Genomic DNA, 115,343 nt, shown 5'->3' on the forward strand with positions numbered 1-115,343 from the left:
GCGAATGGCATCGCTGGCGGTGCCCAGCACAACCGAGATCAGTCGCATATCGCCTTCGGTGGCTGAAGCGACCAGATTATTTCCCGCGCCAGAAGTGTGGCCGGTTTTAATCCCATCCACCTTCAGATTGCTGCTCCAGAGCAGACGGTTGCGGTTCATCTGACGAATATTGTTAAAGGTAAACTCTTTTTCCTTGTTCAGGGCGTACTCTTCCGGCACATCCCGAATCAGCGCCTGCCCAATCAGCGCCATGTCCCGCGCGGTGCTGTACTGTCCGTCGGCATCCAGACCATGCACCGTCATAAAGTGGGTGTTTTTCAGGCCAAGCGCTTTCACATAGTTATTCATCAGACCGATAAAGGAATCCTGACTGCCGGCAACATAGTCTGCCAGCGCGATGCAGGCATCGTTCCCGGACTGGATCACAATCCCTTTGTTCAGCTCATGCACCGGGATACGATCGCCGGGCTTCAGAAACATCAGAGAAGAGCCCCGCAGTTTAGGATTGCCGGTAGCCCAGGCATCCTGCCCCACTGTTACCATGTCGTCAGGTTTAATTTTGCCGGATTTGATTGCCTGGCCAACCACATAGCTGGTCATCATTTTTGTCAGGCTGGCGGGATCGAGTCGCTGATCGGCATTGGATTCGGTCAGCACTTTGCCGCTGGCGTAGTCAATTAAAATCCAGGCTTTGGCGTCAATTTGAGGGGCGGCCGGTGCCTGTTCCGCGAAAACAGCCATCGGCACAACGAGTAGCAAAGAGGTTGCAGCAATACGCCGCAGGTGAGATGAAAAGCAAGTATTTGTCATGGGCTTGGCCGGATTGTCCTTAGTAAAACGAGAGTCAAAGGCTTAACACCTTCTGTGAGAACGCTACCCGCTGGCGTCAATGAAAAAAACCGCTTAATCGTAAAGTTTTATAGATTTTAGTAGATTAACCCTGGCAAGCGTGCCGCGCGCGTGCCATTTTCCCTCACGAATGTCGCACATAAAAATGCGCTAAATTCTGATTTTTTAATCAGAAAGTTAAGGCCGTCACAAAACTGGGTTACCCTGACTTTATTCAATTGAGGAGAACCCCTATGGATCTAGCCCTGTTTGATCTGGACGAAACGCTGATTAGTGAGGACAGTACCGGCCTGTGGCTACGCTGGCTGGTCTCACAAGGCTTTGCCTCTAGTGACCTGATTGATGAAGAACAGGAATTAATGCGTCAATATTATGCCGGGACGCTGTCGATTGATGAGTACATGCATAAAACCCTTTCCCCGCTGACCGGCATGGCGACGATGACGGTGGAAGGATGGGTTCGACGCTTTATCCACCGTGATATCATGCCGCGCGTTTACCCGGAAGCCCGGGCGCGGCTTGACTGGCATCAGGCGCGCGGTGACAGAATTATCGTGATCTCCGCCAGCGGCGAACATCTGGTGAATCCTATCGCCAGCCAGCTCGGTGCCTGCGGGGCCCTGGCCATTGGTGTCGAAGTGGTGGACGAACGTTACAGCGGCAACACCTACGGCACCCTGACGTTTCAGCATGGCAAAGTGAAGCGGGTAGAAGAATGGAAAGCCGCGCGCCCTGCCGAAACCTACGCGCACACCTGGGCTTACAGTGATTCCATGAACGACCTGCCCATGCTGGCGCAGGCCGACTATGCACACGTAATTAATCCGGCGGAACCGCTGTTACAGGAAGCCGAAAAGCGCGGCTGGCAGGTCTGCCACTGGGCTCGCTGAGTTAACCGCGGGACGCGCTGGCGTCCTGCGTCAACCCAACCCTGAGCAATTTACCGTTAGCCTCATCCGTCAGTAAATAGAGATAGCCATCGGGCCCCTGACGGACATCGCGGATCCGCTCATTGCGCCCGTCCAGCAACCGTTGTTCTTCGACGACCTTCTCGCCGTTGATATGCAACCGAATCAGGTTCTTCTCTTTCAGCGCGCCAATAAACAGCGAATTTTTCCACTGTGGAAAACGTGCGCTGTTATAAAACGCCATACCGCTGATCGCTGGCGAGACTTTCCAGTAAAACGCCGGCTGTTCCGTGCCTGCCACATGCGTGCCTTTGGATTCCGGCACCTTACTGCCGTTGTAATCAATGCCGTAGGTTGCCAGCGGCCAGCCATAATTTTTGCCCTTCTGAATAATATTTACCTCATCGCCACCGCGGGGACCATGCTCACTTTCCCACATCACCTGAGTCCAGGGATTCAGTGCCAGCCCCTGAGGATTGCGTAAACCATAGGCCCAGATTTCGGGGCGCGCGCCGGGTTTATTGACGAAGGGATTATCGTTTGGCACGCTGCCGTCCGCGTTCAGGCGCAGCAGCTTGCCCTGAAGTTTATCGAGGTCCTGTGCGGCACTGCTGACAAAGTTGTCGCCAAAGGCAATCCATAAAAAGCCCTGACGATCGAAGGCCAGCCGGGTGCCGATATTATTGCCACTTGAGAGGCGCGGCGTTTGCTGAATCACCTCATGAAAATCGGTTAACTGGCGGTTATCAGGGCTGAGTTTGCCGTAGCCCACTACGGCGCCCGCCTTGCCGTTGCTGTCCGCTTCGGTATAGCTGAGCCAGACGCGGCGGCTCTGGGCAAAATCGGGGGCCAGCACCACGTCCAGCAGTCCGCTCTGACGCTGCGCCCAGACCTTTGGCACGCCCTGAATCGGTTCGGACAAGCCGCTGTCAGGCCGCCAGCTGCGCAGTTGGCCGGATCGTTCAGTAATCAGCAACGTCTGATTATCGGGCAAAAACGCCACAGACCAGGGGTGATCCAGCTTATCCTGAAGCACCTCAACCTTAAGGTCACTCGCCCACAGCGGGCTGGAAAAGAGTAATGCGCCACTCAATAACAACGGGGTCGGAATACGAACCATAGTCTTCTCCTGACAGCGTGCAGTGCTGTTAAGCGTAGTCAGACCGTCTGGAATGCAGTAAAGGATTTACAAAAGATTAAACAAGGCGTTGGCAGCAGGATGGGCAATGGCATGCGCTGGGAAAACCGACCGAAAAGGGATCGTGAAGAGAAAAGAAGAGACCGCCCGAAAAGTGATCGTGAAGAGAAGAGACCGCCCGCAGTAAGATAGCGGGCGGAAGCGGTTATTCGAAACAGGTATCGGGATTTTCCGCCAGTGAGATAAACTCTTTACCGCCTGGCGTCAGCGCCAGAATCGTACCGCTCTCAATATCGTACACCCAGCCGTGCAGGCGCAGCTTGCCCTGACGTAACCCGACCGAAACTGACGGGTGGGTTTTCATGTTGTTCAGCTGGGCAATCACGTTTTCCTGCACCATTTCGTTGAGCTTCTTCTCAGGCGAATCGTATTCACGCTGCTCAACCACCGCTTTTGCCGCATCGGCATAACGCAGCCAGTGCTCGACGGCTGGCATAGAATCCATACAGGCACAGGAGGCGATAGCGTTCATCGCGCCACAGTTTGAGTGACCACAGATAATGATGTCAGAAACCCCCAGCGCCATTACGGCATACTCAATTGTCGCTGACACGCCGCCCGGTTCCGGACCAAAAGAGGGCACAATGTTGCCCGCATTACGGATGACGAACAGCTGTCCGGGTTCCTGCTGAGTAACGAGTTCCGGCACCAGACGGCTGTCTGAGCAAGAGATAAACAGCGCTTTTGGATTCTGATTAGATGCCAGACTTTTAAAAAGCGCCTTTCTTTCGGGAAAGACTGTCTGCTGAAAACTCAGAAACCCGTTGATGATCTCTTTCATTATTTTGCTCTCACATTGTCCACGTCATGATCTGAAGAAACGACGCCTTCAGTACTGGTTAAGCGATTCATTATTAATGAAAACAAGCAAATATCAACTTAGAATGTGACCAAAATCGCTGTCGTAAAGTTAAAGATGTTTAATATTTATCCACCTGATTATTCGGTGTTTATTAGAAATTCTTTTACACAACGGTGAGTTACTGACTTTCGGTTGCCCTCGTGTTCTGCCGTCCGACCCCGGGCGATGGGTGCAGACCTTTACGGGTTTTTGCGTTACTTTACGCTTAACTAATCCCTTACAGATAACGCTACAATTTTCATCACAACACAGGTAAAATCGCGCGCCATTGCTGTGCTGAACCGGAAACCACCTTATGTCCACTACCAATACACTGCCGCCGCGCGTCGGATTTGTCTCGCTCGGCTGTCCAAAAAACCTTGTCGACTCAGAGCGCATCCTGACGGAACTGCGCACCGAGGGTTATGAGGTGGTACCACGCTATGACGATGCTGAAATCGTTATTGTTAACACCTGCGGATTTATCGACAGCGCCGTCCAGGAATCTCTGGAAGCGATCGGTGAAGCCCTGAACGAAAACGGTAAGGTCATCGTGACCGGCTGTCTGGGCGCCAAAGTCGATCAAATTCGTGAGGTGCATCCGAAGGTGCTGGAGATTACAGGTCCACACAGCTATGAACAGGTGCTGTCGCATGTGCATCGCTACGTGCCTAAGCCGCAGCACAACCCGTTCCTGAGCCTGGTGCCGGAACAGGGCGTGAAGCTGACGCCGCGCCATTACGCCTACCTGAAGATTTCTGAAGGCTGTAACCATCGCTGCACCTTCTGCATTATTCCTTCGATGCGTGGCGATCTCGACAGCCGTGCCATTGGTGAAGTACTGGATGAAGCGAAACGTCTGGTTGAAGCTGGAGTGAAAGAGTTGCTGGTGATTTCACAGGATACCTCGGCCTATGGCGTGGACGTGAAGCACCGGACGGGCTTCTGGAACGGTGCGCCGGTAAAAACCAGCATGGTCAGCCTGTGTGAGCAGTTAGCCAAACTCGGCGTCTGGGTCCGCCTGCATTACGTCTATCCGTATCCCCACGTTGATGACGTTATTCCGCTGATGGCTGAAGGCAAAATTCTGCCGTATCTCGATATTCCGTTACAGCATGCCAGCCCACGCATTCTTAAACTGATGAAACGTCCTGGCGCAGTAGAACGGACGCTGGAGCGCATTAAGCGCTGGCGTGAAATCTGCCCTGAGTTAACCCTGCGCTCAACCTTTATCGTTGGCTTCCCCGGTGAAACCGAAGAAGACTTCCAGATGCTGCTGGACTTCATTAAAGAAGCCCGTCTGGATCGCGTAGGCTGTTTCCAGTACAGCCCGGTCGAAGGCGCGACGGCGAACCAGTTGCCCGATCCGGTTGATGAAGCTGTTAAGCAAGAGCGTTACGACCGCTTTATGCAGTTGCAGCAGCAGATCTCTGCTGAACGCCTGCAGGAAAAAGTGGGACGCGAAATCATGGTCATCATTGATGAGGTCGATGAAGAAGGTGCGATTGGTCGTAGCATGGCTGATGCGCCAGAAATCGACGGCGCCGTTTACCTGAACGGCGAGAGCAACGTTAAGCCGGGTGATGTCCTGCGCGTGAAGGTGGAACACGCAGACGAATACGATTTGTGGGCCAGCCGCGCTTAACCGTACTTCTGCTGGTGCGCTTTTTTGCGCGCCAGGTAGTCATCATCAGCACGTAGCTTGTCCCAGTATGCTTTGAAAATGGCCGCCGCAGCGGCCTTTTCTTCGTCCCTGCCCCAGGGCAATTCCTTGCCCTGGGCATCGTATTTCCGTCCGCCCTTGTGGTTGCTGTAGCGACGCGCGCGGGTATAACCCATCTGGATAAATTTGCGTGCCATGTCCATGCCGACAAAATCATCCTGCTGGCGATAGGCTTCGAACAGCGCCATGATTTCTTCTGCCGAAGCTTTGGCAACCTCAACGGTACGAAAACGCCAGTGCGGTAAGATCTCGCCCTTATAAGGCTGGACCATGAGCACGCCCTGCTCTCCGCGCCCCACCTGATAACGCTCAGGCTGCTTGCGAAAATCGATGGTGCTGAAGTCCTGGTCATAATCAAAAGGTTTCATGTCTTAAGTTTAGGATCAAGTGCGTCACGTAGCCCGTCGCCAAGCAAATTAAAGGCTAAAACCGTAAAAAAAATGGCCAGCGCCGGAAAAATCGCCACATGCGGCGCTATGACCATATCGGCCCGCGCTTCGTTGAGCATGGCACCCCACTCCGGCGTGGGCGGTTGCGCGCCCAGTCCCAAAAATGACAGGCTTGCCGCCGTGATAATCGAGGTACCGATGCGCATAGTGAAGTACACCACAATGGACGATACCGTCCCTGGCAACAGGTGGCGCAGGATAATCGTCCAGTCGGATGCCCCGATGCTGCGTGCAGACTCGATATAGGTTTGATGTTTCAGCACCAGCGTATTGCCGCGCACCAGACGGGCAAACGCTGGAATACTGAAGATCGCCACGGCGATAATCACGTTGCTGATACCGGTGCCCATAATGGCCACCACGGCAATGGCGAGCAGAATACCGGGAAAGGCAAACAGGACGTCACAAACGCGCATGGTTATCCTGTCCCACCAGCCTTCGTAGTAGCCCGCCAGCAGGCCCGCCAGGGTGCCGATAAACGCGCCTATTGCCACGGAGACAAAACCGGCAATCAGCGAAATTCGGGTGCCCACGAGTACGCGGCTGAAAATATCGCGGCCCAGTGAGTCCACGCCAAACCAGTGCATCAGGGACGGCCCGTCATTCAGGCGGTCATAGTCAAAATAATTTTCAGCGTCGAACGGCGCAATGGCCGGTGCCGTAAATGCCAACACAATCAGCACCAGCACGAAGAGACCGGCCAACAACGCCACGGGCTGATGGCGAAAGCGCCGCCAGAACTCGCGCCACGGTGTTCTCACCCGGTTGCCGTTTAACAGCGGCATACTTTTTAATGCCGCTTCCCGTCGCCAGTTTTTCATCAGGTGTCCTTAAAGCGAATCGCCGGGTTAATGACGGCATATAACATATCGACAAACAGGTTAATCAGGATAAACTCCAGCGAAAACAGCAGCACCTCCGCCTGAATGACCGGATAGTCACGCATCTGCACTGAATCCACCAGCAGACGCCCCAGCCCCGGCCAGTTGAACACCACCTCCACCACAATCGACCCGCCCAGCAGGAAACCAAACTGCAGGCCCATCATGGTCACTACCGGAATCATGGCATTCCGTAATCCGTGTTTAATCACCACGCCGGATTCACGCACGCCTTTCGCGCGCGCGGTGCGCATGTAATCTTCCTGCATCACCTCAACAAAAGAGGCCCGGGTAAAACGCGCCATGACGGCGGCGACGGCCGCCCCCAGGGTAACGGAAGGCAAAATGTAGTGCTGCCAGCTATCGGCTCCCACCGTGGGTAGCCAGCCCAGCTGGACAGAAAACACCTGCATCAGCAGCATGCCAAGGGCAAACGCCGGAAAGGAAATGCCCGAAACCGCCAGCGTCATGCCCAGGCGGTCCGGCCAGCGATTGCGCCACACCGCAGAAACAATGCCAATCGCCATTCCCAGGATCACCGCCCATACCATACTAACTAAGGTCAGCCATAAGGTTGGCATAAAGCGGGTGGCGATTTCCTGTGAAACCGGCCGCCTCGACACCAGCGACTGGCCAAAATCCCCCTGTAGGGCATTGACGACAAAGTGCCAGAACTGCAGTGGCAACGGTTGATCCAGCCCCAACTCCTGGCGTACCAGCGCGACGACGGAGGCATCGGCTTCCTGGCCGGCAATCAGGCGTGCGGGATCCCCTGGCAGTAAGTGCACAAACATAAACACCAGCACCGCCACGATAAACAGCGTGGGAATCAGGCCCAGCAGTCGTTTCAGAAAATAGTTAAACATGTCAGATCCTACACAGCCGCCAGCCGTCGCGGCTGGCCTGCCCGCCCGCTTCAGCACACACGGCAAAAGCGGGCATTACACGGCCCGCTCAGGTTTGGCTGTGGGCCGTGCCCCCTCGCGTCAACCTGAACGGGTCCGCCGGGTTACTTCAGCTCGGCATCGTCAAAACTAAATGAGGTATCCGGCATCATATAAAAGCCACTCAGGTTTTTGCTGTGGGCTGAAACCAACTGCTCCACCACCAGTGGAATCCAGGGATGATCGTTCCAGATCGTATCCTGCGCATCTTTGTAGAGTTCGGCTTTTTGCTTGCTGTCGGTGGTTTTCAACGCATCGGCCAGATCCTTATCGACTTTCGGATTGCTGTAGAAGGCAGTATTAAAGATCGCTGGCGGCCAGGCGGTCGTGGCAAACAGCGGCGTTAATGCCCAGTCAGCTTCCCCGGTGGAGGCAGACCAGCCGGTATAAAACATGCGTACGCCGCTCTCTTTCTGACCTTTGCCCTCCACTTCCGCCGCGCGCTGTCCCGCATCCATGGCGGTAACCTTCACCTTAACGCCCACCTGTGCCAGCTGCTGCTGCACAAACTGCAGAACTTTCTGTGCCGTACTGTGGTTGTGAGAGGACCAGAGCGTGGTTTCAAACCCGTTCGGATAGCCGGCTTCTTTCAGCAACGCTTTTGCTTTGGCAGGATCATAGGGAATGGGCGGATAGGTTTGAGCGTACTCAATCGATGGCGGCACAATACCCGTAGCCGGTGTGGCATAACCGGCAAACGCGACTTTGACCAGGGCCTGACGATTAATCGCGTATTCCAGCGCCTCACGCACCTTGGGATTATCGAAAGGCTTTTGTGTCACGTTCAGGCTGATATAGCGCTGCATGATCGAGGGCGAGACCACCACGTCAAGCTTGCTGTTTTTCTCCAGCAGTTTGGCCTGCTCGTAGGGCACCGGGAAAGCAAAGTTCGCCTCGCCCGTTTGCAGCATGGCCGCACGGGTGTTGTTATCCACCACCGGACGCCACGTAATACTGTCGAGTTTTGGATAGCCCTTCTTCCAGTAGCCATCCCATTTTTTTACCTTAACGAAGTCGGTCTGGTTCCAGGTGACGAATTCAAACGGCCCGGTTCCCACCGGATGGAACCCAATCTCCTTACCATATTTTTTCAACGCAGCGGGCGAGATCATCGCGGCGGCCGGGTGCGCCAGAATATTGATAAAGGCCGAGAAAGGCTGTTTGAGCGTGATTTTCACCGTCACAGGATCGACGGCTTCCGTGCTGGCGATATATTTGAACAGGTTATAGCGTTTCAGATGATTATCGGGATTACTGGCACGGTCGAGGTTGGCCTTCACCGCCTCGGCATTAAAGTCGGTGCCATCCTGAAACTTCACGCCGGAGTGCAGTTTAATCGTATAGGTCAGACCATCCTCGCTCACCTGGTAGCTGTCCGCCAGGACGTTGATGCGCTTCATGTCTTTATCAAAGCCGAACAGCCCCTGATAGAACGACTTTGCGACCGCCTGCGACAGCGTATCGTTAGCGTCGTAGGGATCGAGGGTGGTGAAATTAGAGGCCACGGCAATGACTGCATCCTGTGCGGCCCAGGCGGGTAACGCCATTGCACTGCTGAGTACGCCCGCTGCCAGTAAGCCTTTTCGCATCGTTATCTGCATTGTCTTCTCCTTGTTATCCCTGTCTGATTTGTCGCCGTAGCGACGGCTTAGTTATTCAGGTCGCGCGCTTGCGTGACGTGCCACGAAATGGCCGGGCGCGACTTCCATCAGCGAAACCGTTTCGGGTTCGTCGCCCAGTGAACGAATTGGGCTGGGGATCTCATCGACCAATAAACTGCGCTCGCGCTGCCGCTGCGACGGATCGGCAATCGGCACGGCGGCCATAAGCTTTTTGGTGTAAGGATGCTGCGGGCGTTCAAACACCGCCTGACGCGGCCCCATCTCGACGATTTGTCCAAGATACATCACCGCAACACGATGGCTGATGCGCTCAACGACCGCCATGTCATGGGAAATAAACAAAAATGCGATGCCAAACTCGCGCTGTAAATCCAGCATCAGGTTAATAATCTGTGCCTGAATAGACACATCCAGCGCCGAAACCGACTCATCGGCAATCACCACTTTCGGGTTCAGCGCCAGCGCCCGCGCAATGCAAATACGCTGCCGCTGGCCGCCGGAGAACTCATGGGGATAGCGCCTTGCATGCTCCGGCAATAACCCGACCTTTTCCAGCAACCACGCGACGCGCTGCTCTGCTTCATGGCGCGGCATCACCTTGTGGACCAGCAGTGGCTCCATAACAGAGAAGCCGACGGTCAGGCGAGGGTCCAGCGACGCATAGGGATCCTGAAAAATAAACTGAATATCGCGCCGCAGATGGGCCAGGGCAGGACCGGAGAGATCGTTTATGCGCTGACCGTTAAAGGTGATACTGCCGCCCTGGCTGGCAACCAGCTTTAGCAGGGAGCGTCCAGTGGTGGATTTTCCGCATCCGGACTCCCCCACCAGCGCCAGCGTTTCACCTGCGTAGAGATCAAAACTGACATTCTCGACCGCATGTACCCGACTTTTCACCCGGTTAAATAACCCTGAGCGGATATCAAACCGCGTGACCAGATTGCGTACCTGTAAAATCGGTGGCCGATCGTGGCGTACGGTATTCTGTGGTACTGCCGGTTCGTCGCCGCTGCCAATCAGCGGGAACCTGGCGGGCAGCGGCTGGCCCCGCATGGCACCCAGCGCCGGTACGGCGGCCAGTAGGGCGCGCGTGTAAGCCTGGCAGGGCGCACTGAACAGCTGAGCCGTTTCGGCATTTTCCACCACTTCGCCACGGTACATCACCTGTACCCGGTCAGCCATTTCAGCCACCACGCCCATATCGTGAGTGATAAAAATCACCCCCATCCGCATCTCTTTTTGCAGTTCGCGAATCAGTTGCAGAATCTGCGCCTGAATCGTCACGTCAAGCGCGGTGGTGGGTTCATCTGCAATCAGCAGCGCAGGTTGACATGACAGCGCCATGGCAATCATTACGCGCTGACGCATGCCGCCCGAGAGCTGGTGGGGAAAGCGGCGCAGGATCTTTTGCGCATCGGGAATACGTACCCTGTCGAGCATGCGACGCGCTTCTGCCAGCGCCCCGGCGTGGGATTGGCCCTGATGAAGACGAATGGATTCGGCAATCTGCTCGCCAACCGAGAACACCGGATTAAGCGACGTCATGGGTTCCTGGAAGATCATCGCCATATCGGCCCCGCGCACCTGCCGCATCTGACCGCGCGGCATGCGCATCAGATCCCGTACCTCGCCGTTACGACCGCGCAACAGGATCTCGCCGCTGACGTCTCCGCCGGCCTGCTCAATCAGGCGCATCAACGCCAGCGAGGTCACTGACTTGCCCGAACCAGACTCGCCCACCAGGGCCAGGGTTTTACCCCGGTAGACGTCAAGGGAAAGATGGCGTACAGCCTGGGTGACTACGCCATCGTTTTCAAAACGCACGTTGAGATCGCGTACGGCCAGCACCTGCTCGTCGGTCAATACTGTTGTGCCAGACAGGCTGTTGTGGAGGGCCTCACGATTAGCTTTCACGGTAAATTGCCACCTCTGCGGCCTCATCTGTGCGGGCATAAGCCCGGTACATGCCTTCGCTGTTGAAAGGCAGCGCGACGTTGCCCTCACGATCAACCGCAATCAGCCCGCCGCTGCCGCCTAACTCCAGCACGCTGTCGTGAATAACATTTACGCTGGCCTGTTGTAACGTGCGTCCACCGTAGCGCATCTGCGCCGCCACATCGTAAGCGGCCAGCGTGCGGATAAACACTTCTCCGGTACCGGTACAGGACACCGCAACGCTGTCGTTGCTGGCATAGCAACCCGCACCGGGTAAGGGCGAGTCGCCAATGCGGCCAACCTGTTTATTGGTCATCCCGCCGGTAGAGGTGGCGGCGGCGAGATTGCCGTCGTTGTCCAGCGCAACCGCCCCCACCGTGCCGAACTTACGGTCCGGATCAAGGGGATCGCCGCCCTGGGCCGCACCATCATGGTCCAACAGCGCGGTATCGCTGCCGAGCGCGCGCTGCAGTTGCTCCCAACGTTCAGGCGTAGAAAAGAAATCAGGTTCAACCTGCTCAAGGCCTTGTGCCCGGGCAAACGCTTCAGCGCCCTCGCCCGCCAACAACACGTGCGGGCTGTTTTCCAACAGCGCGCGGGCCGCCAGCACCGGATTGCGTATACGCGATACGCCCGCCACTGCGCCGGCCTGTAACGTCCGGCCATCCATGATGCAGGCATCCAGTTCATGGGTGCCCTGCCGCGTAAACACCGCGCCTTTACCTGCATTGAATAACGGGCACTCCTCAAGCCTGCGCACCGCCTCAGTCACCGTATCCAGCGCAGAAGCCCCCTGAGCCAGCATGCTCTGCCCGTGCGTCACAATGTCGTAAAGCGCCTGTCGGTATGCCTGCTCTTTTTCTGCGCTCATGGCGGCACGGGTAATTGCCCCCGCACCGCCATGAATGGCGATCGCTGCTTTAGCCATACTGCGTTACCCTGTGGTTGCATCAGAAGGAAAAACACTGATTTTGAATGGTTTTAACTCGGTTTGGACCATTTTTGAATATAGAAAGCCCGCTATAGGTTGTAAAGCGGAAACTGACAATGCGCTAATAACCTTTCGTTGTGCCTTATGCCGATGTGACTCTGAAGGGAAAAGTCACCATAATAGACAGCCCTTGCAACAGACAAGCTGAGAATAGAATGGAAAGCTTTACTGCCGGACTGATTTCCCTTGAGGACGCGCAACAAAAGATGCTGGCGTCGCTAACGCCCATCACAGACTCGCTTGAGCTGAGCCTGCCAGACGCGGCCGGGCGCATTACTGCCTGCGCGGTCACGTCACCGATCGATGTTCCCCCTTTCAACAACTCGGCGATGGATGGTTACGCCGTCAGGCTGGCTGATATTGAGAGTAACCAGCCTCTGCGGGTTGCAGGTAAAGCCTTTGCCGGGGCCCCGTTTAGCGGTGAATGGCCGGCGGGTAGCGTGATCAGAATAATGACGGGCGCCCCTGTACCTGCCGGTTGTGACGCGGTCGTTATGCAGGAGGAAACCCGTCTGCAGGATGAGAAGGTGATTATCACCGCCCCGGTCAACGCCGGACAAAATATCCGGCTGACGGGTGACGATATTCGGGCTGGCCATCAGGTGCTGGCGGCGGGCGTGCGTCTGGGTGCTGCCGAACTGCCCTTACTGGCCTCGCTGGGGATCGCGACCGTGCGGGTGCTGCGTAAACTGCGCGTCGCGATTTTTTCCACCGGCGACGAACTTCAGCCTGTGGGACAGCCGTTAGCGGCGGGGCAAATCTATGACACCAACCGTTTTGCGATTTCGCTGATGCTGCACAAGCTGGGATGCGAGGTTATCGATCTGGGCATTATCAAAGACGATCCTGCTGCACTGCGTGCGGCCTTTACCGAAGCCGATCGCCAGGCTGATGTGGTCATCAGTACCGGCGGCGTTTCGGTGGGCGAAGCCGATTTCACCAAAACGATGCTGGAAGAACTCGGCGTGATTCGCTTCTGGAAGCTGGCGATGAAACCCGGTAAACCTTTTGCTTTTGGTCGTCTGGCGAACAGCTGGTTCTGCGGCTTACCCGGAAATCCGGTTTCTGCCGTAGTGACCTTCTATCAACTGGTGCAGCCGCTGCTGTCCACCCTGACGGGACAAACGGCTGCCGCGCTGCCGCCCCGCCAGCGCGTACGCACGGCAACCGCGTTGAAAAAATCGCCTGGCCGGCTGGATTTCCAGCGTGGCGTTCTGCGGCAAAACAGCCAGGGTGAACCAGAGGTTGTCAGCACCGGCGCGCAGGGATCCCATGTCTACAGCTCTTTTTCTCAGGCCAACTGCTTTATTGTGCTGGAACGCGATCGCGGCCCTGTTGAAGCAGGTGAATGGGTGGATGTCGAACCCTTTAATACGCTGCTGGAGGGGTAAATGCTGCCCGAACTGAGCCACGAAGAGATGCTGCGCTACAACCGACAGATTGTATTGCGTGGTTTTGACTTTGACGGTCAGGAACGATTAAAAGCCAGTCATGTGCTGATTGTCGGGCTGGGCGGTTTAGGCTGTGCGGCCTCGCCCTATCTGGCGGCAGCGGGCGTAGGCAATCTTACGCTAGTGGACTTTGATACGGTCTCACTTTCTAATCTGCAGCGACAGATTTTGCATTACGATGCCGATATTGGCCGCGCCAAGGTGGAATCCGCCCGGGAAACGCTGGCCGCCATTAATCCTCACTGCCAGTTACAGGCTGTGCAGGGTCAACTGGACGATGAGGCGCTCAACGCCCTGATTGCCCGGCAGCAGGTGGTGGTGGACTGCACGGACAATGTGGCGGTGCGCGAGCAAATTAACCGGTTATGCTACCAGTTGAAAGTGCCGCTGGTCTCAGGCGCGGCGATTCGTATGGAAGGCCAGCTCAGCGTATTTGACTGGCAACCCGATACGCCCTGTTATCGCTGCATCAGCCGGCTGTTTGGCGCCCAGGTTCTGAGCTGTGTGGAGGCCGGCGTAATGGCGCCGCTGGTGGGCGTGGTGGGTGCGATGCAGGCGATGGAAACCCTGAAGCTGCTGACGCACTTCGGCTCACCGGCGCGCTCACGTTTGCTGATGTACGATGCGCTGAGCGCGGAGTTTCGTACCCTGAAGGTCGCGCAGGATCCCCATTGTGAAGTCTGCGGACATCATGACTGAGCCGTTAATGGATAGGGTTCATGCGTAAAGCGGAGGGGGCTGCAGGTCAGGTAACGAAAGGATTTTAAGCCGGATCGTCGCAGGCAATCCACCCTGACGCACAGACCCAAACGATAACGGGGTAGCCATCGCTACCCCGTTCTTGTTAGACGATGCCCTGGCTGCGCAGGTAATCTTCGTAATTACCGGTGAAGTCCACAATGCGATCGGCTTTGATTTCCATCACTCGCGTCGCCAGTGAACTGACGAACTCACGGTCATGAGATACAAAAATCAGCGTACCTTCATACATTTCCAGCGCCATGTTTAATGACTCAATGGATTCCATATCAAGGTGGTTTGTCGGCTCATCCATAATCAGGATGTTGGGCTTTTCCATCATCAGCTTGCCAAACAGCATCCGACCTTTTTCCCCACCCGACAGCACCTTAGCCGGTTTTTTAATATCGTCCTGTGAAAACAGGAGGCGGCCAAGAATCCCACGCACGGCCTGTTCATCATCGCCCTGCTGTTTCCACTGGCTCATCCAGTCGAATACCGTCAGGTCGTTAGCAAAATCGTCTGCATGATCCTGGGCATAATAACCAATCTTCGCGTTTTCAGACCATTTAACGCTGCCGCTTTCCGGCGTCAGTTCACCGACAAGCGTTTTTAACAGCGTGGATTTACCAATACCGTTAGCGCCGAGGATCGCCAGCTTTTCGCCCACTTCCAGCAACAGATTTAAATTTTTAAACAGCGGACCGTTATCAAACCCTTTCGTCAACGCTTCGACTTCCAGTGCATTACGGAACAGTTTCTTATCCTGTTCGAATCGAATATATGGGTTCTGACGACTGGAGGCTTTTACCTCTTCCAGCTTTATTTTGTCCATCTGTTTCGCACGCGATGTCGCCTGACGTGATTTAGAGGCATTAGCACTAAAACGGCTGACAAAGGATTGCAGATCGGCAATTTGTGCTTTTTTCTTGGCGTTATCCGATAACAGTCGCTCACGCGCCTGGGTGGCAGCGGTCATATATTCATCATAATTACCAGAATAAACACGCAGTTCGCCGTAGTCCAAATCAGCCATGTGGGTACAGACCATATTGAGGAAGTGACGGTCGTGCGAAATGATAATCATGGTGCTGTCGCGTTCGTTGAGGACCTGCTCCAGCCAGCGAATAGTATCGATATCCAGGTTGTTAGTCGGTTCGTCCAGCAGCAAAATATCCGGGTTGGAAAACAATGCCTGAGCCAGGAGAACACGTAATTTAAAACCCGGGGCAATTTCGCTCATTGGGCCATAATGCTGCTCTACCGGAATACCGACGCCCAGTAATAATTCACCGGCGCGCGGTTCAGCGCTGTAGCCATCCATTTCACCATACAGCACTTCAAGGTCGGCCACTTTGTAGCCTTCCTCTTCTGTCATTTCAGGTAAGGAATAAATACGGTCACGTTCCTGCTTCACTTCCCATAATTCATGGTGCCCCATGATGACCGTATCTAACACGCTATATTCTTCGAAGGCGAACTGATCCTGACGTAATTTACCAATACGTTCATTAGGATCGTAAGAGACATTGCCGCCTGATGGCACCAAATCGCCACCCAAAATCTTCATGAAGGTGGATTTTCCGCTGCCGTTCGCACCGATTAAACCGTAACGATTACCGCCGCCAAATTTTACGGAGATATTTTCGAACAGTGGCTTGCTGCCAAACTGCATGGTGATATTGCTGCTAACTAACACGGCGTTGACCTTAGTGAAGAGAGTGGATGGAAAAACGGCGGCTATTATGCCAGATGTGACGTAGCGCACGCCAGTCTCCGGCAAGGATTGCCTTAGTGTCCCTTGAAAACGCGCAACTTTTAATTATCGTCCTGCACGGTTTCCTGCAGCTGGCGCGCAGGTCGCATCGGGTTGCCACGCATGCCACAGACGTTGCCGTCACGCACGACGAGATTAATTAACGTGTGGAGATCGTAAACAGGGAAACGGCACGCAGGGTTTTTTAAATAAAAAAAGCCGGGAACATAAATGCACCCGGCTACCGCTTACAAGGATTGTGTCGATTAATCGATCAGGAAACTGTCCAGGCTTTTACCTTCATCCAGCGCTTTTTTAATAGCTGCTGGGGTGCGGCCCTGGCCGGTCCATGATTTTTTCTCGCCGTTTTCGTCGGTGTAAGAATATTTAGCCGGACGCGGCGCACGCTTAGTGCGTTTTTTACCCTGCTCCAGGGCACCTAATAATTCATTAGGATCGATGCCGTCAGCCAGCAACATTTCGCGATATTTAGATAACTTCTCTTCTTTTTCACGATTCTGCTGCTCTTCAGCGTGAGCTTCTTCACGGCGTTCAGTCACAACGACGGTCAATTTCTCAAGAATCTCTTCCAGATCGCTCAGTGGCAGTTCACGAGCCTGGGCACGTAATGTGCGAATGTTGTTTAGAACTTTAAATGCGTCACTCATCACAATATCCTTGATTAAGGGGGTTTAATTAAACTGTAGCGACAAGACTACCTAATTCAAATAAAAAAATAAATTAATTTATTACTACAGATAATTCCGAGTGTTTTTTTAAATGGCCGTGAAGTATTCAGAATCCTTATGTGGAGAGATTATTAACCACGAATTAACACTAAACGCCTGCTATCCTTGCACAATGTAAACGATTTCATTGATTACGCACGCTGCATGAATCCACCCCAAAACTTTATAACGTTCCGGTCGATTATTTTATCGTCTTTAAAGAATTTGCATTAAATTCGCTGCCTTCCCGTCTGTTTTTCTCACCACGACCGCTCTGCCGCTCACAAAATTAACCTGCATATAACGGCAAAGTTATCCGGTTACCCGGGACAATATCGGGATGCTTTTTTATCATTCCGGCGTTTGTATCGCGCGTTCCTGCGTTTCTCTGACGTAAAAAAATACGCGCGCGTTTACAGACCCGGTGAGTGCTACTTCGGCGAGGACGTGATTCCTTCTCTTAACGTCGGGCGTAAAAGATAAATAGCGGAGCGTCGTTGGGCGGCGAGTTCGACAGAGTAACATGAGGCGTTTGATGATTTTTATTTGACGATAAAACGCATAAATAATAAATCATGGGTATCAGTAGAGCGGATTGTCAGGCCGCGCCCTTTTAACAGGGGGCACGGCCTGAACGCTTAGTTCACCTGCGTGGCGGGACCAAATACATCGTACTGCGGCAACTGCACGTTCTGGTAGGTCTCCCAGCCGCCCCCTAAGGCTTTATACAGGGCGACGAGATCCAGCCCGCTTTGCATGCGCGCCTGGGTCGCCTGTTCCCGGGCCTGCGCCAGCTGGCGCTGTGCATCCAGCACCTCGAGGAAAGTGGATAATCCCTGACGATAACTGTCACTGGCCAGATCGAAGGTACGCTGCAGCGCGCCAGTCGTTTCATCCAGTGCCGTTACCCGTTGCTGATCGGCACGGTAACTGACCAGGGCATTTTCCACATCCTGCAGGGCAGTCAGCACCGTCTGACGGTAGTTCAGTGCCGCGCTGGCCTGTTGCGCCCGCGCCAGCCTGACGCTGGAAACCAGCCTTCCCCCCTGGAAGATGGGAATAGATAACGACGGTCCCACGCTGTAGAAATGACTGCTCCAGTTATCAAGATAGCTGACGTCAGTGTTACGCACGCCCAACTGACCGGTCAGCGACAGGCTGGGGAACAGCTGCGCAACAGACACGCCAATCTCGGCGGTCTGTGCATGCAGTGTGGCTTCTGCCTGACGAATATCCGGACGACGTCGCGCCAGTGTGGAAGGAATGCCCACAGAAACAAACGCAGGCAGTGCAGGCAGTGCTTTCGGCTCGCTTAACTCGGCATCCAGCGCGCCCGGCGTTTTGCCCAACAGCACGGCCAGCCCGTTCATCGCCTGGCGCGTTTGTGCCTGATACTGCGGCAACTGCGCCTGCAGACTGCTTAACTGCGCGCGGGCATTTTCGACATTCGTGACTGGCGCTAAGCCGTTGCGCTGTTGGCTTTCCGTCAGTTGCCAGGTCTGATCCGCCACCGCAATCTGTTGTTGTAATGTTTTTACCGTTGCCTGCGCGCCACGCAGCTGTAACCACGCGCGCACCACTTCGGCCTCAAGCGACACCAGCGCGTCGTTGCGCTGCTCAATCGCCGCCTGCTGTTGGGCATTCGCTGACTCGATCTGGCGGCGCACCTTGCCCCATAGATCCAGTTCCCAACTGGCATCGAAACTGCCCTGATACAGCGTGACGGGCTGTGTCAGGCCGTTCAGCTGGCTGGCGACATTACTGTCGAGCTGGTCGGCACCGTTGGCTTTCAGTAGCCCTTCCAGGCCAAGCTGCTGACGGGTAACTTTGGCTGAACCGTTAAGGCTGGGAAACAACCCGCCCTGCGCCTGTGATAACTGCTCGCGCGCCCCGGCAATGCGCAATACAGCCTGTTGTAATGAGAGGTTACCTTCGATGGCGCGCGCAATCAGGCTATCGAGCTGAGGATCCCCGAAATTGCGCCACCAGCGCGAATCCACCGCTGACGTTTGCGGCCTTGAGGTTTCCTGTGAATCCAGCGCGTGATAGCTGCCCGGGAGCTGGGGCTTTGGCGCCTGGTAGTCCGGGCCAACGCTGCAGCCCGTCAGGGCGAACAACAGCATCAGGTTGAGTGGATTCAGGCGATGCGTAGTCATAACTTTCATGTCAGTGTGCTCCTGCACTGCCTTCGCTCTTGACAGGCGACAGCAGCCAACAAAATGGAATCAAAATCAGGGCAACGATACTCAAGCCTGAAAAGACGTCGATATAAGCCAGAATGCGGGACTGGACAATCATCTCTTTGTAGAGCTGACCCGTTGCCAACGTAACGGGATCGCCCACCGCAGAAGTGAAGTCGCGAATCGCCTGTGCCCAGTGCTGAACGGTGATGTTGAACTGTTCGTTCAGCGGCGTCATGTTGTGCACCATATGGGCCGAACGCGCCTGCTCCCGTTCAGTAATCGCCGCAGTGGACAACGAGATACCAATCGAACCCGCTACGTTACGGAACATGGTGAACAGGGCTGAGGCGTCCGCATTCAGGCGCTGGGGAATCGTAATAAAGGCAATGGTAGTCAACGGCACGAACAGGAAGCCCAGGCCAATTGACTGCGCACTGCGCATCATGACCAGCGTAGTGAAATCGACATTAGGCGTTAAGGACGCTGAATAGAAGAAGGCCAGCGCCAGGCAGCTAAAACCAAAGGCAATAATGTAGCGGGTCTGCACCACCGGCATCAGTTTCAAGACCAGCGGAATGGTCAAGACAATCAACACCGCGCCGGGAGACAGCACCAGTCCCGACCAGGTCGCCGTGTAGCCGAGATCCTGCTGCGCCAGCTGGGGCAGAACCACCGAGCTGCCGTAAAGTATCATCGCCATGCCGGCCATTAATAAACCGGCGACCCAGAAATTGCGATCTTTCATGACCAGAATGTCAACGACCGGTTTACGGGCATACATCAGCCAGTAAATGGCCCCCACGATCCCGACCAGCGCCAGCACGGCAAACAGGACGATAAAGTGCGAGGCGAACCAGTCTTCATCCTCGCCACGATCCAGCATGACCTGCAAACATCCCAGGCCGAGCGTAATCAGGCTGATGCCGATATAGTCGATCTTGAGTTTGCCCTTGGCCCATTTACGCTCCCACGGCGGATCTTCCAGCAAGGGTAAAATGGCCATGATGGTCAGCACGCCGACCGGGATATTAATAAAGAATACCCAGCGCCAGCTGTAATTATCGGTGATCCAGCCACCCAGCGTCGGGCCAATAACCGGCGCAACGATAATCGCGATGGAAGAAAGGCCAAACGCTTTGCCCCGATCTTCGGGTTTGAAGTAGTCGAGCAGCACCGACTGTTGTACCGGCTGCAGCCCGCCGCCAAAAAAGCCCTGCAGGACGCGAAACAGAATAATTTGCCAGAGTTCCGTGGCAATACCGCACAGGAAGGAGCAGATGGTAAACATCACAATGCAGATTAAAAAAAACTGTTTGCGGCCAAACAGACGGCTGAAAAAGGCAGAGATGGGCAGCACGATACCGTTCGCTACCAGATACGACGTCAATACCCAGGTTGATTCATCGTAACTGGAAGAGAGTGAACCCGCAATGTGCGGCAGGGCCACGTTAACGATGGTGGTATCCAGGATTTCCATAAATACCGCCAGCGTGACCGTAATGGCCACTAGCCAGGGGTTACTGGCGGGTTTCCAGCTCTGCGATTCGCTCATTCCACGGTTACCTTGGGTTCAACCGATAATCCCAGTGGCAGCGGTCGGTTTGGATCCAGCCCTTTATCAATCACGATTTTCACCGGAACACGCTGGACAATTTTCACGTAGTTACCCGTGGCATTCTCAGACGGGAAGGTGGAGAAACGCGATCCTGTGCCCATCTGAATACTGTCGACATGCCCTTCCAGCTTCATGTCTGGCCAGGCGTCTACGCTGATTGCCACTTTGTCACCGGGATTCATTCGCTCAAGCTGAGACTCTTTAAAGTTTGCGGTGATCCAGATGTCCGGAGAAACCAGCGAGAACAGCGCACTTCCCGCCTGGACCAGCGTGCCCATCTGGACATTGCGCTTCGTGACAAAGCCATCGTAAGGCGCACGAACCTGAGTGTAAGAGAGATTCAGCTCAGCCACGTTGAGCTGCGCTTTGGCCTGCTCAACCTGCTCCTGACGCGCTTCAACATTGGTTTCCTGCTGACGAATTTGCAGGGCAACCTGCGAGGCCACTTCCACCTGAGCTTTGGCACTTTGCAGCTGTGCCTGCGCAGAACGGAGCTGTGCAGATGCCGAGTCGATGTTTCGCTGGCTGGTGGCACGCGGATCGACGCCACGCTGGCGCCGGTAGTCCGCCTGGGCGTTCATGTAGTTGGCTTCGGCTTTCGCCTGGTCGGCCAGCGCCTGATCGCGCTGGGCCGGATACTGAACACGAGAGAGCGCTAACTGCGCCTGTGCCTGATGCAGCTGTGCCGTGGCCAGACCCAACTGGGCTTTAGCCTGAGCACGCTGGGCCTCATTGTCACTCGGATCGATTTCAACCAGCAGATCGCCCTTCCTGACGCGTTGGTTATCGTTAACCAGCAGTTTAACAACATAGCCGGACGCTTTTGCGGCAATGGTGACCGCATTGCCTTCGGTAAAGGCGTCGTCAGTGGTTTCTTCGTTACGGGTCGTAAACCAGAAGAAAAAGGCCACGATTAGCATGACCACCACGACAACGGCCAGGATGATTAACGGTTTTTTGCCGGGGCGTTTGCGCGGCTTTTCGTCGTCATGATCCTGATTGTCATGTGGCTGGCTGTTTTTATCTGGCGCGTTTTCTGCGTCTTCCTGATGTGAATCGCGGTTGTTGTTCTCGCTCATAGTGTCCGTCGCTGGCTAAGGCCCTCTGTCCTGGGCGTAGAAAGTCCACTAAACATTAGATCGAAAACTGACAAAATCCAGTACAACTTTACGTAACTTGAGAAAGGCAGCACATCCTGCACCGCGGCAGGATGTGTCTGAGTCAGGCGACCAGTTTCAGCAACAGCCACCCCGTGAGCATTGACCAGGCGAGTAAGGGCACGGAGAAGAGATGAAAACGCCACCAGATGGCGCGATCTTTGGCCATTCGTAGCGCAATAAGGTTAGCGAGCGAGCCGGGAAGCAAACCAAAGCCACCAATATTGACCGCCCAGGCAAGCACTTCTGTCGGCTGCACTTTTTGCAGTAGCAGGATGGTGGCCGGCACATTACTGATGACCTGGGACAGACCGATGGCCAGCAGATAAAGCTCGCCTTTGCCCAGATGCGTAATGGCATCGAAATGCGCCTGAACGACCGGTAAACGCGTCAGCAAGAAGACATCCAGGAACATCACGATGAAGACCACCAGCAGGCTCCAGTCGATATTGAGCAAGACCTGACGCGCCATAATCAGGAAACACACCATAATCAGCAACAGGGCCCAACCGGTCACATGCCATTCCAGCGCGGCAATAAAAAGCAGATACAGCACGACACTGACGGCAAAAAGGGGTTTCTGCCAGCTGTGCTCTTCGCTGGTCTCGTGCTTGTCAATCGTGCGTTTGGCAAAGCTGAACCAGGTCACCACCATCAGGCTCAACAGCAGCCAGGCGGCCAGCGGCGTCATTTGCAAGATAAAACCGCCCACGCTCAAAGAGCCGTGGCTCCAGAGCAAAATATTTTGTGGATTGCCCACCGGGGTGAGTAGCGAACCGGCATTGACCGCCAGCGCTTCAAAGATAATCAGGCGCGAGATAGGTAAATGCGAAAATTTGCGTAACGTCAGCGTCAGCGGCACCAAAATAAACAGCGCCACATCGTTGGTTAAGAAGGTCGACAGCAGCGCCGCCGCCAGCACCATAAAGAGTGCCAGCGTGCGTTCGTGTTTGAAGCGCGCAATTAACCTGGCCCCGAGAACATCAAAATACCCGCTGGTTTCTAACCCTTTTGTGAGGATAAGTAATCCACTCAGGGTAATGATGGTATGCCAGTCCACCGCGGCGGGAAGATCCGGCCAGCGATAGTCAGCAAGAAACAGCAGAACAACCCCAACAACGACTAACAAGTGCAATATATGGTCATGCAAAAATGAGCGAAGCACGATGGGCATGATGTCCGGCGCCTTACCTGAGGGTTAATTGTTTTCGTAAAATTTCTGGAATACAGCCAGGGTTTCATCACTCACGTGATGTTCAATGCCTTCTGAATCGCGCCGTGCCGTCTCCGGACTGATGCCAAGCGCTAACAGAAAGGTTTCAACAATATGATGGCGGGCGCGGCTCTCTTCAGCCAGCTTTTCGCCTTCACGTGTCAAAAAGACACCACGATAAGGGACCTGCTCTACCAGCCCGGCGGTACCTAATCGCTTTAACATTTTTGCGACGGTGGGTTGCGAAACCCCCAGGCGCGCCGCCATATCGACCTGACGTGCTTCACCAAATTCACCAATTAAATCAGAGATTAGCTCAACATAATCATCAATCAGCTCACGGCGATGCGCCTCGCGCACCTGCCGAAACCCTTCGACATGCTCTTCAATATCTTTTAGTGGTCCTTGCGGGGCAGAAACCACGCTTTTGGCACGACGACTCATTCAGCTTCCTCTTTATTTTTTTCCACACCAGCCCTGCCGTATGGATTTAGCTGCGCTCATTGTAAACCAGGCGCAAATAAGCTCAAATTTTTCGTCGTTAGCCTTGGCTAAACGATATAGCCAATGCTATATTTGTTGATAATGTAAACAGAGTGGTGCATTAAAGCACGATTAGGCCAGTCTGCTTACCGTTGCGTTAAATTAATTGGGAGGTGATGTTATGAGCACCCTGAAAAGCTGCATCGACTGCGGCAAATGCTTTCAGGCAGAAAAATCTACATCAGGTATGAAATCCTGGTGGTGCCTGCTGACGCGTTCCCCTTTTACGCTGCGCCTGATGTTGATCAACAAACTCCTGGGTCACGAACCTGAAGAACGCCACTGCCAGAAACTGATCTGGCGCGGCTAATCGTTGATACCGCCTTCTGGCTGCAAGCCTGAAGGTGCCATCTTCAGGCTGCACGGCCTTCTTTTTCGCTGTCTGGCTGTGCCATTCGCGCACGTTTTGCCTTTTGCTGTCGCCCGTTTGCACGTCCAGCGCTTCTTACTTTTGCATCACCCTGTCTGTGGCAATCCCACGTTTATTTTGCAACCCACGACCACGTGGCTGTCTCCGGCATCGCCTGGCGGATCGCTTTTCTCATTGTGCAGCCGTCGTTTTCAGCACGAGCAAGCCGGTAAGCTCAGAGGGAGACAGGCTGCGGCGCCGCATCCGGCAGGGAGTCAGGGTAATGGACGATATTGGGAAGGCGTGAAGGCCAGGCTGACGCTCTCTGGCGGGCTGTTTTTTTGTCACCAATAAAAACGGCCCTTAACAGGGCCGTTTTTTTAAACTCGACTAAGATCACTTAGAAGCTGTAACCTACGCCAGCAATCCAGGTGCCAACGTCAACGCTACGGATGCGGCTCTGCTCATAGCCCACGTCCAGTGCAACGTTTTCCATTGGGTTGAACTGCATACCTGCGCCGTAAGAGAAACCGTAATCGCTGGTATCAGTTTTGCCGCGTGAAACAGTGTCGTTCTGCTGGTATTTACCGTAGCCAACACCGACTACACCATAGATGCTTGCCCAGTCATTCAGACGGAATGCTGGACCACCGGTGATGCCGTAGTACTGGCCTTTATTGTAAATGCCATCTTCGGTACGATCTTTCTCGGTGTAGGTGAATGAGCCGATCCAACCCAGTGGGTTAGAACCGTCTTCATAACGATATTTCAGGTTGAAGCCGTTTGCTTTGTTAGCAACGCCCTGGTAGTCGCTCTGTGCGTAGCCACCGGTTACAGTGCTTTGTGCCATGGCGGAACCTGTCGCTACTGCTAACACACAGGCTAATGCTGAAAGACATGCAATTTTTTTCATAACCACCTCAAATGTGAAAGTACTTCTCTCCTGACAACGCTAAAAATATAACAAAAATTAGCGAGAAACTCTGCCCGCATTTTGTTGTCTAACACATAGTTTGGTGTAACAGGAAGTTAATGAAGTTTCGTATGTCATTCTTTTTTCTTATAAAATACGTCATATGATTGCAACAAACCTGCTTAATAAATTTTCATGCTTTAAGTTAATTCCTAAAAAATCCTGACATTAATTTACTTTTGCAGCCGCAAATGTGCCTAAAATCCAGGCAAACAGACAAAATTAAAATCGGTTTACGTCCTCTTTTTGACCGCCACTTCCATTACACTGGTCATCTTTAGCTCATGTTTGGGAAGTGCCTACAGGATGTCAGCCACCTCATTAAAGTCCATTACACCCGTTTTTATTCCCGTTATTGTTCTGCTTGTCTCAATGTTGTCACTTCAGGGCGGTGCCTCGCTGGCGAAAACCCTGTTTCCCACCGTGGGCGCAACCGGCATTACTGCGCTGCGTCTGGGATTTGGCACCCTGATCCTGTGCATTATTTTCAAACCTTGGCGACTGCGTTTTAGCCGGGAACAACGTACGCCACTGCTGATTTATGGTTTGTCACTGGGCGCGATGAACTTCTTGTTCTACCTCTCCATCCGTACCGTGCCCTTAGGCATTGCGGTGGGCCTGGAGTTTGTCGGTCCACTGACGCTGGCGCTGCTCGGTTCGCGCCGCGCGCTGGACTTTGTCTGGGTCCTGCTTGCCGTGGCAGGGCTGTGGTTCCTGCTGCCGTTTAGCACCGGCATTGCCTCGGTGGATCCGGTCGGCGCGCTGTTCGCGCTGGGTGCCGGCGCCTGTTGGGCGATATATATCTTATCGGGCCAGCGCGCAGGGGCAGAACATGGTGCTGCGACCGTGGCCATCGGATCGCTTATTGCCTCGCTGGTTTTTGTTCCCGTGGGTCTGACGTTTGCCGCCAGTGGCATCTGGCAGTGGAGCGTGGTTCCCGTCGCGATTCTGGTGGCGTTTCTTTCTACAGCACTGCCCTACTCGCTGGAAATGGTGGCATTAACGCGCTTGCCGGCGCGCATCTTTGGCACATTGATGAGCCTTGAGCCTGCAGTGGCAGCTCTGTCGGGGATGATGTATCTGCATGAAAGCCTTTCGGGTAAGCAATGTCTGGCGTTGCTGGCCATCATTCTGGCTTCCGCAGGCGCCACCCTGACGATGCGTCCAAGAAAGAGTCAGTTAAATGAAGTTGAATTGACCGACAACGCAAAAAAATAATCCGCTTTAGCCTGTTGAAAAACAGGCTAAATAACAATAAAAATCATCTTGATAATTATTTCATTAGAAATGTCATTGAAAATTAATATTTTGAAACACACAGAATACCTTTCCAAAAGGTACACCTAACCAACTGATTTTTATTACCTTTGAAGCGCTGTTAAATTTAACATATTATTAACTCTTTTGGTATTTACGTCGTTAGAGCTAAGGCAGATGCTATTTCAGCCATTGATAAGGCCAATCCTGCAAATCCCGGAATCGCTGCTATACTAAGTTTCGTACTTGATTAGGACAACCATTGAATGAGAGGACTGAAACAATGAGTACCGCTAAACTGGTTAAAACAAAATCTTCTGATCTACTTTACACCCGTAATGATGTGGCAGATGACGAAAAGAGAGCCACCATTGAGGTGCTCAACCGCCTGGTAGTGGAGTTCATTGATCTGTCGTTGATCACCAAGCAAGCCCACTGGAACATGCGTGGTGCAAACTTCATCGGCGTGCATGAGATGCTGGATGGCTTCCGCACCGCGATTACCGATCACCAGGATACTATCGCAGAACGTGTTGTGCAGTTGGGCGGTGTGGCACTGGGTACCACCCAAGTTGTGAACGACAAGACTCCGCTGAAAAGCTATCCGTTAAATATTCACAGCGTACAAGATCATCTGAAAGCGCTGGCCGATCGTTACGGCATTGTCGCTAACGATACGCGTAAAGCGATTTCGGAAGTTAAAGACGAAGATACTGCAGATATTTTCACTGCCGCCTCGCGTGACCTTGATAAATTCCTGTGGTTTATCGAATCCAATATCGAATAATGCCAGACACTGAGGTGTCAACAGGCGGGGAAACCCGCCTTTTTTACGTCTGTGTAATTATAATTTTATGACTTTGTTAACAGTTCTTACTTCCTGCCCTTCCTGTTTTTCCCGTCTGATGCACACTACCTCTGCACCACCGCAGCACACCGCACCAACACAGAGCACCAAAACAGTGCACACCGTTTGACCTGTGCAGAATCGTGTCAGCGATTGTGTCACAGGCGGTGAATTCTGCGGTTTTTGCAAAGTTGGCATAATTTTTTCATATGATAGCCCGCAAACGATAGCTCGCAAACCTGGCTTTGAGCCCGGTCGTAAAAAGGAAAAATAATGAAATCGCTGTTTAACGTCTCTGTGGCCGCCCTGGCGCTGGCCTTCTCTCTCTCCGCTACCGCAGCCGAAAAGAAACTGATTGTCGCCACTGATACCGCCTTTGTCCCGTTTGAATTTAAACAGGGTGATAAGTACGTTGGGTTTGATGTGGATTTGTGGGACGCCATCGCCAAAGAATTAAAACTGGATTACACCCTGAAGCCAATGGATTTCAGTGGCATCATCCCTGCACTGCAAACGCGCAACGTTGACCTGGCCTTAGCCGGTATCACCATTACGGATGAACGTAAAAAAGCGATCGAATTTTCTGATGGCTATTACAAAAGTGGTCTGCTGGTGATGGTGCGTAATAACGAAAACGACATCAAAAGCATCAATGACCTTAACGGCAAAGTGGTCGCGGTGAAGAGCGGAACCGGCTCGGTGGATTACGCCAAGAGCCACATTAAAACCAAAGATCTGCGTCAGTTCCCTAACATCGACAACGCCTATATGGAACTGGGCACCAACCGTGCTGACGCCGTGCTGCACGATACGCCAAACATCCTCTACTTTATTAATACTGCGGGCAAAGGCCGCTTCAAGGCAGTCGGTGATTCCATTGAAGCACAACAGTACGGTATTGCCTTCCCGAAAGGCAGTGACGACCTGCGTGAAAAAGTGAATGGCGCCCTGAAAACGCTTAAAGAGAACGGTACGTATAACCAGCTCTACAAAAAATGGTTCGGCACCGATCCTAAATAATAACTGAAACGGTTTTACTTTTTTCAGCAGGGAAGATTTCCCTGCTTTTTTCCATCGCAACAACTGGAGTTTCACCATGGAGTTTGACTGGAGCGTCATTTGGCCAGCCATGCCCGCGCTGCTCGAAGGCGCAAAAATGACCTTAATTATTTCCATTATCGGCCTGGTGGGCGGTTTGATCATCGGGCTGGTCGCGGGTTTTGCGCGCGCTTACGGCGGCTGGATAAGCAATCATATTGCCCTGGTTTTTATTGAAATCATTCGTGGCACGCCTATCGTTGTGCAGGTCATGTTTATCTATTTCGCCCTGCCAATGGCTTTCCCGGATTTACGTATCGATCCGTTCACCGCTGCCGTGGTGACCATCATGATCAACTCGGGCGCTTATATTGCGGAAATCACGCGCGGCGCCGTGCTGTCAATTAATAAAGGTTTTCGCGAAGCCGGCCTGGCGCTGGGCCTGTCGAGCCGTGAAACCCTGCGCTATGTGATTATGCCGTTAGCGCTGCGCCGTATGCTCCCTCCGCTTGGTAACCAGTGGATCGTCAGTATCAAAGATACCTCTCTGTTTATCGTGATTGGCGTGGCCGAACTGACGCGTCAGGGCCAGGAAATTATTGCCGGTAACTTTCGCGCGCTGGAAATCTGGAGTGCGGTAGCGATTATCTATCTTGTGATTACGTTGGTGTTGAGCTTTGTGCTGCGCCGCATTGAGAAAAGGGTGAAAATCCTGTGATTGAATTTAAAGACGTCTCAAAGCATTTTGGCAAAACCCAGGTGCTACACAATATCGACCTGAAAATTAAGCAGGGAGAAGTGGTGGTAATTATTGGCCCATCCGGCTCCGGTAAATCCACACTGCTGCGCTGTATTAACAAGCTGGAAGAGATCACCAGCGGTGAGCTGATTGTCGATGGATTGAAAGTTAACGATCCGAAAGTCGACGATCGCCTGATTCGTCAGGAAGCGGGCATGGTGTTCCAGCAGTTTCACCTTTTCCCGCAGATGAGCGCCCTGGATAACGTGGCTTTTGGTCCGATTCGGGTACGGGGTGCCAGCAAAGAAGAGGCTCGTCAACTGGCGCAAAGCCTGCTGGCTAAAGTGGGCCTGGCCGAACGCGCCGGTCACTTTCCCTCTGAGCTGTCCGGCGGCCAGCAGCAGCGTGTCGCAATTGCCCGCGCGCTGGCGGTTAAGCCCAAGATGATGCTTTTCGATGAGCCGACCTCTGCGCTGGACCCGGAGCTTCGTCATGAAGTCTTGAAGGTGATGCAGGATCTGGCTGAAGAAGGCATGACGATGGTCATCGTCACCCATGAAGTCGGCTTTGCACAGAAAGTCGCATCGCGGCTGATCTTTATTGATAAAGGTCGCATTGCTGAAGACGGCGATCCTGATACGCTGATCAGCCATCCGCCAAGTGAACGTCTGCGCGAATTTTTACAGCACGTTTCCTGAGTGATTAACACAGCAGCCCATAACGGGCTGCTGTCTCATCGTGACAGACGCTGTGCGCGTTGGGCGGCGGACATAAAGCTCCACGCCAGAAAACGGCTCTGCTTCTGCCCCTGCGCCATATTGACGACCCGGACCACCGCGGTATCCAGTGCCTGTAACTGTTTTTCCAGCGCAGGCAAATGCTCTTTTCGCGATACCAGTGAGGTAAACCACACCACCTGACTTGCCAGGCCAGCGCTTTCCGCAATCATTTTCCCCACAAACGCTTTTTCACCGCCTTCGCACCAGAGCTCATTATGCTGACCGCCAAAGTTGAGCGGCGCCGACTGCTGTAAGCCCAGATTTCGTGATTTACGCTGTGAACCCGCCGCCGCCTCTGCAGCCGACGCATGAAATGGCGGATTGCAGATGACCGCATGGAAAAACGCACCTTTATTCACAACGCCGTTCAGCACCGCCTGAGGATTTTTTTGCCGACGTAAGCGGATCAGGCGCGACATACCGGCGTTGGCGGCGACAATTTTACCTGCGGCTTTCAGGGCAGCGTCGTCGATTTCGGTTCCGGTGAAACGCCAGCCGTATTCTGCGGCTCCAATCAGGGGATAAATGCAGTTTGCCCCGCAGCCAATATCCAGCACGTCGGCCGAGGGAACCCTGCCCTGATTATCCAGCGCCAGGAGATCCGCCAGATAATGCAGGTAGTCGGCGCGCCCCGGCACGGGCGGACACAGCGATCCCGGCGCCAGCTGCCAGTCGAGTCCGTAGAAGAGTTTAAGCAGCGCCTGGTTAAGCAGCATCACGGCCTCGGGATCGGCAAAATCAACCGACATGACGCCATAACCATTGGGCCGGACCTTTGCTGCCAGCGGTGGATGCGCCGCCGTGAGGGCAGCAAAATCATATTCACCCTGATGGCGGTTTCGGGCGTGGAAGAGCGACGGGCTGGCAGACTTTTTCATACTTTCTCTCATGTTTTCAGGCGCGCGTACAATACGCTGTGACTGGCAGAAAATAAACAGCATTCTCGGCTGAAAGCAGACTTTATGGCGGGCAAGCCAGGTGATGTTATGCAGGCGAATCGCTGTTTAGGGTGTTTGGCAAAGCGAATAAAAGGCAGAAGAAGGGAAAAGCATGAGCGGAGAGCAAAATGCGCGCCGCCAGTCATCATGCTGGCGGCGCGACTCACGAATGCGGGATTATTTAAAATCGACGCGCATTAAATCCTGGATGGGCATCCCTTTCGTCGTTTCTACACAACGATCGATATAGCTGGTAAAGCCCGGGGGCGAACTCATTCCCAGACGCAGCAACTTATCATTAGAAAACACGACATTCAGACGGGCAAACTCGCCGTACAGACGCATCGCGCGCAGCATCAGGCGTTCGTTGCAAGGCCCGTAAATCTTTTTAAAGTTCTTACGCTCTTTAACGATTTCGCTGAAATCAACTTGCAGATAGTTAGGTGCCAGCGGTGCACTTTTTTCTGCGGTGGCAAAGGCCGAATCGATCTCAGAGAAGGTGTTGCTGCTGCGCTCACCGGCAGAAATATGGTAGACCATCTCTTTGGTGCAGCCGTGATCCATCAGGAATACCAGGGATTTTGCACAGTAGTCCACCGGGATAACATCGACACGATCATCAAGCGAGCAGAGGAATTTCTCCAGCTTCATCACCATTTTAAATACCCAGAAAATGCTGCCTGACGGCGTACAACCTTCCTGAGAATGGCCAACAACGATGGACGGACGGGCAATGACCAGCGGCAGGTGCGGTAACTCCTGCTTGATCTTGTTTTCGATATAAGATTTGGAATAGGTGTAATCGACAATGTGATCTTCACGTGACGACAGCACCAGGTCCTCTTTGACGACTTCACCCTGATCCGGCGCGGAAGACATTGCCGTGCCCACGTGAACAAATTTTACGAATTCTGGCAGCCCAGCCATTCTGGCAGCCAGCTTAAAGGTGCCTTCGACGTTGACGCGCCAGATATCGTTATTTTCACCAAATGACGCAATCGCTGCGCAGTTGATAACGTGGCTGACCTGATCGATACGCGCATCACCCAGAAAAAGTTCGGGTGCAAGGAGATCGCCGACCAGAATATGATCTGCGGTCAAGCGTTGAATCGCCTGTGCCGAACATGAAAACTTGGTTAAATTTTCTTTAACCCTCTCCAGTCCCTGGTTAGCATCGCTGGCTCTGACAAGCAGCAGCAACTCAACATCCTGGCGCATCAGCAATTCTGCCACAACTGCACCACCAACGAATCCAGAAGATCCTGTAACAAGAATTTTTTTCATATCGACCACGAGAACAATTGATGAGGTTGTATAGTGCACCTAATTCGTTAAACAAATACGAAACTTTGTTAGCACAAAATGTATAAAATGCAATCGTTTACTTTTCGTTTACTTTTGCACCATCTGTTTTCAGCAGTAAAATCGAAAAACAACACTTAACTAACTGATATAAATAAAAATTCATCCGTTAGCACAGAAAGTAACGGCTGTTATTATTCAGGAATAATCCGGTACCTGATCGAGACCTTTTTTACAGATTTGCCCCGCCAACAGCCATTTACCCACTACGCTTGAATCAGCTTTTACAGGGAGACAACCATGAACAAACGTTATTCATACCAGCCACGCGCCGGACACGGTCTGCCGCACGATCCACTCAATGCGATTATCGGCCCGCGCCCCATCGGCTGGATAAGCTCCACCAGCGCCAAAGGCATACGTAATCTTGCCCCTTACAGCTTTTTCAACTGTTTCAATTACCTGCCGCCGATCATTGGTTTTGCCAGTAGCGGCTGGAAAGACAGTGTGCAGAATATTGCTGAAACCAAAGAATTTGTCTGGAATCTGGCGACCCGTCCGCTGGCTGAGGCCATGAATGAAAGTTCGATTTCTGCGCCCGCCGATCAGGACGAGTTTGCCCTTGCCGGTTTAACGCCCCTGGCCGCCTCTCAGGTTAACGCCAGTCTGGTGCAGGAAAGCCCGGTGAATTTTGAATGTAAACTCACGCAGCTGATTCAGTTGCAGGATGCGCAGGGAAAAGCCATCGACAGCTGGCTGGTGTTAGGCGAAGCCGTCGCTATCCACATTGACGAAAGGCTACTGGAAAACGGGATTTATCAGACGGCAAAAGCCGAACCGATTCTGCGCGCGGGCGGCCCCAGTGCCTATTACGGGATCACTGAGGCGCAGCGGTTTGACCTGGTGCGTCCGGATGCGCGGCGGGGATAAATCTCAGAGCACCTCCGGCATCTGGGTTCGAAGGACCTGCACCGCGCGGGCAATCTCCGGTGCCAGCCAGCGATCCTCTTGCCAGCAGGGTACAATCTGACGCAGACGTCGCCAGGCGCGAAGGGTTCCACTTGCCAGTTGCGCCTCACCGTGGAACTCCAGCGCCTGGGCCGCCAGCAGGTATTCAATGGCGAGAATGTAATAGACGTTACTCACGGTTTTCAGCAATTTTAATGCCGCACCGGTTCCCAGACTGAGGTGGTCTTCCTGTAGCCCGGAGGTGATGTAGTTATCCAGCACCGCCGGCTGAGCCAACTGGCGATTCTCAGCACAGAGCGAAGCCGCCACGTATTGCGCAATCATCATGCCGGAGTTGACGCCGGGCTGGCCGACCAGGAAAGGCGGTAAGCCGCTGACCAACGGGTTGACCAGACGATCCAGACGCCGTTCGGCAATGCTCCCCAGTTCCGCCAGGGCAATGGCCAGCAGGTCGCAGGCCATCGCGACCGATTCACCGTGTGGATGCGCTTGTGAGACCACGCGCCAGGCCTGCGGTGTGCCCATTACCAGTGGATTATCGGTACAGGCGTTGAGTTCCGTTTCAATCTGACGCTCGGCATGTGCAAACTGATCGCGGCAGGCACCGTGCACCTGCGGCATGGATCGCAGGCTCAATGCATCCTGGGTCCGGATGCCGCTGCTTATCTTCAATAGCGGGCTGTCGCCCAGTAAACGCCGTAACCGCTCGCCGCTGCGCTGGATACCCGGGCTGGCTTTAAGGGACAACACCTCTTCGTCAAAGGCAACCAGCTGCCCACGCAAGGCTTCAAAACTCATGGCTCCGGTAACGTCTGCCCAGTCCAGCAAACGGCGGGCATCATCCAGCGCCAGGCAGGCCAGTCCGGTCATGCACGGCGTACCGTTTACCAGGCTAAGCCCCTCTTTTGCGCCGGGTCGATAGGGCGTGAGTCCGGTCCGCGCCAGCGCCTCACAGGCAGGCACAATCTGCCCATCAAATTCCGCCTCGCCCACGCCAATCAGCGTCAGGCTGATATGCGCCATGTGCGTCAAATACCCTACCGATCCCTGCGAAGGCACCTGAGGCGTAATGTGCTGGTTAAGCAGCACCAACAGGCGCCGAACCAGTTCGACCGACACGCCGGATTTCCCGTGACTGTAGTTCGCTATTGCGGTGCATAAGATAGCGCGCACCTCATGTTTTGCCAGCAGCGGCCCCACGCCACAGGCATGACTTAACAAGGTGTTACGCGACAGCTGACTCAGCTCTTCTTCCGCCAGCATAATATTGCACAGCGCCCCCAGCCCCGTGTTGATGCCATAGGCGATCTGACCACTCGCAACGATATTCGTTACGATTTCTCGCCCCCGGGCAATGCGCTGCCAGGCACTCTCGCTCAGCACCAGCTCGGCATCGTGGCGGGCGACCTCAACCACCTCCTGCCAGGCTACCGGCGCGTCTCCCCAGACAACAACGCGACTCATTACACAGACTCCGCTGCATGGTGGCTGGAGATAAACTGCCTGAAGCGCGCCGAGCCGCCCTCACCGAACATGTCATCCGGCGTTCCCTGACAGTCAATGGTGCCTTGATGCATAAATATCACCCGGTTTGATACGTGGCGGGCAAACCCCATTTCATGCGTCACCACTAACATGGTGCGCCCCTCTTCTGCCAGACTGCGCATGACCTTCAGCACTTCGCCGACCAGTTCAGGATCAAGTGCCGAGGTGGGCTCATCAAATAACATCACCTCCGGGTCCATGGCTAGCGCACGGGCAATGGCGACGCGCTGCTGTTGACCACCCGACAACTGGGCCGGATAAAAACCTTTGCGATTCAAAAGTCCGACCCGGTCCAGCAGCTGTTCTGCCTGCGCAATACAGGTTTTCTTATCGCGTTTCAGAACATATTGCGGCCCTTCAATGACGTTTTGCAGCACGGTCATATGGGACCAGAGATTGAAGCTCTGAAAAACCATCCCCAGGCGTGAGCGCAAACGTTCCACCTGTTTGGGATTCGCGGCCAGTTGATGCCCGCGGGCATGGCGTTTCATCTCAATGGTTTCCCCGCCGACGCTTACCACGCCGGAATCGGGTGTTTCCAGCAGGTTAATACAGCGCAGCAAGGTACTTTTGCCCGAGCCGCTGGCACCGAGGATCGAAATGACGTCACCTTTGTGGGCCTGTAATGAAATGCCTTTCAGCACTTCCATGGCGCCAAATGATTTATGGATATCGCTGGCGGACAGCGTTACGGCGGATGAATCCTGCATCTTAATCTCCCCCAGGGACGGGTTTAATGGCCGCTAGCGGCTTCTTTGCGGGCTGATGAACCGGCGTCAGTCGACGCTCAAGCAGGGCATACAGCTGCACGATGATGAAATTGAGGATCAGGTAAATGGCGGCGGCACACAGAAACACTTCCATCGTGCGGTAGGTACGCTGGATAATCTGCTGCGCGACGCCCGTGACATCCCACACGGTAACCAGGCTGGCGAGTGCGGTGGACTTCACCAGCAAAATGGCTTCGGTTGAATAGGCCGGCAAGGCATAGCGCAACATCACGGGCGCAATAATGCGCCGCAGCAGCAGCCAGCGCGACATACCGCACGCCATACCGGCTTCCACCTGCCCGGCGGGCACCGCCAGCAACGCACCACGCAGGATTTCTGCCGTATAGGCAGCGGTGCACAGGGACAGCGCCAGCACGGCACAGCTGAATGGCTCACGTAAAAACGGCCAGACAAAACTGTGGCGAATCACGCCAAACTGGCCCAGGCCGTAATAGATTAAAAACAGCTGGATCATCAGGGGAGAACCGCGAAACACCAGAATATAGCCACGGGCAAAACTGCTCAGTATGCGCCAGCGGCTCATGCGCAGCGCCAGAATGCCCACCGCCAGCACGCCGCCGCACAGGAATGAACTGATAAACAGGCCGAGCGTAACCGGCAGGGCGGCGCTTAACTTCAGGAAAGTATCAGCAAGAAAGGCAAAATCGATCATGGTGCGGTTCCTTAATGCTGTGCCGCCGTTCGGCTCTGCCAGGCGCGGCCCAGACGAGCTTCCACGCGCAGAAAAGCCCGATTCGACAGCACAGTTAACAACAGATAGCATCCGCCGCCGATCAGATAAAAGGTGAAGTAGTCCCGCGTAGAACCCGCCGCGACCTGACTGGCGCGCATCAGCTCCACGATGCCGGTGACCGAAACCAACGCAGAGTCTTTCAGGCTCATCTGCCAGACATTGGACAGGCCAGGCAGCGCGTAGCGCGCCACCTGAGGCAGCAGGATGCGCTGACGAATTCGCCAGCGCGACATGCCTGTTGCCACCGCCGCTTCCACTTCGCCCCGGGACAGCGCCAGCCGGGCAGCACGATAAACTTCAGCCTGGTAGGAGCCCGAAATCAGCCCGATCGCCAGCGCGCCGATCAGAAAAGGCGGCGCCTCGATAAATCCCTGCGCACCAAATATTTGACCGATCTGGGTGATCAGGCCTGAACCACCAAAGTAAAACAGGTAGATCACCAGTAGCTCCGGGATGCCGCGAAAAATCACCGAATAGCCCTCACCCAACCAGCGTAAGGGACGGTGAGAAGACAATTTCGCCGCGGCGATGCCTGAGCCCACGACGGCTCCTACCATCAGCGCGACCAGCGACAACAGCAATGTAGTAAGCGTTGCGCTCACTATCAGCCGCCCCCAGCCATCTGCGCCAAAACCCAGCAGGCTTATCATGCTCGACCTCACTTATGGCGTAACGTCAGTTTTAAACCATTTCTCGCTGAGCTCTTTTACGGTGCCGTCAGCCAGCGCGGCCTTAATGGCATCGTCCAGTTTTGCTTTCAGATCGCCGTCTGCCATCCGCACGCCCATGGCTTCACCTTCGCCCCAGATCGGGCCGCCCAGTTGCGGACCGCTGAAGGCCAGGTTGCTGTTGTCTTTGCGCGTCAGCATTGATTTAGCAAAGGTCACATCGTCAAACACCGCATCAATACGTCCAGCCTGTAAATCCAGAATGGCATCGGCAGAGGTGGTGTATTCGCGTATGTCGGCCACGCCTTTGAAATATTTATCGATAAAAGGCGTGTATACCGTGCCGGAGGCAATACCGATGGTTTTTCCTTTCAGGGCCGCCTTTATCGGTGCCAGTGCGGCTTCAATCTCTTTTTCATCATCATGCAACTTCGTCACGCCCTTGCCCGGGGGGAGCAGCGTCCCTTTTACGGCAATAAAGGTGGCTGGCGTAGAGGCATAGGGAAGCGTAAAACTGACCACTTTTTTTCGCTCTGGCGTGATCACAATGGCGTCCATGATCACGTCGTATTTACCCGCATTCAGCCCGGCAATCATGCCATCCCAGTTCTGGACAACCAGTTTGCATTCCATGCCCATGCGCTTGCACAGGTTGGCCATGAGTTCCGGCTCAAATCCCCCGAGTTTGCCGCCGGGCAGCGTCAGGTTCCAGGGTTCATAGCTGCCTTCCGTCGCTATCGTGATCGATTTCCACTCTTTCGCCTGCACCGCAACGGTGCTGAGCAGCAGGCTGGAAAACAGGGTCGTAAGGCAAAAACGGCGAAACGCTTCGGGGTGCTTCATACGGCTTCTCCTGGATGAAAATGCGTTTTAAGAGTGTCAGTGTTGTTTTAACAAAAAGCTTACAAGATGATGAATCATGTATATACAAGCTAACATTGTCGAATTCATTGTCGGCTTGATCGTTTTGTGAGCCAGACACGATAAATAGCAACGGGATATCGAACAGAGCTAACTTGTACATACAACCTAGCAAAGGTCGTGCCAGTTCAGGACGCTCGGCAACCGCCGCCCCATTGCCCGGTGAAAGTGCTCTTACCAGGCCAATGCCCGTTTCAGGTGCAGCACTGCACACATTCAGCGCAAACTTGCGCGCAGTGCTGCGGCGGACAGAAACAGATCGGCAACCGATTATGTTATCGCCTGGCGGGGATCACGGATAAGCGCCCTGCATTTAGCCCCTCTCACTGGTCTGGCGAACATCATCGCTCAGCCTCTTCATGCCTGGCGCGCACCTGTAAATGCCTTGCCTGAACAGGCGAAAAGATGCTGAGAGTCGTGGGAGAAAGTCGTGCGCTATGCGGTAAAAGGAGGCAGCCGGGACCCAGCGTGGCGCCCGGCTGTGTGCTATTGTGCCAACGGGCGCTAAGTGGCCGAAGCCCATCAGGTCCGTTATTCTGCGCCGGCCAAAACCGCCAGCCGGGCCGCGGTGATTGGGTTACGCCTCAGCCCGTTTTTCCCTGTTCGAGAAAGCTATGCAGCAGCGGCTTTAACACCTTCTTCAACTGCGCAGCCCGCGCTTCATGCCAGGTAAACGGCGGCGTTTCATCCATATAGTTAATTTGCGACAGCTCCAGCTGCACAGCCTGAACCTGCTGCTGCGGCTGCCCGTAAGCACGCGTGATATAACCACCTTTGAAACGGCCGTTCACCACCCAGCTGTAGCGATCCTGCGCGCGGCACACCGAGGTGAGTCCGTTAATCACGGCACTGCTGCAGCTCGCCCCATCGTTGGTACCAATATTGAGATCCGGCAACCGCCCCTCAAACAGACGGGGAATTTCACTGGCAATAGAGTGCGCATCAAACAGCAAAGCGTAACCAAACTCCGCTTTCATTTGCGCCAGCGTCTGCTGAATCTGCTGATGGTAAGGTTGCCAGATAGCGTTGATGTAGCCCTGGCGCTGCGCATCCGTGGGCGTTTTGCCCTCGATAAAAGTCGGCGTGCCGTCAAACAGGGTTTCGGGGAACAGGCCGGTCGTGGCCGTGGTATAGAGCGGTTGATTATCCGACGGGCGATTCAGATCGATAACAAATCGTGAGTAGCGACCGATGATAATGCTCGCTCCCATATCACGCAGAAAATCATAAAGTTGTGGCAGGTGCCAGTCGGTGTCAGGTAAGTTGCGGGCGGCCTCGCTGAGTCCCTCCTCCACTTCCGGTGTCAACAGCGTACCGGCATGAGGGATACTGACCAGTAGGGGAATATTGCCCTGGGTGAAATGAAAAGGTGTCATTGTGCTTCTCCGCGATAGATGACCGTACAGGGCAGTTCACCGCCCAGCCAGTAAACCAGTTCCGCCGGGCGAGCCAGCGGCCAGTGGACAAAACTGGCAACTTTGCCAGCCTCAAGCGAGCCGTGGCTGGCTTCCAGCCCTAGCGCCTTCGCGCCCCACAGGGTGACGCCGGCCAGCGCCTCTTCCGGCGTCATGCCAAACAGCGTGCAGCCCATATTGAGCATTAACCGCAGTGACAGGGCCGGAGAGGTACCAGGGTTGGCATCACTCGCCAGCGCCATGGGCACGCCATAGCGGCGAAACAGAGCCACAGGTGGGCGCTGCGTTTCCCGTAACAGGTAAAATGCGCCAGGCAGCAGTACCGCGACCGTGCCGTGCCCGGCCATCGCCTGGACATCCTGCTCGGTAGCATATTCCAGGTGATCGGCTGAGAGCGCGTCATGGCGTGCTGCCAGCGCCGCACCACCCAGCGCAGACAACTGCTCTGCATGAAGTTTTACCGGCAGCCCCAGCGCCTTTGCCCGCTCAAACACCCGGGCCACCTGCTGAGGAGAAAAGGCCAGATGTTCACAGAAAGCATCAACCGCGTCAGCCAGCCCTTCGGCTTTGACCTGAGGCAGCAGGCGTTCGCAGATAATCGCTATCCAGCCCTCGGGATCCTGTTTAAATTCGGGCGGAAAAGCGTGCGCAGCAAGGCAGGTTGCCTGCACATCCGCAGCCACCTCTTTACCCAGTTGGCGGATGGCGCGCAGCATACGTAATTCGCTCTCTTCGTCCAGCCCGTAACCGGATTTGATCTCGACAGTCGTCACGCCTTCAGCCAGTAAACGATTCAGTCGCCAGCGGGCCGATGAAACCAGTGCCTGCTCGCTGGCCGCGCGCGTAGCCCGAACGGTAGAGAGGATCCCCCCGCCCTGTGCCGCTATGTCGGCATAACTGACCCCGTTGAGACGCTGTTCAAATTCCTGACTGCGATCCCCACCAAAAACCAGATGCGTATGACAATCGACCAGCCCTGGCGTGATAATCCCGCCCGGTAACTGATGATGTTTTTGTGCGCTAAAGGCAGGCATATCCGCGGCGGCGCCTACCCACACCAGCTTGTCTGCCTTCACCGCCAGCGCCCCCTGCTCAATCATCGCGTAGCGACCACCGCGCATGGTCACCACATCAGCACCGGTCCACACACTGTCTACCTGGAGTTCTTCTGCCATTCCTGCCTCTCGTTACTCTCGCCGTTTACAGCCCACTTTAAAGTATGTATATGTATATACAACCACATCCCTTGAGGATCAACTATGGCAATTTTTTTTGCGCCCCGCGCACTGCTGGCTGACGGCTGGTACAAACAGGTACGCATCCACGTCAGTCCGGCCGGAATCATTGAGGCCATCACGCCCAACAGTGATGACCGTCAGGCATGTCGCTTACCCGGCGAGGTCATTCCCGCTATCGCAAATCTGCACTCTCATGCTTTTCAGCGCGCCATGGCCGGTCTGGCCGAAGTGGCGGGCGATCCACAAGACAGCTTCTGGACCTGGCGCGACTTAATGTATCGCATGGTGCAGCGCCTGACGCCCCAGCAGGTGGGCGATATTGCCGCGTTGCTGTACATCGATATGTTAAAAGGTGGCTACTGCCAGGTTGCAGAATTCCATTATCTGCATCATGACGTTAACGGCGCGCCCTATGCCGATGATGCCATGCTGCAGCAGTTGATTGCCGCCGCCGAGACGGCAGGCATTGGTCAGACCCTGCTTCCGGTGCTTTACAGCTACAGCGGGTTTGGCGCGCAGCCGCCTGTGGCCGGGCAGAAACGCTTTATTCAGCAGACCGACAACTACCTGCAACAGCAGGCACGCCTGCAGGCGTGGGTGAAAGACAAGCCATTGCACAACGTAGGCCTGTGCTTTCACTCACTGCGTGCGGTGAGCGAAGTGCAAATGCACGAAGTGTTAGCCGCCAGCGATCGGTCGTTACCGGTGCACATCCACGTTGCCGAGCAGGAAAAAGAGGTGAACGACAGCCTGGCCTGGAGCGGCGAGCGCCCGGTGAGCTGGCTGATGAACCGCTTTGACGTTGACGCGCGCTGGTGCCTGATCCATGCCACACATCTTGATAACAGCGAGGTGACGCGCCTTGCCACCAGCGGCGCGGTTGCCGGGTTGTGTCCGACTACCGAAGCCAATCTTGGCGACGGCATTTTCCCGGCGGTGGACTATATCGCTCAGGGCGGTCGCTGGGGCATCGGCTCTGACAGCCATGTCTCATTGAGCGTTCAGGAAGAGCTGCGCTGGCTGGAATATGCTCAGCGTCTGCGCGACCGCCGTCGTAACCGTATCGCCCTGGCTCACCAGCCTTCCGTCGGCGACCTGCTGTGGCAGCAGGCAGCTGCAGGCGGCGCTCAGGCCTGTGGGATCAGGAGTGGTTCACTGGCCGTGGGGCAGCGCGCCGACTGGCTGGTACTGCGCGATCAGGCCTGGCTGGGCAGCGTGAATGACCACGCCCTGCTTAACCGTTGGCTGTTTGCGGGCCAGCGCGATCAGATTCGCGACGTGTATGTGGCGGGCAATCGGGTCATTAACGACGGGCATCATGCCGAAGAACACGCCTGCGCGGCGCGCTTCGCCCAGGCAATGGCGGCGCTGCAATGAGAACATTATTTTCTCTGGAAAACTTACCCGCTAGCCGCTGGCGCAACGGCGGAGGCGAAACACGCGAGATTATCAGCTTTCCGCCTGATGCCGACGATTTCGCCTGGCGAGCCAGTATTGCGACCATTGCTCAGGACGGCCCGTTTTCGACGTTCAACGGCATAGATCGCACGATTACTCTGCTGAACGGCAGCCCGGTGCTGCTGCGCGGTCCGGCAGGCGAGCACCGCTTACTGCCTGAAGTTCCCTGGGCTTTCGCGGGTGAATGGGCACTTGAAGCCAGTCTGGAAGGCAAAGAGGCCAGTCAGGATTTTAACGTCATGACGCGGCGTGACGCATGGCGGGCGCAGGCCGACGTCGTTACGCAAGCCGTCTGCAGCGAGCACGGCGTAGCGTGGGTGTTAGCCGGAGAATGGCGCATCGCGGATGACGCGCGGTTAGAGGCGCAGCAGGGGACATGGTGGGTAGATCACTCCACCCTGCTCTCGCCAGCCAGTCCGGAGGCAAGACTGCTGTTCGTGCGCCTTACCCGTGTCCTTTGAAGCGGCCCAGCAGCTTATAGCGCGAGCCCGGATAGAGTAATCGCGCATAGGTCACGATTTTATTGTCGCTCCAGGTCTGGCGGCGGATAAGCAGACAGGGCTCATGCTCATCGATCGCCAGATGTTTACGCTGACGCGCATCGGGCATCACCGCTTCAACGATGTGCTCACCTGCCGTTAACGGCGCCGCCCGCATCAGATAGGTATAAGGCGTGAGCGTATGGTAATCCTGAGTCAGATAGTCCGGAGCCAGCTGCGGATTCACCAGTCGGTCTTCAAGCTGCACCGGCAACTCGTTTTCATAATGCACAATCAGCGAATGAAACAGCGTTTGCCCGGTGGTCAGCCCCAGAACCGAAGCCTGCTCGGGATCGGCTTTGTTCTGACCCATCATCAGAATTTTGCAGCTGTGCTGGTGACCGCGCTGGACAATTTCATCGGCGATGTTATGCACTTCGAGCATGGCCGTATAGCCTTTCATTTCGGCAACAAATGTTCCTACGCCCTGCATACGCACCAGAAACCCTTCGCTGGTCAGCTCGCGTAATGCACGATTGATGGTCATCCGGCTCACGCCTAGTTCATTGACCAGCTCGCTTTCGGAGGGCACGCGCTGATTTGCTTTCCAGTGTCCTTCACGAATCTGGCTGATGATAGCCTGCTTGACCCGTTGATAAATAGGCGCAGGTTCATCGCTCATGGCCGCCGCCAGTTGTGCAATTGCCGTATGCTCGGCCATAACGTTTTCCTTTCGCAGATAATGCGCAGAGTTTACTGCCTGCAGGGTTGGATGTATATACATTCAGACGCGGTTTCAGCACTTTAACCGTGCACCTGCTGCCTGATAAAGGTGCAGCAATACCGGTCGTTGCTCGCTCCCCCCTGCCCTGACGCCCGATCAATTTTGTGATCGGTTTGGCACGCTGATTGCAACTTGTATAGACAAGAATAGACACTTATGGTTCACTCGCGTTATTCAGTTGATCAGGGTCAATAAAGATGCCCTGCGGCAACCCAACCCTTGTATAGACAGGAGCAGGTTATGTCAGGTTCGACTCAGGTATTACACCTGGTGCCAGGTAATGTTGATCTCGCGACATTACGCGCAATTTACCAGGGTAACGTTACCCTCAGCCTCGACGATGGCGCCCGCCAGGCCGTCGCCGAGGCACAACGCACCGTTGACGCGATCGTCGCCTCCGGCAGCGTGGTTTACGGCATTAACACCGGTTTTGGCAAACTGGCCCAAACCCAGATCCCCGCCAGCCGTCTGGCGGATCTGCAACGTAATCTGGTGCTGTCCCACAGCGTCGGGTTAGGGAATTTACTGCCTGATAACGTCACGCGGCTGGTCGTCGCCAGCAAAGTGATCAGCCTTTCGCGGGGCCATTCGGGTGTACGCATCGAACTGATCGATGCCCTGCTGGCCCTGTTTAATGCCGGCATCATGCCGTGCATTCCGGAAAAAGGATCGGTGGGTGCCTCGGGCGATCTGGCGCCGCTGGCGCATATGTCGCTGATGCTGCTTGGTGAAGGTCAGGTCAGGTTCAAAGGGGAACTTATTGCGGCGACAGAAGGCCTGGCTAAAGTCGGGTTGACGCCCTTTGTTCTGGGCCCGAAAGAAGGTCTGGCATTGCTTAATGGCACCCAGGTTTCCACGGCGCTGGCGCTGCGTGGCCTGTTTGAAGCCGAAAACCTGTTTGCCGCAGGTTTACTGGCGGGCGCCCTGTCGTTAGAAGCGATCAAAGGTTCGTTAAAACCCTTCGATGCCCGTATCCATCAGGCGCGCGGTCAGCACGGGCAGATTGCCGTGGCCGCCGCGATTACCAGCCTGATTGAAGGAAGCGAAATCCTCGGTTCACATACCCACTGTGGCCGGGTACAGGATCCCTATTCTATCCGCTGCGTACCTCAGGTAATGGGCGCCTGCCTGGATAACCTCTCTCATGCCGCGCGCGTCCTGCAAATTGAAGCCAACGCCGCCTCTGATAATCCGCTGGTTTTCAGCGAAACCGGCGATGTGATCTCCGGCGGCAACTTCCATGCTGAACCGGTCGCCTTTGCAGCCGACATTATTGCGCTGGCCGTGGCTGAAGTGGGCGCTATCTCGGAACGTCGACTGGCCCTGCTGCTGGATACCGGCCTGTCCGGACTGCCACCTTTCCTGGTTCGCGACGGCGGCGTGAACTCCGGCTTTATGATTGCCCAGGTCACTGCGGCGGCGCTGGCATCAGAAAATAAATCGCTGGCCCATCCCGGCAGTGTAGACAGCTTACCGACCTCGGCTAACCAGGAAGATCACGTTTCCATGGCCACCTATGCCGCCCGCCGCCTGGGGGATATGTGCTTTAACAGCGCCGCCGTGGTGGGCATTGAAGCGATGGCCGCCGCCCAGGGCATTGAGTTTCATCGTCCCTTGCAAAGTTCTGCACCGATAGAGCAGGCCCTTGGCCGCATCCGCGAACGCGTTGCCTTCCTGGAAGAAGACCGCCTGCTGGCACCCGACATTGAGGCGATGCGTCAGTGGGCAAGCCGCTGCGACTGGCCAGAGGCACTCACCGCATTACTACCCAGCATGGGCACCTATTCAGTTAAATAAGGAATCCGTCATGAGCGAAACCCTGTCTAAAGCGGTAGCACGCGAGATCCGTGCGCCGCGTGGAAATGAACTGCACTGCGCTAACTGGTTAATTGAAGCAGCTTACCGCATGATTCAGAACAACCTGGATCCCGACGTGGCAGAACGTCCGGAAGATCTGGTGGTGTACGGCGGTATTGGTAAAGCCGCGCGCAACTGGGAATGTTTTGAGCAAATTTTACGATCGCTGCAGCTCCTGCAGCCGGACGAAACCCTGCTGATCCAGTCGGGCAAACCCGTCGGCGTGTTTCGTACCCATGCGGATGCCCCCCGCGTCCTGCTGGCCAACTCCAATCTGGTTCCTCACTGGGCTAACTGGGATCACTTCCACGAACTGGATAAAGCCGGGCTGATGATGTATGGCCAGATGACGGCCGGCTCATGGATTTACATTGGCGCCCAGGGAATCGTTCAGGGCACCTACGAGACGTTTGTCGAGGCCGGACGCCAGCACTATAACAATGATCTAAGCGGACGCTGGATCCTGACCGCCGGTTTAGGTGGCATGGGTGGTGCGCAACCCTTGGCAGGCGTGCTGGCGGGCGCCTGCGTACTGGCGATTGAGTGTCAGGAATCCCGTATCGATTTTCGTTTACGCACGCGTTATGTCGATTACAAAGCCACCTCGCTGGATGAAGCACTGGCCTTGATTGATGAGGCGACCAAAGCGAAGAAAGCCATTTCTGTCGGCCTGCTGGGCAACGCGGCGGAAATCCTGCCCGAGCTGGTTAAGCGCGCCAAAGCGGGTGGACCTAAGCCTGACATCGTCACCGACCAGACTTCGGCGCACGATCCCCTTAACGGCTATCTGCCCATTGACTGGGACGTCTCACGCTGGGAGCAGGAACGCAAGACACATCCTAAAGCCGTGGAGAAAGCTGCCCGTGCCTCTATGGCCGTCCACGTTCAGGCGATGCTCGACTTCTGTCATATGGGCATTCCTACCGTCGATTATGGCAACAACATTCGCCAGGTCGCACTGGATGAAGGCGTCAGCAATGCCTTTGATTTTCCCGGTTTTGTGCCAGCCTATATCCGTCCCCTGTTTTGCGAAGGTAAAGGTCCGTTCCGCTGGGTTGCCCTGTCTGGCGACCCCGAAGATATCTATAAAACGGATGCCAAACTCAAAGAACTTTTCCCGCAACATAAAACGCTGCATCGCTGGCTGGATATGGCGCAGGAACGCATCGCCTTCCAGGGCTTACCGGCGCGTATCTGCTGGCTGGGATTGGGTGAGCGCCATCTCGCGGCCCTCGCGTTCAATGAAATGGTACGCAACGGCGAGCTAAAAGCACCGATTGTGATCGGTCGCGATCAACTCGACTGCGGCTCTGTTGCCTCGCCAAACCGTGAAACCGAAGCGATGAAAGATGGGTCGGATGCGGTATCCGACTGGCCGCTGCTCAACGCCCTGCTGAATACGGCGGGCGGCGCGACCTGGGTGAGCCTGCATCATGGTGGTGGCGTGGGCATGGGCTTCTCCCAGCATTCTGGCGTGGTGATTGTGTGCGACGGCACGGAAGCGGCTGATGCCCGCTTGGGCCGCGTGCTGTGGAACGATCCTGCTACCGGCGTGATGCGTCATGCCGATGCGGGATACGAACAGGCACAGCAGTGTGCGACAAAACACGGTCTGAACTTACCGATGCAATAACCCGCAACGCCGATTTTATTGAGTCGCGTCATGCGGTAAAAAACGCTGTTCCGGGGAGTGCGGTTCCGGAACAGCGGCGCGAAATGCTCGCAACAGGCTTACTCAGGCTTCGTGGACGTCAGCGTAATCCGTTCCAAAGGCCCGACAATAAAGAGATACGAAATCAGGCCGAGCAGCCCCATCGATCCCACATATAAAATCGCATAATCAAATGATTGCGTATTCGCCAGAATGATCCCGATCACCAGCGGGGTAACGATACTGGCCATATTGCCGCACATGTTGAAAACGCCACCGGCAATGCCCAACACCTCTTTCGGCGATGTATCGCTCAGCACACACCAGCCCAGATTGCCAAAACCTTTGGCGAAAAAGGCAACGCTCATGGCCGCAACCACCACAATTTCCGAGGACGTGTAATTGGCGATAACAATGACACAGGAGAGCAGCATCCCACAGATGACGGGCAGTTTACGCGCAACCGTCAGGCTGTAACCGCGTTTGAGTAACGCATCAGAAAACACGCCGCCCAACAGGCCGCCCACAAAACCCGCGATGGCCGGTATACTGGCAATAAATCCCACTTTCAGAATCGACATGCCCTTGGCCTGATAGAGATAGGTAGGGAACCAGGTCAGGAAGAACCAGGTAATTGAGGTGACACAAAACTGGCCAATGTAGACACCAATCATCATGCGGTTAATACACACGCTTTTAAACTGCGCCAGTGTAATTTTCTCTTGCGCCTTTTTACTGCCTAATGCGGGTTCTCCACCGCCGTCACGAATATACTCGATTTCCTCCTGATTTACTTTGGGATGCTGTAAGGGATCTCTGACTTTAAACAGCCAGACGATCCCTAAAATAACGCCAATCGCGCCGATATAATAAAAAACATAGTGCCAACTTAAATTATGAAGAATAATTGTCATCAAAGGCGTAATAATTCCGAGCGAGATATATTGTGCTGACTGATAAATCGACGTCACAAATCCCCGCTCTTTGTTTGGAAACCACTGCACACTTAACCGACTGTTTGCCGGAAACGCTGGCGCTTCAATGGCCCCCATCAATAAACGCAAAATCACCAGAACGATAAGCGGACTGGCGTAGAGATAAATCGTGCCCTGCAGCATGGTCACCAGCGACCAGCCAATCAGCGCACAGCCGTATACCATGCGGGCACCATAGCGGTCCAGTAACCAGCCGCCGGGTAATTGCATAATGACATAGGCAATACCAAAGGCCGAAAAGGCCAGCCCCATCGCTTCAGGATCAAAGCCCAACTCCTGACTCATAAAAGGCGCGACGACAGATAACGTCGCACGATCGGCATAATTAAATACGGTGGCAAGAAACAGAAATAGCAAAATAGAATAACGTACCTTGGTACGTTTTATTATTGTATTCATCACCCACTCCTGGATATCGGGTTGAGAGAGATTTAAAAGGAGAGGTGGCGGGAGAGATTCCCGCCAAAAAGATTAGGGACGTTTGCCGAATTCACAGGTTAATTGAGTCCAGCTTCGTGCTTGTTCGCTGAGCGTAAAACCAAGTCCGTGGCGATCTGAAACAAACATCCGTCCGTCACGTAATTCCAGTTGCTCATTAAATAACGGGTTCAGCCATTCGAAATGCTCCAGCCAGGGCTCAAGCGGATAGGCCGCCGCCAGATGCAGGTGAACCTCCATGGCGAAATGTGGCGCAAGCTTACGACCGTGCTTCGCCGCCAGATCCATGATTTTCAGGAAAGGGGAAATGCCACCCACGCGCGGCGCATCCGGCTGAACGAAATCACTGGCGTTGCCCAAAATCAGTTGCTCATGCTCACGGAAGCTGGTGAGCATCTCACCGGTCGCAATGGGCGTGTCCAGCGCGGCGGCCAGTTGTGCATGGCCTTCCACATCGTAAGCATCCAGCGGTTCTTCAATCCAGATCAGATTGAACGGCTCCATTTTGCGGCCCATACGGATAGCGGTCTCACGATCCCACTGTTGGTTGGCATCAACCATCAACGGAAAATCGTCGCCCAGCGCTTCACGCACTGCCGTTAAGCGACGAATGTCTTCGGCACAGTTTGGCTGCCCCACTTTCAACTTGATCCCGCCGATGCCGTTTTCACGTGAAATCACCACGTTCTTTAATACCTGCTCCAGCGGTGTATGCAGGAAGCCGCCCGAGGTGTTGTAGCACTGTACGGAATCACGATGGGAACCTAACAGTTTTGCCAACGGCAGCCCGGCGCGTTTCGCTTTCATATCCCACAGCGCAATATCAATGGGAGAGATAGCCTGCACCGCCATGCCGCTTCGTCCTACCGATGCGCCCGCCCACAGCAGTTTGGTGTAGATTTTATCAATATCGTTTGGATCTTCCCCCAGCAGATTATCGGCAATCTCCTTAGCATGCGCGTAAATGCCCTGCCCGCCAGCGCGTTTGGAATAGCTGAATCCCACCCCTTCAAAACCCTCACGGCTACGAATTTCAGCAATGATAATGGCCACTTCGGTTAACGGCTTTTGGCGCCCTGTCAGCACCTTGGCATCGCTGACGGGCGTGGCCAGGGGTAAAATCGACAGGGAGAGTTTGACCCATTCAATACGATCACCGACGTCAGCCGCCGTTTTTGCGTTTACCGTTTTGGCATAGCTCACGGCATTAGAATTTGCGCTTACAGACATAGTTATCTCCTGTGGTCTAAAAATGATTGCGATAACATTTTTATCTTTACATCCCGGCCTGCGGCAGAAAACCGCGTTGTGTTTATTTTGAACAACAGATCACATTTACCTTGCATAAAGGGAGCCATGCTGCCAGCGAGATCGCATTTATGACTTTTTCTTCGTGTTAAACAACATAATGATTGCGTTAACATCTATCGCGAATTTTTTTAGTCATGTCAGCGCATACTGCTTAATGCGTAACGCACCGGCTGGAAATGCTCAGGAACATGAAGAATAATGCCAGTGCGAATACCGCCGTCACCGTGAAATGGATTGCCGTGAAAAGTTCGAAACCGACCCATGCGCCCACGCTTGAAGATGTCGCCCGCCATGCCGGACTGTCACCGATGACCGTCAGCCGCGTGCTGAATGCCCCGCAGTTAGTGCGGCCTAAAACGGCAGAAAGAGTCATGGAGGCGGTGCGGGTGACGGGATACATTCCTAATGCGCTGGCGGGAAGCCTGGCTTCAAGGCGCAGTAAGCTCATCGCTGTCGTGGTGCCGCAAATCAACAACAACATGTTCGTGGATACCATTCAGTCGTTGAGTGATGAGCTGGGCTTGCGGGGTTATCATATCCTGCTGAGCGTGGCGGGCTATCGCACTGATACTGAAGCCGAACTGGTGGCAACACTGCTGTCACGACGTCCGGACGGGATTGTTCTGACCGGGATCCATCATTCGGCCGCCCTTAAAAAGGTGATCCTGAATGCCGCGATACCGGTCGTTGAAATCTGGGATCTGACGCCAACGCCGCTCGATATGCTGGTGGGATTCTCGCATCAACGCGTCGGTCAGGCCACGGCAGAATACCTGCTTGAACAAGGCTTCCGTCGGCCCGGCCTGGTGTGGACGTCAGACAAACGTGCCGGACAGCGTAAACAGGGATTATGTGACGTCTTCAGCCAGCAAGGAATTGACGCAATCCCACAGGCAGACGCGGCGCTCCCCGCCTCTCTGGCATCCGGACGCGCCGGTTTAACGCAGCTCTTCGATCAGGGTGAGTATGACGTCATCGTCTGCAGTTCAGACACGCTGGCACAGGGTGCGATTATGGAGGCAGAAAGCCGTGGCCTGCGCGTGCCTGAAGATATTGCGGTGATGGGCTTTGGCGATCTGGATTTTGCTGCCAGCAATCGCCCTGCCCTCACCACGGTCAGCGTCGATCGGGTCGCTATAGGTCAACGTGCCGCTACGCTGCTGGCCGATCGGATTGAACAGCGTCCCTGCGCAGAAAGCATTATTGATATCGGCTTCCATTTAATTAAGCGTGAGTCGGCATAACAGGCGATACGGTTGCACGCTTGTTTATTACTTATTCCATTTTGATTTAGCCCATTCGCTATTTTATCGCGCCTGGCGATAGACGCGCTCTCGCCCGGCCTCTAAAGTGAAGCTTCCTGAATGATATGGAGCGCGACATTGCATGACTCTTTCCTCTGACCTGCTTGATGATGCGCTGCGCTGGCGCCACCAGTTTCATCGCGAACCCGAACTCGGCTATGAGGAACATCGGACCAGCGATAAGGTTGCGCATGAACTTGAGCAGGCGGGCCTGCAGGTATTTCGTGGTCTTGCCGGGACGGGCGTGGTTGGCACCCTGAAAAATGGAAGCGGACCGGTCATCGGCCTGCGTGCCGATATGGACGCGCTGCCCATCAATGAAAAAGGCGAAACCGCCTGGCGCTCCAGTAAACCTGGTGTGATGCACGCCTGCGGCCATGATGGCCACACGGCGATTTTACTGGCGGCCGCCAGACAGCTTGCCGCCACGCGTCAGTTCAGCGGCACGGTGCATTTTATTTTTCAGCCTGCGGAAGAAAACCTCGGCGGCGCCCGGAAAATGGTGGAAGAGGGATTATTTACCCGTTTCCCCATGGATGCTGTCTATGCGATGCACAACTGGCCCGGCCTGCCGCTGGGATCGCTGGCGGTTAACGCCGGTGCGATGATGGCCTCACTGGATGCGTTTGAAATTACGCTGAGCGGTAAAAGCTGCCACGCGGCCATGCCGGAAAGCGGTGCCGACCCGATGGTGGTGGCAGCTGAACTGATTCTGGCCCTGCAAACGATCCCCTCACGTCGCCTTTCTCCCCTTTCCTCAGCCGTGGTGAGCGTCACGCAGATTCAGGGTGGTGAGGCAATTAACGTGATTCCCGAACAGATCGTTCTGCGCGGCACCGTGCGCTGCCTGCAAGACGATGTGCGCAAACGGGTTCATGCGCTTATTGATGATTTTGTCACTACGCTGCCGAAACCCTTTGGCGTCTGCGGCGCGATTCGCTGGCTACCTGGCTACCCGGTGACAACCAACCATACAGGCCCGGCCCGGCAGGTTCACGACGTTGCCGTCAGTACGCTGGGGGAAGAGCAGGTGCGGTGGCAGGTGAATCCCTCTATGGCCTCTGAAGATTTCGCCTGCATGCTGGAAGCCTGCCCGGGGGCCTATTTCTGGCTCGGTGCAGATGGTGCAACCCCATCCGCCCCCTTACATAATGCTCACTACGATTTCAACGATGCGCTCATCCCCACCGGTATCCGCTTCTGGCAAAACCTGGTTGAGCACGCCCTGCCACAGGCTCACCGTTAAAAACCGGCCGCCGCCAGTTTCTCAAGGCCGGCTTCCCGCGAGGCGCACTGACCGCTTGCGCGCAGGCAGCAGGCAATTTGCAGTCGCAGCGCCTCTGGTAGAGGGCGCTGGTGATTCAGCACCTCTTCCGTCCACCGCGCTGTCTCGGCGGCCGACTTGTCGGCGGGCAGCGGCACCGCTACCTCCGGCTGTCTCTCTACCCAGACCTCCGCCTGCTGTGCTGCACCGCCCACATAGCTGATGGCCGGGCAGCGCTGCGGATTGGCATAAACCTCACCTTCGGTCCCGTTCAGCAGAATCGCGGGGGCATCGATAGCGCTAAAAAAGGTCGCCACCCGTGGAACATACTCCGGGTGGGATACGCTTGACAGGCGCAGGGCCTCGCGCTCACCAAACGGCGTGGCCAGCTTCGCCAGCGTGTGGGCGCTGTTACGCACGCCCATGCGCCAGCGTAACGACAGCTGTTTTGCCATGGGTGGGCAGAGGTGATCGATGGTAATAAAGGCCAGCTCACCCCTGTCGAGCTTTGCCTGTGCCTGTTCGGCCGTAGTGACCGGCACGATCCCCAGCGCGGCAAAGACCGCTTCGCTGGTCACGCGCGTGGCATCGTCACTGACGCCGTGAACCAGCACGGGCAGACCGAGCCTGTTAAGCACCTGCGCCAGTAATGGGGTTAAATTTCCCTGACGGCGCGCACCGTTATAGCTGGGAATGACCACAGGCATGGGACGACCGCTCGGCGCCTGCAGGCGCATCACACGCGACTGCATCGCCTGATAGAAGCCGCGCATTTCTGCTTCGCCTTCACCTTTGATTCGCAGGGCGATTAAAATACTGCCCATTTCAAGATCCGGCACCTCGCCGTCCAGCATTGCGCCGTAGAGTGCCAGGGCACTGTCGAAATCGATATCGCGAGCATGGTTCTTACCGCGCCCGACTTCTTTGATAATTTTATTCAGTTCCATCACGCATTTCCGCTCAGTGGCAACGACTTAACGCCGCTTCGCACGCGGTTTGCGCGTGCCGGGATTGGGTTTGGTGTTTCTGGCCTCGGGTTCAGGCGTGACCGGCTGCTCAATTGAAAACACCGGCAGCGCCGCCAGCAGCCGACTGCCGTAAGCTTTACTCAACAGGCGGCGATCGTAAATAACAATCTCGCCAAAACACTGATGGCTGCGGATCAAACGCCCGACCTGCTGAATCAGCGTAAAAGAGGCGCTGGGTAAGCTCTGTACCTCAAACGGATAACGCCTGAGGCTCTTCAGCCATTCGCCCTCGGTTAAAATTACCGGACTGTCTATGGGCGGAAAAGCAATTTTATGGATATGTACCTGACTGAGCAGCTCACCTTTTAAATCCAGCCCTTCCGCAAACGACTGCAGGCCGATGAGAATACTGGTATCGCCCTGCTCTACCCGTTTGCGGTGCAGGGCGATCAGGCGACTGCGGGGCTGATCGCCCTGCACCAGCATCATCAGTCGTAATTCTGGCAGCGCCTCGACAAACTGTTGCATGGCGCGCCCGCTGGCAAATAACACCAGCACGCCTTTATGCTTTTCTGTCTGCATTTGCTGGCGGAAAAAGGCCGCCATCTCCGCGATGTGCTCAGCCTCATTCGCCATCAACGGTTCGTAGCGCATCTGCGGGATCACCAGCTTGCCCTGATCGACGTGGCTGAACGGCGACGCCAGTGCCACAAAACGGTCGCCCGCCTTTTCATTCAACCCCGACATTTCCTGCAGGCGGCTAAAGCTGTTCAATGAGCGCAAGGTCGCGGAGGTCACGACAACGTGAGGAATCTTGCGCCACAGCATTTTTTCCAGCTGATCGCAGACGCGAATTCCCGCGCAGTGGAAGAACAGGTGTGCCTGACCGTCGCGCAGTTCACGGGTTATCCATTTTGAAACGGGCGCACCAGAGGCTTTTTCCATCGCAGCCAGTCGCCACAGCTTGCTGACTGATTCAAACCAGCCAAAGTGGCGGTTGAGCTGCAATAAATTGCGGTGCAGACGCACGAGATCGACGCTTCCGGTTTGTTCACTCAAGGCGTTAATCAACCCTTCGCTGAGCCCACGTAGCCCGTCGCTCAGCTTGAACAGCCGGGCGCACAGCGCCAGCAGCTCGTCAGGTAAGGTGCCCAACACGAAACGAAACTCGCCGGGCTGATTGTGCGGCGGAAGCAATGGGCTTAATGCCTCACTTATGGTGGCAAGGCGTTCGCGCAGTTCATCACAGTGGGCTTTAAGACGTTCGGGATTAGCCAACGGCGGGGGTGATTTGGGCCGCATCTGGCTCATAATCGCCTCCACCAGCTTCACAAACAGATCGAGCTGCAGGCTGGTCCAGCCGGGCGTGATATCGGCGCTCATCTCCAGTGCATCACGCGCCACTTCAGGCAGGTGATGCCCTTCATCCAGCACCAGCATCAGATTTTTGGCCGGGGGCAGCACCGATTCGTTTTCCATGGCCGCCATCACCAGCGCGTGGTTGGCTACCACCACATCGACCTGCTCGATTTCCCGCCGGGCAACGAAAAACGGACATTCGCGGTACCAGCGGCAATGCACGCCAAGGCAACTGGCTTTGTCAGTAGACAGACGCTGCCACAGGCTGTCGCTGACGTTCTCCTCGCTGTGATCGCGCAGGCCATCCCACTGATAGCGATCCAGTGACTTTTGCAGCCGTCCGCACTGGATCTGCTCTTCTTTGGTGCTGCTGACCGCTTCGTCATCCAGGTAGAACAGCAAATCGGCCTGCTGATTATCGTCTGCGACCAGCGCGGCCAGATTGCGCGGACACACATAGCGCCCGCGTCCAAAGGCAGCAGTAAAGGTGAGATCCGGAATGATTTTTTTAAGCAATGGCAAATCTTTGCTGAAGATCTGATCCTGCAAGGCGACGTTGGCCGTGCTGATCACCAGCCGCTTCTCTTCCGCGCGGCTGACGGCGATGCCAGGAATAAGATACGAAAGGGTTTTGCCCACGCCAGTCGGCGCTTCTACAGCCAGGTGGCGACCGTCATCACCCGACAGACATTTCGCGACCTCCGCGATCATCTGCCGCTGGGCAGGACGGGGAATAAAGTCTGGCACCTGTTGCTGCAGCGCTTTATACCACTGTGCGATCTGGCTTTTTAATGCTGCTGTCAGGGCCATGTTAAGATTACCGCTTTACTCGATGGCCTGTATTTTTACACAGTATCGCAGTGACGTCAGCTTTCGGGTCTGTTTTTTCGTGCTGGCTTCAGAAAAGGCCTGCTCGTGCTGTCGGGTCAACAGCAGGCCACAGCCGCCGTGGCGCGTTGTCGCGTGTTGCGCAGGGATAAGGCGGCGGCCCGAAGGCCTGTACTTCAGCCGCCGTGCGAATCCAGCACCTTAAACATCACTGTGGTCGCGTCCAGTTTTCCCTCAATAGACTGCGCATAGGCAGGAATTTCACCCGCAACCTGCCAGTGCAGCGCGCGATAAAGATCGCTTGCCACGTCCCCGGATCGGGTGTCCAGCACCAGCAGGCGTTTTCCCTTCTGATGCGCCCGCTGTTCTGCCTGCTGCATTAACCTGCGCGCTATCCCCTGCCGCCGCGCCTGCGGATGCACGAGCAGCTTACTGACTTCGGCCCTATGGCTTCCATTGGGCATGGCGCTGTCATTGAGCATCACGGTGCCCACCACCCGGCCATGCTGGCGGGCAACCAGCAGTTCACTCTGGCCTTTTTCCAGCGCGGCAAGCTGATTTTGCCAAAAAAGGGTCATCACGCTGATGTTTTCAGGATCGATAAAACCGATGCTGGCACCCTCGGCCACACAGGCCTGTAAGACCTGGGCCAGTTCGGGTAAAACCTGTTGTGCCTCAGCGGCGCTGAGTTGTTGATACGTCATCATGATTTGCAGACCACCAGTAAGTAGCGGGCACCTTCAGTAAGATGTGCCTGAAAAGCGGACGCGCCGCTAAGATGAAAACGCAGGCTGTCGCCGGGTGCTAAGGTCCAGCTCTGCGCGCCCATGGTTATCGTCAGCTGTCCCTGTTGCATCCAGATATGTTGTTCCATGCCCTGTAGCGGTGGCGCGTCGTATTCGACGCGCGCGCCGGGCCGCAGTGTGCCTTCGATCAGCTCACAGCGGAAATTATGGGCGGGCGGTGAGACATTGCGGCGGCTAAATCCACTGGCTTCGTCGTTCCAGATCGGCTGGCGTTCGCGAGGGATCAGGAGATCGCTTTCCGCTTCCACTTCGCTCAGCAGGCGCGACATGGTCAGACTGTAAGCCACACACAAACGATTAAGCAGGGCAGCCGTTGGGCTGGTTTCAGCACGCTCAATACGCGATAATGTGGGCCGGCTAATGCCGGTGGCGGTTGAGAGTTCATCAAGTGACCAACCCTGCTTCATCCGTAATTCTGCAAGGCGGGCTGCTAAGCGTTGCTCCGTATTATCAAAAGACATGTTTCATCTCACTTATGAAAAATAAATCTCATAACTGAGATAGAACAACAATTAAGCGCAGCCGTCAAGTTGTACATCTAAAAATTGGTTGTACAACTTAACAGGCTTCGTTATGGTGTTTTAACTCAGGTCAGTTTAAAGAGGTAAATATGACCTTATACAGTATCGGCGATGTCGCCGAACGCTGTGGCATAAATCCGGTTACCTTACGCGCCTGGCAACGACGTTATGGATTATTGAAACCACAACGTACCGAAGGCGGTCATCGACAGTTCGATGAAGAAGATGTTCAGCGTATCCAGGAAATCATGCGCTGGATTGAAAGTGGAGTACCAGTAGGCAAGGTCAAAGCACTACTGGAAGGTGGAGATGTTGATTCCAACGATGGCTGGACCGCCATGCAGGACGAACTCATCAGCATACTGCGCCATGTAAGACCGGCTAAGCTACGCAACAAGATCGCTTTAATTGGTCGCGAACATGCGGTTGATGCCTTGATCGATCACGTTTTTATGCCCATAAGGCAGAAACTCAGCCTGGATCAGAATACAGCACGGACAATGTGCAGCCTGCTGGATGGCATCCTGATCGACTACGTGGCTTTTTGTCTGGCAAGCAGTCGCAAAAAAGCCGGTAAAGAAGCGCTGATTATTGGCTGGGGCATTGAAGATCGCACGCGCATCTGGCTGGAAGGATGGCGACTGTCGCAGCACGGCTGGCGCATCGACGTGCTTGCCGAACCGCTTGATGTTCCCCGGCCCGAGTTATTTCCGGGGCTGAATATGTTTGTTTTTACCGGTAAAAGACTGACGCGCCGTCAGCAGGAACAGCTGGCACACTGGCAGGAACAGGGATTCTCTGTACGTTTGCACGACGCACACTGAAATAAAAACGCACGCTCGGCACTATGACTGCTGCCTTGCGCGCGCTATTATCCCCGCCTTGACGTAAACACCCTCAGGTTAGTTATGAACTGGAAAAAAACATTTTTTGCCACGCTGTTTGCCATTATGGCTATCGGCGGCACCAGTGGACTTATGCTGGTTGGCTATTCACTTATCGTTCATTCACGCTAAGACGGCGCTGCAGCCGTTCAAACAGGCGATCGCTGACGATCGCTAACAGCCCGACCAGCAACGCGCCTTGTATGACATAGGCGGTATTAAAGCCGCTCAGGCCGATGATGATGGGCGATCCCAGGCTCTTTGCCCCGACGGTAGAGGCGATGGCCGCCGTGCCGATATTGATGATGACGGAGTTACGTATCCCGGCAATGATCACCGGTGCCGCCAGCGCAAGCTCAACCTGCCACAAACGCTGCCAGCCACTCATGCCGACACCCACGGCGATCTCACGACTGCTGGCCGGGACGCTGTCCAGCCCCGCCAGTGTGCCCTGTAAAATTGGCAGCAGCCCATAAAGCAGCAATGCCACCACGGCAGGCCACGCGCCGAATCCCATGACAGGCACGGCTATCGCCAGCACCGCCACCGGCGGGATCGTCTGACCGGCGGCGGCGATGGTTTCCAACAACGGGCGAAAAGCCCGTCCCGCAGGGCGAGTGACCAGCACGCCGCTGCCGACGCCGATAGCAACCGCCATCAGGCTGGCGGTTACCACCAGAAAAAGATGTGCCAGGGTGAGCTGCCAGAAACTGTCCTGCTGATAAAGCGGGCGGGCCAGATCGGGAAACCAGGCGGCAAACACGGGGCCGCTGTAGGGCATGGCCGCCAGCAGGCTGAGATAAAACAGGACCAGCCACAGCAGAGGATCGGCTAACCGTCGCATTGTTGAGCCTCTGCGTGATGAAGGAGATCGCTGAAGTAGAGCACGCCCAGCGGTTGCTGATGCGCATCTACGACGGGCAGTTTATCCGTGCCGCGGCTGATAAACTGTGACAACGCTTCGCGCAGGCTCAGCGTCGCCGCCAGCGGCTCGGCATCCAGCCATTCCCCACGACGTACTGCGCGTCCCACCTGGCCAAGCGCCAGCAGATGCAGCCCTATCTCGCTGCGCCCCAGAAAATCACGCACAAAGTCGTTGCCTGGCCGGGTCAGCAATTCAAGCGGTTTACCCTGCTGAACGATCTCACCGTCGTCCATGAGTACAATATTGTCGGCCAGCGTCAGGGCTTCATCAATATCGTGCGTGACCAGCACGATGGTGCACCCTGAAGCACGGTGAATGCGTAACATCTCCTGCTGAAGCGCAGTGCGCGTGACCGGGTCCAGTGCGCCAAAGGGTTCATCCATCAGCAGTACGTCAGGATCCGCCGCCAGCGCCCGCGCAACACCAACGCGCTGCTGTTGTCCCCCGGAGAGCTGATGTGGATAGCGGCGAAGTAATGCCGGATCCAAATTCAGCAGTGCGATCAACTCGTCAATACGTTCGCGCCTGCGCGCTTTTGACCAGCCCAGCAAGGCAGGGACGGTAGCCATGTTCTTTTCAATCGTCCAGTGCGGAAACAGACCAATCGACTGAATGGCATAGCCGGTACGGCGGCGCAGCGCCTGGGCATCCATCTGACGAATGGATTCGCCTGCAAAGCGGATTTCCCCTTCATCGTACTCCACCAGACGATTAATCATTTTAAGCGTGGTCGATTTACCTGAGCCCGAGGTGCCCAGCAGCACGGTAAAGGTTCCTTTTGCGATGGTCAGCGACAGGTTTTTAACCGCGGCTTTACCCGCAAAGAACCGGGTGACGCCATCAAACTGAATCATCTTTTCTCTCCAGCAGGGAAATCAACAAGCGGAATAACGCATCCAAAGTCACCGCCATCGCAATCACCGGGATCACGCCTAACAGCACTAAGTCCAGCGCGTTGCTCAGCAGCCCCTGGAAAATAATCGCGCCGAATCCGCCTGCGCCGATCAGCGCCGCCACCACGGCCATGCCCAGTGTCTGCACCACCACAACCCGTATGCCCGACAACCACACCGGCAAGGCCAGCGGCACCTCCACGGCGAAAAACTGCTGCCTGCCGCTCAGCCCCATGCCGCGCGCACTTTCGCGCACGTCTGGCGGCACCTGCTGCAGTCCGGTTACCACGCTGCGCACCAGCGGCAACAGGGCATACAACACCAGCGCGATCAGCGCGGGCGCCATGCCAATGCCGCTGATGCCCCATGCACCTGCCCAGGGAAAGCGTTTTGCCAGCCCCGCCAGTGGGGCAATGAGTAAGCCAAACAGCGCCACGGAGGGCACCGTCTGAACCACATTCAGCACGCCGAAGACGCTGCTTTGCCAGCCGGATCGCCGGTAAAGCACGATGCCCAGCGGGAAAGCAATCAGTAAAGCAGGCAGGACGGTGGCGGCCAGTAGCGTCAGATGACGCAATAAGGCCGCATCAAAGACCGACTGGCGGTTGGCATATTCTTTCAGTAACGACAGGTCGTCCAGCTGGCCGCTGAACAGCAGCCAGAGGGGAAGGATCCATACCAGCAGATTCAGCACCAGTTGCCACAGCCTGCGGCGGGTGAGCGCACGCGCGGTATCGGTGATCAACAGTAGCGTCAGCGCGCTGCCGCACCACATGCCGCTCGCAAAGCTGGTTCGCGCCAGTCGGCTGCCCTGCCCGGCCAGCACCCTGGCCTGGTCGCCGCTGAGCCAGATCATGACCGCCAGCACCAGCCCGGCGCTTATTAACTGCAACGCGCAGCGAAACCCCGTCGGTCTGGCCCACAGCAGTAACCACAGCAACGCCAGCGGGGGCAGAAGCGCCATGCCGTGCGCCATTTGCCAGAGCATCACCGGCTGGCCGGCAACCAGACGATTAGCCGCAAAGCTCACAAACGGCAGGCAGCCTGACGTCAGGCTCAGTAACATAATCAGTACCAGCGCCACCGGCTGCTGTCGAGGCCGGGATATCGCCTCCCGCGATAGCCACATCGGTTACAGCAGCTTTTTCTGTTCTAACCACGCTTTCGCCACGCTGCTGGCGTCCTGCCCTTCAACGGCAATTTTGGCGTTGAGCTGCTGCAATGTCTTTTCATCCAGCGCACTGAAAACGGGTTTAAGCCATGCAGCCATTTGCGGGTAAGCCTGGAGAACCGCTTCACGCACTACTGGCGCAGGCGCATAAATGGGCTGAACGCCTTTTGGGTCACTGAGCGTTTTCAGGCCCAACGCGGCAACCGGGCCATCCGTACCGTAAGCCATGGCGGCATTGACGCCTGACGTTTGCTGCGCGGCTGCGCCGATAGTCACGGCGGTATCGCCCCCGGCCAACGATAACAGCTGATCCTGTTTTAACGTAAAGCCATAGGCTTTTTCGAATGCGGGAAGCGCATCACTGCGTTCAATAAATTCCGCAGAGGCAGCCAGCTTGAACGTGCCCCCTTTTTTCAGATAGGCGCTGAGATCGTCAAGGGAGTTGAGGTGATTTTTCTCCGCGACGTCGTTACGGACCGCGATGGTCCAGGTGTTGTTCGCCGGGGCGGGCGTCAGCCACACGAGGTGATTTTTTTCGGCATCAAGTTTTTTCACTTTTTCATAGCCTTCGCGGGCATGCTTCCAGGCACTGTCTTTTTCATCATTAAAAAAGAAGGCTCCGTTGCCGGTGTATTCCGGGTAGATATCCAGTTCGCCCGCGGTGATGGCGCCCCGCACCACCTGGGTTGCCCCCAGCTGAATTTTGTTAACGGTCTTGACGCCGTGCTTTTCCAGCACCAGCAGGATGACATTGCCCAGCAGTGAGCCTTCAGTATCTATCTTGGAACCCACACGCACCGGGTCGGCCGCGTGTGCCATTCCCAGACTCAGCAGTAAAAGGCTGATGCCGGCCAAACCGCGAATGTTTGCCATGATGCTTTCCTTATTGATGTATTCATCTGGAAGTACGGTTGGCTGTAGGGATAACCTGCCAGGCACGCCCACCGTTTTAGAGGTTGCAATAAAAGCGTAGCCTGGCAATCGCATTCCGCGATCTGTTTTGTCCTGAAATCAGATGCGGCTAACCCTGACCGCATCGGCCAGGGCTCGGTGATTAAGCCGGGAAAGTGAAACTGTCGAGACAGGCTGGAATACGGGGAAAGGTATGAAGGAACCAGGGCGTAAACTGCTGGGGCTGCTGCTGCATTTGCTGGGCAATATCCTGCATTGAGCGGTAGTCAAATGCATCCGCCTCCTGCGGGTTAAGCACGGGCAGCGCGTCGCTCACGGCAAAAAAGACATGGCCGTACTCGTGCTCTGTCAGGCCATTACTGAGCGGCAGGTTATAGCTCAGTTCGAAGACAGGCGTCAGCGACAGGATCATGCCCATTTCTTCGCGCAGACGGCGTTCGGCCGCCTCTTTAGTCGATTCATGAGGATAAGGATGACCGCAGCAGGTATTGCTCCATAATCCGCCGCAGTGATATTTGTCACTGGCGCGACGCTGGAGCAGCAGCTCCTGCCGGGTGTTAAAAACGTACACCGTGACAGCGCGGTGCAGTAATCCTTTTTCATGCACTTCCAACTTTTCCATTTTGCCGGTGGGACGATCAAGATGGTCGACGAGGATAACTTCAATAGCAGACATGAGGATTCCTTGAGTGTATTCCTCATTATTCTGGCACAAGATTGGGGAGGTTGAGGGGATAAAATTGTGCTGTTTATGCACAAATCTGTCAGACGGCAATGGCGATCGTCGAAAACGTCAGGCCAGCGGGCGCTGGCCTGACTGTGAATTACAGTTTGAAGCTTTGTACAACCTGTTCCAGTTGCAGACTCTGGGCTTCCATCGCCTGCGCGGCAGAGGAGACCTCTTCCACTAAGACGGCGTTCTGCTGCGTGGTGCCGTCAAGCTGAGTAATGGCAACGTTAACCTGTTCGATGCCCATGCTCTGCTCACGACTGGCGGCCATGATCTCGCTCATTAGCGTAGTGACGCTGCTCACGCCCTGCACCAGCTCGTCCATGGTTTGTCCTGCCTGTTCGACCAGCTGACTGCCTGCATCGATATTCGCGACCGACTCTTCGATCAGTTTTTTGATTTCACGTGCGGAGTTGGCCGAACGCTGCGCCAGATTACGCACCTCCGAGGCGACCACGGCAAAACCACGGCCCTGCTCGCCAGCACGCGCGGCTTCAACGGCGGCGTTGAGTGCCAGGATATTGGTCTGGAAGGCAATGCTGTCGATCACGCTGATGATATCGACGACTTTACGCGAAGAGTGGTGAATTTCGCCCATCGTGCTCACCACCTGACGAACCACTTCCGTTCCGCGCGACGCCACTTTAGAAGCCTCACCCGCCAGCTGGTTCGCATGCGTTGCGTTGTCGGCGTTCTGGCGTACAGTGCCGGTCAGTTGCTCCATAGAAGCCGCCGTTTCAACAATCGAGCTGGCCTGCTCTTCCGTGCGCGAGGAGAGGTTGGTGTTGCCGCTGGCAATTTCACGCGACGCCGCAGAGATGGCCAGGGCGCTGCTGCCGACCTGCTGCATTAACCCCTGCAGATAGCTGATAAAGTGGTTAAAGCTCTGCGCAACGGCGTTAAATTCCGGGCTGTTACTGGCTGGCAGACGCTGCGTGAGATCCGCGCCCCCTGTCGACAGCGCTTCGATATTTTGGTTGAGCATGCTCAAACGCTTCATCATGGCGCGCATGAAACCCAGCATGACCAGCAACAGAATAATGGCCAGAGGGATCTGCACCAAACCCAGGCGCATCAGCATATTGTGGGACTGGGCTTTCAGCAGGCTGGACGGTACGCTACTGGCCAGATACCACGGGCTGCCCGGAATAGCCTGCAGAAACAGCGTTTGCTCGCCATCGTTGCTGCTATAGGTTGACTCTGCGGACTTTGTCCCCGCACTGGCAAGCATCGCTTTCAGCGGCGCAGCCATAGGATTTTGCAGATCGCTCAGGTTTTCGAGTTTCGGCGTGCCGTTAACCAGCGCCGCGTTACCCACGACTTTGCCGTCAGACTCAACGATCAGGACGTCTCCATGAATCGCCTCGCCCATCTTTTTAGCCAGTTGGTTGAAGAAACCCAGCGTAACGTCGATGGTGGAAACGCCCCAGACTGTCCCGTCGCGGTAGATTGCCATGGCACAGTTGGTACGCGGCTGTGGGCTGGCGGCATCCTGATAAGCTTTAGCCCATGCGCACTGCCCTTTCGGCGCGGCCATGCCGTCTTTATACCAGGGCTGCTCCCAGTATTTGTCCGCGGCTTCAGAGTTCCAGTAGGTGTTAACCTGAAGCTTGTTGCTGGCGTCACGTGCAAAAAAGCTGCTGTCTTTCTCTTTACCCGCCTCGCGACGATGGGGTAAAGGCCAGATACCGCCACCGAAAACGTTACTGTCCTGATACTGGTTGACCAGTGCAGGTAATAAGGTGTCGATGGCGGCGCTGTCGATGACCGAGGCGGCCTCGGTAATGGCACGTTGCTGTGCCTGAACACGGTTCATTTGCTCAACGATGCCGGTTGCCAGCGAATCCACCTGATAGCGAATCAGGCGGCTTTCATTGTCCACCAACTGAGGCGCGACAAACTGGTTGATCACCCAAATAGTGACCAACACTAGCGCAACAAAAAAACCGATAAGCGTTGCTGTGAAGCGGGATTGCGTGGTCTTTAACATCATTGTTCCCCTGGACCTTTTGTGGCGCTATTGCCTGATCGGGGTTAACGGCACGGCAAGGGGGAACTTGAGTAGACCAGATCACAAATTTAACAAGTCTTTTAACAATAAAGATATTTAGTTACGCCAGGTCAGTAACTTTTTCCACCAGGAGGAAAAATCGCCCTGTCTCCGGCGTTTATTCTGTGTTCACGACCTGTTCGCGCGGTCGAAATATGTGCGTATTTCCCCCGGCGGTGAGCCGTTCACGCAGATGCTGCCCGCCCTGGGCTTCGCTCTGGGCAAATTGCCGTTCCGCTTCGGTTACCGGCGTGGCCCACAGCAGCGTGGGTCTGTCGCCATCCTGCCTCGGCAGCGGGAACTGGGCCTGTTCCGGGGCCAGCTCGTTGGCTAACAGGTAGCTTTCGAATCCCACCGGTGCCACCTCTGAGGCCAGCGTATGGCCTTCACCCAGCCAGGTCAGCCGCGCCCACGGCAAATGGACAAATTCAGCCAGCGCGCTGGCCATCTGGACCGCATTGCTTTCTGTCATGACTTCGCCATCGACCGCCATCGCCAGCTCTGCCCGGCGGTACTGCGGGGCCAGCTCATCGAACAGAAAATCAACCTGCGGCATGGGGCGAATGCTCATGCCCAGGGTCAGAAAGTACCAGATGCCGTTATGGTAGTGCTGAGAGAGCGCCATGGGCGGCCAGTTGCCCTGATCGATCGCGTAGTATTTGACCGACTCGCCAAACTGCGCCTGATAACAGGCCAGCAAGTCCTGTTGCACCTTGTCCCATTGGCTGCCGTCATGCCATTCACGCCAGAACTGGCGCTGCTGTTCGGCAAGGGCATAGTAATGATTGGTCGAGGCTGAACCGAGCGGCGCGGTCAGACGGTTTTTTTTGATACAACCGGCGGAGAAACTGACCTGTTTATCCTGGTAAAGGCTCCAGCCAGGAATCACGGCAAGAAGTTGCCCGTAGTACCACAGTGCCGCTCCCGCATCTCCGGGTTCCCAGAGAATTTGCAGACCTGCGGGATCCAGCGGCGGTTCAGCTTCCAGATTACGGCAGTATTCTGCACTCAGCAGGGGGGCAATGCCCTGTTCCATCGCCTGGTGATCTTCCTGAACCGGCGCAGGGAGCAGGTTTCGTAACCAGCAGCCACGCACCGCAAACTGGCTACGAAACAGATCGGTTGGCCAGATATAGAAATAAGCAGTCCGCGCATCCTGTTCGACAATTGCCGTCAGGGTGCGCTGCTGATTGTGGACTTCAGCAATCAGTGATTGATACGTCATAGCGCCTCGACAGTACTTGAGGAATCCATTTTCCCCGAGGATAGAGCAGGATCACGTCTGCTGCCACGACAGGCAAGGGTAAAACTCTCAAAGTGAATCGATGAAGGCAGAAGGCAGGAACGGAGGATAAACCCGCCTCCCCGAACGGGGAAGCGGTGACATCGACAGGAACCTGCAACCAGGTCCGTCTGAGGTTTACTGATAGGTGAACTGGGTGTTTTGCGTGCGGACTGAGTCCAGACCAATCATGACGTTAAATTTACCCGGTTCGGCAACGTGCTTCATCTGCTGGTTCCAAAACTTCAGCGCATCCACATCAATCTTAAAGGTCACCTGCTGAGATTCACCGGCTTTGAGCATGATGCGCTTGAAGCCATGCAACTCTTTTACCGGACGGCTGATGCTGGCAACGGGATCGTTGAGATAGAGCTGTACCACCGTGGCACCGTCCACTTTGCCGCTGTTCGTTACGGTTACGCTGGCTTCGATACTGCCGTTGTGCGCCATCGTTTCTGATGAAAGCGTGACTGGCGACACGGTGAACGTGGTGTAGCTCAGGCCATAACCAAACGGATAAAGCGGGCCGTTTTCCGCATCGTAGTAGTGCGATGTGTACTTGTTGGGCTTGGCAAAATTGTACGGGCGGCCGGTCGGTAAATGGTTGTAATAGATGGGAATCTGACCCACGGAGCGGGGGAAAGACATCGGCAGTTTACCCGATGGGTTGTAATCGCCAAACAGCACATCCGCGATAGCATTGCCCCCTTCTGTTCCGCTGAACCAGGTTTCCAGCATGGCATCGGCCATTCTGTCTTCATCAACCAGCGTCAATGGGCGACCATTCATCAGCACAATCACCAGCGGCTTGCCTGTCGCTTTCAGCGCGGCTAACAGCTTCTGTTGCGAAGGCGGGATCATCAGATTACTGCGGCTGGACGCCTCGTGCGCCATGCCCTGCGCTTCCCCTACCGCCGCCACGATGACATCGGCCTGCTTCGCTTTCTCGACCGCCTCATCAATCATTGCCTGCGGCGAACGCGGATCGACCGCCACGGCCGGTTCATACATGTTGAGGAAGTCCTGAATGCCTTTGTTATCTGACACGTTCGCGCCTTTGGCGTACAGCAGCGTGGCTTTGCCTTCGGTGGCGTTTTTCATGCCCTGCAGCAGGGAAACCGACTGTTTGGCGACGCCCGCCGCCGACCAGCTGCCCATGACGTCACGCTGGCTGTCGGCAAGCGGTCCAATCAAGGCAATGGTGCCAGATTTCTTCAGCGGTAAGGTATCAAGGCGGTTTTTCAGCAGCACCATACTCTTGCGGGCCACATCGCGGGCTTCCGGGCGGTGTAAACGGCTTTCTGCGTTGGTATCCTGCGGATCGCTCTCTTTCGGGCCAAGATGACTGTAGGGATCGTTAAACAGCCCCATATCGTATTTCACATTGAGCACGTGCCGGGCCGCATCATCGATTTCGGCTTTGCTGACGATGCCGCGCTTCACCAGGTCGGGTAAATACTGGCTGTAGTATTCATCGCTCATACTCATATCTACGCCAGACTTAATGGCAATACGCACGGCATCCTGGGGATCGCTCGCCACACCGTGCTTGATCAGCTCTTTAATCGCCCCGTGATCGCTGATGGTTATTCCTTTGAATTTCCATTCATGACGCAGCAGATCTTTCAGCAGCCAGCTGTCGGCCGTCGCGGGCACGCCATTAATGGAATTCAGCGCGACCATTACGCCGCCGCTGCCGGCATCCAGCGAGGCTTTATACGGCGGCAGGTAGTCCTGGAACATGCGCTGTGGGCTCATATCCACGGTGTTGTAATCGCGTCCGCCTTCCACCGCGCCATAGAGCGCAAAGTGTTTCACGCTGGTCATAATGTTGTAGCGGTCTGCGGGGCTTTTGCCCTGCATCGCCTGCACCATGGTGCGTCCCATGGCAGAGGTTAAATAGGTGTCCTCGCCGAACCCTTCAGACACGCGGCCCCAGCGCGGTTCACGGCTGACGTCGACCATCGGTGCCCAGGTCATATTTAACCCATCGTCCGCCGCTTCATAGGCAGAAATGCGCCCCACTTCATTGACGGCGTCGAGATCCCAGCTGGATGCCAGCGCTAAGGGAATCGGGAAAATCGTTCGCTGCCCGTGTACCACGTCATAGGCAAAAAACAGCGGAATTTTCAGGCGGCTTAGCTGCATCACCTGGTCCTGCATCGCGCGAATATCCTGACGCGTCACGGTATTAAAAATGGCGCCAACCTGACCTTTGTGGATCATCTCACGTACGGCTTCTTTTGGCGTATCCGGGCCCACGCTGATTAAACGTAACTGGCCGATTTTCTCGTCCAGCGTCATTTTTTTCAGCAGGTTGTTCACGTAGGCATCACGCGCCTGTTCGGTCATGGGATGGTGAACGGTGGGCTCCCCGGCAAATGCAGGTTGCAGAGCAAGGGAAACAGCGAGGCTAACAGAGCAAATCCATTTCATCAGGTTGGGTTCTCTTAAGTAACTGCGCAATATCGACTAAATGCAGAATGCCATCTTCAGAGCATAGCATGTCACCTGCGGCTATCACACTGCGCCCGACGCAACTCACGTGCTACAGTAATGACGCATGCATAAGACAAGGGAATTGCCCATGATGACACCTTCTGCCCTGATCGCCGATCTCCGCCGCCAGGTCGGCTCTGGTAACGTACTGACCGAGGCCGCCCATACCGCCCGCTATCGTAAAGGCTTCCGTTCCGGTGAGGGAGACGCGCTGGCGGTCGTCTTTCCTGCGACGCTGCTGGAACTGTGGCGCGTCCTGCAAACGCTGGTGACTGCCGATGCCATTATTCTGATGCAGGCGGCGAACACCGGCCTCACCGAAGGCTCAACGCCGCAGGGTAACGACTACGATCGCCCGCTGGTCATTGTCAGTACCCTGAGGCTGGATAAGCTACAGCTGATCGACAACGGCAAACAGGCGCTGGCCTTTCCGGGGAGTACGCTGTATCAGCTGGAAAAAATCCTCGCGCCGCTGGGCCGCGAGCCGCATTCGGTTATTGGATCATCCTGCATTGGCGCGTCGGTGCTGGGTGGCATCTGCAACAACTCCGGCGGTTCACTGATTAAACGTGGCCCGGCCTACAGTGAGATGGCGTTGTTTGCCCAGATTGATGCCCAGGGACGGCTGAAGTTGGTTAACCACCTTGGTATTGAGCTTGGCACCACGCCAGAAGAGATTCTGGGGCGGCTGGATGATGATCGCTGGCAGCCCGGGGATGTGCTGCATGACGGCCGTCATGCCTCCGATCACGACTACGCCGAACGGGTGCGTGATGTTGATGCGGATACGCCCGCCCGTTTTAACGCCGATGCCCGCCGCCTGTTTGAAGCGTCGGGCTGCGCAGGCAAGCTGGCGGTATTTGCGGTGCGCCTGGATACGTTTGCGCGCGAACCGCAACAGCAGGTGTTTTATATCGGCACCAATGATGCCTCGGTACTGGGTGACCTGCGCTGCCATATGCTGGCGAATTTCAACAATCTGCCCGTGGCCGCGGAATATATGCATCGGGATATCTACGACATCGCCGAAGTCTATGGCAAAGACACCTTCCTGATGATCGACAAGCTTGGCACCGACAAGATGCCGCTGTTTTTCAGTCTCAAGGGCCGGGTCGATGGCTGGTTGAACAAACTGTCGTTTATCAAACCGCATCTGAGCGACCGGCTGCTGCAGCGCGTCAGTCGCCTCTTCCCCGCCCATCTTCCCAAACGCATGAAACAGTATCGTGATAAATACCAACACCATTTAATGCTGAAAATGTCGGGTGATGGCATTGCGGAGGCGCGTGACTATCTGCGTGAGTTTTTTCGTGAGGGCGGCGGCGAGTTTTTTGAATGCGAAGGAAAAGAAGGTGCGCATGCCTTTCTGCATCGCTTTGCGGCCGCGGGCGCGGCGGTGCGCTATCACGCCGTTCATGCGGATGAGGTAGAAGATATTCTGGCGCTGGATATTGCGTTGCGTCGCAATGATAAAGCGTGGTTTGAGAGCCTGCCTGATGAGATTACCCAGTCGATAAGCCATCGCCTTTATTACGGGCACTTCTTCTGCCATGTCTTCCATCAGGATTACATTGTGAAAAAAGGCGTGGATGTTCATGCGCTGAAAGAAAAGATGCTGGCGATTTTGCACAGCCGCGGGGCGGAATATCCGGCAGAGCATAATGTCGGGCATCTGTATCAGGCCCAGCCACAGCTCACCGCGTTTTACCGCAAGCTCGATCCCACCAACAGCTTTAATCCGGGCATCGGTAAAACCAGTAAGCTAAAAGGCTGGGCGGTAAAACAGCCCTGACTGGGCACGTCGCACCTGAACAGAGTAAAACGGGCGGCCAGCGAAAATGACCGCCCGTTTATTTAGCGAGGAGGTTCTTCGGTTACCGCATCAGAAGAAACCAGCTGACGGCGCTCAATAATCATGGTCTGCGGCGTGGACAGCACAATGCCCTCTTTACGCAAGCGGGTCAGAATATCGAACAGTAGATCGCTCTTCGCGCCCGCGATCTGGCGCTGACTGGCAACGTTGCCGGTGACGCTCAGCACGATGCCCTGGGCGGTAAGATCTTTAAAGGATACCGAGGGTTCCGGGTTCTCCAGAATACGCTCGTTTTCCTCATAGACCTTCAGCAAAATCTCCCGCACCTGTACCGGATCGATATCCAACGGAAACGTCAGGCTAATGGTCACCACGCCCTGCGCATTGCCCATTGTCGCATTACGTACGTTCTGAGAGATGAACTGAGAGTTAGGCACGATCACGGTGGATTTATCACCCAGCTGGATTTCCGTTGCGCGCACGTTGATGCGGCGAATATCCCCTTCAACGCCACTGATCGTCACCAAATCCCCGACTTTGACCGGACGTTCAGTCAGCAAAATCAGACCGGAAATAAAGTTTTTAACGATTTCCTGCAGGCCGAAACCGATACCGACCGACAGGGCGCTGACGATCCAGGCCAGCTTGTTCCACTGCAGCCCCATAATCGACAGCGTCAGCAAAATAATCAGGACATAGCCAACGTTGCTGAACAGCGTGACCAGCGACATGCGCATGCCGCTGTCCATGGTGGTCTTCGGCAGGAAATCGGTATCAAGCCAGCGACGTACCGAGCGCAGAATATAGATGCCCACAATCAGGCACAGCAGCGCGTTAACCAAGTGGGCAGGCACAATATTCAGGGATTCAAGGCCCTTACCGCCCCAGAACTCAATCGCCTTTTGCAGCAGCTCAATCGGTGTTGAAGAGGCAAAGGTGCCGTTAAGCAGTGCCAGCGCGACAAACATGATCAGCAAGGTTTTACCGATCGCCGCAAGAATGGTGGCGACCTGCTGCAGATGTCGCTCATCAATGTTTAGCGAGCCCTGAATACGCTTGCCCGTCGTATTATTGACAGAGAAAAGGCTTTCACAGCCGTCGTTAATCAAATGACTGAGTATGTAAAACGAACCAAACAAAATGCCACACCACACCAGCTCGTAGCTTAAAAAACGCGCCAGGGTGACGTAACCAATCACCAGCGAAGCCAGAATCGTCAGCGACGTCAGCGTCAGGGCCATCTGAATCAGCCCGACCAGCGTTGAGCGCGCTTCCGGCGGCGTGCCTTCCTGCGCCAGACGCCGACGAACGCGCTTGGTGCGCATGCTGATTGCCAGCGCCGTGCTGCCGATCAGCAATGCCGTCAGGCCGTTAGCAAAGATACTGGTATTCAGGCTGGTCCCGGCGGTGTAGTTAAAGGACTCTACCGTCTGGAAAATAAACACCAGCAAGGCGGTGATAGGTGGGAAAGGTTTCAGGGCCAGCGCCACCTCGTTCGAGATGGTGGGTAAACGCCAGCTTGGCCGACGCGTGGACAAAAATGCCCGCCCGAGCCCGGCAATCAAACCACAATAAACGCTTAATTCGACCAGACGATAAATAAAGTCCTGCACGTCGCTGGAAACTTCATCGCGGCGGGTAAAGGCCTGGGAAATAAAGGCAAAGGTCAACACCACCGCCACCAGGCTGGTCAGGGCCACGGCCGTCGCCAGAAAGCTGCGGCGCAGGCGTCCTTCCGGCAGTTTATTAATGCTGACCCAGGCTAAAAATTCTTCGCCATAGCGGCGTCCCAACGTCATCACCAGCACGGCGGCCAGCAACCAGCCTAGCGTACCCAGACGCCAGCCTGACTCCCAGGACAGCGCAGCGGTATCTTTCAGCTCGTTTAAGAAATCGCCAATCTTCTCATCGTCAAGATCCTGACTGCTGAATACCGGCGACCAGAAACGTGGCCCTAAAATGCTGCCAGAGTTAAGCGCCAGTTTGTTTTTCAACTGATCGCGACGCAGATTGACGATTTGCGATGACAGCATCAGGGCGCTGTTTTTAATGCCCTCCGCCTGCTTAATCTGATCGTCGAGCTTACTTTTCTGACTTTCCAGCGCGCTACGTTTGCGCGTGACGTCTGCCGTCTCTTTGACGCCGCTTTCCGGTTTGGGGGCTGGGCCAAGCACGGCCAGCTGGGCCTCAAGCTGCTGACGGTCAGGCTGCAACGCCTGGGCCAGCGTATCCGTATTGCCTGACAGCTCCAGCGCCATTTCATTCAGCCGACTCAGCTTATTTTCATCGCTTTCAACGGAAACCTGACTTTTAATTTTGTCGAGGATTTTCTGCATCTTGGGCAGCTCGACCGAGGCGTTCACTTTCGGCTTGTCGTCAGGCTGCTGGGTAGTGGTGGCCTGAGCCGGATCGTCTGCGGCGATGCTCAGGATGGGAACGGCGGTGAACAATGCTAAAAAAATCAGAACAATAAAGGATCGTAACGTGAGCATATGAATGAGATTCCGGCACAGTAATCAGGCGAATCACCCTCGCCATTTGCGGGTAGTTTAAGTTTTCGCCTGGCGTGAAACTATAGGAATACCGATCAATATTGGTCGGGCCGCCCGCGGCGGCCCGACGGGATATTACTCTACTTCAGAACCGCTGGCAGCGTTGCTGGCAACCTGACCTGCTTTCTGTTTTTTATAGGCCAGCGCGGCCGCCGGAACCGGCGCCGCTTTGCCCGTTTCCAGCCAGTCGCGCAGACGGTTAGCATCGGCAAAATGGGTATATTTACCAAATGCATCCAGCACCACCAGTGCCACCGGGCGGTTTTTAATCATGGTACGCATGACCAGGCAATGTCCCGCTTCATCGGTATAGCCCGTTTTGGTCAACTGAATGTGCCAGCCATTCTTATACACCAGATGATTGGTATTGCGGAACGGCAGCGCGTAGCTGGGATGGGTAAATACTGCGGTTTCTTCTTTGGTCGTGCTCAGCTCGCCCAACAGGGGATATTCGCGCGTGGCTTTTAACAGCTTCACCAAATCTTCTGCGCTGGAGACGTTCTGAATGGAGAGACCGGTAGGTTCAACGTAATGGGTATGGTTCATGCCCAGCGCACGCGCCTTAGCATTCATCGCCTTAATAAAGGCGTTATATCCACCGGGATACGCATGGGCCAGGCTGGCCGCCGCGCGGTTTTCAGATGACATCAGCGCCAGCATCAGCATGCTCCGACGGCTTATCTGGCTGTTAAGCTTCACGCGTGAAAACACGCCGCGCATCTCTGGCGTCTGACTGATATCAACCGTGACCATCTCGTTCATCGGCTGATGCGCATCCAGTACCACCATTGCCGTCATCAACTTGGTGATCGAGGCAATCGGCCGCACCCGGTCAGGGTGACTGGAAAATAACGTTTTCCCGCTCGTCAGATCGACGATCAGGGCGCTGCCTGAGGCAATTTGCGGCTGAGCAATGGGCGCCATTTGCGACAGCGTCGTGGTCGCCTGTGCTGGAAGGGAAACAACCTGCCCGGAAACGAGCAGCGCCAGCGTTAACAGTGAAAAGCGAATTTTTGCAGGCATCGTGAAAAAAAGACCCGGTTAAGATTGTGCGCTGTGTAAACACAGGCCGCCGACGACTGAGCAGGCAGAGCGCGGGCTGGCCGCAGCATCATACTCTGAAGCGGTAAAATTATCCTGGTGAGATTGTTTCTGAGCGTTAAAAAGATGTTGCCGCCCTGCAGGCGGCAACAGCACGTTAAAACAGGTGCGGGCCATAGCCCCACAGAATCACGGTTAAGGCCAGCAACACTTCAAATACCAGCACGCCGATGGCCAGAGTGGAACTGGAAAAACGCAGGCTTTCATCCCGGTCAATGTTCAGAAACAGCGGGATGCCCACGTACAGCAGATAGCCGGTATACAGCAGCGCCAGCGCACCCGCTAATACGCACAGCCATACCAGCGGATAAAGTGCCACGAGTCCGCTTAAAAACAGCGGCGTAGCCACATAGCCCGCAAACACCGTACAGCGTTCAACGCCAGGGCGCTGCGGGTAGTCACGCGCCATCCAGTGAATAACGCGTCCCATCACCGCCACGCCGCCCAGAATCAACAGATAAAACAGAATACCCAGGCCCAGTGCTGTCAGGAAATTCAATTGTACATACTGCCCTTCACCCAGATTCCAGCCTGAGTTCGTGGTGCCGATTATGGCGCAAATAACCGGAATGGCTGCCATCAGCAGAACGTGATGAGTGTAATGGTGCGAAACCGTTTCGTTCTCTTGCTTGATATTGCGCATTTCCTGATTAGGATGCGCTAACAAACCCCAGACATGGTTCATACGCTTACTCCTCTGATGCCGTTGGGCTACCCCGTTTTGATGCAGCATCCACGTAAGGGCAGCATTGCTTACAGTATAAACGGCAAGGCAACTTCTGTGGGGCCTGCGCAAAAAAACAGCGAAAAAGATCGCTGATTAACGCTTAAACGGATGGCTTAACGAATCAGGTATAAACTGAAAGAAATTTCTTCACACAGGAAGTGCACCTTGCATTTGGATATCAACGCATTAATTACGCAGTACGGCTATCTTGCACTGTTTATCGGCTGTATTGCCGAAGGGGAAACATTTCTGTTGCTGGGCGGCGTAGCCGCGCATGAAGGATTACTGCATTACGCGGGTGTGGTACTGGCGGCGATGGCAGGCGGCATTCTGGGCGACCAGCTGCTCTTCTGGATTGGCCGGCGCTTTGGTACAGGCATCCTGCGGCGGTTTAAAAAACATCAGGACAAAATTGTTAAAGCTAACCGCCTGATTAAGCGGCGTCCCAGCCTGTTCGTGATCGGCGCGCGCTTTATGTACGGCTTTCGCCTGATTGGTCCCATTATCATTGGGGCAAGCCGCCTCAATCCGCTGAAGTTTCTGGCGCTTAACATCATTGGGGCGGCATTATGGTCACTGCTGTTTGTGACACTCGGCTATTTTGCTGGCGGAATCATTGCCCCCTGGCTGCACAAGCTTGATCAGCACTTTAAACATCTGCTGTGGCTGGCTGCCGCCGTGCTCTTTGCCTTTGGGGTTCGCTGGGCCATTCGCCACTGGAATAACCGCCGGGCCGACGATCAGTAACCCTTGAACTGGGGATTTGCCAGCATAAAGCCGCCATCGATGATAAATGACTGGCCGGTGGTATAGGTGGCCCATTCAGAGCTCAGCCAGGCCACCATGCTGGCAATTTCGTGCGTATCTCCTGGACGACCCGCAGGGATCTCAGGCATTTTGACCTTGTGCGCATCGTCATCGGTCATTTTGTTCATCGGCGTGGCGATCGCGCCTGGCGCCACGGCATTCACCAGAATATTGTGGGGCAGCAAACTCAAGGCCATCGATTTAGTCAGCCCGCCTGCCGCATGTTTGGCCGCGGTGTAGGCAACGGAACCCGGCAGCGGAGTGTGTTCATGCACGGAGGTGATGTTGATGATACGTCCGCCCTGCCCCTGCTTGATCATGTTGCGTGCCGCAACCTGGCCGCAGATAAACACGCCATCCACATCTACGCTAAATGTCTTACGCCAGTCTTCCCAGGTCACGTCCATAAAGTCCGCTTTGAAATTCGCCCCGGCATTGTTGACCAGAACATCAATGCGGCCCAGCTTGTCTATAAGCTGCTGCAGAACCTTGCCCCCTGCGGGCGGATCGGCCAGGTCGAGCTGGATCGTCTCAGCTCGCTGCCCAATCTCCGCCACCCGTTTTGCCGTGCGCTGTGCGCCTTCCTCATCAGACCGCCAGGTGATGCCAATATCAAACCCCTGCTCTGCTAACATTTCAGCACAACGACTGCCAATGCCTGAATCCGACGCGGTAACGATTGCAACTTTTCGTTGTGGTGTAGTCATGACGGTCTCCTCTGGAAGTGTATGAAAAGTATATACCGCAATGAAAATTGTGCCGTTTGCGGACGGCCCGGCGCCCGGATTAACGATCTGTGTCAGAACACAGCGCGATGAAGGCACCTGGCTATAGTTAAGGCTGACACTGACAGGGAGAAACCGATGAGTAAGGTTAAACGTAAGATTGACGACCATGGCGTAATAGGCGATTTACGCACCTGCGCCCTGGTCGCAAACGATGGCACTATCGATTATCTCTGCTGGCCGGAACTGGACAGCCCATCGGTGTTTTCCGCCCTGCTGGACAGCGACGAGGCCGGCCTGTTTTCCCTGGCACCCGACTGGCAAAACGCCCGTCGCCAGCAAATCTATCTGCCTGATACCAACATCCTGCAGACCCGCTGGCTGGCCGAAGAAGGCGTCGCCGAGATCACCGACTACATGCCGATTTGCGACCGGCAGGATAAACTGCCGCGTATCATCCGTCAGGTAAAGATGGTTCGGGGCCGGGCACGCTTTAATATGGTGTGCTCCCCGCGCCATGATTACGCCCGGGCGGACACCCGCGCTGAGGTACAGCGGGGCTGTATTGATTTTCACGCCACCGATCAGCCCTCGCTGCGCCTGGCAGCAACGGTGGTGATGACGCTGGAGGGCAATCACGCCACCGCCAGTTTTGAGCTTAAAGCCGGTGAACATGCCGAATTCGAATTTGGCAGCGTACAGGATGCCCACATCGAAAAGCTGGCCACCGCCAACTGCTTTGAAGAAACGCTGAGCTACTGGCGGGAATGGAGCAGCCGCAGCACCTATCACGGTCGCTGGCAGGAGATGGTACAACGCTCTGCGCTGGTACTTAAGCTGCTGACCTCCTGGCAACACGGCTCCATCGCCGCGGCTGCCACCTTTGGCCTGCCCGAGGAGCTGGGCGGCGAACGCAACTGGGATTACCGCGCTTCGTGGATACGGGATGCCTCATTCAGCATGTACGCCCTGATGCGGCTGGGTTACGTGGACGAAGCCAAGCACTTTACGGAATGGGTCGGTCGCTGTGTAGAAAACAGCCACCATGATGAAATGCGGCTGCAGGTGATGTACCGCCTGGACAGCAGTACGGATCTTCAGGAGATGTCGCTGCTTAACCTCTCTGGCTATGCCAACTCCAGTCCGGTGCGCATTGGCAACGATGCCTGGCGGCAAAAACAGTTAGATATTTATGGCGAACTGATGGATGCCATCTACCTGTCCAACAAATACGGCGAGGCCATTTCTCAGCGGGGCTGGAATCATGTGTCAGAAATGCTGGACTGGCTGTGCGATAACTGGCATCAGCCCGATGCCGGCATCTGGGAAATGCGCGGCGAGCCGGAGCACTTCCTTCACTCACGTTTAATGTGTTGGGTCGCTCTGGATCGGGGCCTGCGGCTGGCAATGAAGCGTTCACTGCCGATGCCTTACGATCGCTGGGACAAAACCCGTCGCGAGATCCGCGATGATATCTGGAAGAATTTCTGGAACAGTGAACGCGGGCATTTTGTTTCGACCCGCCACGGTGAACACCTTGATGCCTCCATGCTGCTGATGCCGCTGGTGCGTTTTGTGGGCGCCACCGATCCGGACTGGATCGCCACGCTGGATGCCATCCAGGTGAACCTGGTGAGCGACGGCATGGTACGTCGTTATAACATTCACGAAACGCCAGCTGATGGGCTAACGGGCGCAGAGGGCTCCTTTGGTGCCTGCTCGTTCTGGTATGTGGAATGTCTGGCGCGTGCCGGACGCATTCGCGAGGCACATTTTGAGTTCGAGAAATTACTGAGCTACGCTAATCCGTTGGGTTTGTATGCGGAAGAGTTTGACAGTCATGGGCAGGCACTGGGAAATACGCCCCAGGCGTTGACGCATCTTGCGTTGATCAGCGCCGCGTTTTTCCTGAACCGTAAGCTAAACGGGGACGTCACGCTTTGGCAGCCATAATGGGCTGTTTTTCGCCCAAATTGGTAAAGAACAAAGGCAGATAACGCAGGCGAGTCAGGTAAAGTATTTTAAAGCGGTTAAAATCCTGATTCACAACATCAGTTTAATGAACATATAATGCGCAGCAGGTCATAGTGACCAGCATGGGTTCGATACATTGACAAGCCTGAAACATGGCGATAAAGACTTGTAAAATATGAAAAAAAGCATTCGCGCGTTCGCTTCACTTGCATTGGCTTTGGCGGCATTCAGTCAGTCAGCCCTTGCTGTTGTTTACCCGTTACCGCCGGCAAACAGCCGTCTGACCGGGCAAAATATTGAAATTACCATTCCCGAGGACAGCAAATTACCTCTGGAAGCTTTTGCAGCTCAGTTCCAAATGGGCCTCAGCAATATGCTGGAAGCCAACCCGGGCGTTGACGTTTATCTGCCAAAACCTGGCAGCAAACTGATTATCCCACAGCAGTTACTGTTACCTGACGCGCCGCGTGAAGGCATTGTGATCAACAGTGCTGAAATGCGTCTTTACTACTATCCGAAAGGCACCAAAACGGTGGTTGTACTGCCTATCGGTATCGGTGAACTGGGTAAAGACACGCCGCTGAACTGGACCACCACTGTTCAGCGTAAAAAAGATGGTCCGACGTGGACGCCAACGAAAGCGATGCACGCGGAGTACGCTTCACGTGGTGAAAACCTGCCTGCCGTCTTCCCGGCCGGTCCGGATAACCCGATGGGGCTGTATGCGCTCTATATCGGTCGTCTGTATGCCATTCACGGCACCAACGCTAACTTCGGTATTGGCCTGCGGGTCAGTCACGGTTGTGTGCGCTTACGTGCCGACGACATCAAATGGCTGTTCGATCATGTGCCGGTTGGCACGCGCGTGCAGTTTATCAACCAGCCTGTGAAAGCCTCGGTTGAGCCAGACGGTTCACGCTGGATGGAAGTGCACAATCCGCTCTCGACCACGGAAGAGCAGTTTAACTCTCGTGAGCTGGTGCCAATTACGCTGACCCAGGCCGTTGGCAAAGTTCTGGTAGACGGCAGCATCAACCAGTCTCAGGTTGATAAAGCGATTCAGAACCGCTCCGGTATGCCCGTACAGGTTAACGCGCCAGAAAACAACGTGGTGCCCGCGCCTGTTCAGGTAACCGAAGGCGAAGACGCCGAGCCGAAGGAAGAGCCGATGACGCCGGTGATGTCACAGCCAACGAATCCGGTCGCTGTGCAGCCTGAGCCTCAGCAGTCGCAACCGGCAGAACAGCAGCCGCAGGTTCAGCCTTCACAGCCTGTGCAGCCGTCACAGCCTGCGCCAGCAAGCAATGGTAATCTGTAAGGTCTGATCCTTCACTGGGTAAAAAGCCAGCGCCGGTTAACCGGGCTGGCTTTTTTTTGTGCCCTTTACAGGCTTTGTCACCGGGCGCAGCCTCTACACGCTGGGCCTTCGCAAGGCCAGCCAGCCCGCCAGCAGGGTAAACGCGAGCACGATCAGCACCAGCAGTAAAAACCCGTGCGGATTCGCTGCCAGCGGAATACCGCCTACATTCATGCCAAAAAATCCCGCCACAATATTAATTGGCAGTGCCAGAACGGTTATCACGGTTAACAGGTAGAGCGTGCGGTTACTCTGTTCCATCAGACGCGCTGCAATCTCTTCCTGCAACAGCCGGATGCGCTCCATCAGGCTGGCGAGATCGTTGAGCACCACGCTGAACTCTTCGGTAAACGCCCGCAGCTCGCGGAGCGTGTCGTGGTTGAGCCAGGCCGGAGGTCGGTTGAGCAAGCGAAACAGCGCCGCCGGTTCAGGTGCCAGGAGGCGCTGAATCCGCAACAGCATGCGCCGATAGTGCCCCAGTTCGCTGCGATTAGCTTTAATGGCGGGGCTTAAGAGGCGCTCTTCAATGTTATCGACCACCTGACTGATGCGCCGCACGACCTGTTCCAGTTGCGACTCCTGCTCACCAAGCAGATAAAGCAACAAAGCCTCTGCACTGGGAAAGCTATGCCGGGCTAACCTCTGCTGCATCTTTTCAATCATCACTGACGGGCGATAACGTGCGCTGACCACCAGGTTACGCCGGCACCATATCCACAGCGTCGCATTTTGCGTACTGCGGTTCTCCTGGTTAAGCGTGACGTCGTTGAGTACCGCCAGCAACGCGCTACTTTGCTCCGCCAGCCGGGTTCGCGGCGAGGCCGAGTGAATTTCATCGAAGAAGTCATCATCCACCTGAAAATGACTCTGCACCCAGTGCTGCGCGCGGGCATGGTTCAGATTGATATGCAGCCAGAGAAAGCCGTCATCAGGAAGATGCTCACCGAGTTTAACTGCTTCACGGGCATTCAGGCGAACAGGAAGGGCATCGGGAGAAAAGAGATAACCATGAATGAGTCCTGCCACATCATCATCAAAATCACGTTTTTGTGGGGTAAGAACAACGTCTGTCGCCATGGCTATCCTGTCAGCATCATTAATAAAGAGGTTCAGCCTGCTGAAGTTTTGTTACAGCAAAATGACCTCTCACGGCGCAGATCATTTTTTTGTCACAAAAAGCGGGTATCACACAGCGTGAAACAGATGTAAATCCGCATCTGCATCCGCTATGAGGTTTTGCATGAGCGAAAACAGTTTACCCTCTTCAGGCCCGACTCATGGACGACCCGATTTCAATGGCAAAGGTAGCCGCTTCACAAAACCGATTTTCTTTCTTCTGCTGATCGCCGGTCTGGCCTTTGCCGGATTTAACCTGTTTCATGACGTAGAAAAAACCAACACGCCGGTCACCAGTTACTTACCCTTCTTTTTATTGGGCCTCGCGCTGCTGATTGCGCTGGGCTTTGAGTTTGTAAACGGTTTTCACGATACCGCAAATGCGGTCGCGACGGTCATCTATACACACTCTCTGATGCCCGGTGTTGCCGTGGTCTGGTCGGGATTCTGCAATTTCCTTGGCGTGATGCTCTCCAGCGGTGTGGTGGCGTTTGGGATTATTTCGTTGCTGCCCGTCGAACTGATATTGCAGGCCAGCAGCGGCAACGGTTTTGCCATGATTTATGCCCTGCTCTTCTCGGCCATTATCTGGAACCTGGGCACCTGGTATCTTGGCCTGCCCTCCTCCTCCTCGCACACCTTGATTGGCTCGATCATCGGAGTGGGCGTTGCCAATGCCATGCTGCACGGGCGCAGCGGGCTGAGCGGTGTGGACTGGGAGCAGGCCCTGAAAGTCGGTTATGCCCTTCTGCTGTCGCCGGTGGTGGGGTTTGTCTGCGCCGCCCTGCTGCTGTGGACGATGAAGCTGTTTATTCGTAACCGTCAGCTTTATCAGGCCCCGCAGAGCAACGAGCCGCCGCCCGTCTGGATCCGTGGACTGCTGATTCTGACCTGTACCGGCGTCTCTTTTGCCCATGGATCGAATGACGGACAAAAAGGCATGGGGCTCATCATGCTTATCCTGGTCGGCACCATGCCGATCGCCTATGCCCTGAACCGTTCCCTGCCGCCCGATCAGATCCCGCGCGTGGCCGCCCTGACCGACGTCACGGCGCGCCAGCTCCTGCACATTCAGCCTGCCACCACGCCCGCACCGGCCCCACGGGACGTGTTAACCGCGTTTGTCAGCAGCGAAAAAATGAATGCCAACGTGCTGCCGGCCCTGGCGATGACGCTGCACGACGTGGGCGAACAGATCCGCCGCTACGGCTCGATGGAAAATATCCCGGCGCAATCCGTGAGCAACACGCGCAATCAAATGTACCTCGCGTCGGAGTCCATTAAACATTTGCAAAGCGCCCACGTTGCCCTGCCGGACGACACTGAACGCAATTTAACCGCCGTGAAAACCGAGCTGGACAGCGCTACGCGCTTTATTCCTGTCTGGGTGAAGGTGGTCGTGGCGATTGCACTGGGGCTGGGCACAATGGTGGGCTGGCGTCGCATTGTGGTCACCGTGGGGGAACGTATCGGTAAAACCCATCTGACCTATGCGCAGGGTGCCAGCGCCGAACTGGTGGCGATGGTGACCATCGGTGCGGCCGACGCATTCGGTTTGCCTGTGTCCACCACGCACGTTCTCTCCTCCGGTGTGGCAGGCACCATGGCGGCGAACCGATCAGGCCTGCAAATGTCCACGCTGCGGAATCTGGCAGTGGCCTGGATATTGACGCTGCCGGTTTCAATCTTACTTTCTGCCCTGCTCTACGGGCTGTTTATCCACATCTGACCAGGTGATTCGTTATGGCAACACACGATAACAGCTTCAACCGGGATACATTTAATCAGCGTCTGTTACAGGAGTTCTACGACAGCTACGATGAAGAACTGGAGATGGAACTCGACGACCTGCGTTTTGGCGAGACCACGCCTGACGGGAATGATGAGAAGGCCTGGCGTCGTCGCTATTTTCGCGAACTGCTGCACCTGCAGGGCGAACTGGTTAAGCTTCAGGACTGGGTGATGCGCACCGGCCATCGGCTGGTCATTCTGTTCGAAGGCCGCGACGCCGCCGGTAAAGGCGGTGTTATCAAACGCATCACGCAACGCCTTAACCCGCGCACCTGCCGGGTTGCCGCCCTGCCAGCACCTAACGACCGCGAAAAAACCCAGTGGTATTTCCAGCGTTACATTGCTCATCTGCCCGCCGCCGGGGAAATGGTGCTGTTCGACCGGAGCTGGTACAACCGGGCGGGCGTGGAACGGGTGATGGGCTTTTGCAGTGAGGCTGACGTCGAGGAGTTCTATCGTAGCGTGCCGGAATTTGAAAAAATGCTGACCCGCAGCGGTATTCAAATCGTCAAATACTGGTTTTCCATTACGGACGAGGAGCAGGAACTGCGCTTTTTGAGCCGTATTCACGATCCGCTGAAGCAGTGGAAACTCAGCCCGATGGACCTGGAAAGTCGCCGCCGCTGGGAAGATTATACCGAAGCCAAAGAAGAGATGCTGAGCCGGACCCATATCCCGGATGCGCCCTGGTGGGTCGTTCAGGGCGTGGATAAAAAGCGTGCGCGACTGAACTGCATCAGCCACCTCTTGCAACAGGTGCCTTATGAAGACGCTACGCATGATGAAATTATTTTGCCACCGCGTGAACGGTCGCAGGATTACCGCCGTAATGACGTGCCGGACACGATGATCGTGCCTGAAAAGTATTAATGGCAAGCGCGGCAGAACGCTGCGCTAACCGGTTTTCACCACACTGAAGGCTTCAGAGCTGGCCTGCTCTTGCAACCGGGCATAACGGTCGATGGCCGTGGCGATATCTTGGGATGATTTTAACGCGCGAATCTCACCGAACAGCTCACCGGCTTCAACGTAGGCTTTACGTAAATACCCGAGCCACTGTTTGATACGGGCAACATGGTACATGCCGGTATCGCCCTGTTTTTCCAGCCGGGTATATTTCTGCAACAGCGCCACCACCTCCGGCCAGGGCATGGGCGCGTCATTGTATTTGATGACCCGACTCAGGTTAGGCACGTTAAGCGCGCCTCGGCCAATCATCACAGCATCACAACCGGTGGTCCGCAGGCAGTCCTGGGCCGTTTGCCAGTCCCAGATCTCGCCATTCGCGATAACCGGAATACGCAGGCGCTGACGGATGTCGCCAATGGCCTGCCAGTTGATCGCCTCGGCACGATAACCGTCTTCTTTGGTTCGACCATGCACCACCAGCTCGCTGGCGCCGGCCTGCTGTACCGCATCCGCAATTTCCATACTGCGCGCGCTGGAATCCCATCCCAGCCGCACCTTCACCGTGACGGGCAACGAAGCCGGTACTGCTGCCCGCATGGCTTTTGCCGCGCGATAGATTAAATCGGGATCTTTTAACAGCGTGGCACCGCCGCCGCTGCCGTTGACCAGCTTTGATGGACAACCACAGTTCAGATCAACGCCCCAGGAGCCCAGAGTAACCGCTCGTGCGGCGTTTTCCGCCAGCCAGTCCGGATGCTGCCCCAGCAGTTGCAGACGGACCAGCGTGCCCGAGGGCGTGCGGCTGGCATTGTGCAGTTCAGGGCAGAGTCGATAAAAGGATTTTACCGGCAAGAGTTGATCCACGACGCGCAAAAATTCTGTAATGCACAGATCGTAGTCGTTGACCTCCGTTAACAGCTGGCGCACCAGAGAATCCAGTACGCCTTCCATCGGTGCCAGTAAAACCCGCATTGTCAGGCGTTTCCGCTACGCTTAGGCGCTGGGCGACGTGGACGCGCGGCTGGCTTGTCAGACGGGCCCGCTGCCGGTCCCTGACGACGGGGCTGTGAACGCTTGTCCCCTTGCGGACGCGCAGCGCCTGCACCCTGTCCGCCCTGGCTGCGACCACGGCCGCGTGGCTGCTGTGACTGACGGCCATTCACGATAGGTTCCGCTTTGATGCTTGGATCCGGCTCATAGCCCGGTACGGCCAGACGCGGAATTTCACGCTTAAGCAGACGTTCAATATCGCGCAGCAGTTTGTGTTCATCCACGCACACCAGTGACAGTGCGACGCCGGTTGCCGCCGCACGGCCGGTACGACCAATACGATGCACATAGTCTTCCGCTACGTTTGGCAGCTCATAGTTTACGACGTGTGGGAGTTCTTCAATATCCAGGCCACGGGCCGCGATATCGGTGGCCACCAGCACGCGAATTGCGCCGGATTTAAAATCAGCCAGTGCGCGCGTACGTGCACCCTGACTCTTATTGCCGTGAATCGCCGCAGCGGTAATACCGTCTTTACCCAACTGTTCTGCAAGGTGGTTAGCCCCATGCTTGGTTCGGGTAAACACCAGCACCTGCTGCCAGTTACCTTCGCCGATCAGCTGCGACAGCAGTTCCCGTTTGCGTTTCTTATCAACAAAATGCACCTGTTGAGAAACCTGCTCCGAAGCGGTGTTGCGGCGTGCCACTTCCACCTGCTCCGGGTTATGCAGCAGTTTTTCTGCCAGGGTTTTAATCTCGTCCGAGAAGGTGGCAGAGAACAGCAGGTTCTGACGTTTGGCAGGCAGTTTTGCCAGCACACGGCGAATATCGTGGATAAAGCCCATATCGAGCATACGATCGGCCTCATCCAGAACCAGCACTTCCACCTGAGAGAGGTCAACCGCGTTCTGATGGACCAGGTCCAGTAAACGGCCCGGTGTTGCCACCAGAATATCGACCCCGCCGCGCAGCTTCATCATCTGCGGGTTAATGCTGACACCACCAAACACCACCAGCGAACGAAGCGGTAAATACTTACTGTATTCAACAACGTTTTCCCCGACCTGAGCGGCCAGTTCACGGGTAGGCGTGAGGATCAGCGCACGCACCGGACGACGTCCACGTACTGCGCCGGTATTCGCCGACAGCTTCTGTAGTAAAGGCAGCGTGAATCCGGCCGTTTTGCCGGTGCCGGTCTGCGCACTTGCCAGCAGATCGCGGCCGGACAGCACCACAGGAATCGCCTGGCGCTGGATAGGAGTCGGTTCGCTGTAGCCTTGCTCAGCAACCGCACGCAAAATATCGGCACTCAGGCCGAGAGAGTCAAAAGACATGACGAGTATTACTCCGGTCCACTCTGACCGTGTTTCACGGTGTAGTTTTCAGAGGGATAGTGACGCCAGCTGACGCTGACGCGTGAAAAGGGTGCAAACTACGATGCATAAGCGGCGGAGTGTAACAGCTTTAACGTTCCTGTGCGAGATAGCTCACAATTGATTACAAACGGCCTAAACAACAAAGCCACCTTACGGTGGCTTTGGTTATCGGACAGCTCAGTTAACTGCGTTTTTTCTCAATGCGTCGTGCAGGCTCTTTGGCCAGCAGAGAAACCAGTGCCGGGCCCAGTAGCATAACCATGCCCAGGCTGGCCAGCAGCAGATTGTTGTGGAAAATGCGAGAGACCAGGAACAGCGTCATCATCGCAGCGCCGAAGTAGTAGGTGGTCGTCGCCTCTTCGAGGTAATCACCGAGGGTACGCAAACGGGCACTACGCTGCGTGATCAGCATGGCGATAAACACCCCTGCATACGTCACCACCAGGGTACTGCACACTTCGACCAGTGCTTTGTGTTTCCAGCCCCATACCAGCGCGGCAATCACCAGCAGGTGCATAGCGATATGGGCCCAGGTTTGACCGGTAATAATTTGAAAGCGATTAGACAATTTCATTTTTTCTCCTGCAGACCTGGCGGGTTGCCTGAATGCAACCGGATCCGGCCAGGGACGGTTTCATCAATGTAAAGCAAATATCAGATAACGCCTTATTTATTCCTCTTCTTCACCCTCCATTTGTGACAAAGACTACACTTTGTGGTTGATGAAGATGAAAAGGAGCGCGTCGCGAGTATGCCACAAATCCAGCAAGGATTTTCATTTAAAGTCCTGACGATCAATACCCATAAAGGTTTTGCCCCGTTTAACCGACGCTTCATCTTGCCAGAATTGCGCGAAGCCGTACGCGCAACGTCGGCAGATATCGTCTTGTTGCAGGAGGTGATGGGAACACATGACATCCATCCTCTGCAACATGAAAACTGGCCCAATACCTCACATTACGAGTTTCTGGCTGACACCATGTGGAATGATTTTGCCTATGGGCGTAACGCAGTCTATCCGGAAGGACACCACGGCAATGCCGTGCTGTCGCGCTTTCCCATTGCCGAATATCAGAACCGCGATGTCTCGGTGGCCGGTAGTGAAAACCGGGGCATGCTGCACTGCCAGATTACGCTCCCCGCGCCCTACGGTACGCTGCACGTTATCTGCGTTCACCTTGGTCTGAAAGCGGCCCACCGTCGCGCCCAGATGACAATGCTGAACGAGATGGTGCTGGCCCTGCCGCCGGATGCGCCCGTGGTGGTGGCTGGCGATTTTAACGACTGGCAGGGACGCGCTAATAAAATCCTGCAAAAAGGGGCCGGGCTAAAAGAGGTATTCAGCATCAAACATGGTCGACCGGCACGCACCTTCCCGGCCCGCTTTCCTCTTCTACGACTGGATCGTATTTATGTTCGCAACGCCACGGTGAGTCATCCCTGGGCGCTGCCGCGTAAACCCTGGTCACACCTTTCCGATCACGCGCCGCTGGCGGTGGAGATCCATCTATGAATTTTGACTGGCAAAACGGCAATAAACTGCGCCTGCTGGAAAACGGGGATACGTTTTTCCCCCGGGTTTTTGGCGCAATTCAGCGTGCCGAGCGCAGTGTGCTGTTGGAAACCTTTATCCTGTTTGAAGACGATGTCGGTAACGCTTTACACCGCGAGTTGCTGGCCGCAGCACAGCGCGGCGTCAAGGTTGAAATGATGGTGGATGGTTACGGATCGTCGGAGCTGTCAGACGACTTTGTGAACAGCCTTACCCAGGCGGGCGTCCGTTTTATTTACTACGATCCGCGTCCGCTGGTGATGGGCATGCGTACCAACGTCTTTCGCCGCCTGCATCGCAAAACCGTGGTGGTTGACGGGGTTATCGCCTTTGTCGGCGGGATTAATTTCTCCGCCGAGCACTACACCGACTATGGCCCTGAAGCCAAACAGGATTACACCGTTGAGGTGAAAGGGCCGGTAGTGGCGGATATTACCCGCTACCTGCAAGAGGCAATCGGCAGTCAGGCCACCACCCGCCGCTGGTGGGGACAGCGCTCACATCGTCCGGCTAAGAACGCCCTGCCCGGCGACGCGCAGGTGCTCTTCGTGTATCGCGATAATGATGAACACCGGGACGATATTGAACAGCACTATCTGGATATGCTGCGCAGTGTCAAACAGGACGTGATTATCGCGAATGCCTATTTTTTCCCCGGCTACCGACTGTTGCGGGAAATGCGCAATGCGGCACAGCGCGGGGTTCGGGTGCGTTTGATTGTGCAGGGCGAGCCAGATATGCCGATTGTGAAAGTGGGCGCAGAGCTGCTCTATAACTATCTGGTGGATGCTGGCGTGGAGGTCTACGAATACTGCCGTCGTCCGCTGCACGGTAAAGTGGCGGTGAAAGATCAGCAGTGGGCGACAGTCGGCTCCAGCAACCTCGATCCCTTAAGTTTATCGCTAAACCTCGAAGCGAACCTGATCATTCACGATCGCCACTTTAATGAGACATTACGCGACAATCTTGAGCATTTACTGGCAGAAGATTGCCAGCGCGTTCAGGAGGATAAACTGCCGCCGCGTAACTGGTGGCAGTTGTCGAAAAGCGTCGTAGTGTTCCACTTCCTGCGCCACTTTCCTGCAATCGCCGGCTGGCTTCCGGCACACACGCCAAAACTGGCCCAGGTTGACCCGCCCGTGCAGCCTGAAATGGAGACGCAAGATCGCGTCGAAGCCAACAATGAAGGAGCGAAATCCTGATGGCAAACACGCATCCGCGCTGGAAACTGGCAAAAAAAATACTCACCGGCCTGTTTTTCGTGGCCGTCATTGTGCTGCTGGTCATCTATGCACGCAAGGTGAACTGGGATGACGTCTATAAAGTTATCGTCAACTACAACCGTTTCGTGGTGCTGACCGCCGCAGGCCTGGTGATCGTCAGCTACCTCGTGTATGGCTGTTACGACCTGATCGGTCGCGCCTACTGCGGTCATAAACTGGCCAGGCGCCAGGTGATGCTGGTGTCGTTTATCTGCTATGCCTTTAACCTGACCCTCAGTACCTGGGTTGGCGGCGTGGCTATGCGCTATCGGCTGTACTCACGCCTTGGCCTGGACAGCGGTACCATTACGCGCATTTTCTCACTCAGCATTGCTACCAACTGGCTGGGCTATATCCTGCTGGCGGGCGTCGTTTTCAGCGCGGGCATGGTTTCCATTCCCAGCGGCTGGTTTATTGGCGAAACCACGCTACGGCTGATCGGGGTTGTCTTGCTGGTGCTGGTCGCCTTCTACCTCTGGTCCTGTGCCTTTTCAAAACGTCGCCGCTGGACGGTCAAAGGCCAGACGTTACAGCTGCCTTCATTACGTATGGCGCTGTTTCAGTTTGCCGTTTCCTGTGCCAACTGGATGGTGATGGGCACCATTATATGGTTGCTACTGGGCCGGGATGTGGGCTATCCGATGGTGCTGGGGGTTTTATTGATCAGCAGTATCGCTGGCGTGATTATTCATATTCCGGCGGGGATTGGCGTGCTTGAGGCGGTGTTTTTAGCGCTGTTGAGCGGCGAAGATCTCTCTCACGGTACCATTATTGCCGCCCTGCTGGCCTACCGGGTGCTCTACTTTATTTTGCCCCTGCTGCTGGCGCTGGTGCTGTACCTGGGGCTGGAGAGTCGCGCTAAGCATATGCGGCATAAAAACGAACAGAAACTGCAGAAGTCGTAACCGGGGAGCGGCTGCTCTGGCAAACCAGAGCAGCCCGTTTTTTAGCGGCGATTGCCGAAAATACGCAGCAGCATCAGGAACAGGTTGATGAAGTCAAGGTAGAGCGTCAGCGCGCCCATGATCGAGTAGCGACGCAGGTTTTCCGTGTCGCGCGCATCAATCTGCTCGCCAATGTTTTTCAGTTTCTGCGTGTCATAGGCCGTCAGGCCCACAAACACCACCACGCCAATGTAGGTAATCGCCCACATCAACGCCGGGCTTTTCAGCCAGAAGTTCACCAGCGATGCCAGCAGAATACCGATCAGCGCCATAAACAGCAGGCTGCCCAGGCGGCTCAGATCGCGCTTGGTGGTGTAGCCATAGAAGCTCATGGCACCAAACATCCCCGCCGTGACAAAGAACGTACTGGCAATGGAGGAATAGGTGTACACCAGGAAGATGCTGGCCATGGTTAACCCGGTCAGGGCCGAGTAGAGCATAAATAACCCGGTCGCTACGGCACCGCTCAGGCGATGGACCATGCCAGAGAGGAAGAACACCAGCGCCAGCTGCACAATAATCAGGCCGAAGAAGGTAATGCGGTTTGCAAACACCAGCTCCATCACCGCCGGCGTGCGGGCGGCAAACCAGGAGACAAACGCGGTGAGTAATAAACCACAGGTCATCCAGCCATAAACCTGTGCCATGTAAGCCTGCAACCCGCGAGATGCAGGCTGAACTATTGAATCATTCTGTGGATATCGGTCCATGATGCACCTCTTGTTGAACAAATGGGTTATTCCCCTGACAGGGGAGCCTGGTTAAGTGTGGCACAGCTCTGTTCAACTGCGCCACAACGCCGTGCTTATTGACGTTTCATGCACTGCTGATAACGACCGTCCACGCGCTGAGCGAACCACGCGGTGGTTAAATTGCGGGTGATTTTAGGACTTTCAAGCTTAATGCCTGGCAACATTTCACGGGGCAGGCGCCGTCCGGCCATTTTATCTGCCAGCGCAAAGACCTGCTTCCACACGTCGCTGTTGCTGAATTCGGCCTTTTCGCCCTGCTCAAGATCGTCGCGAATTTCGCTGTTGCTCATATCCAGGCGTTTCGCCAGGGTGCGCACCGCCAGCTCCGTCGATCCCGCCTTGTCTGAGCCGTACTGAATGAGATCGCCATCCAGCGCCAGTTTCATGCCTGTCGCACGAGAGACTGCCGCCTGGAAAGCGGCATTGCGGCTGGCGTACCAGCCCGCGTTATAGTCCGCAAAGCGGTAAAGTGGCTTGCTGTAATCGGTGGGATAACCGAGCAGGTGCATCGTGCCGAAATAGACGCCGCCATGGCGGGTGAAGACCTCACGGCGGATGGAGCCGTCAACCGGCCATGGGTAGCCTTTGGCATGGGCTTCGGCAAACGCGATGCTCACCTGCATCGGCCCGCCGGTATGCACGGGGTTAAGGTTGCCAAACAATGTCTGCCCCATGGGCACCATCTCGATAAAGTCGTCGAAAATATCGCTCAGATCTTTTTCACTTTTGGCTTTATCCAGCCGCGCGGCATAGCTTTCGCCGTTGCTGGATTTGATGAGCAGCGCTGTGCGCACTAAAAACGCCGGCACGTGAACCTTCGCCGCGCGGCGGTCGATCTCGTCCCAGGCGATTTTTGACATGCCGGGCACGTTACCGCTGGCGTCAAAACCCGACTCCTGTCCTGCTACGGCAATGACCGCGCACAGGTTGCTGTCGCTGGCCTCAAGCCCCTGGGTGCGGAATGAGGTATAGATATCATCTGCCCAGCCTGATTTATTACTGACGTTGGCAGGCAGCAGGCGTTGGATCTGCGCTTTTACATCCTCAGGCTGCTTTGCAGGCGCTTCCGGCGTTTTTTTACTGCTACAGCCCGCCAGGATCAGCACGGCAAGCAGCGTCAGGCGTTTGGGTAAAGAAGTGAATGACATACCTGTCCTCTGAGGGGAAAAAGAGTAGCTTAACACTGCCCCGCTTCGCAGAGCAGGGTGGATTATCTGAACTCAGGTTATCGCTTTTCGCGCAACTGGCGGAAAAGGGATCGGTGATGTCAACGCGCTGGACGGTGACGTGATGCCGTTGCAACGCGACGAGGGCGGCGGCGAGCACGCGTAGGGAAAGATCCGGTTTGCCCCCGCAGCGCAACGCTCGCCCCTAATCCCAGCGCTGAGCGGCCTCATGATCGCTGTTGCGCGCATCCACCCAGCGCTCGCCCTGTTCGGTGGTTTCACGTTTCCAGAACGGAGCACGGGTTTTCAGGTAGTCCATAATAAACTCCGCGGCGGCAAACGCGCTGCTGCGGTGTGCGCTGGTGACGCCAACAAACACAATTTCATCGCCGGGGAAGAGTTCACCAATGCGGTGAATCACGGAAACCCGCTGCAGCGGCCAGCGCTGGCGTGCGTCATCAATGATTTCCTGCAGCGCCTTTTCCGTCATGCCGGGATAATGCTCCAGCGTCAGGGCCGCCACATCATCTCCCAGATTATGATTGCGCACTTTGCCGGTAAAGGTCACCACAGCGCCGTCTTCTGGACATCCTGCCAGCCACTGGTACTCCTGAGCCATATCAAAGGCAGCCGGGCCCACCCGAATTTGCGTGTCCATTTATCCTCCCGTCACCGGCGGAAAAAAGGCCACTTCATCGCCGTCCTGCAGGGGATGATGCAGTGCGGTGAGCGTCTGGTTAACTGCGGCGAGTAAACGTTCGCTGTCCAGCGCCAGCGCCCAGCGTTCGCCCCGCTGCGCCAGAGCAGCCCGCAGCGCCGCCACATCGGGGTAATCCGGAGCCAGGGTGAGCGAATCGGTGCCCACCAGTTCCCGCACCTGAGCAAAAAACAGCACCTTAATCATGGGCAACCGCCTGAAAATCGCCGCTTTTGCCGCCGCTTTTGTGCAGCAGGCGCAGTTGGTCGATGACAATGTCTTTTTGTACCGCCTTGCACATGTCATAGATGGTCAGCGCGGCTACGGAGGCCGCCGTCAGGGCTTCCATTTCTACCCCGGTTTTCCCGGTGAGCCGACACAGTGACGTAATGCGCACCCGGTTCCACGCTGGCTCAGCCACCAGCGCGACTTCCACTTTGCTCAGCATCAGCGGATGGCAAAGGGGGATCAGCTCCCACGTGCGTTTTGCCGCCTGAATACCGGCGATGCGCGCCGTCGCGAACACGTCACCTTTGTGGTGACTGCCCTCAATAATCATCTGTAAGGTTTCCGGCTTCATCAGCACCAGCACTTCAGCCTGTGCCTCGCGCACGGTGTCGTTTTTAGCGGAAACATCCACCATATGGGCTTCGCCAGCGGCGTTAATGTGGGTAAGTTGTGACATGCTCAAAGCTTCTTTAAATGAGTAACAAAGTTGCAGGGACGCGTACGGGCATCCAGTTGATCGGCGATGATGCGCTCCCAGGCGCTGGTACAGGCCGATGTCGAGCCGGGAACCGCGAAAATTAACGTCTGGTTTGCCAGACCGGCGACCGCGCGGGACTGTAACGTCGAACCGCCGATGTCTTCATAGGAAATCATGCGAAACAGCTCGCCAAAGCCTTCGATTTCCCGATCGAACAGCGGCAGGAGCGCCTCAGGGGTGCTGTTTTTCAGGTTAAAGCCGGTGCCGCCGTTGACGATAACCACCTGAACGTCTTCACTGGCAATCCAGCGTGAGACAATAGCCCGAATGCGGTAAAGATTGTCGGGCACGATGGCGTGGTCGATGACGCTGTGTCCGGCTTCGGCCGCGGCCTCACGCAGATAATCCCCGGACGTATCATTACTGGCATCACGGCTGTCTGAGACCGTCAGCGTGGCAAGCTGTAACGGTTGAAACGCGCTGGCTGGTTTACCCATATTTGCTCCTGCAATTAACCGCCAATGTAAGAAAGATTCTGTGTGATACCGGTATTGCCCTGCAACAGGAAATGCGTCTGTTTCTTCTGGCCCAGGCTGCTGGCAATGCGCGCCTGCAATTCATCTTGCTGATCGTCGGACGCCAGTAAATCACGCAGCGGAATGCCGCCATCGCCAAACAGACACAGGTGCAGGTTACCCTGAGCGGAAACCCGCAGGCGGTTACAGCTGGCGCAAAAATCTTTGGAATACGGCATGATCAGCCCGATTTCACCCACGTAATCCGGATGATAAAACACCTGCGCCGGGCCATCGCTGCGACCGCTGATACGGCGCTGCCAGCCCTGCGCGAGAAGTCGATCGCGGATCACCTCGCCCGACACGTGCTGCTCGCGAAACAGCGCACCGCCCTCACCGGTTTCCATCAGCTCAATAAAACGCAGTTGAATGGGGCGCGTACGGATCCAGTCAAGAAAGGTCGTGAGATTATGGCTGTTGACGTCGCGCATCAGCACGCTGTTCACTTTGACCTGGCTGAAGCCGGCCTCAAAGGCCGCATCAATCCCGGCCATCACCTGGTGGAATTTATCCTGACCGGTTATGGCATGAAACTGGCGTGCATCAAGGCTGTCCACGCTGACGTTCAGGGCGGTGAGTCCGGCATCGCGCCACTGCTTAACGTCACGCGCCAGCCGGTAACCATTGGTGGTGACGGCGATATGGCGGATAGCCGCGTTTTCTCTGACCGCCGCAATGATGTCGGTAAAATCGCGACGTAATGAAGGTTCACCGCCGGTCAGGCGCACTTTCTCCGTGCCCGCCGCCGCGAAGGCGCGCGTGACCCGACGAATTTCATCCAGCGAGAGAAAACTTTTATTGCGGATACCGTTTGGCTGATAGCCATCGGGCAGGCAATAGGTACAACGGAAGTTGCATACATCCGTGACCGACAGGCGCAAATAGTAAAATTTGCGCGCAAATGCATCAGTAAATTGTGACACCAGAACACCTTTCCAATTCGGGAGATGCAGTCATTTCTTCCTGCACCCTGGCAGCGCGTAGGCTACGGCCTGAATCCCCTATCCACCGACGTAGGCATTCAGGCTTGAGTGTACGTTAACCGGCTGGTTAACGCGGTATACAGATGGTAGCGCGATTAGTAGTGATGCGCCATCCACGGCTTTTACTCTGTGTGCTTCATAACGTTAACTTTCACCGTATTTCGCTCACAGGATAAGTTAAAATACCCGGTAAGCATTGACGTAAATTACCCCCGTCTGCATCAACCGGGCCGCTGGCCGGCGCAGACGTGAAAAGGAGAAGTATGAATCGAACACTGGCGGACCTGGATCGCGTGGTGGCCTTAGGTGGCGGACACGGATTAGGACGCGTGATGTCGGCCCTGTCCCCTCTGGGTTCACGCCTCACAGGCATTGTGACCACGACAGACAACGGTGGCTCCACAGGCCGCATTCGTCGCGCAGAAGGTGGCATCGCCTGGGGCGACCTGCGTAACTGTATTAACCAGCTGATCACGGAGCCGAGCGTGGCCTCCGCCATGTTCGAATATCGCTTTACCGGCAACGGTGAACTGGCCGGACACAATCTGGGTAACCTGATACTGAAAGCGCTGGATCACCTTAGCGTGCGGCCGCTGGAAGTGGTCAACATCATCAGAAACCTGTTAAAAGTTGACGCCTTTTTAATCCCCATGTCAGAGCATCCGGTTGATTTAGTTGCAACCGATAGCGAGGGCAACGCGGTGTATGGGGAAACCGCTATCGACGCCATGCAACTTCCACCGCAGGAACTGATGCTGCATCCTGCCGTGCAGCCCACCCGCGAAGCGCTTGATGCCGTTGCAGAAGCCGATCTCATTCTGATTGGACCGGGCAGCTTTTACACCAGCCTGATGCCCATTCTGCTCATGAAAGAGATGGCGCAGGCATTACGCCGGACGCCCGCTAACATGGTGTTTATCGGCAACCTGGGCCGCGAGTTGAGTCCTGCGGCGGCAACGCTTACCGTGGCCGACAAACTGGCGATGATGGAGCACTACATTGGCAAGCGGGTGATCGACGCGATCGTAGTTGGCCCGTCCACGGACGTCAGCCGGGTGGAAAACCGCCTGATTATTCGTGAACCGCTGGAGGCCGCCGATATCAAGTACCGCCACGACCGCCAACTGCTGCGCGCCGCGCTGGAGCACGCCGTTCAGGGATTCAACTGAATCAGGACACCGCAATAAACAATGTGCGCAATTCCTGCAGCTGATCGCGCAGGCCCGCCGCCTGTTCGAACTCCAGGTTTTGCGCATGTTGCTGCATCTGCCCTTCCAGCTCGTGGATCTTTTTCTGCAACGCCTGGGGGGACAACGCCAGGTAATCGGCGTCTGCCTCAGCGGCATTGCGCTTAGCGGGCTTGGCTTTACCACGCGTTTTCACCACGTTATTGCCCAGTTCCAGAATATCGGTGATTTTCTTGTTCAGGCCCTGAGGCACGATGCCGTTTTCTTCGTTATGCCGCTGCTGCTTCTCACGGCGGCGTTCCGTTTCTTCAATCGCTCTGGCCATTGAAGGCGTGATCTTGTCGCCATACAGAATCGCTTTACCGTTAATATTACGTGCCGCACGACCAATGGTCTGAATCAGCGAACGCTCCGAACGCAGGAAGCCCTCTTTGTCCGCATCCAGAATGGCCACCAGCGATACTTCAGGCATGTCCAGCCCTTCTCGCAACAGGTTGATCCCAACCAGTACGTCAAATTTGCCCAGACGCAGGTCACGAATGATTTCCATCCTTTCCACCGTGTCGATATCCGAGTGCAGATAGCGCACCTTTTCACCGTGCTCTTCAAGGTACTCTGTCAGATCTTCCGCCATGCGTTTAGTCAGGACGGTCACCAGGACGCGCTCGTTGATCGTAACGCGCTGGCGGATCTCAGACAGTAAATCATCAACCTGCGTCGCCACGGGGCGGACCTCAAGAATCGGATCCAGCAGGCCGGTTGGACGCACCACCTGATCGATGACCTCGTCGCCGGATTTCTCCAGCTCATATTTGCCCGGCGTTGCCGACACATAGATCGTCTGAGGGGCCAGCGCTTCAAACTCTTCGAACTTCATCGGACGGTTATCAAGCGCCGAAGGCAGTCGAAAACCGTACTCTACCAACGTCTCTTTACGTGCACGGTCGCCACGGTACATGCCGCCAATTTGGGGAATCGTGACGTGGGACTCATCCACTACCAGCAGGCCATCTGCGGGGAGATAGTCAAACAGCGTAGGCGGCGCCTCTCCCGGCCCACGACCTGAAAGGTAACGCGAGTAGTTTTCGATGCCGGAGCAGTAGCCCAGCTCGCCCATCATCTCCAGATCAAACTGGGTGCGCTGAGTAATGCGCTGCTCTTCCAACAGTTTGTTGTTTTCCAGCAGGGTTTTACGCCGGTCGGCCAGCTCAACCTTGATGTCTTCCATGGCCTGCAGAATGCGCTCACGCGGCGTAACGTAGTGCGTTTTCGGATAGATGGTAAAACGCGGTACAACCGATTCAACCTGCCCGGTGAGCGGATCAAACAGGGACAGGCGCTCGACCTCTTCGTCAAATAACTCCACCCGCAGTGCCATATCATCGGACTCTGCCGGAAAAATATCGATGACCTCGCCACGCACCCGGAAGGTGCCGCGCTGAAACGCCTGGTCGTTGCGCGTGTACTGCAGCTCTGACAAGCGACGCAGAATGCTGCGCTGGTCGATGATCATACCGCGCGTCAGGTGCAGCATCATTTTCAGATAAAGATCGGGATCGCCCAGACCGTAAATGGCCGACACTGAGGCAACGACGATAACATCACGCCGCTCCAGTAATGCTTTAGTGGCGGAAAGACGCATCTGCTCGATGTGTTCGTTAACCGAGGCGTCTTTTTCGATAAAGGTGTCAGAGCTTGGGACATAGGCTTCAGGCTGGTAGTAATCGTAATAGGAGACAAAAAACTCCACCGCGTTGTCCGGGAAAAACTCCTTCATCTCACCATACAGCTGGGCCGCCAGCGTTTTGTTCGGTGCCAGCACCATGGTGGGCCGGTTAAGATCGGCGATCACGTTAGCCACGGTAAAGGTTTTACCCGATCCGGTAACGCCTAATAGCGTCTGGTGCGCCAGGCCATCTTCCAGTCCGGCTTCAAGACGACGGATCGCCTCTGGCTGATCGCCGGAAGGCTTGAAAGCGGAGTTCAGTTTAAAATCTTTACTCATGAATGCGGTTCCTGCAGATGAAAGACGGCGGGCAGCCCATTATTTTACTCTGCTATGGCGATTTTGCCAGAAAAAAATACTGGATATAATAACAGTATTGATGCACAGTAACGGCAACCACTTTACGCTTGACTCTTTGACATTATCGCGCGCGCTAACCGGATTCTGTTGCGCAAGGTTATCCCCAAGCCCGATATTGATTTAACATTTGTCAAGCATGTGTCATAAAATTGCAGTTTGATGAATCGGCCCCAATCCGGCAGGCTTGTTTTTTGCTAAGTCACTGAATTAATGTCGTTACTTTAAAAAGCCCAGATTCTCATCATCGGGTTACCAGGCCCCGTATTTCCTCGCTTCCAACCTGTTTTCATTACCTAATGCACAAGGTTATCCACAGGAATAGTGGATAACTAATGACAGCCCTTTGCACATCGGCTGTGTATAATTTTTTTCACTCTCCTTTGGGCGATAAAAAAATATTTTTTTTCGCTTATTTTCTGACGCTAACGGGTAGTGATTTAGCTATCAGCGCAATCCGTGCCTTGATCGGCGACAAGTGCGTCTCACTTTTCTTTTTTTCATTGCCCCATTAACGAGCAGGTGCACTTCCCGGCTTCATGAACCTGCACCAACGCTGTACCGCGTAAGCGTCCTGACATGGAATTGTTAACTTTTATTTATCTTTAAACAGGGTGATTTTCGCTGGTTAGCCCCGACTCCACTCGCCGTTGAGACTCTGGCCTGGTAATTGCATGCTCTCTCATCTGAGTGTTACAGGCAGTAGCCGCGTGAAATGCGCCGCTATCTCATTAGAGCGATTTACCAGAAATGAACGGCGAAAGCATTCAGGTTAATTATCTGGAAGGAGCGCGTCAGATGCTAAGTTTACGGTCGGTGAATCAGTTTTACGGTAAAAATCATATTCTCTGGAATGTGGATCTTGATCTGCCTCCCGGCACCTGCACCGGCATACTGGGACGCCCCGGTATGGGAAAAACCACGCTGGTGAACTGCATTATGGGCAAGCTACCGATTAACAGCGGGACGATCAGCTGGCAGCAGGATGGCTCGCCGCCGGAAGACCTGCTCTCGCAGCCTGCTGAGCTGCGGGCCCGACAGGGGATCGGGTTTGTTCCGCAGGGGCGCCACATTTTTACTCAGATGAGCGTTGAGGATAATTTACTCATTGCCCTACTGGCAGGCGCACAGGCGAATGACGGTTATCGGGCGATCCCGGAAATGATCTTTGATCTGTTACCCGCGCTCTATTCGCTGCGTCAGCAGCGCAGCGGCGACCTGCCGGTCTATCAGCAGCAGCAGTTGGCTCTGGCCTGTGCGCTGGTGCTGCAGCCCCGCCTGTTGATTCTGGATGAGCCGGCCGACGGCATGGCGCCCTGGCTGGAAGAAGAGATGGGGAATCTGATTCGTCGCCTTAATCGTGACTACGGCCTGACGATTCTGCTGCTTGAACAGCGCGTCTCGCTGATTCGCCGCGTGGCTGACAACTTTCTCCTGCTGCATCGCGGGCGCAATGTGGCACAGGGCAACGTCGCCCAGCTGGATGACGCGACCCTGGAGAAGTGGTTAACGGTGGCCTGATCGATCCGGCAGCGTCAGATAATGTCCACAGTTTGCCTGCTGGTCTTCCTGGGTTAGCCAGGGGATCACGCCCAGGCAAGGTGCAGGAAGCCGCTGCGTTAAGGCCGCCAGGTAGGCCTGATAACGCTGGCCGGGTGGCTGTACCGTATTGGCGATCCAGCCCGCCAGGTGCAGGCCGCGTGCGCGAATCGCATCGGCAGTCAGCATGGCATGATTGATACATCCCAGCTTGACGCCCACTACCAAAATGACCGGTAGCTGCTCCTCCTCAACCCAGTCTGCATAGGTTTGCGTCTCAGAAAGCGGCGTGTACCAGCCGCCCGCACCTTCCACCAAAATCCATTCTGCCAGCGGCTCAAGTTCCCGCAGCCCCGCCGACAGCGTGGCAAACTCAATCGGTCTGCCCTCATCCGCGCTGGCGATATGAGGTGAAGTCGGCTCCATAAACGCCAGTGGATTGACCTGTTCGTAGCGCAGCGGGACGTTGCTGTAACGCTGTAAGGTCAGCGCATCACTGTTGCGCACGCCTGCTGCGGTGAGCTCGCAGCCTGAGGCCACAGGTTTATAGCCCGCACTGCGGTAGCCTGCGGCGGTGGCAGCCTGCAGCAGCGCCGCACTGGCAACCGTTTTACCGACTTCGGTGTCGGTGCCGGTAACAAACCAGCGATTCAACATTGTGTCACTCCAAACATAAGATGGTAACTGAGGCGGAAACCCTGCTCATCCCGCGGCCAGTGGGCTTCGAGCTGAGCAAGACGCTGGCGCGTTAATACGCAGCCAGACCGTCCGGTATGCAGATGCGTTGCCCCGATGCCCTTCAGGGAGCGCATTGCACTCAGCGCATCGGGAAAATGCAGGGTAAGGGTTTGCGCATGGCAGCGCAGACGCTGTGTTTCACAGGCGGCAGCAATCTCCTGCGCAGGCAAAAAGCGGTTCGCATGGAGACGGCCATCCACCTGTGACCAGGCCTGATGCACTTCGTGCAGGGAGCCCGCGCTCAGGGTGGAAAACAGCAGGCAGCCGCCGGGCCTGAGTACCCGGTTAAACTGCATCAGCGCCGCCTGAAGATTCTCGCTCCACTGCACCACCAGATTGCTCCATACGAGGTCAACAGACTGGTCTGCCAGTGGCAGAGCATCAATATCGCCAGCCAGATAGTGATGCGCGGCCCCGTTTTGCCGGGCCTGTTGCAGCATCTGCGGGGAGAGATCCAGCGCCGTGACCTCTTTACCCCGATCGCGCCATATCCGGCTGTACCAGCCGGTTCCGCATCCGGCATCCAGCAGTTGCAAACCGCTGTGCGCTGGCACCTGCGCCAGTAGCGCGTCCCCGCTCAGCCGCTGGAGTTCAGCATAGTGATCATACTGAGATGCGGCGCGGCCAAATGCCCGTGCAACCGCGCCTTTATCAACCTGCAGCGTCATACAGCGCCTCCAGCAGGGCATCAATATCCTCTGGCTCATGGACGGCGGTAAGCGTGATACGCAGACGGGCCGTGCCCGGCGGCACGGTCGGCGGACGGATCGCACTGACCCAGCAGCCCGCCCTGGCCAGGCGCGCAGACAGCGCCAGCGCCTCGCCGTTATCCCCGACGATTAATGGCTGAATGGCGCTGGATGACGCCATAAGTTGCCAGGGCAACGAGGCCGCGCCGTGCCGGAAATGGGCGATATTACGCGCGAGACGTTGGCGGCGATCATCACCCGCCTGCACCTGTTTCAGCGACGCTAACAGCGCACTGGCCTGGGCTGGCGGCATCGCCGTGGAGTAAATCAGGTGACGGGAAAATTGCACAAAGTAATCGGCGGTCGCCTCATCACACAACAGCGCGGCCCCGCTTACGCCAAAGGCTTTGCCAAAGGTCACCACCAGCAGGTCGGGTTTCATGCCCTGTGCCCAACAGCTGCCACGTCCCTGCTCGCCCGTCACCCCTATGCCGTGCGCATCATCGACCAGCAAACAGGCACCGGCATGTTTCGCCCGGTCGGCGATCGCCTGAAGGGGCGCGCTGTCGCCGTCCATACTGAAAACCCCTTCGGTCACCACCAGCGTTTGCCCTTCGCAGGGCGCATCCAGGCGCTTAGCCAGACTGAGAGGATCGTTATGGGTAAAGCGACGCAGCTGAGCAGGGCTTTGGCTGGCGGCCTCCAGCAGCGAAGCATGCGTCAGTTTGTCGGCCAGAATGCGGTCATTTTTCTCTGCCAGCAGGTGAATCACCGCCTGATTCGCCGCAAAGCCGGAAATAAACAGCAGCGCGCGCGAATAGCCCAGCCAGTCTGCAAGCTGTGCTTCCAGCTCGGCATGTAAACGATGAAAACCGGTTACATGGCCCGATGCACCCGCACCGGCACCGGCCTCGTCCACGCCTTGTTGCCAGCCCGCCATGACGGCGGGATGCTGGCTCAGCCCAAGATAATCGTTACTGGAGAAATGGCGAAAGGTCTGACCGGCATGGCGGATCAGGCGCGTCTGATTCTCTTCTATCACGCGCCGTTCGCGCCAGCCATCTTCAGCACGGCGCTGTATCAGCGCCTGCTGGATGCGTTGCTGCCAGCTCATTACAGCGCCGCGTTATAGAATGTTTCTGTATCGGCATGAAGCAGTTGCTCACTTAACTGCTGCTGCTGGGCATTGTCGCCGTTTGCGGTCTGCGTATGCTCAGGATTCAGCCCCAGCTTACGGAACAGCAACATATCTTTGTCTTCTTCCGGGTTCGGCGTCGTCAGCAGCTTGCAACCGTAAAAAATGGAGTTTGCCCCGGCCATAAAGCACATCGCCTGGGTTTGCTCGTTCATCTGCTCACGGCCTGCGGACAGGCGAACATGCGAGGTGGGCATCATGATGCGCGCCACGGCGATGGTGCGGATAAAGTCGAAAGGTTCAACGTCATCATTGTCTGCCAGCGGCGTGCCTTTCACCTTCACCAGCATGTTGATGGGCACACTTTCAGGCGGCGTCGGCAGGTTAGCCAGCTGTACCAGCAGTCCGGCACGGTCGTTTACGGTTTCACCCAGGCCCACAATCCCGCCCGAACAGACCTTGATGCCGGCATCACGCACTTTCCCCAGCGTATCCAGTCGTTCCTGATAGCTGCGCGTGGTGATGATATTGCCGTAAAACTCCGGTGAAGTGTCCAGATTGTGGTTGTAGAAATCCAGTCCGGCACTGCCTAAACGCTGCGCCTGACTGTCGCTCAACGTGCCAAGCGTCATGCAGGTTTCCATGCCCATCGCTTTGACGCCTTCGACCATTTTTTCCAGGTAGGGCATATCGCGATCGCTGGGGTTTTTCCATGCCGCCCCCATGCAGAAGCGGCTGGAGCCTGCGGCTTTGGCTTTCTGCGCGGAACGCAGTACCTCATCCACTTCCATCAGTCGCTCAGATTCCAGGCCCGTCTTGTAGCGGGCGCTTTGCGGGCAATATTTGCAGTCTTCCGGGCAGGCACCGGTTTTAATCGACAGCAGTGTGCTGACCTGCACCTGACGTGGATCGAAGTGCTGGCGGTGCACCTGTTGCGCTTCAAACATCAGTTCAAGAAATGGCCGATCAAACAGCGCCTGGGCCTGAGCCAGAGTCCAACGTTGTGACATTACTTACTCCAAAAAAGGTGTCATCCCGACAGTTAACGTGGTTATACTTGTAAACTAAATCTTTTTATTTTGGTTTACAACTCCGATGTTTACTTCTCAGGACGCTGAATTTGATCGCCAGCATATCTGGCATCCCTACACCTCAATGCAGCAGCCGCTGCCCTGCTATCCGGTTGTTGCGGCACAGGATTATCATCTGCAGCTGGCAGATGGTCGTACCCTGGTGGACGGAATGTCGTCCTGGTGGGCGGCGATACATGGCTATAACCATCCGCGCCTGAATCGCGCCCTGCAACAGCAGATGGGGCAGATGTCCCACGTGATGTTTGGCGGCATTACCCATCCTGCCGCGGTGGCGTTGTGTCGTCAGCTGGTCTCGATGACGCCAGACGCGCTGGAATGTGTATTTCTGGCCGATTCCGGCTCGGTCGCCGTTGAAGTCGCGATGAAAATGGCGCTGCAATACTGGCTTGGGCGAGGCGAGACGCGTCAGCAATTTTTGACGCTCAAACGCGGTTATCACGGCGATACCTTTGCCGCGATGTCGGTATGCGATCCGGATAATTCCATGCACAGCCTGTGGCGCGGCTACCTGCCGGAACACCATTTCGCCGCGGCGCCGCAGTGCGGTTTTGATGACGAGTGGGATGCGCGTGATGCAGAGGATTTTATCCGGCTGATCCAGCAGCATCGGGGGCAGCTGGCCGCGGTGATTCTGGAACCCATCGTTCAGGGTGCCGGGGGAATGCGTTTTTACCATCCGCGCTATTTGCAGTGTGTACGCGAAGCCTGTGATCGCTACGGCATTCTGCTGATCGCCGATGAGATCGCAACCGGCTTTGGCCGCACCGGTACGCTGTTCGCCTGCGAACATGCGGCGATTTCACCGGACATCATGTGCGTAGGCAAAGCCCTGACCGGCGGCACGATGAGCCTCGCCGCTACCCTCACCACCCGTGACGTGGCCGATACCATCAGCCTCAGTCCGGCGGGCTGCTTTATGCACGGCCCCACCTTTATGGGCAATCCGCTGGCGTGCGCGGTGGCGTCAGAAAGCCTGGCAATGGTGCAGGAAGGTGACTGGCGTCAGCAGGTTGCGACGATCGAGCGTCAGCTGCGTGGCGCGCTGCTGCCCCTGCGTCACGCGCCCGCGGTGGCTGACGTGCGCGTGCTGGGAGCCATTGGCGTGGTGGAAACGCATCAACCGGTCAATATGGCGGCGCTGCAACAGTTCTTTGTCAGTCAGGGCGTCTGGATTCGCCCTTTTGGCCGCCTGATTTATCTGATGCCGCCTTATATCATCTCCCCTGAGGCGCTGGATAAGCTGGTCAATGCGATTGGGGCGGCGCTGGAGCAGCCCGCTCACTTTCTTTCTTAATGTTGCAACGGCTGGACGTAAACCGGCTTTTGGTTAAGATGAAAAGGCAGTGACCATTAACGCAAGGAGATGTAATGCGAGTTTACAGCCAGGATTTACACGACGGCGACAAGATGCCGGAGAAACACGTTTTTAACGGAATGGGTTATCAGGGCGATAATCTTTCCCCTCACCTTGCCTGGGAAGATTCGCCAGAAGGCACCAAAAGTTTTGTCATCACCTGCTTCGATCCGGATGCGCCTACCGGCTCAGGCTGGTGGCACTGGGTGGTGGCGAATATTCCGGCCGATACCACATCGCTGCCTCAGGGTGCCGGTTCGGGTAAAGCCGCACTGCCCGCTGGGGCGCTACAAACACGCACGGATTTCGGTCAGGCCGGATACGGCGGCGCAGCACCGCCTGCCGGTGAAACCCATCGTTATATTTTCAGCGTTCATGCGCTGGATGTGGACAAAATCGACGTCGATGAGGGTGCCAGCGGCGCCATGGTCGGGTTTAACGTGCATTTTCACGTGCTAGCCAGCGCATCGCTGACCGTTCATTACGTCTGATCGCCGCATAAAAATGCCGCTTCCGGCCTGTCGAACGATTCCGGAAGCGGCAATTTGCAGGTTATCCTGCCAGCTGATGTACCACTACCCACATCGGACCCTGTCCAACGGCGTAACGGCCCACCGGCTTCAGTAAGCCCTGTGGCTCAGTGATATTGTAGACTTCAATGTGGTGTGACTTCTGCCCCGCCGCCACCAGGAACTGGCCCGCGTGATCGATATTGAATCCGCGCGGCTGCGTTTCGGTCGGCTGAAACCCTTCGACTGTCAGCACGGCACCGTCTTCGCTGACGCTAAATACCGTTAAGGTGCTGCTGGTGCGATCGCAGGCGTACAGGAAACGTCCGTCTGGCGTCAGATGAATATCGGCAGCCCAGCGGGTACCGGTAAAATCAGGCGGCATCATATCCAGCGTCTGTACCGACTCAACCTTGTCCTGCGCATTTTTCAGCGCCCAGACCTCGACCGTGCTGTTCAGCTCATTGACGCTGTAGGCGTACTGTCCGTTGGCATGAAACGCCATGTGGCGAGGCCCGGCGCCTTCCGACGTGGTAACCTGCTCCTGCGAATGCGGGGTTAACTGACCGTCTGCGCCAAGGGTAAACAGGCAAATGCGATCCTGCTTCAGGGCAGGCACGTACAGCGTCCGATCGGCATTGTCGATATTGGCGGAGTGGCATCCCGCCAGGCCGTTAATGACCTGGCTCGGTGCCTGTGGCACGCCGTCATCCCCTATTGGGCTGATACTGACGCACGCATCGTTGTAAGAGCCGCAAAACAGGAAACGGCCGGCATGATCGGTGGAAATATGGGTCGGGCTGCCCGGCAGAGGCGCCTGTCCGGCTTCGGTCAAGGTGCCGTCTGAGGCGATGCGAAACGCCAGTACACGGAAGTCGGGGCGCACGCCTACATACAAGAAATCTTTTTTTGGACTCACCACCATAGGCTGAACCTGACCGGCGACGTCCGTAACCTGCAGGAGCGTCAAGGTGCCATCTTCATTCAACTGCCAGACATGGATTTGTTGACTCTCGGGACTGGCGGTGTAGACAACCTGCTTCATGTATTCTCCTTTTTCGCTGACTCATGTTGTTCTGAGGGTCACTGTAGCGCGTTTTTTTCTGTCTCGCTGGAATGATTTGTGCCCTGATTTTTGTTTCTGTACCACGGTCAGGTGTAGACTTACTGTTCTGCTAACCCATCCCGATGAGAGGATTAATGAGCTATCGTGTAATCGCCCTCGACCTTGACGGCACGCTGTTAACCCCGACGAAAACCATTCTGCCCCAATCCGTGGAAGCGATTACTCAAGCGCGTCAGGCTGGCGTCAAGGTGATTATCGTGACCGGCCGTCATCACTGCGCTATCCATCCTTTCTACCAGACGTTAGCCCTGGATACGCCTGCAATCTGCTGTAATGGTACCTATTTATATGACTATCCGGCCCAAAAAGTGCTGGCCGCTGACCCGCTGGACGTCGGCAGCGCGGTGCGCGTCATTGAGATGCTGGATGAACATCAGATTCACGGCCTGCTGTATGTAGACGATGCAATGCTGTATCAAACGCCAACCGGCCATGTGATTCGCACACTGAAGTGGAGTGAGTCGCTTCCGCCGCACCAGCGTCCTGTGTTTAAGCAGGTGGACAGCCTGGCGCAGGCGGCCAGAGAGGCCGGGTCGATCTGGAAGTTTGCCCTGTCTCATGAGAACACCACCGAACTGCAGCAGTTTGCGCAGCGCGCGGAAACCGAACTCGGGCTGGCCTGTGAATGGTCATGGCACGATCAGGTCGATGTCGCCCGCGGCGGCAACAGCAAAGGCAAGCGCCTGGCGCAGTGGGTAGAATCCGTGGGGCTGAGCCTGCAGGACGTCATTGCCTTTGGTGACAACTATAACGACCTGAGCATGCTGGAAACGGTGGGGCTGGGCGTGGCAATGGGAAATGCGGATGACGTGATTAAATCCCGGGCAAAAATGGTCACTGGCACCAACCTGGAAACCAGTATCGCCGACACGCTTTACCAGTACGTCCTGTAATCCTGCCCAACCCGGCAAGGCACGCCTGCCGGGTTCAGGCCGTCACCGACACGCTTTTAATCTGGGCATACAGCCACTGTGACGGCCGGATATTGAGCTCGTCGCGCCCCCAGGGCGAGATGCGCGCCCACAGTTCGCTTACGCCAATGCGCAACCTGACCTCAACCTGATCGCCCACCTCAATGAGTTCGACGACCTGCGCAGGCAGGATATTGCGGATAGAGCTGTGCTGAGCCGGTTGCAGCGTCAGGGAGACGTCCGCCGAGGCAATACGGATCCGCAATGCCGATTTAACGGGCAAATTCACCCGACTGACCCAAATATGTTGATCGCCCAGAGACAGCGCCGACATAGGATAATCAGGATGGTGCTCCAGCACCTGCACACGCAGCACGCTGGTCAGATCGCTGGCGGGCAGCCATGGCCGCATTGCGCTGCTGCTCCAGACGCGCTCCAGCGGGCCAAAGGCTTTAACCTTACCCTGATCCAGCACCAGCACGTTATCCGCCAGCTGCAGAATCTCTTCCAGGCTATGGGAGACGTACAACACGGGAATATCAACCTGCTTCGCCAGCCTCTGCAGGTAAGGCATCAGCTCACGCTTGCGCGGTAAATCCAGCGACGCCAGCGGCTCATCCATTAACAGAATATCGGGTGCACTGAGCAGGGCGCGGCCAATAGCAACACGCTGCTTTTCTCCGCCCGACAGCGACAGCGGAAAACGATCCAGCAGCGGCTCAAGGCCCAGTAACGCCACCAGCGAATCAAACTGGCCCTTCATGCTGGCCGAGAGGCCGTAACGTAAATTCCCCCGAACCCGGTAGTGCGGAAACAGCCGTGCGTCCTGGAAAACGTAGCCGATGCGGCGCTTTTCCGGCGGCAAGGCGATCTGCTGATCGGCATCAAACAGTATTCGCTCATTCAGCTGAATGCGTCCGCGCTGAGGTTGGGTTAAGCCGCCAATGGCGTTAATCAGTGAGGTTTTGCCCGCGCCCGACACGCCGAATATCGCGGTGATACCGCTGGCGGGGATCGTCACATCAACCTCAAGCTGATGCTCGCCCAGGCGTTGAGCCATGTTCAGCGTCAGCATGAAGCCCCCATCCGTTTACGCCCCCACTGCGCCAGCCATTCAGACGCCAGTAAGGAAGCCAGTGCCAGAACGATCGCGATAACGCACAGACGTGCGGCGGCCCCTTCCGCCCCGGGCGTTTCAATCAACGTATACATCGCCAGAGGAATGGTGCGGGTTTCGCCGGGAATGTTGGAAACGAAGGTAATAGTGGCACCGAACTCGCCAAGGGAACGGGCAAAGGCCAGTACGGTGCCGACAATAATACCGGGCAGCGTTAACGGCAGCGTAATGGTAAAAAAGACCCGCCAGCGTCCGGCACCTAAGGTGCGCGCAGCCTGCTCCAGCCGGCTATCCACCGCCTCCAGCGCCAGACGAATGGCCCGCACCATCAGGGGAAAGGCAATCACCGCAGAGGCCAGCGCCGCGCCGCGCCAGCTAAAGGCGAAGCTGAAGCCAAACCATTCATACAGTTTTTCACCGATGATGCCGCGCCGACCCAGGCCAATCAGCAACAGGTAACCCACCACCACCGGCGGCAGCACCAGGGGTAAGTGGATCACACTGTCGAGGATGGCTTTGCCGGGGAAGCGGCAACGTACCAGCACCCATGCCATCAGGATACCGAATGGCAGACTGCACAGTACGGCAATGCCTGACACCTGCAGGCTGAGCAGGACCGCCTGCCATTCAACATCACTGAGTATCATTTTTTAGGCGAGAATCCGTATTGTTTGAACACTGCGGCCGCTTCAGGCCCTTTCAGGTAGTTATAGAAAGCCTTAACGGCAGCGTTGTCGCGATCGTTAACGATTGCGACAGGATATTCGACCGGCTTGTGGCTGTCTTCCGGAAAGGTGCCCACCACCTGAACTTTTTTACTGGCTACAGCATCTGAGCCGTACACAATGCCATAAGGCGTTTCATTACGTTCCACCAGCGCCAGGGCGGCGCGCACATTACTGGCACGCGCCAGCGCCGGGGAAACAGAAGACCAGGCACCCAGCTTTTGCAGCGCTTCTTTAGCATAGATGCCCGCCGGCACGTGATCGGGATCGCCCACGGCCAGACGTTCGCCCTTCAACAGGCTTTTCCAGTTGGTTTGATCGTTGATCGTCACCGGTTTGGCGCTGTCGCTGCGCGGTGCAATCAGCACCAGGTCATTGCCCAACAACGTATAGCGGGTGCTGTCGATCATGCTTTTTTTAGCAACGGCATCGTCCATCCACTGTTGGTCGGCTGAGATAAACAGATCGGCAGGTGCGCCCTGCTCAATCTGACGCGCCAGTACCGAGGACGACGCAAAGGATGAGACAACGTCAGTGCCGTGCGTTTTTTTGTACTGTGCTGCAATCTCTTCCAGCGCGTTAGTGAGTGACGCCGCCGCAAACACAGTGACCTTATCAGCCGCCAGCGCCTGGCCTGCCAGTGAAACGCTCATTACCAGCGCAATGCTCAGACGACAAAAAGGTAAACGCATGATTTTTCTCCAGTGATCGTTATATATTGAATAATACAACGCATTATCTGACAGCGGCGTCAAATTAGCAAAAAAGTAAAAAGAGGCGTTCAGGGCGAGGACAACGTCCGCACTGAGGCGGACGTTGTGTGGGGATTAGTTCTGTGAGCGGGCGTTGTTGTTGTCGCGGCGACCCGTTTTAGAGATGAGGTTAAACACTTCACCCAGGCCGTAGATCAGGCCTAACATAATCGCCATTACCACAGGTACCATGATCACTGCCACGGCGAGGCTTTTGATGAGTTCCAGCATGAAGAGTCCCACTTTGCGTGTAAAAAAAGAGATTGTAACGGCTTAGTAAAACTTTGCGCAGACCTTTTCGTGCTTTTACTTTGAGGCTGAAAGCTCGTTATCATCTGCCTGATTACGCGATTCATTCTTTGCAGGAGCCACCATGCAAGCCGAACTCACCCTTCACATCCGCCTGCAGCAAAAGCTGTTTGCCGATCCACGCCGCATTGAACTGTTAAAGCGCGTGCAGCAAACCGGTTCGATTAGCCAGGGCGCGAAGCTGGCGGGCATCAGTTACAAAAGCGCCTGGGATGCCATCAACGAGATGAACCAGCTGGCTGAACAGGAAATGGTGACGCGGGCAACCGGTGGCAAAGGCGGCGGTGGCGCGCAGTTAACCCGCTATGGCGAACGTCTGGTACAGCTGTTCGGCCTGATGGAAAAGATTCAACAGCACGCCTTTGATGCTCTGCAACAGGACTCGCTGCCGCTGGACAGCCTGCTGGCCGCTATCGCCCGCTCTTCATTGCAAACCAGCGCACGTAATCAACTGTTCGGCACCGTGGTGGATAACGACGCGCAGCATATCCAGCAGCACCTGACCATTCTGCTCTCGGATGGCGTAACCCGGCTCAACGTCGCCCTGACCGCGCGCAGCGCAGAACGCCTGCATCTCAAGGCAGGCAAAGAGGTGCTGGTTCTGATTAAAGCCCCGTGGATCAGCCTTCATACTGATGCAACCGGGGCGGATAATCAGCTGGCCGCCACCATAAGCGCTATCGAAACCGGTGAGCAGGTCAGTGAAGTCCTGATGCGCCTGCCGGGCGGTGAAACGCTGTGTGCCACGCTGGAAAACGCGGAAATTGCGCGTCGGCAGTGGCAACCGGGTCACGCCGTGATCGCCAGCTTTAGCGCCAGCCACGCCATCGTCGCCGCTTTGCGTTGATTTATCATTCGGGTTTGACTTCGTTCGAAGCAGTGGCTACAACAACGGTTAACGCTGCAAAAAATGGAACGAATCATGGCTTCATTGCATATTTCGCAAGGCATATTTCATCTTAATGATGCGCGAGTGTTGTCGCTGACCGATGTACACCTTCAGCCCGGCGAGCGCTGGGCATTTGTCGGTGCCAACGGCAGTGGTAAATCCTCACTGGCGCGCGCCCTCTCGGGGGAACTGGCACCGCTGTCAGGTCAGGTAACCTGTGATTTTCAACGTCCCAGCCGCCTGTCGCTGGAGCAGTTGCAGAAGCTGGTCGCCGATGAGTGGCAACGGAATAACACCGACCTGCTGAGCGAAGGTGAGGATGATACCGGCCGCACAACGGCTGAAATCATTCAGGATGAGGTTAAAGACAGGGTGCGCTGCGAGCAGCTGGCCACGCAGTTTGGTATCACCGGCCTGCTTAACCGCCGTTTTAAATACCTCTCTACCGGTGAAACGCGCAAAACATTACTGTGCCAGGCGCTGATGAAGCAGCCCGACCTGCTGATTCTGGATGAGCCTTTCGACGGCCTGGATGTCGAATCGCGCGCGAATCTGACCGCCACGCTGCACCAGTTGCCGCAGGCGGATTTTACCCTGGTGCTGGTGCTGAACCGCTTCGATGATATTCCGGACTACGTTGACCAGGTTGGCGTACTGGCAGAATGCAGCCTGACGCATGTCGGACCCCGTGAGGAAATTCTGGCGCAGGCGCTGGTGGCCCAGCTGGCGCGCAGTGAGCAACTGGCTGGCATGGCGCTGCCGGAAGCCGACGTCCCGGATGCGCTACCGCCACTGGCAGATGACGCGCCGCGAGTGCTTCTGCGTAACGGCATCGTATCCTATAACGACCAGCGTATTATCGACGGCCTCGACTGGCAGGTTAATACCGGGGAGCACTGGCATATTCTCGGGCCAAACGGCGCGGGAAAATCGACGTTACTCAGCCTGGTCACGGGCGACCATCCCCAGGGCTACAGCAACGATTTAACCCTGTTTGGCCGGCGCCGTGGCAGCGGCGAGACCATCTGGGATATCAAACAGCATATTGGCTATGTCAGCAGCAGCCTGCATCTTGATTACCGCGTAAGCGTCAACGTCCGGACCGTGATCCTGTCCGGCTTTTTTGACTCGATTGGTCTTTATCAGGCCGTCTCCGATCGCCAAATGGCGCTGGCGCGTCAGTGGCTGGCGCTGCTGGGCATGGATAGCAGAATGGGGGATATGCCCTTTCACGGTTTATCCTGGGGCCAGCAACGGCTGGTGTTGATCGCCCGGGCGCTGGTTAAGCATCCTACGCTGTTGATACTGGATGAACCCTTGCAGGGGCTTGATCCACTCAACCGCCAGCTGGTAAGACGTTTCATCGATATTTTGATTGGTGAAGGCCGTACTCAACTCCTGTTCGTTTCACATCATGCTGAGGACGCGCCCCAGTGTATTACCCACCGTCTGCATTTTGTGGCCCAGCCTGACGGCGGCTATCGCTACCAACAGGACAGGATTTGAGTGCCCTGACGCCGTGTCAGCGGCGTTGTTTACCACCAGATGTAAACGCTACCATTTAAACCTGTTTTTTAGCGATGCGATGTGCGGATTCGCCTTTAAATAAGAATATTCAGCTTGTGTAAACGATACCACTTATCCAGACTGGATCACGTTTTTGACTCACCCGATGTGCTATTTTTTCTTGATGACTTTTTAATTTTGACGCTTACCAGGATGCAACATGGAAAAATTTAACCCGGCCGATCATCCTCATCGCCGTTACAATCCCCTGACCGATCAGTGGATTTTGGTTTCTCCTCATCGTGCCAAACGTCCCTGGCAGGGGGCTCAGGAAACGCCCGCAGTGAATACGCTGCCGTCACACGATCCTGACTGTTTCCTGTGCGCAGGCAACACGCGCATCACGGGCGATGTGAATCCTGATTATCAAGGCACCTACGTTTTTACGAATGATTTTGCCGCGTTGATGACGGATACGCCCGACGCGCCTGAAAGTGATGACATGTTGATGCGTTGCGAAAGCGCGCGCGGTACCAGCCGCGTGATCTGCTTTTCGCCCGACCACAGTAAAACCCTGCCCGAAATGTCACTGAGCGCGTTACAGGACGTCGTCCGCACCTGGCAAGAACAGACAGCTGAACTGGGTCAGCACTATCCCTGGGTGCAGGTCTTTGAGAACAAGGGCGCCGCGATGGGCTGCTCTAATCCCCATCCTCATGGACAAGTCTGGGCCAACAGCTTTCTGCCTAATGAAGCCCAGCGCGAAGACGATCTGCAGCGCCGCTACTTTGCCCAAAAGGGTTCGCCGATGCTGGTGGATTACCTTGCGCGTGAACAGCAGGATGGCAGCCGCACCGTTGTTGAAACCGAACACTGGCTGGCCGTGGTGCCCTGGTGGGCGGCGTGGCCGTTTGAAACCCTGCTGCTGCCAAAAACCCATGTTAAGCGCCTGACCGATTTGACCGATGCGCAGCGTGACGATCTCGCTTGTGCCATCAAGCGCCTGACCAGCCGTTACGACAACCTGTTTCAGTGCTCTTTCCCCTACTCCATGGGCTGGCACGGCGCGCCGTTCAACGGTGACGACAATGAACACTGGCAGCTGCACGCCCACTTTTATCCGCCGCTGCTGCGTTCCGCAACGGTGCGCAAATTTATGGTCGGCTACGAGATGCTGGCTGAAACCCAACGCGATTTAACCGCAGAACAGGCAGCCGAACGCCTGCGTTCCGTGAGCGATATTCATTTCCGTGAGGCACAACAATGAGCTTAAAAACCATCACGCAGCAGGTGTTTACTGAGACCTTTGGCTATGCGCCTACCCACGCGATTCAGGCCCCAGGCCGCGTTAATTTGATTGGCGAACATACCGATTACAACGACGGTTTCGTGCTGCCTTGCGCTATTGATTATCAAACGGTTATCGCCTGTGCAAAACGCGACGATCGGCAGGTACGCGTGGTTGCCGTGGATTACGATCAGGCGCAGGACATCTTTTCACTGGATGCCCCGATTACCAGCGTAAAAGAACCCATGTGGGCGAACTATGTGCGCGGCGTCGTCAAGCACCTTCAGCAACGCGCACCGGATTTTGGCGGCGTCGATATGGTGATTAGCGGCAACGTGCCTCAGGGCGCGGGCCTTAGCTCTTCCGCCTCGCTGGAAGTGGCGGTCGGAACGGTTTTCCAGCAGCTGTTTAACCTGGCACTGGACGGCGCCGCCATCGCGGTCAACGGTCAGGAAGCAGAAAACCAGTTCGTGGGCTGTAACTGCGGCATTATGGATCAGCTGATTTCCGCGCTGGGCCAGAAAGATCATGCCATGCTGCTGGACTGCCGGACGCTGGGCACGACACCGGTTTCGATGCCGGACGATATTGCCGTGGTCATCATCAATTCCAACTTCCGTCGCAGCCTGGTGGGAAGCGAATACAACGTTCGCCGTGAGCAGTGTGAAACCGGCGCACGCTTCTTTAACAAAAAGGCGCTGCGGGATGTCGACCTGGCCGAGTTCAACGCGGCTGAGTCTCAGTTAGATCCGCAGGTTGCCAAACGCGTACGTCACGTCATCACTGAAAACGCCCGTACGCTGGAGGCCGCCGAGGCGCTGTCACGCGGCGATTTAGCCCGCATGGGCGAACTGATGGCGGAATCTCACGCCTCAATGCGTGATGACTTCGAAATTACCGTGCCGCCGGTGGATACCCTGGTCGAGATTGTAAAAGCCGAGATCGGCGATCGTGGCGGTGTTCGCATGACCGGCGGTGGCTTCGGTGGCTGTATTGTCGCTCTGATGCCGCTTGATCTGGTGGATCGGGTTCAGGCCGCCGTCGCCAGCCAGTATGAAGCCAAAACGGGCATCAAGGAGACCTTCTACGTGTGCAAAGCATCAGAAGGAGCGGGCCAATGCTAAACGATGTGAACTCCCATGCGCCGGACGGTCAGCCGTGGCGCATCACCGTATTACGTAATGCCAATGGCATGATTGCCACCTTTATGGACTGGGGCGCAACCTGGCTGTCGGCGCGGGTCCCACTGCAGGACGGTCACGTGCGTGAAGCCCTGCTGGGCTGTGCAACCCCTTCCGACTATCTGCATCAGGATGCCTATCTGGGTGCCACGGTAGGCCGTTATGCGAACCGTATTGCCGGCGCGAAACTGAATAAAATCAGCCGCCCGTTGAGCGCCAATCAGGGCGAACATCAGTTACACGGCGGCCCAGAAGGGTTTGATAAACGCCGCTGGCAAATTGTCAGTCAGTCAGAAACGGAAGTGCATTATCGTCTTGATTCGCCCGATGGCGATCAGGGCTACCCGGGCAACCTTATTGCTGATTTACGCTATGTGCTGGATGACGATAACTGCCTGTCCATTCACTATCAGGCGCAGTGCGACCAGCCCTGCCCGGTCGGTCTCACCAACCATGCTTACTTTAATCTTGATGCGCATCATGGTGATGCGCGCCAGCATCGGTTACAACTGCACGCCGATCGTTACCTGCCCGTGGATAGCGAGGGGATTCCCAACGGCCCACTGAAGGCAGTGGACGGCACCAGCTTCGATTTCCGTCAGGCCAAACGCATTGAGCAGGATTTTCTTGCCGATGACGATCAGAAGGCAGTTAAAGGCTATGACCATGCTTACCTGCTGAACAGTGCAGGCGATAGCAGCCAGCCTGCCGCTGAACTCTGGTCAGAGGACGGCAAGCTCCAGTTGAGCGTGACCACGTCAGCGCCCGCGTTACAGTTCTACAGCGGTAACTATCTGGCCGGCACGCGCGCCCGGGAGCAGGAAAGCTATACTGCTTTTCAGGGGATCGCGCTGGAGAGTGAATTTTTACCGGATTCGCCTAATCATCCCGAGTGGCCACAGGATGATTGCTGGCTGCAGCCGGGAGATCGTTGGGAATCCGTCACGCGCTATCGCTTTACACCACGCTGAGCCACCGTGTGAAAAACGCGCAGTGCGTCACAGACAGACTTACGCAGTGCGCCGTTTTCCGCTATGGTAGAACGCAATTGGTCAGCCAACGGGCTGGCGACAGCAGGTTTCCATTATCTCAGAAACTTCAAGTATTAAGGAGTTAAGCTATGGCTGTAACTAAGCTGGTTCTGGTGCGACACGGCGAAAGCCAGTGGAACAACGAAAACCGCTTCACCGGATGGTATGATGTAGACCTTTCTGACAAGGGCCGTACCGAAGCTAAAGCAGCCGGACAGCTGCTGAAGAAAGAAGGTTTCGTGTTTGATTTCGCCTACACCTCTGTGCTGAAACGCGCCATTCACACCCTGTGGAATGTGCTGGATGAGCTGGATCAGGCCTGGCTGCCCGTTGAGAAATCCTGGCGTCTGAACGAACGTCACTATGGCGCGCTGCAGGGCCTGGACAAAGCTGAAACCGCCGCAAAATACGGCGACGAGCAGGTTAAACAGTGGCGTCGTGGCTTCGCGGTGACTCCGCCAGAGCTGGACCGCAGCGATGAGCGTTTTCCTGGACACGACCCGCGTTATGCTTCGCTGAAGCCTGAGCAGCTGCCCACCACCGAAAGCCTGGCGCTGACCATCGAACGCGTGATCCCTTACTGGAACGAATCCATTCTGCCACGTATCAAAAGTGGTGAGAAAGTGATCGTGGCGGCCCACGGTAACTCACTGCGTGCGCTGGTGAAATACCTGGACAACATGAGCGAAGAAGAGATTCTTGAACTGAA

At 55.7% G+C, this 115,343-nt stretch carries 105 protein-coding genes and 1 riboswitch (2 of these 106 only partly in view); of the genes, 39 read left to right on the top strand and 66 right to left on the bottom strand.

Going from position 1 to position 115,343, the window contains the following annotated elements; genetic code table 11:
* On the bottom strand, window positions 1-810 hold the 5' portion of the coding sequence (locus tag NXS97_RS06440; protein WP_019106175.1) for a serine hydrolase. It extends 393 nt beyond the left edge of the window; only the first 810 of its 1,203 coding nucleotides appear in the window; it begins with the start codon at window positions 808-810; its stop codon lies off the left edge, out of view.
* 272 nt (window positions 811-1,082) lie between these two features.
* Here NXS97_RS06440 and NXS97_RS06445 point away from each other — a divergent pair, with 272 nt between their 5' ends.
* The gene (locus NXS97_RS06445; RefSeq protein ID WP_014593287.1) at window positions 1,083-1,739 is read left to right on the top strand and encodes an HAD family phosphatase; all 657 of its coding nucleotides are present in this window, start codon (window positions 1,083-1,085) and stop codon (window positions 1,737-1,739) included.
* A 1-nt stretch (window position 1,740) separates the two neighbouring features.
* On the opposite strand, the gene NXS97_RS06450 is transcribed toward NXS97_RS06445, so the two are convergent.
* Window positions 1,741-2,877 carry a PQQ-dependent sugar dehydrogenase gene (locus tag NXS97_RS06450; RefSeq protein ID WP_013025191.1) on the bottom strand — a complete coding sequence of 379 codons (1,137 nt, stop codon included), beginning with the start codon at window positions 2,875-2,877 and terminating at the stop codon, window positions 1,741-1,743.
* Window positions 2,878-3,100: 223 nt separating this feature from the next.
* Window positions 3,101-3,736: a carbonic anhydrase gene (locus tag NXS97_RS06455; RefSeq protein ID WP_013025190.1), complete on the bottom strand. Its 636-nt coding sequence runs from the start codon at window positions 3,734-3,736 to the stop codon at window positions 3,101-3,103.
* Window positions 3,737-4,112: 376 nt separating this feature from the next.
* Between NXS97_RS06455 and rimO the strand changes: the two genes are divergently transcribed.
* A complete protein-coding gene (gene rimO / locus NXS97_RS06460; RefSeq protein ID WP_013025189.1) occupies window positions 4,113-5,441 on the top strand; it encodes a 30S ribosomal protein S12 methylthiotransferase RimO in 1,329 nt (442 codons plus the stop codon).
* Here the strand turns inward: rimO and NXS97_RS06465 are convergent.
* From NXS97_RS06465 to NXS97_RS06490, 6 genes are all read right to left on the bottom strand, one after another.
* Entirely contained in the window at window positions 5,438-5,887 is a 450-nt protein-coding gene (locus tag NXS97_RS06465; protein WP_014593286.1) for a DUF4385 domain-containing protein, read from the bottom strand. The genes rimO and NXS97_RS06465 overlap by 4 nt on opposite strands.
* Window positions 5,884-6,789, bottom strand: a complete 906-nt coding sequence (gene gsiD / locus NXS97_RS06470) for a glutathione ABC transporter permease GsiD (RefSeq protein ID WP_013025187.1) — start codon at window positions 6,787-6,789, stop codon at window positions 5,884-5,886. Before gsiD ends, NXS97_RS06465 begins: the two co-directional genes overlap by 4 nt.
* Window positions 6,789-7,715: a glutathione ABC transporter permease GsiC gene (gsiC, locus tag NXS97_RS06475; protein WP_014606229.1), complete on the bottom strand. Its 927-nt coding sequence runs from the start codon at window positions 7,713-7,715 to the stop codon at window positions 6,789-6,791. Before gsiC ends, gsiD begins: the two co-directional genes overlap by 1 nt.
* A gap of 143 nt (window positions 7,716-7,858) precedes the next feature.
* Complete coding sequence (gene gsiB, locus NXS97_RS06480) at window positions 7,859-9,394, bottom strand: glutathione ABC transporter substrate-binding protein GsiB (RefSeq protein WP_013025185.1); 1,536 nt, start codon at window positions 9,392-9,394, stop codon at window positions 7,859-7,861.
* Between the two features lie 51 nt (window positions 9,395-9,445).
* Window positions 9,446-11,368, bottom strand: a complete 1,923-nt coding sequence (locus NXS97_RS06485) for a dipeptide ABC transporter ATP-binding protein (protein WP_235193297.1) — start codon at window positions 11,366-11,368, stop codon at window positions 9,446-9,448.
* Window positions 11,319-12,278 (bottom strand): isoaspartyl peptidase/L-asparaginase family protein, encoded by a 960-nt coding sequence (locus NXS97_RS06490; protein ID WP_013025183.1) that lies wholly within the window; start codon window positions 12,276-12,278, stop codon window positions 11,319-11,321. Before NXS97_RS06490 ends, NXS97_RS06485 begins: the two co-directional genes overlap by 50 nt.
* A 218-nt stretch (window positions 12,279-12,496) precedes the next feature.
* On the opposite strand from NXS97_RS06490, the gene moeA reads away from it, so the two are divergent.
* Complete coding sequence (gene moeA, locus NXS97_RS06495; RefSeq protein WP_014593281.1) at window positions 12,497-13,732, top strand: molybdopterin molybdotransferase MoeA; 1,236 nt, start codon at window positions 12,497-12,499, stop codon at window positions 13,730-13,732.
* Window positions 13,733-14,491, top strand: a complete 759-nt coding sequence (moeB, locus tag NXS97_RS06500; RefSeq protein ID WP_013025181.1) for a molybdopterin-synthase adenylyltransferase MoeB — start codon at window positions 13,733-13,735, stop codon at window positions 14,489-14,491.
* Window positions 14,492-14,636: 145 nt separating this feature from the next.
* Here the strand turns inward: moeB and NXS97_RS06505 are convergent, their stop codons facing one another.
* On the bottom strand, window positions 14,637-16,229 hold the full coding sequence (locus NXS97_RS06505; protein WP_014606233.1) for an ABC-F family ATPase: 1,593 nt from the start codon (window positions 16,227-16,229) through the stop codon (window positions 14,637-14,639).
* Between the two features lie 95 nt (window positions 16,230-16,324).
* Between NXS97_RS06505 and NXS97_RS06510 the strand changes: the two genes are divergently transcribed.
* The gene (locus tag NXS97_RS06510) at window positions 16,325-16,450 is read left to right on the top strand and encodes a hypothetical protein (protein ID WP_015700682.1); all 126 of its coding nucleotides are present in this window, start codon (window positions 16,325-16,327) and stop codon (window positions 16,448-16,450) included.
* A gap of 102 nt (window positions 16,451-16,552) precedes the next feature.
* Here the strand turns inward: NXS97_RS06510 and NXS97_RS06515 are convergent, their stop codons facing one another.
* From NXS97_RS06515 to mntR, 6 genes are all read right to left on the bottom strand, one after another.
* Complete coding sequence (locus NXS97_RS06515) at window positions 16,553-16,954, bottom strand: H-NS family nucleoid-associated regulatory protein (protein WP_014606234.1); 402 nt, start codon at window positions 16,952-16,954, stop codon at window positions 16,553-16,555.
* Between the two features lie 698 nt (window positions 16,955-17,652).
* Window positions 17,653-19,179 (bottom strand): efflux transporter outer membrane subunit, encoded by a 1,527-nt coding sequence (locus NXS97_RS06520; RefSeq protein WP_014593279.1) that lies wholly within the window; start codon window positions 19,177-19,179, stop codon window positions 17,653-17,655.
* A 1-nt stretch (window position 19,180) separates the two neighbouring features.
* Window positions 19,181-20,749, bottom strand: a complete 1,569-nt coding sequence (locus tag NXS97_RS06525; RefSeq protein ID WP_014606236.1) for a DHA2 family efflux MFS transporter permease subunit — start codon at window positions 20,747-20,749, stop codon at window positions 19,181-19,183.
* Entirely contained in the window at window positions 20,746-21,891 is a 1,146-nt protein-coding gene (locus tag NXS97_RS06530) for an HlyD family secretion protein (protein ID WP_015700686.1), read from the bottom strand. Before NXS97_RS06530 ends, NXS97_RS06525 begins: the two co-directional genes overlap by 4 nt.
* Before the next feature lie 142 nt (window positions 21,892-22,033).
* Complete coding sequence (locus NXS97_RS06535; protein WP_014593277.1) at window positions 22,034-23,143, bottom strand: SLC13 family permease; 1,110 nt, start codon at window positions 23,141-23,143, stop codon at window positions 22,034-22,036.
* 24 nt (window positions 23,144-23,167) lie between these two features.
* Window positions 23,168-23,626, bottom strand: coding sequence for a manganese-binding transcriptional regulator MntR (mntR, locus tag NXS97_RS06540; RefSeq protein WP_013025174.1), 459 nt, complete (start codon window positions 23,624-23,626; stop codon window positions 23,168-23,170).
* A 220-nt stretch (window positions 23,627-23,846) separates the two neighbouring features.
* Here mntR and NXS97_RS06545 point away from each other — a divergent pair, with 220 nt between their 5' ends.
* Window positions 23,847-24,035: a hypothetical protein gene (locus NXS97_RS06545; protein ID WP_014606238.1), complete on the top strand. Its 189-nt coding sequence runs from the start codon at window positions 23,847-23,849 to the stop codon at window positions 24,033-24,035.
* A 439-nt stretch (window positions 24,036-24,474) separates the two neighbouring features.
* On the opposite strand, the gene ompX is transcribed toward NXS97_RS06545, so the two are convergent.
* Window positions 24,475-24,987, bottom strand: a complete 513-nt coding sequence (ompX, locus tag NXS97_RS06550) for an outer membrane protein OmpX (RefSeq protein ID WP_028714971.1) — start codon at window positions 24,985-24,987, stop codon at window positions 24,475-24,477.
* 366 nt (window positions 24,988-25,353) lie between these two features.
* Between ompX and rhtA the strand changes: the two genes are divergently transcribed.
* The 5 genes from rhtA to glnQ all read left to right on the top strand — a co-directional run bounded on the left by rhtA (window position 25,354) and on the right by glnQ (window position 29,626).
* Window positions 25,354-26,265, top strand: coding sequence for a threonine/homoserine exporter RhtA (gene rhtA / locus NXS97_RS06555; RefSeq protein ID WP_014606240.1), 912 nt, complete (start codon window positions 25,354-25,356; stop codon window positions 26,263-26,265).
* A 322-nt stretch (window positions 26,266-26,587) separates the two neighbouring features.
* A complete protein-coding gene (gene dps, locus NXS97_RS06560; protein WP_014593274.1) occupies window positions 26,588-27,091 on the top strand; it encodes a DNA starvation/stationary phase protection protein Dps in 504 nt (167 codons plus the stop codon).
* Between the two features lie 333 nt (window positions 27,092-27,424).
* A complete protein-coding gene (glnH, locus tag NXS97_RS06565; protein WP_014593273.1) occupies window positions 27,425-28,171 on the top strand; it encodes a glutamine ABC transporter substrate-binding protein GlnH in 747 nt (248 codons plus the stop codon).
* 76 nt (window positions 28,172-28,247) lie between these two features.
* Entirely contained in the window at window positions 28,248-28,907 is a 660-nt protein-coding gene (glnP, locus tag NXS97_RS06570) for a glutamine ABC transporter permease GlnP (RefSeq protein WP_014593272.1), read from the top strand.
* Complete coding sequence (gene glnQ, locus NXS97_RS06575) at window positions 28,904-29,626, top strand: glutamine ABC transporter ATP-binding protein GlnQ (RefSeq protein WP_014606242.1); 723 nt, start codon at window positions 28,904-28,906, stop codon at window positions 29,624-29,626. Before glnP ends, glnQ begins: the two co-directional genes overlap by 4 nt.
* Before the next feature lie 35 nt (window positions 29,627-29,661).
* On the opposite strand, the gene rlmF is transcribed toward glnQ, so the two are convergent.
* On the bottom strand, window positions 29,662-30,585 hold the full coding sequence (rlmF, locus tag NXS97_RS06580) for a 23S rRNA (adenine(1618)-N(6))-methyltransferase RlmF (RefSeq protein ID WP_028714970.1): 924 nt from the start codon (window positions 30,583-30,585) through the stop codon (window positions 29,662-29,664).
* Between the two features lie 237 nt (window positions 30,586-30,822).
* Window positions 30,823-31,929: an SDR family oxidoreductase gene (locus NXS97_RS06585; protein ID WP_014593269.1), complete on the bottom strand. Its 1,107-nt coding sequence runs from the start codon at window positions 31,927-31,929 to the stop codon at window positions 30,823-30,825.
* Window positions 31,930-32,247: 318 nt separating this feature from the next.
* Here NXS97_RS06585 and NXS97_RS06590 point away from each other — a divergent pair, with 318 nt between their 5' ends.
* On the top strand, window positions 32,248-32,877 hold the full coding sequence (locus NXS97_RS06590; protein WP_014593268.1) for a flavin reductase family protein: 630 nt from the start codon (window positions 32,248-32,250) through the stop codon (window positions 32,875-32,877).
* 3 nt (window positions 32,878-32,880) lie between these two features.
* Here the strand turns inward: NXS97_RS06590 and hutH (NXS97_RS06595) are convergent, their stop codons facing one another.
* The 7 genes from hutH (NXS97_RS06595) to hutI form a co-directional block, all read right to left on the bottom strand.
* Window positions 32,881-34,380, bottom strand: a complete 1,500-nt coding sequence (gene hutH, locus NXS97_RS06595; protein WP_028714969.1) for a histidine ammonia-lyase — start codon at window positions 34,378-34,380, stop codon at window positions 32,881-32,883.
* The gene (locus tag NXS97_RS06600) at window positions 34,380-35,171 is read right to left on the bottom strand and encodes an ABC transporter ATP-binding protein (RefSeq protein ID WP_028714968.1); all 792 of its coding nucleotides are present in this window, start codon (window positions 35,169-35,171) and stop codon (window positions 34,380-34,382) included. Before NXS97_RS06600 ends, hutH (NXS97_RS06595) begins: the two co-directional genes overlap by 1 nt.
* A gap of 1 nt (window position 35,172) precedes the next feature.
* The gene (locus tag NXS97_RS06605; RefSeq protein ID WP_013025162.1) at window positions 35,173-35,904 is read right to left on the bottom strand and encodes an ABC transporter permease; all 732 of its coding nucleotides are present in this window, start codon (window positions 35,902-35,904) and stop codon (window positions 35,173-35,175) included.
* A gap of 11 nt (window positions 35,905-35,915) precedes the next feature.
* Window positions 35,916-36,635, bottom strand: coding sequence for an ABC transporter permease (locus NXS97_RS06610; RefSeq protein ID WP_014606245.1), 720 nt, complete (start codon window positions 36,633-36,635; stop codon window positions 35,916-35,918).
* Window positions 36,636-36,647: 12 nt separating this feature from the next.
* Entirely contained in the window at window positions 36,648-37,496 is an 849-nt protein-coding gene (locus tag NXS97_RS06615; RefSeq protein ID WP_014606246.1) for a transporter substrate-binding domain-containing protein, read from the bottom strand.
* 662 nt (window positions 37,497-38,158) lie between these two features.
* Window positions 38,159-38,950 carry an N-formylglutamate deformylase gene (gene hutG / locus NXS97_RS06620; RefSeq protein WP_014593263.1) on the bottom strand — a complete coding sequence of 264 codons (792 nt, stop codon included), beginning with the start codon at window positions 38,948-38,950 and terminating at the stop codon, window positions 38,159-38,161.
* Window positions 38,947-40,164 (bottom strand): imidazolonepropionase, encoded by a 1,218-nt coding sequence (gene hutI / locus NXS97_RS06625; RefSeq protein WP_014593262.1) that lies wholly within the window; start codon window positions 40,162-40,164, stop codon window positions 38,947-38,949. The genes hutG and hutI overlap by 4 nt, the downstream gene beginning before the upstream one ends.
* An 84-nt stretch (window positions 40,165-40,248) precedes the next feature.
* Between hutI and NXS97_RS06630 the strand changes: the two genes are divergently transcribed.
* Entirely contained in the window at window positions 40,249-41,604 is a 1,356-nt protein-coding gene (locus NXS97_RS06630) for a formimidoylglutamate deiminase (protein ID WP_028714967.1), read from the top strand.
* On the top strand, window positions 41,601-42,146 hold the full coding sequence (locus tag NXS97_RS06635; protein WP_014593260.1) for a HutD family protein: 546 nt from the start codon (window positions 41,601-41,603) through the stop codon (window positions 42,144-42,146). The genes NXS97_RS06630 and NXS97_RS06635 overlap by 4 nt, the downstream gene beginning before the upstream one ends.
* Here the strand turns inward: NXS97_RS06635 and hutC are convergent.
* Window positions 42,130-42,885: a histidine utilization repressor gene (gene hutC, locus NXS97_RS06640; protein ID WP_116219555.1), complete on the bottom strand. Its 756-nt coding sequence runs from the start codon at window positions 42,883-42,885 to the stop codon at window positions 42,130-42,132. The genes NXS97_RS06635 and hutC overlap by 17 nt on opposite strands.
* A gap of 303 nt (window positions 42,886-43,188) precedes the next feature.
* Here hutC and hutH (NXS97_RS06645) point away from each other — a divergent pair, with 303 nt between their 5' ends.
* Window positions 43,189-44,745, top strand: coding sequence for a histidine ammonia-lyase (gene hutH / locus NXS97_RS06645; RefSeq protein WP_024470908.1), 1,557 nt, complete (start codon window positions 43,189-43,191; stop codon window positions 44,743-44,745).
* A gap of 10 nt (window positions 44,746-44,755) precedes the next feature.
* On the top strand, window positions 44,756-46,438 hold the full coding sequence (gene hutU / locus NXS97_RS06650) for a urocanate hydratase (protein WP_259231840.1): 1,683 nt from the start codon (window positions 44,756-44,758) through the stop codon (window positions 46,436-46,438).
* 98 nt (window positions 46,439-46,536) lie between these two features.
* Here hutU and NXS97_RS06655 read toward each other — a convergent pair whose 3' ends face one another.
* Complete coding sequence (locus tag NXS97_RS06655; protein WP_014593257.1) at window positions 46,537-47,850, bottom strand: MFS transporter; 1,314 nt, start codon at window positions 47,848-47,850, stop codon at window positions 46,537-46,539.
* A 72-nt stretch (window positions 47,851-47,922) separates the two neighbouring features.
* On the bottom strand, window positions 47,923-49,119 hold the full coding sequence (locus tag NXS97_RS06660) for an L-talarate/galactarate dehydratase (RefSeq protein ID WP_013025150.1): 1,197 nt from the start codon (window positions 49,117-49,119) through the stop codon (window positions 47,923-47,925).
* Window positions 49,120-49,388: 269 nt separating this feature from the next.
* Here NXS97_RS06660 and NXS97_RS06665 point away from each other — a divergent pair, with 269 nt between their 5' ends.
* Both NXS97_RS06665 and NXS97_RS06670 read left to right on the top strand, forming a co-directional pair.
* Window positions 49,389-50,444, top strand: coding sequence for a LacI family DNA-binding transcriptional regulator (locus NXS97_RS06665; protein WP_019106162.1), 1,056 nt, complete (start codon window positions 49,389-49,391; stop codon window positions 50,442-50,444).
* A 142-nt stretch (window positions 50,445-50,586) separates the two neighbouring features.
* Window positions 50,587-51,750, top strand: a complete 1,164-nt coding sequence (locus tag NXS97_RS06670) for a M20 aminoacylase family protein (protein WP_024470907.1) — start codon at window positions 50,587-50,589, stop codon at window positions 51,748-51,750.
* Here NXS97_RS06670 and ybiB read toward each other — a convergent pair.
* The 4 genes from ybiB to NXS97_RS06690 form a co-directional block, all read right to left on the bottom strand.
* A complete protein-coding gene (gene ybiB / locus NXS97_RS06675) occupies window positions 51,747-52,715 on the bottom strand; it encodes a DNA-binding protein YbiB (protein ID WP_014593253.1) in 969 nt (322 codons plus the stop codon). The genes NXS97_RS06670 and ybiB overlap by 4 nt on opposite strands.
* A 27-nt stretch (window positions 52,716-52,742) precedes the next feature.
* Window positions 52,743-54,905 (bottom strand): ATP-dependent DNA helicase DinG, encoded by a 2,163-nt coding sequence (gene dinG / locus NXS97_RS06680; protein ID WP_014593252.1) that lies wholly within the window; start codon window positions 54,903-54,905, stop codon window positions 52,743-52,745.
* Between the two features lie 194 nt (window positions 54,906-55,099).
* Window positions 55,100-55,630, bottom strand: a complete 531-nt coding sequence (locus NXS97_RS06685) for a GNAT family N-acetyltransferase (protein ID WP_014593251.1) — start codon at window positions 55,628-55,630, stop codon at window positions 55,100-55,102.
* On the bottom strand, window positions 55,627-56,190 hold the full coding sequence (locus NXS97_RS06690) for a helix-turn-helix domain-containing protein (RefSeq protein ID WP_013025144.1): 564 nt from the start codon (window positions 56,188-56,190) through the stop codon (window positions 55,627-55,629). Before NXS97_RS06690 ends, NXS97_RS06685 begins: the two co-directional genes overlap by 4 nt.
* 149 nt (window positions 56,191-56,339) lie before the next feature.
* Here NXS97_RS06690 and NXS97_RS06695 point away from each other — a divergent pair, with 149 nt between their 5' ends.
* Window positions 56,340-57,074: a MerR family transcriptional regulator gene (locus tag NXS97_RS06695; RefSeq protein ID WP_013025143.1), complete on the top strand. Its 735-nt coding sequence runs from the start codon at window positions 56,340-56,342 to the stop codon at window positions 57,072-57,074.
* 172 nt (window positions 57,075-57,246) lie between these two features.
* On the opposite strand, the gene NXS97_RS06705 is transcribed toward NXS97_RS06695, so the two are convergent.
* From NXS97_RS06705 to bglX, 8 genes are all read right to left on the bottom strand, one after another.
* A complete protein-coding gene (locus NXS97_RS06705) occupies window positions 57,247-57,978 on the bottom strand; it encodes an ABC transporter permease (protein WP_024470906.1) in 732 nt (243 codons plus the stop codon).
* Window positions 57,966-58,913, bottom strand: coding sequence for an ABC transporter ATP-binding protein (locus tag NXS97_RS06710; RefSeq protein ID WP_024470905.1), 948 nt, complete (start codon window positions 58,911-58,913; stop codon window positions 57,966-57,968). The genes NXS97_RS06705 and NXS97_RS06710 overlap by 13 nt, the downstream gene beginning before the upstream one ends.
* Complete coding sequence (locus NXS97_RS06715) at window positions 58,900-60,081, bottom strand: ABC transporter permease (RefSeq protein WP_028714965.1); 1,182 nt, start codon at window positions 60,079-60,081, stop codon at window positions 58,900-58,902. Before NXS97_RS06715 ends, NXS97_RS06710 begins: the two co-directional genes overlap by 14 nt.
* A gap of 3 nt (window positions 60,082-60,084) precedes the next feature.
* Complete coding sequence (locus tag NXS97_RS06720) at window positions 60,085-60,942, bottom strand: ABC transporter substrate-binding protein (protein WP_085980253.1); 858 nt, start codon at window positions 60,940-60,942, stop codon at window positions 60,085-60,087.
* Between the two features lie 235 nt (window positions 60,943-61,177).
* Window positions 61,178-61,711, bottom strand: a complete 534-nt coding sequence (gene idi / locus NXS97_RS06725; protein WP_014593247.1) for an isopentenyl-diphosphate Delta-isomerase — start codon at window positions 61,709-61,711, stop codon at window positions 61,178-61,180.
* 148 nt (window positions 61,712-61,859) lie between these two features.
* A complete protein-coding gene (locus tag NXS97_RS06730; protein WP_026021034.1) occupies window positions 61,860-63,755 on the bottom strand; it encodes a methyl-accepting chemotaxis protein in 1,896 nt (631 codons plus the stop codon).
* 178 nt (window positions 63,756-63,933) lie between these two features.
* On the bottom strand, window positions 63,934-65,040 hold the full coding sequence (locus tag NXS97_RS06735; protein ID WP_019106159.1) for a suppressor of fused domain protein: 1,107 nt from the start codon (window positions 65,038-65,040) through the stop codon (window positions 63,934-63,936).
* A gap of 195 nt (window positions 65,041-65,235) precedes the next feature.
* The gene (gene bglX / locus NXS97_RS06740) at window positions 65,236-67,533 is read right to left on the bottom strand and encodes a beta-glucosidase BglX (RefSeq protein ID WP_013025134.1); all 2,298 of its coding nucleotides are present in this window, start codon (window positions 67,531-67,533) and stop codon (window positions 65,236-65,238) included.
* 151 nt (window positions 67,534-67,684) lie between these two features.
* Here bglX and dld point away from each other — a divergent pair, with 151 nt between their 5' ends.
* Window positions 67,685-69,388, top strand: a complete 1,704-nt coding sequence (dld, locus tag NXS97_RS06745) for a D-lactate dehydrogenase (protein WP_024470902.1) — start codon at window positions 67,685-67,687, stop codon at window positions 69,386-69,388.
* Window positions 69,389-69,450: 62 nt separating this feature from the next.
* Here dld and NXS97_RS06750 read toward each other — a convergent pair whose 3' ends face one another.
* The 3 genes from NXS97_RS06750 to NXS97_RS06760 all read right to left on the bottom strand — a co-directional run bounded on the left by NXS97_RS06750 (window position 69,451) and on the right by NXS97_RS06760 (window position 73,747).
* Complete coding sequence (locus tag NXS97_RS06750) at window positions 69,451-71,901, bottom strand: DUF3772 domain-containing protein (RefSeq protein ID WP_024470901.1); 2,451 nt, start codon at window positions 71,899-71,901, stop codon at window positions 69,451-69,453.
* Window positions 71,902-72,036: 135 nt separating this feature from the next.
* The gene (gene pbpG, locus NXS97_RS06755; RefSeq protein WP_014593242.1) at window positions 72,037-72,984 is read right to left on the bottom strand and encodes a D-alanyl-D-alanine endopeptidase; all 948 of its coding nucleotides are present in this window, start codon (window positions 72,982-72,984) and stop codon (window positions 72,037-72,039) included.
* A gap of 175 nt (window positions 72,985-73,159) precedes the next feature.
* On the bottom strand, window positions 73,160-73,747 hold the full coding sequence (locus tag NXS97_RS06760) for a Yip1 family protein (protein ID WP_013025130.1): 588 nt from the start codon (window positions 73,745-73,747) through the stop codon (window positions 73,160-73,162).
* 207 nt (window positions 73,748-73,954) lie between these two features.
* Between NXS97_RS06760 and NXS97_RS06765 the strand changes: the two genes are divergently transcribed.
* A complete protein-coding gene (locus tag NXS97_RS06765) occupies window positions 73,955-74,536 on the top strand; it encodes a DedA family protein (protein WP_014593240.1) in 582 nt (193 codons plus the stop codon).
* Here the strand turns inward: NXS97_RS06765 and NXS97_RS06770 are convergent.
* On the bottom strand, window positions 74,530-75,303 hold the full coding sequence (locus tag NXS97_RS06770; RefSeq protein WP_022623669.1) for an SDR family oxidoreductase: 774 nt from the start codon (window positions 75,301-75,303) through the stop codon (window positions 74,530-74,532). The genes NXS97_RS06765 and NXS97_RS06770 overlap by 7 nt on opposite strands.
* Before the next feature lie 156 nt (window positions 75,304-75,459).
* Between NXS97_RS06770 and NXS97_RS06775 the strand changes: the two genes are divergently transcribed.
* Window positions 75,460-77,274 carry a glycoside hydrolase family 15 protein gene (locus NXS97_RS06775; protein WP_028714963.1) on the top strand — a complete coding sequence of 605 codons (1,815 nt, stop codon included), beginning with the start codon at window positions 75,460-75,462 and terminating at the stop codon, window positions 77,272-77,274.
* Between the two features lie 196 nt (window positions 77,275-77,470).
* Complete coding sequence (locus tag NXS97_RS06780; RefSeq protein WP_014593237.1) at window positions 77,471-78,613, top strand: L,D-transpeptidase family protein; 1,143 nt, start codon at window positions 77,471-77,473, stop codon at window positions 78,611-78,613.
* 93 nt (window positions 78,614-78,706) lie between these two features.
* Here the strand turns inward: NXS97_RS06780 and NXS97_RS06785 are convergent, their stop codons facing one another.
* The gene (locus NXS97_RS06785; protein ID WP_014606263.1) at window positions 78,707-79,729 is read right to left on the bottom strand and encodes a transporter; all 1,023 of its coding nucleotides are present in this window, start codon (window positions 79,727-79,729) and stop codon (window positions 78,707-78,709) included.
* 163 nt (window positions 79,730-79,892) lie between these two features.
* Between NXS97_RS06785 and NXS97_RS06790 the strand changes: the two genes are divergently transcribed.
* Window positions 79,893-81,497 (top strand): inorganic phosphate transporter, encoded by a 1,605-nt coding sequence (locus tag NXS97_RS06790; protein ID WP_029568540.1) that lies wholly within the window; start codon window positions 79,893-79,895, stop codon window positions 81,495-81,497.
* 14 nt (window positions 81,498-81,511) lie between these two features.
* Window positions 81,512-82,429, top strand: a complete 918-nt coding sequence (gene ppk2, locus NXS97_RS06795) for a polyphosphate kinase 2 (RefSeq protein WP_013025123.1) — start codon at window positions 81,512-81,514, stop codon at window positions 82,427-82,429.
* Window positions 82,430-82,453: 24 nt separating this feature from the next.
* Here the strand turns inward: ppk2 and dusC are convergent, their stop codons facing one another.
* The 3 genes from dusC to NXS97_RS06810 form a co-directional block, all read right to left on the bottom strand.
* Window positions 82,454-83,440, bottom strand: coding sequence for a tRNA dihydrouridine(16) synthase DusC (gene dusC / locus NXS97_RS06800; RefSeq protein WP_022623671.1), 987 nt, complete (start codon window positions 83,438-83,440; stop codon window positions 82,454-82,456).
* 2 nt (window positions 83,441-83,442) lie between these two features.
* A complete protein-coding gene (gene rhlE / locus NXS97_RS06805; RefSeq protein WP_014593234.1) occupies window positions 83,443-84,792 on the bottom strand; it encodes an ATP-dependent RNA helicase RhlE in 1,350 nt (449 codons plus the stop codon).
* 223 nt (window positions 84,793-85,015) lie between these two features.
* A complete protein-coding gene (locus NXS97_RS06810) occupies window positions 85,016-85,408 on the bottom strand; it encodes a YbhQ family protein (RefSeq protein ID WP_013025119.1) in 393 nt (130 codons plus the stop codon).
* Window positions 85,409-85,585: 177 nt separating this feature from the next.
* Here NXS97_RS06810 and NXS97_RS06815 point away from each other — a divergent pair, with 177 nt between their 5' ends.
* From NXS97_RS06815 to NXS97_RS06825, 3 genes are read left to right on the top strand one after another with little or no spacing between them, the layout of a single operon-like run.
* Window positions 85,586-86,347: an endonuclease/exonuclease/phosphatase family protein gene (locus NXS97_RS06815; RefSeq protein ID WP_041457545.1), complete on the top strand. Its 762-nt coding sequence runs from the start codon at window positions 85,586-85,588 to the stop codon at window positions 86,345-86,347.
* Complete coding sequence (clsB, locus tag NXS97_RS06820) at window positions 86,344-87,588, top strand: cardiolipin synthase ClsB (RefSeq protein WP_259231857.1); 1,245 nt, start codon at window positions 86,344-86,346, stop codon at window positions 87,586-87,588. The genes NXS97_RS06815 and clsB overlap by 4 nt, the downstream gene beginning before the upstream one ends.
* On the top strand, window positions 87,588-88,553 hold the full coding sequence (locus tag NXS97_RS06825; protein WP_014593231.1) for a lysylphosphatidylglycerol synthase domain-containing protein: 966 nt from the start codon (window positions 87,588-87,590) through the stop codon (window positions 88,551-88,553). Before clsB ends, NXS97_RS06825 begins: the two co-directional genes overlap by 1 nt.
* A 41-nt stretch (window positions 88,554-88,594) precedes the next feature.
* Here the strand turns inward: NXS97_RS06825 and NXS97_RS06830 are convergent, their stop codons facing one another.
* The 7 genes from NXS97_RS06830 to moaA form a co-directional block, all read right to left on the bottom strand.
* Window positions 88,595-89,302 carry a Bax inhibitor-1/YccA family protein gene (locus NXS97_RS06830; RefSeq protein ID WP_014593230.1) on the bottom strand — a complete coding sequence of 236 codons (708 nt, stop codon included), beginning with the start codon at window positions 89,300-89,302 and terminating at the stop codon, window positions 88,595-88,597.
* 95 nt (window positions 89,303-89,397) lie between these two features.
* Window positions 89,398-90,492, bottom strand: coding sequence for a DUF1615 domain-containing protein (locus tag NXS97_RS06835; RefSeq protein WP_014593229.1), 1,095 nt, complete (start codon window positions 90,490-90,492; stop codon window positions 89,398-89,400).
* Window positions 90,493-90,715: 223 nt separating this feature from the next.
* Entirely contained in the window at window positions 90,716-91,168 is a 453-nt protein-coding gene (gene moaE / locus NXS97_RS06840; RefSeq protein ID WP_019106150.1) for a molybdopterin synthase catalytic subunit MoaE, read from the bottom strand.
* Window positions 91,169-91,414, bottom strand: coding sequence for a molybdopterin synthase sulfur carrier subunit (moaD, locus tag NXS97_RS06845; RefSeq protein WP_019106149.1), 246 nt, complete (start codon window positions 91,412-91,414; stop codon window positions 91,169-91,171).
* On the bottom strand, window positions 91,407-91,892 hold the full coding sequence (gene moaC, locus NXS97_RS06850) for a cyclic pyranopterin monophosphate synthase MoaC (RefSeq protein WP_014593226.1): 486 nt from the start codon (window positions 91,890-91,892) through the stop codon (window positions 91,407-91,409). The genes moaD and moaC overlap by 8 nt, the downstream gene beginning before the upstream one ends.
* Before the next feature lie 2 nt (window positions 91,893-91,894).
* Window positions 91,895-92,410, bottom strand: a complete 516-nt coding sequence (moaB, locus tag NXS97_RS06855) for a molybdenum cofactor biosynthesis protein B (RefSeq protein WP_014606271.1) — start codon at window positions 92,408-92,410, stop codon at window positions 91,895-91,897.
* A 14-nt stretch (window positions 92,411-92,424) separates the two neighbouring features.
* On the bottom strand, window positions 92,425-93,414 hold the full coding sequence (gene moaA, locus NXS97_RS06860; RefSeq protein ID WP_165971849.1) for a GTP 3',8-cyclase MoaA: 990 nt from the start codon (window positions 93,412-93,414) through the stop codon (window positions 92,425-92,427).
* Window positions 93,401-93,534: riboswitch (molybdenum cofactor riboswitch) on the bottom strand. Its footprint overlaps the gene before it by 14 nt.
* A 200-nt stretch (window positions 93,535-93,734) precedes the next feature.
* On the opposite strand from moaA, the gene yvcK reads away from it, so the two are divergent.
* The gene (yvcK, locus tag NXS97_RS06865) at window positions 93,735-94,640 is read left to right on the top strand and encodes a uridine diphosphate-N-acetylglucosamine-binding protein YvcK (protein ID WP_014593223.1); all 906 of its coding nucleotides are present in this window, start codon (window positions 93,735-93,737) and stop codon (window positions 94,638-94,640) included.
* 1 nt (window position 94,641) lies between these two features.
* Here the strand turns inward: yvcK and uvrB are convergent, their stop codons facing one another.
* Window positions 94,642-96,663 carry an excinuclease ABC subunit UvrB gene (gene uvrB, locus NXS97_RS06870; protein ID WP_013025107.1) on the bottom strand — a complete coding sequence of 674 codons (2,022 nt, stop codon included), beginning with the start codon at window positions 96,661-96,663 and terminating at the stop codon, window positions 94,642-94,644.
* A gap of 876 nt (window positions 96,664-97,539) precedes the next feature.
* Between uvrB and NXS97_RS06875 the strand changes: the two genes are divergently transcribed.
* Window positions 97,540-98,262: an ABC transporter ATP-binding protein gene (locus NXS97_RS06875; RefSeq protein WP_116219782.1), complete on the top strand. Its 723-nt coding sequence runs from the start codon at window positions 97,540-97,542 to the stop codon at window positions 98,260-98,262.
* Here NXS97_RS06875 and bioD read toward each other — a convergent pair.
* Genes bioD through bioB form a run of 4 tightly spaced genes read right to left on the bottom strand, consistent with a single transcriptional unit; the run spans window position 98,248 to window position 101,852 of the window.
* The gene (gene bioD / locus NXS97_RS06880) at window positions 98,248-98,937 is read right to left on the bottom strand and encodes a dethiobiotin synthase (protein WP_014593221.1); all 690 of its coding nucleotides are present in this window, start codon (window positions 98,935-98,937) and stop codon (window positions 98,248-98,250) included. The two genes, NXS97_RS06875 and bioD, sit on opposite strands and share 15 nt — an antisense overlap.
* The gene (gene bioC / locus NXS97_RS06885) at window positions 98,931-99,686 is read right to left on the bottom strand and encodes a malonyl-ACP O-methyltransferase BioC (protein WP_014606273.1); all 756 of its coding nucleotides are present in this window, start codon (window positions 99,684-99,686) and stop codon (window positions 98,931-98,933) included. The genes bioD and bioC overlap by 7 nt, the downstream gene beginning before the upstream one ends.
* Window positions 99,670-100,821, bottom strand: a complete 1,152-nt coding sequence (bioF, locus tag NXS97_RS06890) for an 8-amino-7-oxononanoate synthase (RefSeq protein WP_013025103.1) — start codon at window positions 100,819-100,821, stop codon at window positions 99,670-99,672. The genes bioC and bioF overlap by 17 nt, the downstream gene beginning before the upstream one ends.
* Window positions 100,821-101,852 (bottom strand): biotin synthase BioB, encoded by a 1,032-nt coding sequence (gene bioB, locus NXS97_RS06895; RefSeq protein ID WP_013025102.1) that lies wholly within the window; start codon window positions 101,850-101,852, stop codon window positions 100,821-100,823. Before bioB ends, bioF begins: the two co-directional genes overlap by 1 nt.
* Window positions 101,853-101,937: 85 nt before the next feature.
* Here bioB and bioA point away from each other — a divergent pair, with 85 nt between their 5' ends.
* Window positions 101,938-103,230, top strand: a complete 1,293-nt coding sequence (gene bioA, locus NXS97_RS06900; protein ID WP_015700720.1) for an adenosylmethionine--8-amino-7-oxononanoate transaminase — start codon at window positions 101,938-101,940, stop codon at window positions 103,228-103,230.
* Window positions 103,231-103,304: 74 nt separating this feature from the next.
* Window positions 103,305-103,781: a kinase inhibitor gene (locus tag NXS97_RS06905; RefSeq protein WP_015700721.1), complete on the top strand. Its 477-nt coding sequence runs from the start codon at window positions 103,305-103,307 to the stop codon at window positions 103,779-103,781.
* 61 nt (window positions 103,782-103,842) lie between these two features.
* Here NXS97_RS06905 and pgl read toward each other — a convergent pair whose 3' ends face one another.
* Window positions 103,843-104,844 (bottom strand): 6-phosphogluconolactonase, encoded by a 1,002-nt coding sequence (gene pgl / locus NXS97_RS06910; protein WP_116197465.1) that lies wholly within the window; start codon window positions 104,842-104,844, stop codon window positions 103,843-103,845.
* 155 nt (window positions 104,845-104,999) lie between these two features.
* On the opposite strand from pgl, the gene NXS97_RS06915 reads away from it, so the two are divergent.
* Window positions 105,000-105,818, top strand: a complete 819-nt coding sequence (locus tag NXS97_RS06915; protein WP_022623676.1) for a pyridoxal phosphatase — start codon at window positions 105,000-105,002, stop codon at window positions 105,816-105,818.
* A gap of 34 nt (window positions 105,819-105,852) precedes the next feature.
* Here the strand turns inward: NXS97_RS06915 and modC are convergent, their stop codons facing one another.
* The 4 genes from modC to NXS97_RS06935 form a co-directional block, all read right to left on the bottom strand.
* Window positions 105,853-106,911 (bottom strand): molybdenum ABC transporter ATP-binding protein ModC, encoded by a 1,059-nt coding sequence (gene modC, locus NXS97_RS06920; protein ID WP_116219553.1) that lies wholly within the window; start codon window positions 106,909-106,911, stop codon window positions 105,853-105,855.
* Window positions 106,905-107,600, bottom strand: coding sequence for a molybdate ABC transporter permease subunit (gene modB, locus NXS97_RS06925; RefSeq protein WP_015700722.1), 696 nt, complete (start codon window positions 107,598-107,600; stop codon window positions 106,905-106,907). The genes modC and modB overlap by 7 nt, the downstream gene beginning before the upstream one ends.
* Entirely contained in the window at window positions 107,597-108,370 is a 774-nt protein-coding gene (gene modA / locus NXS97_RS06930) for a molybdate ABC transporter substrate-binding protein (protein ID WP_015700723.1), read from the bottom strand. The genes modB and modA overlap by 4 nt, the downstream gene beginning before the upstream one ends.
* Window positions 108,371-108,505: 135 nt before the next feature.
* Window positions 108,506-108,661 (bottom strand): AcrZ family multidrug efflux pump-associated protein, encoded by a 156-nt coding sequence (locus NXS97_RS06935; protein WP_014606279.1) that lies wholly within the window; start codon window positions 108,659-108,661, stop codon window positions 108,506-108,508.
* A gap of 142 nt (window positions 108,662-108,803) precedes the next feature.
* Between NXS97_RS06935 and modE the strand changes: the two genes are divergently transcribed.
* The 6 genes from modE to gpmA all read left to right on the top strand — a co-directional run.
* Entirely contained in the window at window positions 108,804-109,586 is a 783-nt protein-coding gene (gene modE / locus NXS97_RS06940; protein ID WP_013025093.1) for a molybdenum-dependent transcriptional regulator, read from the top strand.
* Between the two features lie 75 nt (window positions 109,587-109,661).
* The gene (modF, locus tag NXS97_RS06945) at window positions 109,662-111,134 is read left to right on the top strand and encodes a molybdate ABC transporter ATP-binding protein ModF (RefSeq protein ID WP_078828556.1); all 1,473 of its coding nucleotides are present in this window, start codon (window positions 109,662-109,664) and stop codon (window positions 111,132-111,134) included.
* A gap of 220 nt (window positions 111,135-111,354) precedes the next feature.
* Window positions 111,355-112,401 (top strand): galactose-1-phosphate uridylyltransferase, encoded by a 1,047-nt coding sequence (gene galT / locus NXS97_RS06950; protein WP_019106140.1) that lies wholly within the window; start codon window positions 111,355-111,357, stop codon window positions 112,399-112,401.
* The gene (gene galK / locus NXS97_RS06955; protein ID WP_019106139.1) at window positions 112,398-113,546 is read left to right on the top strand and encodes a galactokinase; all 1,149 of its coding nucleotides are present in this window, start codon (window positions 112,398-112,400) and stop codon (window positions 113,544-113,546) included. Before galT ends, galK begins: the two co-directional genes overlap by 4 nt.
* Window positions 113,540-114,574, top strand: coding sequence for a galactose-1-epimerase (gene galM, locus NXS97_RS06960; RefSeq protein WP_022623682.1), 1,035 nt, complete (start codon window positions 113,540-113,542; stop codon window positions 114,572-114,574). The genes galK and galM overlap by 7 nt, the downstream gene beginning before the upstream one ends.
* Before the next feature lie 149 nt (window positions 114,575-114,723).
* Window positions 114,724-115,343: the 5' portion of a 2,3-diphosphoglycerate-dependent phosphoglycerate mutase gene (gene gpmA, locus NXS97_RS06965; protein ID WP_013025088.1), read on the top strand. It continues 133 nt past the right edge of the window; 620 of the gene's 753 nt are visible here — the first part of the coding sequence; it begins with the start codon at window positions 114,724-114,726; the stop codon falls past the right edge of the window.

Origin of the sequence: Pantoea sp. B623, assembly GCF_024814475.1 — a bacterium.
GTDB lineage: Bacteria > Pseudomonadota > Gammaproteobacteria > Enterobacterales > Enterobacteriaceae > Pantoea > Pantoea ananatis.

Excerpts from the sequence above, each read along its gene's own strand:
- dld (WP_024470902.1), top strand. The coding sequence starts at position 67,685 with ATGATGACACCTTCTGCCCTGATCGCCGATCTCCGCCGCCAGGTCGGC.
- modA (WP_015700723.1), bottom strand. The coding sequence starts at position 108,370 with ATGCGTTTACCTTTTTGTCGTCTGAGCATTGCGCTGGTAATGAGCGTT.
- NXS97_RS06450 (WP_013025191.1), bottom strand. The coding sequence starts at position 2,877 with ATGGTTCGTATTCCGACCCCGTTGTTATTGAGTGGCGCATTACTCTTT.
- modB (WP_015700722.1), bottom strand. The coding sequence starts at position 107,600 with ATGATACTCAGTGATGTTGAATGGCAGGCGGTCCTGCTCAGCCTGCAG.
- rhlE (WP_014593234.1), bottom strand. The coding sequence starts at position 84,792 with ATGTCTTTTGACTCTCTCGGCCTGAGTGCCGATATTTTGCGTGCGGTT.
- hutI (WP_014593262.1), bottom strand. The coding sequence starts at position 40,164 with ATGGCAGAAGAACTCCAGGTAGACAGTGTGTGGACCGGTGCTGATGTG.
- NXS97_RS06915 (WP_022623676.1), top strand. The coding sequence starts at position 105,000 with ATGAGCTATCGTGTAATCGCCCTCGACCTTGACGGCACGCTGTTAACC.
- NXS97_RS06760 (WP_013025130.1), bottom strand. The coding sequence starts at position 73,747 with ATGAACCATGTCTGGGGTTTGTTAGCGCATCCTAATCAGGAAATGCGC.
- NXS97_RS06690 (WP_013025144.1), bottom strand. The coding sequence starts at position 56,190 with ATGTCTTTTGATAATACGGAGCAACGCTTAGCAGCCCGCCTTGCAGAA.
- hutH (WP_028714969.1), bottom strand. The coding sequence starts at position 34,380 with ATGAGTCGCGTTGTTGTCTGGGGAGACGCGCCGGTAGCCTGGCAGGAG.
- pgl (WP_116197465.1), bottom strand. The coding sequence starts at position 104,844 with ATGAAGCAGGTTGTCTACACCGCCAGTCCCGAGAGTCAACAAATCCAT.
- NXS97_RS06750 (WP_024470901.1), bottom strand. The coding sequence starts at position 71,901 with ATGCTCACGTTACGATCCTTTATTGTTCTGATTTTTTTAGCATTGTTC.
- NXS97_RS06830 (WP_014593230.1), bottom strand. The coding sequence starts at position 89,302 with ATGGACCGATATCCACAGAATGATTCAATAGTTCAGCCTGCATCTCGC.
- hutC (WP_116219555.1), bottom strand. The coding sequence starts at position 42,885 with ATGGCCGAGCATACGGCAATTGCACAACTGGCGGCGGCCATGAGCGAT.
- galK (WP_019106139.1), top strand. The coding sequence starts at position 112,398 with ATGAGCTTAAAAACCATCACGCAGCAGGTGTTTACTGAGACCTTTGGC.
- moaB (WP_014606271.1), bottom strand. The coding sequence starts at position 92,410 with ATGGGTAAACCAGCCAGCGCGTTTCAACCGTTACAGCTTGCCACGCTG.
- moaC (WP_014593226.1), bottom strand. The coding sequence starts at position 91,892 with ATGTCACAACTTACCCACATTAACGCCGCTGGCGAAGCCCATATGGTG.
- bioF (WP_013025103.1), bottom strand. The coding sequence starts at position 100,821 with ATGAGCTGGCAGCAACGCATCCAGCAGGCGCTGATACAGCGCCGTGCT.
- hutG (WP_014593263.1), bottom strand. The coding sequence starts at position 38,950 with ATGACACCTTTTCATTTCACCCAGGGCAATATTCCCCTACTGGTCAGT.
- NXS97_RS06630 (WP_028714967.1), top strand. The coding sequence starts at position 40,249 with ATGGCAATTTTTTTTGCGCCCCGCGCACTGCTGGCTGACGGCTGGTAC.
- dusC (WP_022623671.1), bottom strand. The coding sequence starts at position 83,440 with ATGCGGGTTTTACTGGCACCGATGGAAGGCGTACTGGATTCTCTGGTG.
- NXS97_RS06815 (WP_041457545.1), top strand. The coding sequence starts at position 85,586 with ATGCCACAAATCCAGCAAGGATTTTCATTTAAAGTCCTGACGATCAAT.
- NXS97_RS06600 (WP_028714968.1), bottom strand. The coding sequence starts at position 35,171 with ATGCAGGATTCATCCGCCGTAACGCTGTCCGCCAGCGATATCCATAAA.
- NXS97_RS06615 (WP_014606246.1), bottom strand. The coding sequence starts at position 37,496 with ATGAAGCACCCCGAAGCGTTTCGCCGTTTTTGCCTTACGACCCTGTTT.
- hutU (WP_259231840.1), top strand. The coding sequence starts at position 44,756 with ATGAGCGAAACCCTGTCTAAAGCGGTAGCACGCGAGATCCGTGCGCCG.
- NXS97_RS06585 (WP_014593269.1), bottom strand. The coding sequence starts at position 31,929 with ATGAAAAAAATTCTTGTTACAGGATCTTCTGGATTCGTTGGTGGTGCA.
- NXS97_RS06715 (WP_028714965.1), bottom strand. The coding sequence starts at position 60,081 with ATGTGGCTATCGCGGGAGGCGATATCCCGGCCTCGACAGCAGCCGGTG.
- dps (WP_014593274.1), top strand. The coding sequence starts at position 26,588 with ATGAGTACCGCTAAACTGGTTAAAACAAAATCTTCTGATCTACTTTAC.
- NXS97_RS06655 (WP_014593257.1), bottom strand. The coding sequence starts at position 47,850 with ATGAATACAATAATAAAACGTACCAAGGTACGTTATTCTATTTTGCTA.
- NXS97_RS06610 (WP_014606245.1), bottom strand. The coding sequence starts at position 36,635 with ATGATAAGCCTGCTGGGTTTTGGCGCAGATGGCTGGGGGCGGCTGATA.
- NXS97_RS06445 (WP_014593287.1), top strand. The coding sequence starts at position 1,083 with ATGGATCTAGCCCTGTTTGATCTGGACGAAACGCTGATTAGTGAGGAC.
- NXS97_RS06490 (WP_013025183.1), bottom strand. The coding sequence starts at position 12,278 with ATGGCTAAAGCAGCGATCGCCATTCATGGCGGTGCGGGGGCAATTACC.
- bioA (WP_015700720.1), top strand. The coding sequence starts at position 101,938 with ATGTTTACTTCTCAGGACGCTGAATTTGATCGCCAGCATATCTGGCAT.
- NXS97_RS06835 (WP_014593229.1), bottom strand. The coding sequence starts at position 90,492 with ATGTCATTCACTTCTTTACCCAAACGCCTGACGCTGCTTGCCGTGCTG.
- NXS97_RS06455 (WP_013025190.1), bottom strand. The coding sequence starts at position 3,736 with ATGAAAGAGATCATCAACGGGTTTCTGAGTTTTCAGCAGACAGTCTTT.
- modC (WP_116219553.1), bottom strand. The coding sequence starts at position 106,911 with ATGCTGACGCTGAACATGGCTCAACGCCTGGGCGAGCATCAGCTTGAG.
- NXS97_RS06485 (WP_235193297.1), bottom strand. The coding sequence starts at position 11,368 with ATGCCCGCACAGATGAGGCCGCAGAGGTGGCAATTTACCGTGAAAGCT.
- clsB (WP_259231857.1), top strand. The coding sequence starts at position 86,344 with ATGAATTTTGACTGGCAAAACGGCAATAAACTGCGCCTGCTGGAAAAC.
- NXS97_RS06735 (WP_019106159.1), bottom strand. The coding sequence starts at position 65,040 with ATGACGTATCAATCACTGATTGCTGAAGTCCACAATCAGCAGCGCACC.
- idi (WP_014593247.1), bottom strand. The coding sequence starts at position 61,711 with ATGTCTGCTATTGAAGTTATCCTCGTCGACCATCTTGATCGTCCCACC.
- bioB (WP_013025102.1), bottom strand. The coding sequence starts at position 101,852 with ATGTCACAACGTTGGACTCTGGCTCAGGCCCAGGCGCTGTTTGATCGG.
- NXS97_RS06535 (WP_014593277.1), bottom strand. The coding sequence starts at position 23,143 with ATGCCCATCGTGCTTCGCTCATTTTTGCATGACCATATATTGCACTTG.
- modE (WP_013025093.1), top strand. The coding sequence starts at position 108,804 with ATGCAAGCCGAACTCACCCTTCACATCCGCCTGCAGCAAAAGCTGTTT.
- rhtA (WP_014606240.1), top strand. The coding sequence starts at position 25,354 with ATGTCAGCCACCTCATTAAAGTCCATTACACCCGTTTTTATTCCCGTT.
- NXS97_RS06545 (WP_014606238.1), top strand. The coding sequence starts at position 23,847 with ATGAGCACCCTGAAAAGCTGCATCGACTGCGGCAAATGCTTTCAGGCA.
- NXS97_RS06710 (WP_024470905.1), bottom strand. The coding sequence starts at position 58,913 with ATGATTCAGTTTGATGGCGTCACCCGGTTCTTTGCGGGTAAAGCCGCG.
- NXS97_RS06935 (WP_014606279.1), bottom strand. The coding sequence starts at position 108,661 with ATGCTGGAACTCATCAAAAGCCTCGCCGTGGCAGTGATCATGGTACCT.
- NXS97_RS06695 (WP_013025143.1), top strand. The coding sequence starts at position 56,340 with ATGACCTTATACAGTATCGGCGATGTCGCCGAACGCTGTGGCATAAAT.
- dinG (WP_014593252.1), bottom strand. The coding sequence starts at position 54,905 with ATGGCCCTGACAGCAGCATTAAAAAGCCAGATCGCACAGTGGTATAAA.
- NXS97_RS06590 (WP_014593268.1), top strand. The coding sequence starts at position 32,248 with ATGAACAAACGTTATTCATACCAGCCACGCGCCGGACACGGTCTGCCG.
- NXS97_RS06825 (WP_014593231.1), top strand. The coding sequence starts at position 87,588 with ATGGCAAACACGCATCCGCGCTGGAAACTGGCAAAAAAAATACTCACC.
- moeA (WP_014593281.1), top strand. The coding sequence starts at position 12,497 with ATGGAAAGCTTTACTGCCGGACTGATTTCCCTTGAGGACGCGCAACAA.
- moaE (WP_019106150.1), bottom strand. The coding sequence starts at position 91,168 with ATGGACACGCAAATTCGGGTGGGCCCGGCTGCCTTTGATATGGCTCAG.
- NXS97_RS06670 (WP_024470907.1), top strand. The coding sequence starts at position 50,587 with ATGACTCTTTCCTCTGACCTGCTTGATGATGCGCTGCGCTGGCGCCAC.
- NXS97_RS06530 (WP_015700686.1), bottom strand. The coding sequence starts at position 21,891 with ATGAGCGAGAACAACAACCGCGATTCACATCAGGAAGACGCAGAAAAC.
- NXS97_RS06660 (WP_013025150.1), bottom strand. The coding sequence starts at position 49,119 with ATGTCTGTAAGCGCAAATTCTAATGCCGTGAGCTATGCCAAAACGGTA.
- NXS97_RS06785 (WP_014606263.1), bottom strand. The coding sequence starts at position 79,729 with ATGGCGACAGACGTTGTTCTTACCCCACAAAAACGTGATTTTGATGAT.
- mntR (WP_013025174.1), bottom strand. The coding sequence starts at position 23,626 with ATGAGTCGTCGTGCCAAAAGCGTGGTTTCTGCCCCGCAAGGACCACTA.
- gsiC (WP_014606229.1), bottom strand. The coding sequence starts at position 7,715 with ATGTTTAACTATTTTCTGAAACGACTGCTGGGCCTGATTCCCACGCTG.
- bioC (WP_014606273.1), bottom strand. The coding sequence starts at position 99,686 with ATGACGCTGCAGGTTGATAAAGGCGCGGTTGCACGGGCATTTGGCCGC.
- uvrB (WP_013025107.1), bottom strand. The coding sequence starts at position 96,663 with ATGAGTAAAGATTTTAAACTGAACTCCGCTTTCAAGCCTTCCGGCGAT.
- bioD (WP_014593221.1), bottom strand. The coding sequence starts at position 98,937 with ATGTTGAATCGCTGGTTTGTTACCGGCACCGACACCGAAGTCGGTAAA.
- NXS97_RS06605 (WP_013025162.1), bottom strand. The coding sequence starts at position 35,904 with ATGATCGATTTTGCCTTTCTTGCTGATACTTTCCTGAAGTTAAGCGCC.
- hutH (WP_024470908.1), top strand. The coding sequence starts at position 43,189 with ATGTCAGGTTCGACTCAGGTATTACACCTGGTGCCAGGTAATGTTGAT.
- NXS97_RS06875 (WP_116219782.1), top strand. The coding sequence starts at position 97,540 with ATGCTAAGTTTACGGTCGGTGAATCAGTTTTACGGTAAAAATCATATT.
- NXS97_RS06665 (WP_019106162.1), top strand. The coding sequence starts at position 49,389 with ATGAAGAATAATGCCAGTGCGAATACCGCCGTCACCGTGAAATGGATT.
- NXS97_RS06780 (WP_014593237.1), top strand. The coding sequence starts at position 77,471 with ATGAAAAAAAGCATTCGCGCGTTCGCTTCACTTGCATTGGCTTTGGCG.
- modF (WP_078828556.1), top strand. The coding sequence starts at position 109,662 with ATGGCTTCATTGCATATTTCGCAAGGCATATTTCATCTTAATGATGCG.
- NXS97_RS06790 (WP_029568540.1), top strand. The coding sequence starts at position 79,893 with ATGAGCGAAAACAGTTTACCCTCTTCAGGCCCGACTCATGGACGACCC.
- ompX (WP_028714971.1), bottom strand. The coding sequence starts at position 24,987 with ATGAAAAAAATTGCATGTCTTTCAGCATTAGCCTGTGTGTTAGCAGTA.
- glnH (WP_014593273.1), top strand. The coding sequence starts at position 27,425 with ATGAAATCGCTGTTTAACGTCTCTGTGGCCGCCCTGGCGCTGGCCTTC.
- NXS97_RS06635 (WP_014593260.1), top strand. The coding sequence starts at position 41,601 with ATGAGAACATTATTTTCTCTGGAAAACTTACCCGCTAGCCGCTGGCGC.
- moaD (WP_019106149.1), bottom strand. The coding sequence starts at position 91,414 with ATGATTAAGGTGCTGTTTTTTGCTCAGGTGCGGGAACTGGTGGGCACC.
- NXS97_RS06720 (WP_085980253.1), bottom strand. The coding sequence starts at position 60,942 with ATGGCACACGCGGCCGACCCGGTGCGTGTGGGTTCCAAGATAGATACT.
- NXS97_RS06685 (WP_014593251.1), bottom strand. The coding sequence starts at position 55,630 with ATGATGACGTATCAACAACTCAGCGCCGCTGAGGCACAACAGGTTTTA.
- rimO (WP_013025189.1), top strand. The coding sequence starts at position 4,113 with ATGTCCACTACCAATACACTGCCGCCGCGCGTCGGATTTGTCTCGCTC.
- pbpG (WP_014593242.1), bottom strand. The coding sequence starts at position 72,984 with ATGCCTGCAAAAATTCGCTTTTCACTGTTAACGCTGGCGCTGCTCGTT.
- bglX (WP_013025134.1), bottom strand. The coding sequence starts at position 67,533 with ATGAAATGGATTTGCTCTGTTAGCCTCGCTGTTTCCCTTGCTCTGCAA.
- gsiD (WP_013025187.1), bottom strand. The coding sequence starts at position 6,789 with ATGAAAAACTGGCGACGGGAAGCGGCATTAAAAAGTATGCCGCTGTTA.
- ppk2 (WP_013025123.1), top strand. The coding sequence starts at position 81,512 with ATGGCAACACACGATAACAGCTTCAACCGGGATACATTTAATCAGCGT.
- glnP (WP_014593272.1), top strand. The coding sequence starts at position 28,248 with ATGGAGTTTGACTGGAGCGTCATTTGGCCAGCCATGCCCGCGCTGCTC.
- galT (WP_019106140.1), top strand. The coding sequence starts at position 111,355 with ATGGAAAAATTTAACCCGGCCGATCATCCTCATCGCCGTTACAATCCC.
- NXS97_RS06775 (WP_028714963.1), top strand. The coding sequence starts at position 75,460 with ATGAGTAAGGTTAAACGTAAGATTGACGACCATGGCGTAATAGGCGAT.
- NXS97_RS06515 (WP_014606234.1), bottom strand. The coding sequence starts at position 16,954 with ATGAGTGACGCATTTAAAGTTCTAAACAACATTCGCACATTACGTGCC.
- NXS97_RS06905 (WP_015700721.1), top strand. The coding sequence starts at position 103,305 with ATGCGAGTTTACAGCCAGGATTTACACGACGGCGACAAGATGCCGGAG.
- galM (WP_022623682.1), top strand. The coding sequence starts at position 113,540 with ATGCTAAACGATGTGAACTCCCATGCGCCGGACGGTCAGCCGTGGCGC.
- ybiB (WP_014593253.1), bottom strand. The coding sequence starts at position 52,715 with ATGGAACTGAATAAAATTATCAAAGAAGTCGGGCGCGGTAAGAACCAT.
- yvcK (WP_014593223.1), top strand. The coding sequence starts at position 93,735 with ATGAATCGAACACTGGCGGACCTGGATCGCGTGGTGGCCTTAGGTGGC.
- NXS97_RS06465 (WP_014593286.1), bottom strand. The coding sequence starts at position 5,887 with ATGAAACCTTTTGATTATGACCAGGACTTCAGCACCATCGATTTTCGC.
- rlmF (WP_028714970.1), bottom strand. The coding sequence starts at position 30,585 with ATGAAAAAGTCTGCCAGCCCGTCGCTCTTCCACGCCCGAAACCGCCAT.
- NXS97_RS06730 (WP_026021034.1), bottom strand. The coding sequence starts at position 63,755 with ATGTTAAAGACCACGCAATCCCGCTTCACAGCAACGCTTATCGGTTTT.
- NXS97_RS06810 (WP_013025119.1), bottom strand. The coding sequence starts at position 85,408 with ATGAAATTGTCTAATCGCTTTCAAATTATTACCGGTCAAACCTGGGCC.
- NXS97_RS06705 (WP_024470906.1), bottom strand. The coding sequence starts at position 57,978 with ATGCGACGGTTAGCCGATCCTCTGCTGTGGCTGGTCCTGTTTTATCTC.
- moeB (WP_013025181.1), top strand. The coding sequence starts at position 13,733 with ATGCTGCCCGAACTGAGCCACGAAGAGATGCTGCGCTACAACCGACAG.
- NXS97_RS06520 (WP_014593279.1), bottom strand. The coding sequence starts at position 19,179 with ATGAAAGTTATGACTACGCATCGCCTGAATCCACTCAACCTGATGCTG.
- NXS97_RS06525 (WP_014606236.1), bottom strand. The coding sequence starts at position 20,749 with ATGAGCGAATCGCAGAGCTGGAAACCCGCCAGTAACCCCTGGCTAGTG.
- NXS97_RS06770 (WP_022623669.1), bottom strand. The coding sequence starts at position 75,303 with ATGACTACACCACAACGAAAAGTTGCAATCGTTACCGCGTCGGATTCA.
- gsiB (WP_013025185.1), bottom strand. The coding sequence starts at position 9,394 with ATGCAGATAACGATGCGAAAAGGCTTACTGGCAGCGGGCGTACTCAGC.